Source organism: Campylobacter sp. W0066.2, assembly GCF_024723515.1.
Lineage (GTDB): Bacteria > Campylobacterota > Campylobacteria > Campylobacterales > Campylobacteraceae > Campylobacter_D.
The window spans coordinates 1-94,197 of the sequence record NZ_JANQCV010000007.1 but is presented as its reverse complement, the minus strand read 5'-3'; the positions used below and the strand labels follow the sequence as shown (position 1 = coordinate 94,197).

95 protein-coding genes and 8 pseudogenes are annotated in these 94,197 nt (G+C 29.1%); 67 read left to right on the top strand and 36 right to left on the bottom strand.

All coding sequences use genetic code 11. From position 1 onward, the window contains the following. Positions 1-166: 166 nt before the first annotated feature. The 7 genes and pseudogenes from glmU (at position 167) to truA (ending at position 6,409) form a co-directional block, all read left to right on the top strand. Positions 167-1,459, top strand: a complete 1,293-nt coding sequence (gene glmU, locus CAMP18498_RS04560) for a bifunctional UDP-N-acetylglucosamine diphosphorylase/glucosamine-1-phosphate N-acetyltransferase GlmU (RefSeq protein WP_337197781.1) — start codon at positions 167-169, stop codon at positions 1,457-1,459. Continuing rightward, positions 1,456-2,619, top strand: a complete 1,164-nt coding sequence (gene coaBC / locus CAMP18498_RS04555; protein ID WP_337197780.1) for a bifunctional phosphopantothenoylcysteine decarboxylase/phosphopantothenate--cysteine ligase CoaBC — start codon at positions 1,456-1,458, stop codon at positions 2,617-2,619. Before glmU ends, coaBC begins: the two co-directional genes overlap by 4 nt. Next, positions 2,616-3,236: a hypothetical protein gene (locus CAMP18498_RS04550; protein ID WP_337197779.1), complete on the top strand. Its 621-nt coding sequence runs from the start codon at positions 2,616-2,618 to the stop codon at positions 3,234-3,236. The genes coaBC and CAMP18498_RS04550 overlap by 4 nt, the downstream gene beginning before the upstream one ends. 1 nt (position 3,237) lies before the next feature. Further along, positions 3,238-3,906 (top strand): polyprenyl diphosphate synthase, encoded by a 669-nt coding sequence (gene uppS / locus CAMP18498_RS04545; protein WP_337197778.1) that lies wholly within the window; start codon positions 3,238-3,240, stop codon positions 3,904-3,906. A gap of 27 nt (positions 3,907-3,933) precedes the next feature. Further along, positions 3,934-4,653 (top strand): annotated as a pseudogene (locus CAMP18498_RS04540) (prepilin peptidase); the annotation flags it as partial. Further along, on the top strand, positions 4,650-5,675 hold the full coding sequence (locus tag CAMP18498_RS04535; RefSeq protein ID WP_337197777.1) for an LptF/LptG family permease: 1,026 nt from the start codon (positions 4,650-4,652) through the stop codon (positions 5,673-5,675). The pseudogene CAMP18498_RS04540 and the gene CAMP18498_RS04535, both read left to right, overlap by 4 nt. Further along, the gene (gene truA / locus CAMP18498_RS04530; RefSeq protein WP_337197776.1) at positions 5,675-6,409 is read left to right on the top strand and encodes a tRNA pseudouridine(38-40) synthase TruA; all 735 of its coding nucleotides are present in this window, start codon (positions 5,675-5,677) and stop codon (positions 6,407-6,409) included. The genes CAMP18498_RS04535 and truA overlap by 1 nt, the downstream gene beginning before the upstream one ends. On the opposite strand, the gene CAMP18498_RS04525 is transcribed toward truA, so the two are convergent. Together CAMP18498_RS04525 and CAMP18498_RS04520 are read right to left on the bottom strand one after the other, a co-directional pair. Further along, complete coding sequence (locus CAMP18498_RS04525; protein ID WP_337197775.1) at positions 6,363-7,241, bottom strand: EamA family transporter; 879 nt, start codon at positions 7,239-7,241, stop codon at positions 6,363-6,365. The genes truA and CAMP18498_RS04525 overlap by 47 nt on opposite strands. Before the next feature lies 1 nt (position 7,242). After that, complete coding sequence (locus tag CAMP18498_RS04520) at positions 7,243-7,695, bottom strand: methylated-DNA--[protein]-cysteine S-methyltransferase (protein WP_337197774.1); 453 nt, start codon at positions 7,693-7,695, stop codon at positions 7,243-7,245. 110 nt (positions 7,696-7,805) lie between these two features. Here CAMP18498_RS04520 and CAMP18498_RS04515 point away from each other — a divergent pair, with 110 nt between their 5' ends. The 13 genes and pseudogenes from CAMP18498_RS04515 (at position 7,806) to CAMP18498_RS04450 (ending at position 18,335) form a co-directional block, all read left to right on the top strand. Further along, the gene (locus tag CAMP18498_RS04515; RefSeq protein ID WP_337197773.1) at positions 7,806-9,053 is read left to right on the top strand and encodes an ankyrin repeat domain-containing protein; all 1,248 of its coding nucleotides are present in this window, start codon (positions 7,806-7,808) and stop codon (positions 9,051-9,053) included. Beyond that, positions 9,050-9,796 (top strand): SDR family NAD(P)-dependent oxidoreductase, encoded by a 747-nt coding sequence (locus CAMP18498_RS04510; protein ID WP_337197772.1) that lies wholly within the window; start codon positions 9,050-9,052, stop codon positions 9,794-9,796. The genes CAMP18498_RS04515 and CAMP18498_RS04510 overlap by 4 nt, the downstream gene beginning before the upstream one ends. Before the next feature lie 16 nt (positions 9,797-9,812). Then, positions 9,813-11,525: a Na+/H+ antiporter NhaC family protein gene (locus CAMP18498_RS04505; protein ID WP_337197771.1), complete on the top strand. Its 1,713-nt coding sequence runs from the start codon at positions 9,813-9,815 to the stop codon at positions 11,523-11,525. Then, on the top strand, positions 11,526-12,566 hold the full coding sequence (gene trmA / locus CAMP18498_RS04500; protein WP_337197770.1) for a tRNA (uridine(54)-C5)-methyltransferase TrmA: 1,041 nt from the start codon (positions 11,526-11,528) through the stop codon (positions 12,564-12,566). 54 nt (positions 12,567-12,620) lie between these two features. Next, positions 12,621-13,043 carry a MarR family winged helix-turn-helix transcriptional regulator gene (locus tag CAMP18498_RS04495; protein ID WP_337197786.1) on the top strand — a complete coding sequence of 141 codons (423 nt, stop codon included), beginning with the start codon at positions 12,621-12,623 and terminating at the stop codon, positions 13,041-13,043. 10 nt (positions 13,044-13,053) lie between these two features. Next, positions 13,054-14,226 carry an MFS transporter gene (locus CAMP18498_RS04490; protein ID WP_337197769.1) on the top strand — a complete coding sequence of 391 codons (1,173 nt, stop codon included), beginning with the start codon at positions 13,054-13,056 and terminating at the stop codon, positions 14,224-14,226. Between the two features lie 68 nt (positions 14,227-14,294). After that, positions 14,295-14,654, top strand: coding sequence for a CoA-binding protein (locus tag CAMP18498_RS04485; RefSeq protein ID WP_052243414.1), 360 nt, complete (start codon positions 14,295-14,297; stop codon positions 14,652-14,654). 2 nt (positions 14,655-14,656) lie between these two features. After that, complete coding sequence (gene ilvA / locus CAMP18498_RS04480) at positions 14,657-15,868, top strand: threonine ammonia-lyase (protein ID WP_337197768.1); 1,212 nt, start codon at positions 14,657-14,659, stop codon at positions 15,866-15,868. Positions 15,869-15,924: 56 nt separating this feature from the next. After that, positions 15,925-16,388 (top strand): annotated as a pseudogene (locus tag CAMP18498_RS04475) (PAS domain-containing protein). A gap of 80 nt (positions 16,389-16,468) precedes the next feature. Next, positions 16,469-16,951, top strand: a pseudogene (locus CAMP18498_RS04470) (histidine kinase). Between the two features lie 10 nt (positions 16,952-16,961). Continuing rightward, a complete protein-coding gene (locus CAMP18498_RS04465) occupies positions 16,962-17,135 on the top strand; it encodes a hypothetical protein (protein ID WP_337197767.1) in 174 nt (57 codons plus the stop codon). 547 nt (positions 17,136-17,682) lie between these two features. Continuing rightward, a pseudogene (locus CAMP18498_RS04455) lies at positions 17,683-18,098 on the top strand (methyl-accepting chemotaxis protein); the annotation flags it as partial. A 78-nt stretch (positions 18,099-18,176) separates the two neighbouring features. After that, positions 18,177-18,335: a hypothetical protein gene (locus tag CAMP18498_RS04450; protein WP_337197765.1), complete on the top strand. Its 159-nt coding sequence runs from the start codon at positions 18,177-18,179 to the stop codon at positions 18,333-18,335. Positions 18,336-18,349: 14 nt separating this feature from the next. On the opposite strand, the gene lon is transcribed toward CAMP18498_RS04450, so the two are convergent. Both lon and CAMP18498_RS04440 read right to left on the bottom strand, forming a co-directional pair. After that, positions 18,350-20,728, bottom strand: a complete 2,379-nt coding sequence (gene lon, locus CAMP18498_RS04445; protein ID WP_337197764.1) for an endopeptidase La — start codon at positions 20,726-20,728, stop codon at positions 18,350-18,352. Continuing rightward, positions 20,728-21,384 (bottom strand): outer membrane protein assembly factor BamD, encoded by a 657-nt coding sequence (locus tag CAMP18498_RS04440; protein WP_337197763.1) that lies wholly within the window; start codon positions 21,382-21,384, stop codon positions 20,728-20,730. The genes lon and CAMP18498_RS04440 overlap by 1 nt, the downstream gene beginning before the upstream one ends. Before the next feature lie 175 nt (positions 21,385-21,559). Here CAMP18498_RS04440 and fliW point away from each other — a divergent pair, with 175 nt between their 5' ends. The 7 genes from fliW (at position 21,560) to CAMP18498_RS04405 (ending at position 24,099) form a co-directional block, all read left to right on the top strand. Continuing rightward, entirely contained in the window at positions 21,560-21,955 is a 396-nt protein-coding gene (gene fliW / locus CAMP18498_RS04435) for a flagellar assembly protein FliW (protein WP_337197762.1), read from the top strand. Beyond that, entirely contained in the window at positions 21,955-22,683 is a 729-nt protein-coding gene (locus tag CAMP18498_RS04430; RefSeq protein ID WP_337197761.1) for a pyrroline-5-carboxylate reductase, read from the top strand. Before fliW ends, CAMP18498_RS04430 begins: the two co-directional genes overlap by 1 nt. Next, entirely contained in the window at positions 22,680-22,976 is a 297-nt protein-coding gene (locus tag CAMP18498_RS04425) for a hypothetical protein (RefSeq protein WP_337197760.1), read from the top strand. Before CAMP18498_RS04430 ends, CAMP18498_RS04425 begins: the two co-directional genes overlap by 4 nt. After that, on the top strand, positions 22,960-23,301 hold the full coding sequence (locus CAMP18498_RS04420) for a type II secretion system protein (protein WP_337197759.1): 342 nt from the start codon (positions 22,960-22,962) through the stop codon (positions 23,299-23,301). Before CAMP18498_RS04425 ends, CAMP18498_RS04420 begins: the two co-directional genes overlap by 17 nt. Positions 23,302-23,342: 41 nt before the next feature. Then, complete coding sequence (locus CAMP18498_RS04415) at positions 23,343-23,687, top strand: hypothetical protein (RefSeq protein ID WP_337197758.1); 345 nt, start codon at positions 23,343-23,345, stop codon at positions 23,685-23,687. Then, positions 23,684-23,878, top strand: coding sequence for a hypothetical protein (locus CAMP18498_RS04410; protein WP_337197757.1), 195 nt, complete (start codon positions 23,684-23,686; stop codon positions 23,876-23,878). The genes CAMP18498_RS04415 and CAMP18498_RS04410 overlap by 4 nt, the downstream gene beginning before the upstream one ends. A 98-nt stretch (positions 23,879-23,976) precedes the next feature. Then, positions 23,977-24,099, top strand: a complete 123-nt coding sequence (locus CAMP18498_RS04405) for a hypothetical protein (RefSeq protein ID WP_337197756.1) — start codon at positions 23,977-23,979, stop codon at positions 24,097-24,099. Here CAMP18498_RS04405 and CAMP18498_RS04400 read toward each other — a convergent pair. The 6 genes from CAMP18498_RS04400 to CAMP18498_RS04375 all read right to left on the bottom strand — a co-directional run bounded on the left by CAMP18498_RS04400 (position 24,091) and on the right by CAMP18498_RS04375 (position 28,952). Continuing rightward, positions 24,091-24,732: a MarC family protein gene (locus CAMP18498_RS04400; protein WP_257396648.1), complete on the bottom strand. Its 642-nt coding sequence runs from the start codon at positions 24,730-24,732 to the stop codon at positions 24,091-24,093. The two genes, CAMP18498_RS04405 and CAMP18498_RS04400, sit on opposite strands and share 9 nt — an antisense overlap. 51 nt (positions 24,733-24,783) lie before the next feature. Beyond that, positions 24,784-25,044, bottom strand: coding sequence for a 30S ribosomal protein S18 (gene rpsR / locus CAMP18498_RS04395; RefSeq protein WP_039618521.1), 261 nt, complete (start codon positions 25,042-25,044; stop codon positions 24,784-24,786). 10 nt (positions 25,045-25,054) lie between these two features. Next, complete coding sequence (locus CAMP18498_RS04390; protein WP_337197755.1) at positions 25,055-25,582, bottom strand: single-stranded DNA-binding protein; 528 nt, start codon at positions 25,580-25,582, stop codon at positions 25,055-25,057. Between the two features lie 3 nt (positions 25,583-25,585). After that, entirely contained in the window at positions 25,586-25,960 is a 375-nt protein-coding gene (gene rpsF / locus CAMP18498_RS04385) for a 30S ribosomal protein S6 (RefSeq protein ID WP_012661658.1), read from the bottom strand. A 93-nt stretch (positions 25,961-26,053) separates the two neighbouring features. Beyond that, positions 26,054-27,019, bottom strand: a complete 966-nt coding sequence (gene holA / locus CAMP18498_RS04380; protein WP_337197754.1) for a DNA polymerase III subunit delta — start codon at positions 27,017-27,019, stop codon at positions 26,054-26,056. Further along, the gene (locus tag CAMP18498_RS04375; RefSeq protein ID WP_337197753.1) at positions 27,012-28,952 is read right to left on the bottom strand and encodes a ribonuclease R family protein; all 1,941 of its coding nucleotides are present in this window, start codon (positions 28,950-28,952) and stop codon (positions 27,012-27,014) included. The genes holA and CAMP18498_RS04375 overlap by 8 nt, the downstream gene beginning before the upstream one ends. Positions 28,953-29,061: 109 nt before the next feature. Here CAMP18498_RS04375 and ilvC point away from each other — a divergent pair, with 109 nt between their 5' ends. The 5 genes and pseudogenes from ilvC (at position 29,062) to CAMP18498_RS04350 (ending at position 33,169) form a co-directional block, all read left to right on the top strand. Next, a complete protein-coding gene (gene ilvC, locus CAMP18498_RS04370; protein ID WP_337197752.1) occupies positions 29,062-30,084 on the top strand; it encodes a ketol-acid reductoisomerase in 1,023 nt (340 codons plus the stop codon). 1 nt (position 30,085) lies between these two features. Beyond that, a complete protein-coding gene (locus tag CAMP18498_RS04365) occupies positions 30,086-31,153 on the top strand; it encodes a divergent polysaccharide deacetylase family protein (RefSeq protein WP_337197751.1) in 1,068 nt (355 codons plus the stop codon). Then, positions 31,140-31,906, top strand: a pseudogene (locus CAMP18498_RS04360) (DNA-processing protein DprA). Before CAMP18498_RS04365 ends, CAMP18498_RS04360 begins: the two are co-directional and overlap by 14 nt. Next, positions 31,903-32,289: a Holliday junction resolvase RuvX gene (ruvX, locus tag CAMP18498_RS04355; RefSeq protein ID WP_337197750.1), complete on the top strand. Its 387-nt coding sequence runs from the start codon at positions 31,903-31,905 to the stop codon at positions 32,287-32,289. Before CAMP18498_RS04360 ends, ruvX begins: the two are co-directional and overlap by 4 nt. Then, positions 32,276-33,169, top strand: coding sequence for an RsmB/NOP family class I SAM-dependent RNA methyltransferase (locus tag CAMP18498_RS04350; RefSeq protein ID WP_337197749.1), 894 nt, complete (start codon positions 32,276-32,278; stop codon positions 33,167-33,169). The genes ruvX and CAMP18498_RS04350 overlap by 14 nt, the downstream gene beginning before the upstream one ends. Before the next feature lie 188 nt (positions 33,170-33,357). On the opposite strand, the gene rpsO is transcribed toward CAMP18498_RS04350, so the two are convergent. After that, positions 33,358-33,630 (bottom strand): 30S ribosomal protein S15, encoded by a 273-nt coding sequence (gene rpsO / locus CAMP18498_RS04345; protein WP_039618506.1) that lies wholly within the window; start codon positions 33,628-33,630, stop codon positions 33,358-33,360. Positions 33,631-33,808: 178 nt separating this feature from the next. Here rpsO and CAMP18498_RS04340 point away from each other — a divergent pair, with 178 nt between their 5' ends. From CAMP18498_RS04340 to CAMP18498_RS04320, 5 genes are read left to right on the top strand one after another with little or no spacing between them, the layout of a single operon-like run. Next, positions 33,809-34,213 carry an Rrf2 family transcriptional regulator gene (locus CAMP18498_RS04340; protein WP_337197748.1) on the top strand — a complete coding sequence of 135 codons (405 nt, stop codon included), beginning with the start codon at positions 33,809-33,811 and terminating at the stop codon, positions 34,211-34,213. Further along, positions 34,206-36,365, top strand: coding sequence for a flagellar biosynthesis protein FlhA (flhA, locus tag CAMP18498_RS04335; RefSeq protein ID WP_263678690.1), 2,160 nt, complete (start codon positions 34,206-34,208; stop codon positions 36,363-36,365). The genes CAMP18498_RS04340 and flhA overlap by 8 nt, the downstream gene beginning before the upstream one ends. Before the next feature lie 9 nt (positions 36,366-36,374). Beyond that, positions 36,375-37,427 (top strand): DHH family phosphoesterase, encoded by a 1,053-nt coding sequence (locus CAMP18498_RS04330; RefSeq protein ID WP_337197747.1) that lies wholly within the window; start codon positions 36,375-36,377, stop codon positions 37,425-37,427. Next, on the top strand, positions 37,411-37,647 hold the full coding sequence (locus CAMP18498_RS04325) for a hypothetical protein (protein ID WP_337197746.1): 237 nt from the start codon (positions 37,411-37,413) through the stop codon (positions 37,645-37,647). The genes CAMP18498_RS04330 and CAMP18498_RS04325 overlap by 17 nt, the downstream gene beginning before the upstream one ends. Further along, positions 37,644-38,273, top strand: coding sequence for a hypothetical protein (locus tag CAMP18498_RS04320; protein WP_337197745.1), 630 nt, complete (start codon positions 37,644-37,646; stop codon positions 38,271-38,273). The genes CAMP18498_RS04325 and CAMP18498_RS04320 overlap by 4 nt, the downstream gene beginning before the upstream one ends. Here the strand turns inward: CAMP18498_RS04320 and CAMP18498_RS04315 are convergent. Then, positions 38,262-38,393 carry a hypothetical protein gene (locus CAMP18498_RS04315; RefSeq protein ID WP_256374638.1) on the bottom strand — a complete coding sequence of 44 codons (132 nt, stop codon included), beginning with the start codon at positions 38,391-38,393 and terminating at the stop codon, positions 38,262-38,264. The genes CAMP18498_RS04320 and CAMP18498_RS04315 overlap by 12 nt on opposite strands. Before the next feature lie 239 nt (positions 38,394-38,632). Here CAMP18498_RS04315 and CAMP18498_RS04310 point away from each other — a divergent pair, with 239 nt between their 5' ends. Genes CAMP18498_RS04310 through dnaK form a run of 3 tightly spaced genes read left to right on the top strand, consistent with a single transcriptional unit; the run spans position 38,633 to position 41,806 of the window. Next, complete coding sequence (locus CAMP18498_RS04310; protein ID WP_337197744.1) at positions 38,633-39,415, top strand: HrcA family transcriptional regulator; 783 nt, start codon at positions 38,633-38,635, stop codon at positions 39,413-39,415. Further along, positions 39,412-39,921 carry a nucleotide exchange factor GrpE gene (gene grpE, locus CAMP18498_RS04305; RefSeq protein ID WP_337197743.1) on the top strand — a complete coding sequence of 170 codons (510 nt, stop codon included), beginning with the start codon at positions 39,412-39,414 and terminating at the stop codon, positions 39,919-39,921. Before CAMP18498_RS04310 ends, grpE begins: the two co-directional genes overlap by 4 nt. A gap of 22 nt (positions 39,922-39,943) precedes the next feature. Continuing rightward, a complete protein-coding gene (dnaK, locus tag CAMP18498_RS04300; protein WP_039628415.1) occupies positions 39,944-41,806 on the top strand; it encodes a molecular chaperone DnaK in 1,863 nt (620 codons plus the stop codon). Positions 41,807-41,946: 140 nt separating this feature from the next. Here the strand turns inward: dnaK and CAMP18498_RS04295 are convergent, their stop codons facing one another. The 6 genes from CAMP18498_RS04295 to CAMP18498_RS04275 all read right to left on the bottom strand — a co-directional run bounded on the left by CAMP18498_RS04295 (position 41,947) and on the right by CAMP18498_RS04275 (position 45,480). Then, on the bottom strand, positions 41,947-42,198 hold the full coding sequence (locus CAMP18498_RS04295) for a class I SAM-dependent methyltransferase (RefSeq protein ID WP_337197742.1): 252 nt from the start codon (positions 42,196-42,198) through the stop codon (positions 41,947-41,949). Further along, positions 42,158-42,286, bottom strand: a complete 129-nt coding sequence (locus tag CAMP18498_RS08000; RefSeq protein WP_442867717.1) for a methyltransferase domain-containing protein — start codon at positions 42,284-42,286, stop codon at positions 42,158-42,160. Before CAMP18498_RS08000 ends, CAMP18498_RS04295 begins: the two co-directional genes overlap by 41 nt. A 318-nt stretch (positions 42,287-42,604) precedes the next feature. Next, a complete protein-coding gene (locus CAMP18498_RS04290) occupies positions 42,605-43,402 on the bottom strand; it encodes an FkbM family methyltransferase (RefSeq protein ID WP_337197741.1) in 798 nt (265 codons plus the stop codon). After that, a complete protein-coding gene (locus tag CAMP18498_RS04285; RefSeq protein ID WP_337197740.1) occupies positions 43,402-44,070 on the bottom strand; it encodes a DNA/RNA non-specific endonuclease in 669 nt (222 codons plus the stop codon). Before CAMP18498_RS04285 ends, CAMP18498_RS04290 begins: the two co-directional genes overlap by 1 nt. Continuing rightward, positions 44,067-44,510: a GatB/YqeY domain-containing protein gene (locus CAMP18498_RS04280; protein ID WP_337197739.1), complete on the bottom strand. Its 444-nt coding sequence runs from the start codon at positions 44,508-44,510 to the stop codon at positions 44,067-44,069. Before CAMP18498_RS04280 ends, CAMP18498_RS04285 begins: the two co-directional genes overlap by 4 nt. A 10-nt stretch (positions 44,511-44,520) precedes the next feature. Continuing rightward, positions 44,521-45,480, bottom strand: coding sequence for a Ppx/GppA phosphatase family protein (locus CAMP18498_RS04275; RefSeq protein ID WP_337197738.1), 960 nt, complete (start codon positions 45,478-45,480; stop codon positions 44,521-44,523). A 55-nt stretch (positions 45,481-45,535) separates the two neighbouring features. Here CAMP18498_RS04275 and CAMP18498_RS04270 point away from each other — a divergent pair, with 55 nt between their 5' ends. Genes CAMP18498_RS04270 through CAMP18498_RS04260 form a run of 3 tightly spaced genes read left to right on the top strand, consistent with a single transcriptional unit; the run spans position 45,536 to position 48,967 of the window. Beyond that, entirely contained in the window at positions 45,536-46,303 is a 768-nt protein-coding gene (locus CAMP18498_RS04270; protein ID WP_337197737.1) for a pyridoxine 5'-phosphate synthase, read from the top strand. Next, positions 46,300-47,400, top strand: coding sequence for a 4-hydroxythreonine-4-phosphate dehydrogenase (gene pdxA / locus CAMP18498_RS04265; RefSeq protein ID WP_337197736.1), 1,101 nt, complete (start codon positions 46,300-46,302; stop codon positions 47,398-47,400). The genes CAMP18498_RS04270 and pdxA overlap by 4 nt, the downstream gene beginning before the upstream one ends. 46 nt (positions 47,401-47,446) lie before the next feature. Then, on the top strand, positions 47,447-48,967 hold the full coding sequence (locus CAMP18498_RS04260) for an inorganic phosphate transporter (RefSeq protein ID WP_337197735.1): 1,521 nt from the start codon (positions 47,447-47,449) through the stop codon (positions 48,965-48,967). Here the strand turns inward: CAMP18498_RS04260 and mnmH are convergent. The 7 genes and pseudogenes from mnmH to CAMP18498_RS04225 all read right to left on the bottom strand — a co-directional run bounded on the left by mnmH (position 48,962) and on the right by CAMP18498_RS04225 (position 54,214). After that, positions 48,962-49,944, bottom strand: a pseudogene (mnmH, locus tag CAMP18498_RS04255) (tRNA 2-selenouridine(34) synthase MnmH). The gene CAMP18498_RS04260 and the pseudogene mnmH overlap by 6 nt on opposite strands. Beyond that, positions 49,937-50,425, bottom strand: a complete 489-nt coding sequence (locus tag CAMP18498_RS04250; protein WP_257396669.1) for an HIT family protein — start codon at positions 50,423-50,425, stop codon at positions 49,937-49,939. Before CAMP18498_RS04250 ends, mnmH begins: the two are co-directional and overlap by 8 nt. Beyond that, positions 50,425-51,027 (bottom strand): indole-3-glycerol-phosphate synthase TrpC, encoded by a 603-nt coding sequence (locus tag CAMP18498_RS04245; protein ID WP_337197734.1) that lies wholly within the window; start codon positions 51,025-51,027, stop codon positions 50,425-50,427. Before CAMP18498_RS04245 ends, CAMP18498_RS04250 begins: the two co-directional genes overlap by 1 nt. Then, positions 51,012-52,247 (bottom strand): tetratricopeptide repeat protein, encoded by a 1,236-nt coding sequence (locus CAMP18498_RS04240; RefSeq protein ID WP_337197733.1) that lies wholly within the window; start codon positions 52,245-52,247, stop codon positions 51,012-51,014. The genes CAMP18498_RS04245 and CAMP18498_RS04240 overlap by 16 nt, the downstream gene beginning before the upstream one ends. Beyond that, positions 52,223-52,594 (bottom strand): YkgJ family cysteine cluster protein, encoded by a 372-nt coding sequence (locus CAMP18498_RS04235; protein WP_337197732.1) that lies wholly within the window; start codon positions 52,592-52,594, stop codon positions 52,223-52,225. The genes CAMP18498_RS04240 and CAMP18498_RS04235 overlap by 25 nt, the downstream gene beginning before the upstream one ends. Continuing rightward, complete coding sequence (locus CAMP18498_RS04230; RefSeq protein WP_337197731.1) at positions 52,584-53,276, bottom strand: tRNA1(Val) (adenine(37)-N6)-methyltransferase; 693 nt, start codon at positions 53,274-53,276, stop codon at positions 52,584-52,586. Before CAMP18498_RS04230 ends, CAMP18498_RS04235 begins: the two co-directional genes overlap by 11 nt. After that, complete coding sequence (locus CAMP18498_RS04225; RefSeq protein ID WP_337197730.1) at positions 53,270-54,214, bottom strand: NAD(P)-binding domain-containing protein; 945 nt, start codon at positions 54,212-54,214, stop codon at positions 53,270-53,272. The genes CAMP18498_RS04230 and CAMP18498_RS04225 overlap by 7 nt, the downstream gene beginning before the upstream one ends. 253 nt (positions 54,215-54,467) lie before the next feature. On the opposite strand from CAMP18498_RS04225, the gene CAMP18498_RS04220 reads away from it, so the two are divergent. Beyond that, entirely contained in the window at positions 54,468-55,718 is a 1,251-nt protein-coding gene (locus tag CAMP18498_RS04220) for an MFS transporter (protein WP_337197784.1), read from the top strand. Continuing rightward, positions 55,715-57,724, top strand: a complete 2,010-nt coding sequence (locus CAMP18498_RS04215) for a CocE/NonD family hydrolase (protein WP_337197729.1) — start codon at positions 55,715-55,717, stop codon at positions 57,722-57,724. Before CAMP18498_RS04220 ends, CAMP18498_RS04215 begins: the two co-directional genes overlap by 4 nt. 29 nt (positions 57,725-57,753) lie before the next feature. Here the strand turns inward: CAMP18498_RS04215 and CAMP18498_RS04210 are convergent, their stop codons facing one another. Both CAMP18498_RS04210 and CAMP18498_RS04205 read right to left on the bottom strand, forming a co-directional pair. Next, a complete protein-coding gene (locus tag CAMP18498_RS04210; RefSeq protein ID WP_442867714.1) occupies positions 57,754-61,266 on the bottom strand; it encodes an acyl-[ACP]--phospholipid O-acyltransferase in 3,513 nt (1,170 codons plus the stop codon). Between the two features lie 69 nt (positions 61,267-61,335). Continuing rightward, the gene (locus CAMP18498_RS04205) at positions 61,336-61,944 is read right to left on the bottom strand and encodes an NAD(P)H-dependent oxidoreductase (protein WP_337197727.1); all 609 of its coding nucleotides are present in this window, start codon (positions 61,942-61,944) and stop codon (positions 61,336-61,338) included. Positions 61,945-62,077: 133 nt separating this feature from the next. On the opposite strand from CAMP18498_RS04205, the gene CAMP18498_RS04200 reads away from it, so the two are divergent. The 4 genes from CAMP18498_RS04200 to gltS all read left to right on the top strand — a co-directional run bounded on the left by CAMP18498_RS04200 (position 62,078) and on the right by gltS (position 67,794). After that, complete coding sequence (locus CAMP18498_RS04200) at positions 62,078-63,211, top strand: efflux RND transporter periplasmic adaptor subunit (protein WP_337197726.1); 1,134 nt, start codon at positions 62,078-62,080, stop codon at positions 63,209-63,211. Then, positions 63,208-65,139 (top strand): ABC transporter permease, encoded by a 1,932-nt coding sequence (locus CAMP18498_RS04195; RefSeq protein WP_337197725.1) that lies wholly within the window; start codon positions 63,208-63,210, stop codon positions 65,137-65,139. The genes CAMP18498_RS04200 and CAMP18498_RS04195 overlap by 4 nt, the downstream gene beginning before the upstream one ends. 1 nt (position 65,140) lies before the next feature. Continuing rightward, a complete protein-coding gene (locus CAMP18498_RS04190) occupies positions 65,141-66,481 on the top strand; it encodes a TolC family protein (RefSeq protein WP_337197724.1) in 1,341 nt (446 codons plus the stop codon). Between the two features lie 104 nt (positions 66,482-66,585). Next, positions 66,586-67,794: a sodium/glutamate symporter gene (gene gltS, locus CAMP18498_RS04185; protein ID WP_337197723.1), complete on the top strand. Its 1,209-nt coding sequence runs from the start codon at positions 66,586-66,588 to the stop codon at positions 67,792-67,794. Positions 67,795-67,822: 28 nt separating this feature from the next. Here the strand turns inward: gltS and nth are convergent, their stop codons facing one another. Further along, positions 67,823-68,443 (bottom strand): endonuclease III, encoded by a 621-nt coding sequence (nth, locus tag CAMP18498_RS04180; RefSeq protein WP_337197722.1) that lies wholly within the window; start codon positions 68,441-68,443, stop codon positions 67,823-67,825. Positions 68,444-68,521: 78 nt separating this feature from the next. On the opposite strand from nth, the gene CAMP18498_RS04175 reads away from it, so the two are divergent. The 5 genes from CAMP18498_RS04175 to CAMP18498_RS04155 all read left to right on the top strand — a co-directional run bounded on the left by CAMP18498_RS04175 (position 68,522) and on the right by CAMP18498_RS04155 (position 73,659). Continuing rightward, a complete protein-coding gene (locus CAMP18498_RS04175; protein WP_337197721.1) occupies positions 68,522-69,337 on the top strand; it encodes a peptidylprolyl isomerase in 816 nt (271 codons plus the stop codon). Beyond that, positions 69,337-70,401, top strand: coding sequence for a class II fructose-bisphosphate aldolase (gene fbaA, locus CAMP18498_RS04170; protein WP_337197720.1), 1,065 nt, complete (start codon positions 69,337-69,339; stop codon positions 70,399-70,401). The genes CAMP18498_RS04175 and fbaA overlap by 1 nt, the downstream gene beginning before the upstream one ends. A 75-nt stretch (positions 70,402-70,476) precedes the next feature. Then, the gene (locus tag CAMP18498_RS04165; RefSeq protein WP_337197719.1) at positions 70,477-71,799 is read left to right on the top strand and encodes a MotA/TolQ/ExbB proton channel family protein; all 1,323 of its coding nucleotides are present in this window, start codon (positions 70,477-70,479) and stop codon (positions 71,797-71,799) included. Further along, positions 71,796-72,746 (top strand): OmpA family protein, encoded by a 951-nt coding sequence (locus tag CAMP18498_RS04160; RefSeq protein ID WP_337197718.1) that lies wholly within the window; start codon positions 71,796-71,798, stop codon positions 72,744-72,746. Before CAMP18498_RS04165 ends, CAMP18498_RS04160 begins: the two co-directional genes overlap by 4 nt. Beyond that, positions 72,733-73,659, top strand: a complete 927-nt coding sequence (locus CAMP18498_RS04155) for a 1-aminocyclopropane-1-carboxylate deaminase/D-cysteine desulfhydrase (RefSeq protein ID WP_337197717.1) — start codon at positions 72,733-72,735, stop codon at positions 73,657-73,659. Before CAMP18498_RS04160 ends, CAMP18498_RS04155 begins: the two co-directional genes overlap by 14 nt. On the opposite strand, the gene CAMP18498_RS04150 is transcribed toward CAMP18498_RS04155, so the two are convergent. Continuing rightward, entirely contained in the window at positions 73,588-74,952 is a 1,365-nt protein-coding gene (locus CAMP18498_RS04150; RefSeq protein WP_337197716.1) for a sodium-dependent transporter, read from the bottom strand. The genes CAMP18498_RS04155 and CAMP18498_RS04150 overlap by 72 nt on opposite strands. A gap of 102 nt (positions 74,953-75,054) precedes the next feature. On the opposite strand from CAMP18498_RS04150, the gene CAMP18498_RS04145 reads away from it, so the two are divergent. Next, the gene (locus CAMP18498_RS04145; protein ID WP_337197715.1) at positions 75,055-76,230 is read left to right on the top strand and encodes an NAD(P)/FAD-dependent oxidoreductase; all 1,176 of its coding nucleotides are present in this window, start codon (positions 75,055-75,057) and stop codon (positions 76,228-76,230) included. Positions 76,231-76,251: 21 nt separating this feature from the next. Here the strand turns inward: CAMP18498_RS04145 and dsbD are convergent, their stop codons facing one another. Next, positions 76,252-77,943, bottom strand: a complete 1,692-nt coding sequence (gene dsbD, locus CAMP18498_RS04140) for a protein-disulfide reductase DsbD (RefSeq protein WP_337197714.1) — start codon at positions 77,941-77,943, stop codon at positions 76,252-76,254. A gap of 180 nt (positions 77,944-78,123) precedes the next feature. On the opposite strand from dsbD, the gene CAMP18498_RS04135 reads away from it, so the two are divergent. Further along, a complete protein-coding gene (locus CAMP18498_RS04135) occupies positions 78,124-78,906 on the top strand; it encodes an amino acid ABC transporter permease (protein WP_442867713.1) in 783 nt (260 codons plus the stop codon). Here the strand turns inward: CAMP18498_RS04135 and CAMP18498_RS04130 are convergent. Genes CAMP18498_RS04130 through CAMP18498_RS04110 form a run of 5 tightly spaced genes read right to left on the bottom strand, consistent with a single transcriptional unit; the run spans position 78,903 to position 83,435 of the window. Then, positions 78,903-79,667 carry a transporter substrate-binding domain-containing protein gene (locus CAMP18498_RS04130; protein ID WP_337197713.1) on the bottom strand — a complete coding sequence of 255 codons (765 nt, stop codon included), beginning with the start codon at positions 79,665-79,667 and terminating at the stop codon, positions 78,903-78,905. The genes CAMP18498_RS04135 and CAMP18498_RS04130 overlap by 4 nt on opposite strands. Continuing rightward, the gene (gene kdsB / locus CAMP18498_RS04125; protein WP_337197712.1) at positions 79,664-80,389 is read right to left on the bottom strand and encodes a 3-deoxy-manno-octulosonate cytidylyltransferase; all 726 of its coding nucleotides are present in this window, start codon (positions 80,387-80,389) and stop codon (positions 79,664-79,666) included. Before kdsB ends, CAMP18498_RS04130 begins: the two co-directional genes overlap by 4 nt. Continuing rightward, the gene (gene thrC, locus CAMP18498_RS04120; protein ID WP_337197711.1) at positions 80,386-81,795 is read right to left on the bottom strand and encodes a threonine synthase; all 1,410 of its coding nucleotides are present in this window, start codon (positions 81,793-81,795) and stop codon (positions 80,386-80,388) included. Before thrC ends, kdsB begins: the two co-directional genes overlap by 4 nt. Next, a complete protein-coding gene (locus CAMP18498_RS04115) occupies positions 81,770-82,708 on the bottom strand; it encodes a tetraacyldisaccharide 4'-kinase (RefSeq protein ID WP_337197710.1) in 939 nt (312 codons plus the stop codon). Before CAMP18498_RS04115 ends, thrC begins: the two co-directional genes overlap by 26 nt. Next, on the bottom strand, positions 82,695-83,435 hold the full coding sequence (locus CAMP18498_RS04110) for an NAD+ synthase (protein ID WP_337197709.1): 741 nt from the start codon (positions 83,433-83,435) through the stop codon (positions 82,695-82,697). Before CAMP18498_RS04110 ends, CAMP18498_RS04115 begins: the two co-directional genes overlap by 14 nt. A 61-nt stretch (positions 83,436-83,496) precedes the next feature. Here CAMP18498_RS04110 and CAMP18498_RS04105 point away from each other — a divergent pair, with 61 nt between their 5' ends. The 6 genes from CAMP18498_RS04105 to CAMP18498_RS04080 are packed head-to-tail and all read left to right on the top strand — an operon-like array spanning position 83,497 to position 87,741. After that, positions 83,497-84,096: an MBL fold metallo-hydrolase gene (locus tag CAMP18498_RS04105; protein WP_337197708.1), complete on the top strand. Its 600-nt coding sequence runs from the start codon at positions 83,497-83,499 to the stop codon at positions 84,094-84,096. After that, entirely contained in the window at positions 84,096-84,377 is a 282-nt protein-coding gene (locus CAMP18498_RS04100; RefSeq protein ID WP_337197707.1) for a hypothetical protein, read from the top strand. Before CAMP18498_RS04105 ends, CAMP18498_RS04100 begins: the two co-directional genes overlap by 1 nt. A gap of 56 nt (positions 84,378-84,433) precedes the next feature. After that, complete coding sequence (locus CAMP18498_RS04095; RefSeq protein WP_337197706.1) at positions 84,434-85,411, top strand: agmatine deiminase family protein; 978 nt, start codon at positions 84,434-84,436, stop codon at positions 85,409-85,411. Then, positions 85,408-86,322: a cation diffusion facilitator family transporter gene (locus CAMP18498_RS04090; RefSeq protein ID WP_087699944.1), complete on the top strand. Its 915-nt coding sequence runs from the start codon at positions 85,408-85,410 to the stop codon at positions 86,320-86,322. Before CAMP18498_RS04095 ends, CAMP18498_RS04090 begins: the two co-directional genes overlap by 4 nt. Further along, on the top strand, positions 86,291-87,163 hold the full coding sequence (locus CAMP18498_RS04085; RefSeq protein ID WP_337197705.1) for an N-carbamoylputrescine amidohydrolase: 873 nt from the start codon (positions 86,291-86,293) through the stop codon (positions 87,161-87,163). The genes CAMP18498_RS04090 and CAMP18498_RS04085 overlap by 32 nt, the downstream gene beginning before the upstream one ends. An 11-nt stretch (positions 87,164-87,174) precedes the next feature. Beyond that, positions 87,175-87,741: a DJ-1 family glyoxalase III gene (locus CAMP18498_RS04080; RefSeq protein WP_337197704.1), complete on the top strand. Its 567-nt coding sequence runs from the start codon at positions 87,175-87,177 to the stop codon at positions 87,739-87,741. Positions 87,742-87,764: 23 nt separating this feature from the next. Here the strand turns inward: CAMP18498_RS04080 and CAMP18498_RS04075 are convergent, their stop codons facing one another. After that, complete coding sequence (locus CAMP18498_RS04075) at positions 87,765-88,004, bottom strand: SelT/SelW/SelH family (seleno)protein (protein WP_257396702.1); 240 nt, start codon at positions 88,002-88,004, stop codon at positions 87,765-87,767. Positions 88,005-88,107: 103 nt separating this feature from the next. On the opposite strand from CAMP18498_RS04075, the gene dnaE reads away from it, so the two are divergent. The 5 genes and pseudogenes from dnaE (at position 88,108) to traN (ending at position 93,942) form a co-directional block, all read left to right on the top strand. After that, positions 88,108-91,701 (top strand): DNA polymerase III subunit alpha, encoded by a 3,594-nt coding sequence (gene dnaE / locus CAMP18498_RS04070; protein WP_337197703.1) that lies wholly within the window; start codon positions 88,108-88,110, stop codon positions 91,699-91,701. Between the two features lie 170 nt (positions 91,702-91,871). After that, the gene (locus tag CAMP18498_RS04065; RefSeq protein ID WP_337197702.1) at positions 91,872-92,081 is read left to right on the top strand and encodes a hypothetical protein; all 210 of its coding nucleotides are present in this window, start codon (positions 91,872-91,874) and stop codon (positions 92,079-92,081) included. A 195-nt stretch (positions 92,082-92,276) separates the two neighbouring features. Further along, positions 92,277-92,414: pseudogene (locus CAMP18498_RS07995) on the top strand (DUF5675 family protein); the annotation flags it as partial. Positions 92,415-92,654: 240 nt separating this feature from the next. Continuing rightward, a pseudogene (locus CAMP18498_RS04060) lies at positions 92,655-93,046 on the top strand (hypothetical protein). Between the two features lie 365 nt (positions 93,047-93,411). Next, entirely contained in the window at positions 93,412-93,942 is a 531-nt protein-coding gene (gene traN, locus CAMP18498_RS04055) for a conjugal transfer protein TraN (protein ID WP_442867711.1), read from the top strand. Positions 93,943-94,197 lie beyond the last annotated feature (255 nt).

Sequence of the window (94,197 nt, the reverse complement as noted above, 5' to 3'; positions counted from 1 at the left end):
GATAAAAATAAAGCTAGTAAAACCCTCAAAATATTTCCTTGGTTAAAATTAAAAGCGTTATTTTAGCAATTTTACTCTTAAAAGAATAAAAATGATTTTATAAAAAATAATAATTTTTACTTTAGCTTGTTAAAATAAGCAATAATTTTTAAAACAAAGGTAAATTATGAAAATTTCTGTGCTTATTTTGGCTGCTGGACTTGGCACGCGTATGAAATCACAAAATCCAAAAGTACTTCAAAAAATTTGCTCAAAAGCAATGATTTTACATATTTTAAAACAAGCATATAAAATTAGTGATGATGTATGTGTGGTGCTTTCTCATCAAAAAGAAAAGGTTGAACAAGTTGTTTTAGAGCATTTTCCAAATACACGTTTTTTAGAACAAGACTTGCAAAATTTTCCAGGTACTGCAGGGGCTTTAAGGGGTTATGAGAGTAAGCATGAAAAAGTATTGATTTTATGTGGTGATATGCCTTTAGTTAAAGCAGATGATTTAGAAAAAATAGCTTTAAATGAGAGTGATTTTAATGTGGCAGTTTTTGAGGCAAAAGATCCAAAAAGTTATGGAAGAATAGTATTAAAAGAAAATAGAATTCAAAAAATAGTAGAAACAAAAGATGCAAGCAAAGAAGAACTTGCTATAAACATTTGCAATAGTGGTGTTTATGCTATAAAAGCACAAATTTTAAAAGAAGTATTACCTTTGATAAAAAATGATAACAAAGCTAAAGAGTATTATTTAACCGATGCAGTTTATTTAGCAAAAGAAAAGGGTTATGAAATCGATGCGGTGTTTGTAAATGAGCAAGATTTTATGGGGGTAAATGATAAAGTAGAGCTTTGTCTAGCTCAAGATCTTATGCAAGAAGCGATTAAAAAAGAATGGATGAAGCAAGGGGTGATTTTTCACATGCCTGCGACGACTTTTATTTCAGATGAGGTTGAGTTTGTAGGCGAGTGTGAAGTGTATGAAAATGTGCGTATAGAAGGAAAATCAAAAATCATTAATTCTATCATTAAAAGCTCAAGTGTGATTGAAGATAGTATAGTAGAAAATAGCGATGTAGGACCTTTAGCGCATTTGCGTCCAAAATGTCAGCTTAAAAATACCCATATAGGAAATTTCGTAGAATGTAAAAATGCTTTGTTAAATGGAGTTAAAGCAGGGCATTTGAGTTATTTAGGGGATTGTGAAATAGATGAGGGAACTAACATAGGTTGTGGAACTATCACTTGTAATTATGATGGGGTTAAAAAACATAAAACCAAAATAGGTAAAAATGTTTTTGTGGGTTCAGATACACAATTTATCGCTCCGGTTGAGATAAAAGATGAGGTAATCATCGCAGCAGGAAGCACTGTGTGTAAGAATGTAGAAAAAGGTTCTTTACATATCAATAGGGCAAAAGTGCAAATCATAGAAGATTTTTATTATAAAAAACTAGGTAAAAAATGAAAACAATCTTACTAGCAGTAAGTGGAAGCATAGCCTTTTATAAAACTTATGAGCTTATTTCTTTATTAAAAAAAGAAGGTTTTAGGGTTAAAGTTTTGCTAAGTCAGGGAGTTTTAAAATTTGGTACTAAGCTTAGCTTTGAAGCCTTAGCGGATGAAATTTTATGCGAAGATAATGAAAGTTGGCAAAATACTAATAATCATATAGCCTTTAGTAAGACTTGCGATTGTGTGCTTTTTGCGCCTGCTAGTATAAATTCTATCAATAAATTAAACTATGGTATAGCAGATAATTTATTCATTCAAACTTTAATAGCAGTGGATAAAAATAAGCCATTTTTAATCGCACCTGCTGCAAATACAAACATGTATTTACATTTTAGCACTCAAAATTCTTTAAAAAATTTAAAAGAGCAAGGTTATATTATCATTGATCCTATAGTTAAAACTCTAGCTTGTAAAGATGAGGGTTTAGGGGCTTTGGCTGAGCTTGATAGCATTGTAAATGCTTTAAAAAGAAGCTTAATGCAAGAAGATTTTTTTAAAGATAAAAGTTTTGTTATAAGCGGTGGTGGAACTAAAGAAAAAATTGATGATGTAAGATGTATTAGTAATTTTTCAAGTGGAAAAATGGCAAAGGCAGTTGCTGATGCTTTATATTTTTTAGGTGCTAAAGTAGTGTTAGTTAGCTCAGTAGAGTTTAAAACACCTTATAAATTAGAAAAATTTGAATCTTCTTTAGAGTTAAAAGAAAAATTGCAAAACTACAAAGAATTTGATGCTTTAATTATGGCTGCTGCTGTGAGTGATTTTACTCTTGAGGCTTATAAGGGTAAGATTAAGAAAAATGAACATTTAAACGGACTTAATTTAAAATTAAAACTTAATGAGGATATCTTAAAAAATTTAGATTTTAAAGGTAAAAAAATAGGCTTTAAAATGGAATTTGATGAGCAAAATGCACTAGAAAATGCTAAAAAATCTTTAGTTAGTAAAAATCTAGATATGGTGTGTTTAAATGTCTTAAATGAGCAAATGAACTTTGGAAGTGATGAAAATAGCATTTGTTTTATCACTAAAGATAGTATTTCTCAAAGTTTTAAACAAAGCAAAGAAAAACTTGGTTTTATTTTAGCACAAGAATTAAGGAAACTTTGGTGAATATCATCAACTCAACCTTACCTGTAAGAATGCAAATTTTAGAAAAACGTGCATACAATCGCTATGTATTGCTTTTAAATACTAAAAAGCTTGAAACAAAAAGTTTGATAGAGCTTGAAGTAGGGGAGGAGTATTTAGCTGAAGTTTATGAAAATAAAGGCGTGATTTCTTTTAAAAATCTTTTGAAAAAGCCTAAAATTAGACTTTTTGAAGAAGGGGCTGAACTTATAGAAAAGCTTGTGCAAGAAGGTGATGAAAAAGCTTGGTATAAAAAATTCATTATTCAAAGACTTATGGAAAGTAAAAGTGCGTATGAGTTTGAAATTTATAAAGAAATGTTTTTTGCATTTTTTGAAGGAATTTATCATATACCTTTTGTTTATGAGGGAAATAGGGCTTTGTTTGAAGCTAAGAAAAATGGAAATATTTTAGAGGTGTATTTGTATTTTGAAATTTTTGGTGCTTTAAAAATTATAATTGATAATGGTAAAATCACGCGCATTCAAACACCTTTTGCCAAAGTAGCACATTTTTTAAACGAGTATTTTAAATTTGAAGTAGTTAATACGCTTAATCCTATGTTTGTTTTTAAAAGATTGATGGATATAAAGGGATAGAATGAATGAGTTAAAACATCTTGCTGTAGTAATGGATGGCAATAGAAGATGGGCTAGAAAAAATGGACTTTTAGAAAAAATTGGCTATAGTCAAGGTGCTAAAGTTGTTGAAAAAATCATAGAAGTATGTATAGATGAAAAAATTCAAAATCTAACCCTTTATGCTTTTAGTACAGAAAATTGGCAAAGACCAAAAGAAGAAGTAGAGTTTCTTTTTAAGCTATTAAATAAATATCTTGATGAATCTTTAAATAAATTTATAGCCAATGAAGTGCGTTTTAAAGTTATAGGAAATTTAAGTCTTTTAGATGAATTAACCTTAAAAAAAATACAAAATTTTCAAGAACAAACTAAAAATTACACAAGATTATGCGTAAATTTAGCTATTTCCTATGGAGGCAAGGATGAAATAGTTAGAGCGGTTAAAAAGGTGATTGAAAAAAATCTTGAAATTAATGAAGCAAATATACAAGCAAATCTTGACTTAAGCGAGGATGTGGATTTGTTTTTAAGGGTAGGGAGTGCTAAAAGAATTTCAAATTTTTTATTATGGCAGTCAAGTTATGCAGAAATTTATTTTAGTCAAACCTTATTTCCTGCACTTACTAAAAAAGAAATCGCAAATATCATTACTGAGTTTAAAAAACGCAAAAGAACCTTTGGTAAATGATATTTCTTTTTATTATTATTAGGACTTTGCGTGGGTTCTTTTGTCAATGTTTTGATTTTAAGAACGATTAATAAAGAAAGCATAATAAGTCCAAGATCAAAAAGTCTTAAGTGTTTTAAAACTTTGAAATTTTATCATCTTTTTCCTTTGTTATCTTTTATATTTTTAAAAGGAAAATGTGCTTTTTGTAAGGAAAGAATTTCTTTGATTTATCCTTTTAATGAATTTCTTTGCGCGTGTTTGTTTGTCTTTGCTTTTTATTTAATTGAAGATGTTTTTCAAATTTTAATTTTTGCTTGTATGCTAGCTATATTTTTAGCGCTTTCTTGGATGGATTATTATCTAAAAGCAGTGAGTGAGCTTTGGCTTTGGATTTTATTTATTTTAGCTTTTTGTTTTGATTTTTTGCAAAATGGCTTAAATTTAGAGGATTTTCAAGATAACTTTTTATTTAGAGTGTGTTTTGGAGCGGGGTTAATTTTCATACCAAAAAGCGTGATTAATTTTATTAAAAATTTTAAAAAAAGAGATGAAAATTTAGAAAGTTTAGGGGAAGGTGATGTTATAATAATAGCTTTGATTTTTGGAATTTTTGGCTATGAAAAAGGCTTTTTGATTTTATTTATTGCAAGTTTTTTAAGTCTTTTGATGTTTATAAAAATAGCCAAAAAAGATTATCAAATGCCTATGATTCCTTTTTTATTTTGCGGAATTTTGATTAATCTAAGTATAGAAAGTATATTATGAAACTAGTTTATAAGTATTTGCTTAATCAGTTTTTAAGCACAATGTTATCTTTATTTTTCACCTTATTTATTATTGTTTCGATTATTTTTTTTATACAACTTGCTAAAATTACTGCTTATATTGAAATTACTTTTTTTGAATTAATCAAATTATATATTTTTCTTTTACCAAAGATATTAATTTTTACTTTACCTATATCTTTTTTCATAGCTTTGACTTTAGCCTTTTATAGACTTTCTAGGGAGAATGAAAGCACAGTGTTGTTTGCATTGAGTATAGCTCCAAGCATGATAGCAAGTTTTTTTGTAAAAATTGCAGCTTTAGTAAGTGCTTTTATGCTTGTGGTGGTTTTGGTTTTTATACCTATATCTTTTGAACTTTTTGATAATTTTGTAGATTATAAAAAAATTAGCGCTAAAGTAAGTATAAAAACAGGGGAATTTGGACAAAGATATGGAGAATGGCTTGTTTTTATCGATGCTAAAAATTCTGATGAAACTTATAAAAATATTATAATGTATCATCCAAAGAAAAACCCACAAGATAAAGAACAAGTGATTTTAGCTAAAGAAGGAAAGTTAGAAACAAATGATGGGGTTATTACTTTTAAACTAGATGAAGGAAAGGCTTATGAAATTAAAGAAGAAGATTGGCATATTTCTAGTTTTAAAAATTTATTAATTAAAAGCAAACTTTCTTCTAAAGAATTAAATACTCAAAGTTTTTATGGGTATTGGTCTGATGTAACAAGCAATAAAGAAAAAGCAAAAGAATTTGTTATTTATATTCTTATAGCTTTATTTCCTTTAGCTAGCGTGCTTTTTGCACTCTCTTTTGGTATAGTAACTTATCGTTATGAAAAAGGTTTTGCTTATTTTGGAATTTTTGTGATTATTTTTGCTTATTTTACGCTTTTGATTAGTTTTTATAATCCACCTTTTGTAGCTATTACTGTGATTTTTTCAAGCTTTTTAATTACTTCTTTGTTTTATTTTAAAGCAAAAATTGCAAGTAAGTATTAATGCTTTTAAAATTGACTTTTTCTTATGATGGTTCTAAATTTCAAGGTTCTGCTACCCAACCACATAAGCTTAGTGTTCAAGATACCTTAGCGCAGGCCTTGTCGCATTTGGGTATTTATGAAAAGCCTTTATTTGCTTCAAGAACTGATAAGGGTGTGCATGCATTTAATGCAGTTGCTTGTGTCAAAGCGGGAGAACATTTTAAAGATTTTGTATATTTAAAAAATAAAATCAATCATTTTACGCACCCATTTATACATATAAAGCATATTCAAAGAATGCAAGAAAATTTCCAAGTGCGTTTTGATGTACAAAAAAGAGCATATCGCTATATTATAAGTCATGAAAAATATAATCCTTTTTTAGCCTCTTATGTGTATTTTTATCCAAAAATAAATATTAAATTAGCCAATGAAATTGCTTTTTTATTTGAAGGAGAGCATGATTTTAAACTCTTTCAAAAAGAAGGCTCTGATAATAAAACAAGTATAAGAAAAATGTATAAAACTAGAGTTTATGCTTATAAAAATTACACTGTGTTTTATTTTGAAGCAAATGGTTTTTTAAGATCGCAAATTAGAATGATGATGGCAAGTATTTTAAAAGTATTAGAAGGAAAAATGAGCCAAAATGAGCTTTTAGAACAAATTAATGCTAAAAAAGCTCATTGTAGATTTTTAGCTCCTGCTAGTGGTTTGTATTTGAGTAAGATTTCTTATTATAATAATGCATGATTTTTTTATGTATAAAAAATGAAAAAAGAATAATCAAAGTCCCCATGCAAAAAGGTAGTAGCTCTACATCTACTCCAAAAATACTCATGTTGATAAAAATACTTATAGGTATAATGGCATTATTCATCAAGGCTAAAACTCCGCTATCTACTTCAGTGGAGCCTTTATTCCATAAAAAATATCCAAGTCCTGAAGCAATAGTGCCAAGATAAATCAAGGCTATCCAAGAACTTAAATTGGATGGTAAGTTATTATAATCTCCAAAAAATAAAAAAGCAGGTAAGGTTATGCTGGTTGCACCTAAATAAAAATAAGAAAAAGCTTCTTTTTGGCTTAAATTTGCATTTTTTTCTAATAAAATTTTATAAAAACTTTGTCCAGCTCCAAATACTAAATTAGCCCCTTGAATAAGTAAAAATCCATATAAAAAATTAGAGTTAATATTATCAAATTTAACTACAAAAGCACCCATAATACATATAAAAATACTTATGAAATATAAATATCTAAGATTTTTTGAAAAAAGTCCATAAAAAAGTACAACATAAAAAGGCGTAAAGATAGTAAAAAGTGCCACTTCGCTTACACTTAAATATAAAAAAGAATGATAATAAAATAAATTCATCACGCCAAGTTGCAAAGCTCCAATGCTTATGAGTTTTAATTTTAAATGCAAATTTAGCTTAAATTTTAAAAAAGGTAAAAATACTAATAAAGACAAAAAAACTTTTGCAAATGCTGCAAAAAAACTATCCATTTCCAAGGTAATAAAATGCCCAATTAATGGAAAAGAAAAAGCCCAAATAAAACTTGCTAGTAATAAACTTGGCATTTTAAAGCACACTTTCTAATTTAAGTAAAGCTTCTTTGATAAATAAACCACCATTATATCCACCTAAGTGATTTTTAGCTACCACTCTATGGCAAGGTATAAAAATTGCAAGTTTATTTTTAGAATTTGCATTGCCTACTGCTCTAAAAGCTTTTGGATGATTGATAAAAGAAGCAATTTCTTGATAAGTTTTAGTTTGTCCATAAGGAAGTTTTACCAAAGCTTTATATACCTTTTGTTCAAATTCGCTTCCCTGAAGAGCTAGGGGAGTGTTAAAAGCAAAAAGCTTTTTGTTAAAATAAAGGTCTAGTTCTTCTAAGGCTTGTTCTAAAACAAGGTGCTTATCTTTGGTAAAATCAGGCTCATGTATAGTAAAATCAACATTAATAAGCTTATCTTTATCACTTTGTAAAAGAATATAAGCAAAACTAGCTTTATAAAAACTTTGATACATATTTTTCCTTATTTTAAAAGCAAGCATTGTATGAATTTTAAATTAATTAATTGTTATTAAAGCAAAAATTTAGTTAAAATAGTGATTTAATTTATATTCAAGGAAAATATTTGAAGATTTTATTATTTGGTTTGATTATAAGTTTAAATGCTTTAGCTTTGGATTATAGTTGTGAGTATGTTAAGGAAAATAAGGCTGATTTTTTCAAAGAATTTGAGCCAAAAAATACACAAGATTTTGCTCAAGTGGATTTAAATTGTGCTTTTTCTTTAAAAAACCATCAAATCACAAAAAGATTATATGAGCTTGCTAATGAAATTAGAGGAAGCAATAGTGCTTGTATGGGTGGGGAATATTTTAGTGATTTGAGAAAATTTGATTTTAAATTATTAGAAATTGCACTTGATCCACAAGGCTATCAAAAGACTTTACAAGACCCTATAATACTTGAAGAAAAATTTGCAAAATTAAAAGCGTATTTTAGATTTTGGGCTTATCAAAGCATAGGAAATTTTAAACTTTTTAAGGAATTTTGGAAAGAATATAATAATGCGATTAATCCTTTAACTAAGTATTTTCAAAACGAATTTAACCTAGATAAAGCAAGTGCTATTTATTTTGCTAGTAATGCTTTGAACGAATTTTTAAATTGGGCAGTTGGCGAGACTAAAATTTTTAAAGATATTTCAGATTTTGAAAAATTTGTAGCTAATAAAAATAATTCTTTAGAGCAGATTAAAGAGTATATTTATACTAAAAAAATTAGCAATTTAGAATTAAACAATGGTTTTAAATCAGCCTTGTTAAATAATAGAGAAAGTGAGATTATAAGAGAATTTATAAAATTAGGTGTAAAAATAAATGAAGGTTATGAATCTGCTTTATTTTTTGCACTAGATAATGCAGAAAATGTCAAGGTTTTGCTTGAAAATGAAGCGGTGGTTGATTATAAAAATTCTTTTGGGAAAACACCTTTGTTTTATGCTGTTGAATATAACAACTATAAAGTTGCCAAGCTTTTGCTTGAAAATGGTGCAAATGTAAATCAAAAATACATTAATGATAATGAAAAGCTTTCTATTGCTAGTATGGGAAGCAATACGCCATATTTTATCACCTTATGTGCGCTTGAGCATACTTCTAAAAATATTTTTATGCACGGAGCAAATTATGCAGATGTAAAAATGCTTAAGTTGCTTATAGATTACAAAGCTAATTATAAAGAAATAGATGATTTAGGATTTAATGCTCTTGATTTTGCCATTATTGCAAAAAAAGAACAAAATATTAAATTTTTAAAAAAACTTGGTTTAAAAGAAAATGAAAATTTGATGTTATATGAAGAGGCGCAACCATGAAAACTGCTTTAATCACAGGGGTAAGCTCAGGATTTGGATTAGAGAGTTTAAAAGCCTTAATAGAGCTTGATTATAAGGTTATAGCCATAGCAAGACGCAAAGAAAGATTAGAAAAATTACAAGAGCTTTATGGGGATAAAATTTATCCTATTGTGCTTGATGTCAGGGATAAACAAGCAGTTTTTACAGCAATTGAAAATTTACCTAAAGATTTAAAAAATATTTCTTTACTTGTTAATAATGCAGGTCTTGCTTTGGGTTTAAATGAGTTTGATTCTTTGGATATTGAAGATATTGAAGCTATGGTAGACACTAATATCAAAGGTTTTTTGTATATAGCAAGAGCTACTTTACCTTTACTTAGAAAAGCAAAAAATGCTCATGTAATTAATCTTGGCTCAATTGCGGCAAATGTGCCTTATTATGGAGGTAATGTTTATTGTGGTACGAAAGCTTTTGTGGCACAATTTTCTAAAGCCCTAAGAACGGATTTGCGCGGAAGCAATATAAAGGTAACAAATATTGCTCCAGGACTTTGTAAGACTGAATTTAGTGAAGTGAGATTTAAAGGTGATATTAAAAAAGCTGATGAGGTTTATGAAAATACTAAATATATTAAAGCTGAAGATATAGCAAAAATTATTACTTTTATTATTAGCTTGCCTGAGCATATTAATATTAACGAAATCGAACTTATGCCTGTGACTCAAACATGGGCAGGAACTTTTAGCGAGAAAATATAAAAACTTAAGGAAAAATATGAAAATTTTTTATTTATTATTAGCTCCTTTATTGTTATTTGCTGATGCACAAGCAAATGCAGAACTTTTTGGAGTTTGGACGCTTTTGCCACCGGTGATAGCTATTATTTTAGCTTTTATTACTAAAGATGTGGTGCTTTCGTTGTTTATTGGTGCATTAAGTGGTACTTTTATGTTGGGACTTATTGAAAATAGCATTTATCATGCTATCATAGCTTCTTTTACGGGGTTTATTTCTAAAGTGGTAAATGCTATGGCAAGCCCTGGTAATGCAGGGATTTTACTACAAGTTTTAACTATAGGTGGGGTTGTAGCTCTTATTACAAAAACAGGAGGTACCAAGGCTGTAGCTGTTTGGCTTTCTACTAAAGCTAAGCAAGTAAAAAGCTCGCAATTTGCTACTTGGTGTATGGGGATTTTTATTTTCTTTGATGATTATGCTAATTCATTAATCGTAGGTCCTATCATGCGTCCAGTGACAGATAAATTTAGAGTAAGCCGTGAAAAACTTGCCTTTATTATGGATGCAACTGCAGCGCCAATTACCGGTCTTGCTATCATTTCTACTTGGATAGGACTTGAAATTTCTTTAATTCGTAGCGGATATGATCTAATCGATAATGCAACTTTTGCACATTTAGGTATAGTAAAAGAAGAAATCAATGCTTTTGAAATCTTTGTACAAACTTTACCTTATAGATTTTATAATCTTTTTATGTTGATTTTTGTTGTTTTGACTATTTATACAGGTAGGGAATTTGGACCTATGTTAAAAGCTGAGCTTAGAGCTAGAGCGGGTAAATTTTCTCATGGTCATGAGCAAATTGATAATATAGAAGATAAGGTTTTAGAGCCAAAAGAGCATGTAAAATTACAAGCTTCTAATGCTATTATACCTTTAGCTGTTTTGATTGTATTTTCATTTATAGGTTTTTATTTTAGTGGTTATAATGCTCTAGATGATGCAAGTATTAAAGCACAAATAGATGCAGTACCGCTTAGTTTATTTGCTTTTAGAGAAACTTTTGGCGCAGCCGATGCTTCTGTTGTATTATTTCAAGCAGCACTTTTAGCTACCATAGTAGCTATTATTTTAGGAATGTATAGAAAAATATTTACTTTAAAAGAAGCTATTGCGGTTTGGACTCATGGTTGGAGGACTATGATTATGACTGTGATTATTTTACTTTGTGCATGGTCGTTAGCTTCTGTGATTAAGGATTTAGGAACTTCTAAATATTTAATTGATTTATTTTCAGATAAAACACCTATTTACTTGCTTCCTACAGCAATTTTTATTTTTGCTTCTATTATATCTTTTTCAACAGGAACTAGTTATGGGACTATGGGTATTTTAATGCCTTTAGCTATTCCTTTAGCTATGGCCGTTGGTGTTCATAATGAATTAAGCGGAGCAGAGTTGCACCAATATATGATTATTAATATTTCAGGGGTTTTAACAGGAGCTATTTTTGGAGATCATTGCTCGCCAATTTCTGATACAACTATACTTTCATCTATGGGAAGTAAGTGTGATCTTTTAGCTCATGTTAGTACGCAAATGCCTTATGCTTTGAGTGTTTGTGCTATTAGTATACTTTGTGGTTATTTGCCAGTGGCACTAGGACTTAATGTATGGCTAGGACTTGTTTTTGGAATCTTAGCTATGATAGCTTTACTTTTTGTGGTTGGCAAAAAGGTAGATGCGTAAATGCATTTTGAAGAAAAAATTGCTTTAAATAAAGCATTGTTTTCTTCTTTATATGATAAAGAAATTCAGTGCTTTAAATCACCTTTAAAAGCCTATAGAACTAGGGCAGAGTTTTCTATATATCATCATGAAAATGGGGAAATTTCTTATGCAATGTTTGAAAATAAGAAAAAAAATCCTATTGAAAAATTTGATATAGCAGATGAAAAAATTCAAAAATATATGCCTATTTTATTAAATAATCTAAATGAAAATTTAAAACATAAGCTTTTTGGAGTAGAGTTTTTAGCTACAAAATTAGATTTAAGTATAACTTTACTTTTCCATAAAAATATAGAGCTAATTACACAAGATTTACAAAAATTAGCAGAAAAATTAAATCTCAAGCTCATAGCAAGAAGTAGGGGTAAAAAACTTGTATTTAATGGTGAAAATTTAAGACAAGCTTTAAAAATCAATACAAATGAATTTTTATATGAGTTTAATAATGATTGTTTTATCCAGCCTAATACTTATATCAATGAAAAAATGATTGAATGGGTTGTATCTTGTGTTGAGAGTGATTTTAAACAAGATTTATTAGAGCTTTATTGTGGTTATGGAAATTTTACCATAGCTTTAGCAAGAAATTTTAACAAAGTTTTAGCAACTGAAATTTCTAAAAAAAATATCGAATTTGCTTTAAAAAATTGCGTTTTAAATTCTATTGAAAATATAACTTTTACAAGGCTTTCTAGTGAAGAGTTGAGTCAAGCTTTGAAAAAAGAAAGAGAATTTAACCGTTTAAAAGGTATAGATTTAGATAGCTTTAAAATATCTCATGTCTTGGTTGATCCTCCAAGAGCAGGGCTTGATCTAAGCGTGATTGAACTTATTAAAAATTATGAAAATATCATTTATATTTCGTGTAATCCTATCACTTTAAAAGAAAATCTTGAAATCTTATGTCAAAGTCATGAAATTTTAAATTTGGCCTTTTTTGATCAATTTGCTAATACTCCTCATCTTGAATGCGGGGTGCATTTAAGAATAAAAGCTTAGTATAAGTTAGAATTTATACAAGCTTTGTTATTATGAAAATAGTTGATTTAATCAATTAATTTTTATAAAGGATTTCTCATTTTATTTCAAAAAATTACCTATACAAATAGAAAAATACTCTATAAAGTCAATGAAATTTTAAAACCCTTTGGATTAAAATCAAGCGATTGGAGGGTTTTTGTGTATTTAAATCGGCATGGTTATAGTACTTTAGCTCCAATATGTGAGTTTTATCAGATGGATAAAGCTATACTTTCTAGAGTTGTCTCTAAATTAGCAAAACTTGAATATATAGAGTTTTTAAAAGCAGATGATAAAAGAGAAAAAATCATCACTTTAAGTGCTAAAGGTAAAGAAATTTTTTTAGACGCAAATGCTTGTATAAGAAAATATGAAAGAAAAATTTTAGATATCTTAGATGTAAAAGATCAAGAAAGACTTTTAAAATTACTTGATTATATCAATGAGAAAATTTAAAAGGTTTTTTATGGGATTAAGTAAAAAATATAATTTATTTAATGTGAATTTTTTCTGTATTTTTGGGATAAATTTTGCTATTTGTCTTGTTTTTTATATGAGTACTATTTCTAGTACTGATTATGTTTTAGGTGTTTTAAACCTTCAAACTAGCACTGCAGGTCTTATTATGGGAGCTTTTGTTATAGGCGCTTTGCTTTCTAGGCTTTATTTTGGTTCTATAATTGATGATGTTAATATAAAAAAGGTTATAGTGTTTTCACTTTTGTTTTATCTTTTTATTAATTTGCTATATTTGAAATTTTATAATGTATATTTTTTGATTTTGATACGCTTTTTAGCAGGGGTTTGTTATGGAATTTGTTCTTGTGCGTGTGGGGCAGCTATTGCTAGGATAATACCTAGCAATAAAAGAGGAGTTGGTATAGGATATTATGCTACAAGCGTTGTTTTAACTTCAGCTTTAGGTCCTTTTTTGGCTATAAAACTTGACTCTATCAATCAATTTTGGCTTAGTTTTTTAATAGCTTGTTTGAGTATTGTCTTTGCATTAATCTTATCTATTTTTTTAAAAGTAAGAAGATTTAAAAAACATCATCATATAAAAAGAAAATTTAGTATTTATAATTATTTTGAAAAATCAGTTTTAAATTTAGCCTTAGTAACCTTTTTACTTGCATGTCCTTTTGGTGCTATTGTGGCTTATATGAGTACTTATACCCAAAGTTTAAATTTAGCTTTTGCTGGATCTATGTTTTTTGTGGTATATGCTGGATTTTCTATGATTTTTAGACCACTTGCTGGTAAAGTGTTTGATAAATATGGTGCTAACATTGTGATGATTTTTTCCTTTTTGAGTTTTATAGTATGTTTGCTTTTGCTTGCTTTTGCATTAAATTTTTATATGATTATTTTAGCTGGAGTTTTTTGCGCGCTAGGTTATGCTAATGCTACTTCAAGCGCTCAAGCTTTAGCTATAAAACTTGCACCTAAAGAAAAAATGGGTTTGGCCAATTCTACATTTTTTATAGCCTTAGATTTTGGTATAGGAGTGAGTCCTTATTTGCTAGGGATTATAGAGCCAAGTATAGGTTTTGCTAATGTTTATGCTTTTTGTGCTTTATTAGTTGCAATGGCTTTGATTTTGTATTGTTTATTGGTTGTAAAAAAAGCTTCTTATTAATTTGATTTTAGATACAATGTTTTAAAAAGGAAAAAGCATTGTGTGATAGTTATAAAATACTAAGTACTATGAAAAATATAGCTATCATAGGACTTAGTCCTAACCAAGATAAACCTTCCCATTTTGTAAGTAAATATTTACAAGATTTAGGTTATAAAATTTATCCCATCTATCCTAAAGAAGATTTTATTTTAAATGAAAGAGTTTATAGAAATTTAAAAGAAATCCCTTTTGAAGTTGATACGGTTGTGATGTTTAGAAAAGCAAGTTTTGCAAATGAAATTTTTGAGGACCTTTTGAGTAAAAAGATTAAAAATTTTTGGATGCAACTTGGCATTATCAATGAAGAGATAATGCAAAAATGTAAAAAATATGGTATAAATTGCGTTCAAGATCGTTGTATTAAAATAGAACTACAAAAAGGATAATCATGGTTGAATTAAATAAAATTTATCAAGCAAAACAAAAAATCGCAGATTTTGTATTAAAAACCCCTTTTGTGTACTCTTCTTTTTTGAGTGAGTTTTTAGAAACTGATGTTTTTTTAAAATGTGAAAATTTGCAAAAAACGGGTGCTTATAAAATTAGAGGAGCTTATAATACAATAGCTAATTTAACTAAAGAACAAAAACAAGCAGGTGTAATAGCTGCAAGTGCAGGGAATCATGCGCAAGGAGTAGCAATTAGTGCTAAAAAATTTGGCATAGAAGCTGTGATTGTTATGCCTGAAGCTACGCCTTTATTAAAAGTAAGTGCGACTAAAAATTTAGGTGCAAAAGTGATTTTAAAAGGAGATAATTTTGATGAGGCTTATGCTTATGCACTAAATTATGCTAAAGAACATCATTTAAATTTTATTCATCCTTTTGAGAATGAAAGTATTATAGCAGGGCAGGGTACTTTAATGCTTGAAATGCTTGATGAAATAAGTGATTTAGATATGATTTTGGCTCCAGTTGGTGGAGGAGGTTTGATTAGTGGAGTGGCAAGTGCTGCTAAGCAAATTAATCCTGCTATAAAAGTTATCGGAGTGAGTGCTAAGGGAGCTCCTGCGATGTATGAGAGTTTTAAAAGTAAAAAAATGATTAATTCAAAAGCTGTTAGAACCATAGCTGATGGTATAGCAGTGCGTGATGTGAATAAAATTAATTTTGATATTATTCTTGAATGTGTTGATGATTTTATTCAAGTTGATGATGAAGAAATAGCTAATGCAGTATTGTATTTACTTGAAAAGCATAAAATTACAGTTGAAGGAGCAGGAGCATCAGCAGTTGCCGCACTTTTGCATAAAAAAATAGATTTGAAAAACCATAAAAAAATCGGTGTGATTTTAAGTGGTGGAAATATTGATGTGCAAATGTTAAATATTATTATAGAAAAAGGTTTGTTTAAAGCATTTAGAAAAATGCTTATTAATGTTACTTTGATTGATAAGCCAGGTGCTTTGAGTGCTTTAAGCGATGCTATTAAAGAAGCTCAAGCTAATATAGTTAAAATTGATTACGATAGATTTTCAACTAAGCTTGAATACGGCGATGCGATGATTTCGATTACTTTAGAAACCAAAGGAAAGGAGCATCAAGAATTAGTTAGAAAAATACTTTATGATAAAGGTTTTAATTTTAATGAAATTTTATAATAAATAAAATATAATATTTTGTAAATAAATAATAAGGAAAAAAGTCGCAAGAAAAAATTTTAGAACCAGATACACTAATAACTTCTAAAACAGATTTAAAAGGAGATATCATTTATGCTAATGATGATTTTTTAAAATATGCTGGTTATAAAATGAATGAGATTTTGTATAAACCAATATAATATTGTGCGTCATCTTGACATGCCAAAAACGGTTTTTAAATGTTTGTGGAATTATATACAAGATGGAAAAGAAATTTTTGCCTTTGTAAAAAATAAAACCAAACAAAATGATTATTATTGGGTTTTTACTAATGTTACAGCTTCATTTGATTATAAATTATTATTCAGTAAGAAGAAAACCTAAAAGAGAGGCTATACCAGTTATAGAGCAAGTTTATAAGGTTTTATTAGAAGCTGAAAAAACTGGAGGTATAAAAGCTGGAGTGGATGAATTTATAAAGATAGTTAATTCTTATGGTATGAGTTATAACCAGTTAATTTTAGAGCTTCAAAAATAATTTTATAAAAATATTTAAAAAATGTTTTTACAAAAAAAGGTATAATCAGTCTGATTAATTTAAATTTAAGGAATTTATCTATGTCTTTGGAAAAAGTTCTAACTTCAGATGTTTTAATAACATCAAAAACCAATTTAAAAGGTGAAATTATCTATGCCAATGAGGATTTTTAAAATACTCTGATTATAAAATTGATGAAATTTTATATAAACCTCATAGTATTATGCGTCATCCTGATATGCCAAGAACTGTTTTTAAATATTTATGGGATAATATTCAAATGAAAAGAGAGGTTTTTGCTTTTGTAAAAAATAAAACAAAATTTAATGATTATTGGGTTTTTGCAAACATAACAGCTTCTTGTGATTCTAATAAAAATATTTTAAATTATTATTCGAAGAAAGCCTAAAGCAGAGGCTGTTAAAACAATAGAAGAAATTTATAAAGTTCTTATAAGAAAAGAAAAGGAAGGCGGTATAAAAGCAGGACTTGAAGAACTAAATGCTGTAGTAAAATCTTATGGGATGAGCTACAATGAATTAATAATGCAAATTCAAAAATAAAAGGATGTTGATGAAAAATATAGTATTAGTTGGTATTGGTCTGGGTATTTTATCTTGTGCAAATTCTATATATTTTATGGATTTTATTTCTTTTGGGTTTTCTTTGGCTTTGTTATTATTATTTGCTTTTGCTTTTGTTGTTTTAAAAAAGAAGATCAATTTAGTGATAAATCTTAGATCTTAGCAGAGAATTAAAAAATGGTAATTTTAATTCAAGAATTGTATATATTAAATGTAGCAATAAAAAACTTAAAGAAATTGCAGATAATCTTAATAATACTATAGATGGCTTAGAAGCTTATTTGAGAGAAATTAATACCTCTATTGCTTGTTCTCAAAAGGGTGAGTATTTTAGAAGAGCTATTCCTGAAGGTTTAAAAGGAATTTTTATTCATAATATTAACTTTATCAATAAAGCTTTAGATGATATAGAAAAAACAGGAAAATCTGTTTTTAAAAATGCTTTATCAAGAGAATTGATGGATTTGAGTTTAAATAGTCAAAATAAAAATTTAAATGACTTATCTTCTGCTTTAAATGGTATTATTAAGTTGATGAGGGAAGTTTTTGGTGATATTAAAATAATATCAGATACTGCTCAAAAGAATGGTTTAGAAGTGGGCAATTTGCAAGATTCGATTTCTTCTATGATGCAAGTGGCCGATGAGAGTAAAAAAGCTGTTGATACTTTTGCATCTAATGCTCAGAGTATTAATGCAATTGTAGAAGTTATTAGAGATATAGCAGATCAAACTATAATCTTCTTGCGCTAAATGCGGCTATTGAGGCTGCTCGTGCGGGTGAACATGGAAGGAGTTTTGCTGTGGTTGCAGATGAGGTAAGACAACTTGCTGAAAAAACACAAAAAGCAACTGGCGAGATTACCTTGGCAATTCAAGTAATGAATCAAGAAATTGACTCAATACAAGAAAATAGTGAAAAGGTATTTGATATTGCAAATTCTTCTAATAGTAAAATCGCTGATTTTAGCGAAGCATTTAGAGAATTAGAGGATAAAAGCTCTCATTTAGGAAAAGAATTTGTTAATTTTGCTTCTGATTTGACTTTATTGGCTATGAAAATAGATCATATTTTATATAAATCAGATGTTTATCTAACTCTTAATGGTTCTCAGCAAAATCTATAAAATCTTGATCCAATCTCTAGTCTATATAAAGATGAAGATGCAAAAAGTATTTTCTGCCCTTTAATCTCTCAAAATGAAATGGATTCTAAGAGCGAAAAAATACAACACTTTGCAAATAAAGCTATAGAAATAGCTAAAAAAGAAAATATTTCAAAAGAAGATTATGATTCAATTATTAGTGACATAAGAGAGTTAGAAAAAGATAGTAAATTAATTATGGATAAACTAGAAGCTTAATAAGCTTCTAGTTTTTACACAAGAGCTATTTTTAATACTTCATTTAAAGTTTTTACCCCAATTATTTTCATATTTTTTACTACTTCCTCTGGGATATCTTTTAAATCTCTTTCGTAGTTTTTATGTGGAATAATAGCTGTTTTAATATCAGCTTTATAAGCAGCAATTAATTTTTCTTTTAAACCACCTATTGGTAAAACATTGCCCATTAAGTCAATCTCTCCTGTCATTGCAACATCAGATCTTACTTTTTTGTCACTAAAAATAGAGGCAATAGTTGTGGTGATTGTTATACCTGCACTTGGCCCATCTTTTGGTGTTGCACCATCTGGAACATGAATATGAAGATTGTATTGATTATAAATGCTTTCATCTTTTTTATAAAAAAGATTTTTTGGCGTTTTGATTTGTTCTTCATCAATTAAATTTTTAATAAGACTTTGAGCAATTTTTGCTGATTCTTTCATCACATCACCCAAACTTCCTGTAAGAGTTAACTCGCCTTTACCTTTGATTTTAATAGCTTCTATTTTTAAAACATCTCCACCCACTGCAGTCCACGCAAGTCCATTTACTTGACCGATTTTGTTTTCTTTTTCATGTTTTTCTATCTCAAAGACTTTCTTACTTAAAAAATCTTTTAAATTTTCAGTATTGATTTGAATGTGTTTAGTATTTTCCTCTAAAAGAAGTTTTTTAACACACTTTCTGCAAACTTCTGCAACTTTTCTTCTTAAATTTCTTACACCTGATTCTCTAGTATATTCATTTACTATTAATTCTATAACATCATCACTAAAACTTATTTCTTCTTTTTTTAATCCATGTTTTTTTATCTCATCTGGTATGAGATAGTTTTTGGCTATTTGGAATTTCTCTTGAGGGGTGTAGGAACTAAGTTCTATAAATTCCATTCTATCTTTTAAAGCAGGTGGGATTAAACTAGCATCATTTGCGGTGGCTATGAAAATGATTTTACTTAGATCGATGTTGAAATTTAGATAATAATCTCTAAATTTAGTATTTTGCTCAGGATCTAAGATTTCAAGTAAAACTGCACTTGGATCTCCTCTGTGATTACGACTTAGTTTGTCAATTTCATCAAGTACAACCACAGGATTACTTTGTTTTGCCTCTATAAGTCCTTGTATAATGCGTCCTGGCATAGCTCCTATATAGGTTCTTCTATGTCCTCTTAATTCATTAACATCTTCTAAACCACCTAAAGCTATGCGCACTAATTCTCTTTTTAATGCTTTTGCGACTGAATTTGCTAAAGAAGTTTTACCAACACCTGGAGGCCCAACTAAACACAAGATGACTTTAGCACCATCTCTATCTTTAATTTTACGTTTTTCTAAAAGCTCTTTAACTGCAAAGTATTCTTCAATACGTTCTTTTGGTTTTTCTAATGCATAATGATCACTGTTAAGCTGTAAAGACACATCTTTTAAATTAAGCTTTTTCTTTGAAGAGTGCTCAAAAGGTATATCTAAAACTGTTTCTATATAAGTTTGTACCATAGAGGCTTCTGAGTTATCTTGATGAATTCTTTCATATTTTTGAATTTGTTTTTTGATTTCTTTGTAAGCTTCTTCGTACATAAAAGCTTTTTTCTTTTCTAATTTTTTATTATATTCTTCTACTTCACTTTCTTTTTGTATATCACTCCCAAGCTCTCTTTGAATTTGCTTGAGTTGTTCTTTTAAAAAATATTCTTTATTGACTTTATCTATTTTAGAATGAACTTTGTTTTTGATTTCTTTTTGAATTTTATTTGCTTCAATTTCTTTAGCTAAATAATCAATTAAATTTAAAAGCTTGGTTTCTAAATTAGTTTCGATGAAAAATTCATATGCTTGTTGTTTTTTGATTTTGATAGAATTTAGTATTAAATCACAAATTCTACTAGGCTCAACATCTTCTTCTATGGTTCTTAAAAGATCAGGTGGAAAATAATGACTCACAGTCGATAAAGCTTTGGCTTTTTCTCTTACTACTTCGATAATTGCTTCTTTTTTTGTGTTGCATAATGGTTCTTGGTGGATTAAATCAACTAGAGCAAGTAAGGGATCATCTGAAATTCTCTCAATAATCTTAGCTTTAGCATAGCCTTGAAATAAAATTTTAATTCTACCATCAGGCAACGGAACCTTTCTCATTATAGTCCCTATTACCCCGCAATCATAAATATCATCAAAGCCACGCCCACCTTCAATTTTTGATGGTGCTACAAAAATCATGCTCTCATTTTGTAAAGCAGTATCTAAGGCTTTGATATTTTGCATATCATTTAAAAAAATCGGTGTTATCATAAAAGGGTATAAAAAAAGCTCATCTTCTACAAGAACAGGAAGTTTTGTCGGATAGTTTTGAGTATTTTCTAATTTCATTACATTATACCTTCTTCAAATATTTTTCTATACCATGGAAGTTCTGGTTTAATCATATCGATTTTATTAAAATCGGAATTTTCTATTTTTTGCTTATAAATTTCATAGCTTTGCTCTCTATTTTTTTTCTTATACAACTCTGCTATGCTTGTATCAAGGTAAAAAACTGCAAGATTAAATTTAGTAAGCATGGTATCAATTAAATCATTATATTGCACATTAGGGTAGTTTTGATTATATTCATTGATTTCTTCTATTGTTTTTAGCATTAGTGCTTGGTTGCGATTTGGTACAGCAAAAGAGTCAAATTTGGCTTTGATTTTTAAATATCTTATATAAGCTACATTTTTTGAATCACCAAATTTATTTAAATATTCATCAAGATAAAAATTTGCCATTTCATATTCTTCTTCGCTTATATGAGCTTGAGCTAATATAAGTAAAGTTTGTTCTAATAATGGATCAGCAATATGCTCAGCCGCCATTGAGGTATAGTGTTTATCAGCTGTTTCGAGATTTTTTTCTTGTAAATCTTTTATAATTTGTTGATACCATTCCATAGAGCTTAGATTATATAAATCTTCGGCTTTTTTTGAGCTACATGCTCCTAAAAATAAACCTGCGATAATAAGCGAAAAAATAAAAAGTTTTTTCATGGTGTTACCTTATAAATTTAATAATTTACAATTATAGTGTTTTTATGTTTATGAAAATGTTAATTTTTAAATTAAAATTATAATCAAAAAGTTTTAATTAGCGCAATTGAAAAAGTTGGAACTAAAATTGCTTTATGAGTTGTAATTTCTTAGTCAATAGATTTTAGGAGGCAAAATGAACTTAGAAGTTAAATGTCCTATTTTGGGGTTTGAAGATACCAAAAATATGAACTTTTATAAAATAGATGAGGTTTTTTATAGACTTAAAAGCCTTGATGGTAAAGATTTTTCTTTTGTGATGATTGATCCTTATATGATCCGTCCTGATTATGATTTTGAAGTACCTGATTATTATCAAGAATTATTAGTTTTAAATGAACAAACTAATTTTGGTGTATTTGTTATAGTGGCTATTAATGAGCCGTTAGAAGAATCTACGGTTAATTTTTTAGCACCTGTTGTGATGAATTATGATAATAATTCTTTAGTACAAGTGATTTTAGATACAAGCAAATATCCTAATTATTTTCAATCTGAAAAGATTTCAGCTTTTATTAAACAAACAAAATAATGTCTGAAATTTATATTTTAGGAAATGGTGCTATGGCAAGTGCTATAGCTAAAGGTTTGAAAGATACTTATAAAGTAGTTATTGTTGCTAGGGATTTAAAAAAAGCTAGTAGCTTAAATTTAGAAGTTTTATCTTATAAAGAATTTAATTTAGAAGATAAAAATGTTATTTTAGCATTTAAACCTTATGCTTTAGAAGAAGTAGCTGTTAAATTAAAAGGCAAGGCAAGATGGCTTATTTCAGTTTTAGCAAATACTACTTTTGAGCAACTTCATTGTATTGATGCACAAAATTATATAAAAATTATGCCAAATATAGCAGCTGAATTTAAAGCCTCAGCGACTGCGTATTTGATGGAAAATGATTTATATAAAGATGAAATTTTATCTTTGTTAAATACTTTTGGTAAAGCCATAAGTTTGCAAAATGAAAAAGAATTTGATGTGGCTATGGTTTTAAGTGGGTGCGCTCCTGCGTTTTTGGCTTTGGTGGCAGAAAGTTTAGCAAATGCAGGTGTGAAAAATGGTTTAAAAAATGAGCTTAGCTATGAGCTTACTCGTGCAAGTTTTGAAAGCTTTAGTACTTTATTTAATTATACACATCCTGCTATTATTAAAGAAAAAATTTGTTCTCCAGCAGGGGTTACTATAAGAGGGGTTGAGGCTTTAGAAAAAAGAGCTTTACGCGGTGCTTTTTTTGAAGCTTTTAATGCAAGTTTAAATAAATGAAGCAAGCTTTTAGTCTCCTAGAGCTTGCTTTTTGTATTGTAATTTTATCTTTTGTTTTTGGATCTTATTATCTTATATTTGCAAATAAATCTTTAAATGTTATATGGCAAAATCAAATCCTTTTTAATGAAGAAAAAGAATTATTTATGCAAAATCCTTCATATAAAGCAAAAGAAGTAAATATAAATACTTATAACTTTTTAGAATACACTAATGATGAGTTTAAACTTAAATCTTTAAAAATAAAAGATTTATCCTACAAAGAAGCTTTTATAGATGAAAAAAGCTTTTAGTTTATTAGAGCTTGCACTAAGCCTTGTTATCTTGGGTGTATTAATTGTTATCTTAAGCAATCCGGCCATACATCTTTATAATCATAGTTACAAATTTAAAAATTCCAACATGGTATTTTTAAATTTAAACCAAACTTTGCTTGGTATGGAAAAAATTTATCATTCTTGTTTAAATGTGACATTGACAAGTAGTTCTTTTGAATGCTATATGAGTGCAAATGATGATATTTTTTATGATATATCGTTAAAAAAATTAAATTTTAGTGGCATTATTTTAGAAAACAATGAAAGTTTTTTAGTCCAAAAAGCAATTTACATTTTATAGAAAATGGAAGTTCTAAAGGATTTTTAAGTAATTATAAAGATATGCATAGTGAAAAAAAGTTAAAAATATATGCTAATGATTATATGTATTTTTATGATATAAAAAATTCAAAAATTTATAAAGCATTAGTGAATGATAGAGAGAAAGTCCATTTTAATAATGAGAAATTTAGTGGATTTTATACTATTTTATATGCTTATGTTAGGGTATATTTAGAAAATGAAAATATTTATATGCAAATAGATGATTTAAATCATAACAAACGATCTTTTTTACTAGCTCAAAATATTTCAAAGCTTATTTTCAAGCAAGATGATAAGGCGCTAAAAGTTTTAATATGCGATAAAAGTCAAAATGAATGTTTATTTAAGTGGATGTTTTTATGAAAAAATCGTTTGCTATGGTTTATACAATATCTTTTATTTTATTTATCTCTTTTGTTATGGTATTTATAATAAAAATTTCTTCATATTCTCCAAGAATTATGAAAGATTTAACTCTTTATACTCAAGGAAAGATTTTGCTTTATGATGCAAAAGAGAGCTTTCTAAATATTTTTTATATCAAGCCTATTTAGAGGGTAAAGAATGTTTAAATGAATATAATTTTGAATATAATAATATAAAAATACGAATTGATTATGCTTATCCTTTAGGTGAGTGTAAAGGATATAAATTGATAGCAAATGATGCTAATGCAAAAAGCATTATAGCTGTAAATATTAGTGTGTTACTAAATGGCAATAAAGCGGTAAATGAAGAAGTGTTTTTACAAAAAAGTTTTTTTTGTTTATCCTAAATTAGATTGAATGTAAGTTTGAACTCCAATAGCTATCATTTTTACCCCCATAGCCATAATAAAAACTAAAGCAATACGTGAAAAAACATAAAGTACAAGCTTTCCTATGACTTTTTCAATGGTAGCTGAAAAGTGAAATAAAGCAAAAATAAAAGCAAAGGTAAGTAGTACAGAAGCTATAGCTATAGCTAAATTTTGATCTTCTGAAATAACCACTATCGTTGAAAGTGTTCCAGGTCCTACTAGCATAGGAAATGCCATTGGAACTATACTTTTTTTCAATAATTCTTTATGACTTAATCCTTGATAATGTTGAAATTGAGAACTTGATGGAGTAAAAAGTAAGTTTTTAGTACTCATAATGATTAAAATTAAACCACCCGCAACTCGTAAATCATTAATATCTATTTTAAATAAATATTTCATAATAAACGGTCCAGAAAGTAAAAAAACTAAAACAATACAAAATGCAGTATAAATGATATTTCTAAAAAGTTTTTTTCTCGTATCAGCATCTAGACCTTCAGTCATTGCGATAAATTGTGGAAGATTTCCAAAAGGATTTAAGACTGCTATAATAGCAACAGAAGCAAGTAAAATAGCATAAATTTCAGATTCTATATCTGAAAACATAAGACAACCTTTTATTTTCCCAAGCTTTTAAGCTTGGGATTGATTTAATAATTATAGTCCCTCAAAAGGATTGGTAACAACTTCTTTTCTATCTACGATATAAGGGATAAGTGCTACATGTCTTGCACGTTTAATAGCAACTTCAACCATTTCTTGGTGTTTTTTGCTAGTACCTGTTAAACGGCGTGGCATGATTTTAAATCTTTCTGATAAAGCATGTTTTAACAATGCTGTATCTTTATAGTCGATGAAATCAACTTTAGCTTCTGTATATTTGCAATATTTACGTGAATATTTTCTTTTTTCTGCCATGTTTTTTCCTTTAAAATGGTAATTCTGTATCATCATCATATTTATCAATATCAATTTCCTTTATAGGAACTTCCTTTTGAGGATTTTGATAAGTATTAGATGGGTTTGTTCTAGTTTGTACTTGAGCATAAGGGTCAAAACTTTGTTGCTGATTAAAATTTTGATTATAACCATAATTTTGATTGTCAAAATTACTTTGTTGATTATTTTGTACAGTTGAACCTAGCATTTCTAAATTCTCAACTTGAATACTGTGTTTTGATCTATTTTGTCCATTTTGATCGCTCCACTGCTCAAATCTCAAACGACCTTCAATTAAAACTTTACTACCTTTGTTAAGGTATTGATTAGCAATCTCTGCTGTTCTACCAAAAAAACTAATGTCGATAAAGCAGGTTTCTTCTCTTTTTTCTCCTGTATTTGTACTAAATCTTCTTGTTACAGCTATAGCAGAAGAGCCTATCGCGCTACCTGATGGAGCATAGCGCATCTCTATATCCCTTGTAAGATTACCTACTAAAACGACTTTATTAAACATTAATTAGCCTTCTGTACTTTCACTAGCTTTGATTTCTTTTTTATTTTGTTTGATACCTTTGCTTAGTTTTTCCCAAGCTGCAATTTCTTTTTTATTTTCATATTTTACGATTAAAAATCTAATTACTTCTTCAGTGATTCTTAACACCCTTTCAAGCTCTGCTATTAAATTTGTAGGAGCTTTGAAATAAATCACAAAATAAGTTCCTCTTTCGTATTTTTTAATTTTGTACGCAAGTTTTCTTGTTCCCATTGGAACTACGCTTTCAATTTCTGCGCCATTTTTTGTAAGGACTTCTTTTACGAATTCCAACTTAGCACTTACTTCTTCTTCTGTAAGTGTCGGTTTTAATATGAATAAAACTTCATAATGTCTCATTTAATTTCTCCTTATGGATATAAAGCCTAAAATTTTTTTAGGCAAGGATTTTGCATAAAATGCAAATTTTATTTTACCATAAGTTTTCTTAATTTAACTTTTCAATATGGAACTAAGTTGTAAAAGTGTTGCGATTAAAAACTCTTTTTTTTCTATTTTAGAATTCTTTTTTAATTCATATTCGCAATTACAAAGTATTAAAAAGATATTTTTATATTGTGATATTTTGATCATAAGAGCTTGTTTTTGAAGATTTTGTGCTACAGAAATAGGCGGGGCATAGCTTAAAATTTCTTTTAAATCTAAATTTCCATAAATTTTAACATGTAATGCAATTTTAAAAAGTCTAGAAAAATTTGCATATAAGGCATTAATCAATGCTATTTCATTATAATTTTCTAAAATATTTTCAAGTTCGTTTCTTAAATCTTGTTTTTGCATCAGTTTATCAAAAAAACTTTCAAAGCTAATAGTACTTAAACTATAACAATGCTCTTGAATGATTTTTTCATCGATATTTAAACCACTAAATTTATTTAACTCATTAGCTGCTAAATATAAATTCTCATTAAAATTATAAAAAAGAGCATAAAGAGCATTTTGAGTGATATTGATATTTAATTCTTTAGCTTTTAAAGCTAGTAATTCCATACCTTCTTTAGCTGAATTTACCTTATAAAATCTACAAAAATTATTAGCAAAAATTTTCTCCGCTTCACTTTGTTTGGAGCTTTCATCGTAAATTTCAAGTAAAAAATAATTATCTTGCGAATTTTGACAAAGCTGTAAAAGTTGCTTGAGTTCTTTACTTGGGATTTTCTTTTGAGTTTTGATTTCTAGTAGTTTTCTCTCGCTAAATAAAGAAGCACTAGATAAATAATCATAAGCTTGCTTAAAATCATATTCTTCAAAATAAAATCTTAAACTCTCATCAAAAGAGTATTTGTCTTTAATAAATTTAGCATAAAGTTCTATTTGGAAATTATCCGCTCCATAAAGCAAGAAAAAATTAGGAAAACTATTGCTATTAAGTAAGCTTTGGAGTTGATTTTTATACATTTTGGTTTCTTTCTAAACTAAAATGCTTGGTGATTTTGCCAAAAATTTTGGCACTAACAATATCCACTTCAGTGATTTCTACTTCTACATTTTCTAATAAATTTGCCCTTGAACCTATGATGGTAATCAAAGCTCCTTTAATTTCATCATTTAATTTTACTTGCAATGAACTTTGATTTTCTACTACCAAAGCTTTAAATCTTTTTCCTATATTTTCCTTTGCCCATCTTGCAAATTTTCTATCCATGAAATGCCAAGCAACTTTATCCGCCTCTCTTTCTAATAAGCTTAATTCCTCACAAGTGCTTTGTATATTCAAAAGTAAATAATTAAACATTTTTTCATCATTGTTGATTTTGGCTTTTAAAAGTCTATGTAAAATAAGATCAGAATACCTTCTAATAGGACTTGTAAAATGGGTATATTTATCAAAACCTAAGCCAAAATGTCCAGCATTTTCACTAGAATATTCTGCCTTTTTTTGCGCTTTGATGATGAGCTTATCTACTTCTTCTCTTATATTTAGCTCATTTGCTAAGACTTGAATGTCTTTAAATAATTCTATGACATTATTTTTAGGATTAATATCTATACTAAGCGTTGAAAGATCAACTAGTAATTGATCTATTTTTTTATAATCAGGACTTAAGTGATTTCTAAAAACTCCTATATCAATGAGTTTTGCTGCAGCTTTATTAGCTAAAAGCATACAATCTTCGATTAAATTATGCGAGGCCGTGTCATTTTCAAGGCGTGTTTTTATGAGTTTATTATTTTCATCTAAAGTCATTCTTAGCTCTTGGGTTTTAAACTCACAAGCATTTTTTAATCGTTTTTTTCGTAAATTTTGAGTGATTTTAAAAACTTCATAAAGCCAATTAATCACACCTAAATCTTCTTGTGTTTGTAAATACTCATCAACTTCATCGTAATTAAAACGGCGTTTTGAGTTAATAATAGCCTCAAAAAGCTCTTCTTTAATCACTTCATTGTTTTGATCTAAGTTTATTTTAAAACAAAATGCTAATCTATCTTCATTAGGTTTTAGTGAGCAAATATTTTCACTCAAAGCTCTTGGCAACATAGGTATGGCAATATGAGGAAAATAAATCGAAAAACCTCTTGATCTTGCTTCTTTATCAATGGCGCTATAAGCATGCACATAAGCGCTTACATCAGCTATGGCTACATAAATGGCATGTTCATTTTTATCATAATAAATTGCATCATCAAAATCTTTTGCATCAATTGGATCAATGGTACAAAAATTTAAATTTCTAAGATCTTTTCTTGATGGATACATACTTGCATCAACTTTATCTCCATAAGCTTTTGCTTCATTTTCACATAAATTATCAAAAATTGCATTTTTATTAAAAAGTGCTAAGGAAATTTTTTCATCCACAAAATCATCATCAATATGCCCTATCACTTCAGTGATATTATTATTATGATTTTCTATTTTTAAAATAGTTCCTAAAGGCAGAGCTTTTAAGGATTTTTGAGAGGCTTTTAAGGCACATGTAAGTCCTGTTTGAATATTTACTCCAAGGACTGCTTCGCCGTATTTTTTAGTCATAACTAAAGAAGTTTCGTGGGCTCTTTTAAGTATTAAAATAACTTTAGCGCTTGGACGCTTTTTTTTAAGAGGGAGTAATTTTGCCACAACTATATCAGCATAATTTGCTCCTTTTAAATTTTTATTTTCTATGAGCAAATCACGCTTAAAAGCAGGATCAAAACTTTCTAAAAATCCCGTTCCATTAACAGAAATATCAATTTTACCAAAAGTAAAGCCATCTTTTAAATAATATTTGTTTTTATAAAATTTAATAATATCACAAGTTAATAATTCTCTAATTATTTGCTTGTTTTTATTGGTAATTTCATTAGCATTTAGACCATAACTTAGTTGATTAAATAATTCTTTCATAATACTCTTTATAGTAATTTTTCAAAACTTAAATTTTATCATAAAAGGATTAAATTTATATTTTTTAGTTATAATCTTTGCTTTAATTTTAATTTTTTAGGAGTGCATAATGGCTGTGTCAATTTATTATGATAAAGATTGTGATATCAATTTAATAAAATCAAAAAAAGTGGCTATTATAGGTTTTGGCTCTCAAGGTCATGCTCATGCTATGAATTTAAGAGATAGTGGCGTAGAAGTGATCATAGGCTTAAAAGAGGGTGGACAAAGTTGGGCAAAAGCTCAAAAAGCAAATTTTATAGTAAAAAGTGTAAAAGAAGCTACTAAAGAAGCAGATTTGATTATAATTTTAGCTCCTGATGAAATTCAAAGTGAAATTTTTAATGAGGAAATTAAACCTGAATTAAAGGTAGGTAAAACTCTAGCATTTGCACATGGATTTAATATCCACTATGGACAGATTGTTGCTCCAAAAGGTATAGATGTGATTATGATAGCTCCTAAAGCTCCAGGTCATACTGTAAGGCATGAATTTAGTATAGGTGGTGGTACTCCTTGTTTAATTGCTATCCACCAAGATGAAAGTAAAAATGCTAAAAATTTAGCTTTAAGTTATGCTAGTGCTATAGGTGGTGGTAGAACAGGTATTATAGAAACGACTTTTAAAGCTGAAACTGAAACAGATTTATTTGGCGAACAAGCGGTGCTTTGTGGAGGACTTAGTGCTTTAATCCAAGCTGGTTTTGAAACCTTAGTTGAAGCAGGATATGAACCTGAAATGGCGTATTTTGAGTGCTTACATGAAATGAAATTAATTGTAGATTTGATTTATCAAGGCGGTATTGCTGATATGAGATATTCTGTTTCTAATACAGCTGAATATGGAGATTATATCACAGGACCTAAGATTATTACCAAAGAAACTAAAGAGGCTATGAAAGGTGTTTTAAAAGACATACAAAATGGAAGTTTTGCTAAAGATTTTATCTTAGAAAGAAGAGCAAATTTTGCAAGAATGCACGCAGAGCGTAAATTGATGAATGATTCTTTGATAGAAAAAACAGGACGCGAACTTCGTGCTATGATGCCTTGGATTAGCGCTAAAAAATTAGTTGATAAAGATAAAAACTAATTTGAAAACTATAAATAAAAAATACAAAGCGCTTCTAGCGCTTTGTCTTGTTGTAATTGGAATTTTTCTTTTTGCATTTGGAGCTTTGTTTTTAAAAAAAGAAGAAAAGAAAACCTTAGATTATAATCAAACCATAGTCAAAAAAGAACCATTGCTACCTACAAAAGAGCAAGAAAGCAATTTTAGTTTTAATGATATAAATTTGACTTTAGAAAATGAAAAATTAGAATTTTTAGATAAAAATATTAGTGAAATTTTAAATTTAAATCCTATAAATACAGAGTTAAATCAAACTAAAGAGGATAATCAAACTTTAATTTTAGAAGTAATAGATCAAAATACAAGCAAAGAATTAAACAACGAAGAGCAAAATATATCAGATAAAAACGAGGATAATAAAACTCAAATCCTAGTGCAAAAAAATACCAAGCCTCGTTTAGTAATTATTATAGATGATATGGCAAGTCACACTCATGTAGATATGCTTAAAAAAACAAATTTAAAATTAATCCCATCTTTTTTTCCACCTGATAAACGCCATCCTTATACAGCTGAGCTTGCAAAGGATTTTGACTTTTTTATGGTGCATTTGCCTCTTGCTGCTATAAAATATGACAAGGCAGAATTAAATACCTTGCACCCTAGTGATGATATACAAAAAATAAGCAAGCGCGTAGCTTTTGTAAAAGAGCAATTTCCAAAAGTAAAATTTATTAACAACCATACAGGAAGTTTATTTACTGCAAATAAGCAGGCTATGGAAAAATTATTTAGTGCCTTTAAACAAAATGATTTTATTTTTGTTGATTCAAGAACCATAGGAAATTCTAAAGCCAAAAATTTAGTAAGCTATTTTGAACAGCCTTATATAGCTAGAGATGTTTTTTTGGATAATGAAGATGATATAACATATATTAAAAACCAACTCAGACAAGCAGTAGAAGAGGCAAAAAAGAAAGGTTTTGCTATCGCTATTGGTCATCCAAGAGAAAAGACTTTTAAGGCTTTGGTGCAAAGTAAAGATTTGCTAAATTCAGTTGAGCTTGTATATTTAAATGAAATTTATTGAGAATATTGAAGATTTTAAAAATCTTTTAAATTCACCTTCAAAGATTTATTATAAAGGTAATTTAGAGCTTTTAAATGCTAGAAAAGTAGCTGTTATAGGTTCTAGAAAAATGAGTGTGTATACTAAAAATTGTCTTGTTGAATTGGTGACTTTGTTAAAAAAAACTAAGGTTTGTGTGGTAAGTGGCGATGCTTTGGGGGTTGATATCCAAGTAGCTAAAATAGCTTATCCTCAAACCATAGCTATATTTGCTAATGGGCTTGATGAGATTTATCCAAAAGCAAACACAAATGAAATTTTAAATATTTATGAAAATGCTTTGGTTTTAAGTGAAAATGAAGGAAATTACAAGGCAAAACCCTATGATTTTTTATTAAGAAATAGACTTATTATTGCTTTAAGCGAGGTTGTTATAATAGCTCAAGCTGATTTAAAAAGTGGTTCTATGCAAAGTGCAAGACTTGCTTTAAGTATGAATAAACCTATATATGTATTACCTCATAGGAAAAATGAAAGCGAAGGAACAAATTTGCTTTAGCCACAAAAAAGGCAAATTTAATTCATGATTTTGAAGAATTTGTAAGAATGTTAGGAGAACTTCATCATGAACAAAGTGAAGATGATTTGTTAAGTTTTTTAAAGCATGAAGATGATTTAGAAAAAGTTTTAAAAAAATTTGGCGATAGAGTTTATGAGTATGAACTTGAGGGTTTAGTAGAAATATCTGGAGTAAAAATAAGAGCTTGCTTATGAAAACTTTAGCATTAGATATAGGCTTAAAGCGTATTGGTGTTGCTTTGTGTGTTAATAAAAGTATAGCTATGCCACTTGAAGCTATTATTAGAAAAAATCGCAATCAAGCAGCAAATGAGGTAAAAAAATATATCAAAGAGTATGATGTAAATGCTTTAGTGGTAGGAGTTCCTTTGGGTGGATCTAGTGAAGATGAAATGCGAAAAAGGATAGAGTATTTCATATCCTTACTTGATTTTGACAAAGAAATTTTTTTTGTCGATGAGAGTTTTAGTTCTAAAAATGCACAAGAACTTGGCATGGTGAATTTAAAGAAAAAAGATGGTAAACTCGATTCTTTAGCTGCGTATTTATTTTTAAAGGATTTTTATGGCCTTGCTTGATTTAAATACAGCTTTAGATGAAATTTATACAAAAGAGCAAAAAGAACAAATCTTTCAAAGTTTTAATCAAGAAAAATATGTCAATATTTTTAGAAATTCCTTGCTTATTGATAATGAAAAGCTAGAAGAAATTTTAAATAATGAAAATATAAAATTTGAAAAAATTGATTTGTATTGTTATAAAATACCTAGTATTTTTAAAAGCAAACTAAGCTCAATGAAAGCTTTTAATGAGGGCAAGTTTTATATACAAAATTATTCTTCATACTTATGCGCTAAAACTTTGGGTGTTAAAGCTGGTGAGAATGTGCTAGATATGTGTGCAGCTCCTGGTGGAAAAAGCTTAAATTTAGCTAATTTTATGCAAAATGAGGGTTATTTAGCAAGTTGTGAATTATCTAAAACACGTTTTTTTACCTTAAAAAAAACTATGGAAAATTATCAAGTTAAAATTGTAAAATGCTTCTTAAAAGACGCACGTACTATAGGCAAGGCTTGTCCTTTGAAATTTGATAAAATTTTACTTGATGCGCCTTGCTCAACTTTTGCAAAAATGGGTTTTGAAATACAAAAAAATACAAAGGAAATTAAGCAAATTGCAAATTTACAAAAAAAACTTTTGCATTCAGCATTGCTAGCTTTAAAATATGGTGGCGAGTTGGTGTATAGCACTTGTACACTTTTAAGAGAAGAAAATGAAGCGGTTTTAGAGAATGCATTAAGAAACGAAAATTTTGAATTAGAATTGCTTGATTTTGATTTAGCTAATGTTAATTTTATTTACTCAAAAAGTGATGAGTTTGATTTATCATTTGCCAAAAGAGTTTTGCCAGATGACTATGCAGATGGTTTTTTTATAGCAAAAGTGAAAAAACTTTAAAAATCAATAAATTTAAATGTGAAAAATATTTTTATTCATAAAACTTAAAGTGCTATTTTTAGGTGCTTAGAAGCTAAAATCACATTGTGAAACTCTTGTGAATAAAATATCAAAATTTTAAAATCTTAAATTAAAGTAGTAGTAAATAAATATAATAAAAAATATATAAAGATAAATAAGCACGAGGCTTATTTATCTCTTAAGTTTAATTCGCTGATTAATTTAGTGTAAGCTTGATAATCTTTTCTTTTTAGATAAGATAAAAGTCTTTTTCTTTGACCAACAAGCTTTAAAAGACCTAAACGAGAAGAAAAATCTTTTTTGTAGATTTTTAAGTGTTCTGTTAAATCTGAAATTCTTGCACTTAAAAGTGCGATTTGAACTTCTGGAGAACCTGTATCTCCTTCTTTTCTAGCAAATTTTGCAACTATTTCTGCTTTTTTAGCCGAATCTAAAGCCATAATAGACCTCCTGAGCGGTATTAAAATAAAAAGTGTAATTATAACTAAAAAAACAAAAAAAATGCTGAAATTTAAAAAATATGAAATTTAATATTTATCGATACTTATTTTTGATATAATAAAAATTTTTATTAATAACCAAAAATAATATATTATATTTATAACTTGAAAGGAACAAATGTTATTTACCAAAGCTAGCGAATATGCTTTATTATCTTTAATTCATATAGCAAAATCTCAAGAAGCGCAAGATGTAGATACTATGTCAAATGTCTTAGATATACCTAAAAGTTTTTTAGCAAAAATTTTACAAGCTCTTGCTAAAGATGCACTTTTGAAGTCTTACAAGGGAGCTAAGGGTGGTTTTGCGCTTATTAAGCAGCCAAGTGAATACACTTTAAAAGAAATTATCAATAGTGTAGAGAAAAAATCTATTAATGTTTTTGAATGTAGTAATGGAATTTGTCCTTCTCAAAAACAGGATAATTGCAAAATTATGCCAGTTTTAGTGAAACTTCAAAATAAAATCGATGATTTTTTAGTTTCTATTACCTTAGAGGATATTATTCAAAATAATGGCTAAAAGAGATATTTTTAGCTTAGTATTACCTTGGGTTGCTCCGCTTGTTGCACCTATTTTAAAGGCAAAAAGTTTAACTATAGTAGCTGTAATTATTGCAATTTTAGCAATTATTATAGTGCCTTTACCAAGTATAGTTTTAGACTTTTTTCTTGCTTTAAGTATTGCCATTTCTGTTTTAATTATTTTAATTTCTTTGTATATACCAAAGCCTACGGATTTAACAACTTTTCCAACGTTGATTTTGATCATCACACTTTTTAGGCTTTCACTTAATATTGCTACAACGCGTATGATTTTGAGTGAGGGTCATCAAGGTCCAGCAGCTGTTAGTGATATAGTAGCAAGTTTTGGTGAATTTGTTGTTGGTGGCAATTATGTTATAGGTATGGTTGTTTTTTGTATTTTGGTTTTGATTAATTTTATGGTTGTAACCAAAGGTAGTACAAGGGTTTCTGAGGTTCAAGCAAGATTTACCCTTGATGCAATGCCAGGTAAGCAGATGGCTATTGATGCGGATTTAAATGCAGGTTTGATTGATGAAAAAACTGCACGCGCAAGACGCCAAGAAATTATAGCCGAAGCAAATTTTTATGGAGCAATGGATGGTTCTTCTAAATTTATAAAAGGGGACGCTGTTGCTGGGATTATCATTACTATTGTAAATTTAATTGGTGGTTTTATGATAGGTTATTTTCAGCATGATATGGAGCTTGGAGAATGTGCTTCAACTTATACTATATTAACAATAGGTGATGGACTTGTTTCTCAAATTCCTGGGCTTATCACTTCAACAGCAACTGCAATTATCATTACGCGTGCTAGTAAAGATGAGGATAATTTTGCTGAAGGTTCTATTAATCAGCTTTTGGGAGAATACAAAACACTATTAATCGTAGGTTTTGTTTTATTTATTTTTGCTTTAGTGCCTGGTTTACCACATTTTTCTTTGGGTTTTATGGCTTTGGTGTTTTTGGGTCTTGGTTATATGATAAAACAAGTACAAGAAGGTAAAATTCAAATCAATACAATTTCGGCTAAAAAATCCCAAGAAGCTGACGAGCAAGAGCAAGCTAAACCTCAAAAACGCAGTGAAGAAGAAATTTTAAAAGAAGAAGAAAACAAAATCACAGATATTTTAAAATTAGAAATTTTAGAATTAGAATTAGGTTATGGACTTATTAAATTAGCAGAAAGTGAATTAACAGAGCGTATTAGATCAACAAGACGCAATATAGCTCAAAGTTTAGGCTTTTTGATGCCAAAAATTAGAATTAGAGATAATTTACAATTAAAGCCTAATGAATATACTTTCAAGCTCAAAGGTGTGGGTATAGCTAGTGCTGAAATTTATCCAGATAAATATCTGGCTATGGATAGTGGATTTATCACTGAGCCTATCGAGGGTATAGCTACTAAAGAACCTGCTTTTAATTCTGATGCTTTGTGGATAGAATCATCTTTAAAAGATGAGGCAACGCTAAATGGCTATATTGTAATTGATCCAGCAAGTGTGATTTCAACTCATATGAGTGAGCTTATAAAAGCTAATGCTTCAGAGCTTTTAACCAAACAAGAGGTTCAAAATTTATTGGATAAAATCAAAAATGATTATCCTATCGTAGTAGATGATTGTTTAAGAGTTGCTAGTATAGGTTTGATTCAAAAAGTTTTAAAAGCTTTACTTAAAGAGCATATTCCTATTAAAGATATGCTTACAATTTTAGAATCAATTAGTGATATAGCTGAAGTAAGTAAGAGTTTGGATATGATTATTGAGCATGTAAGAGCTTCTTTAGCAAGAGCGATTACAAATTTATATGTGGATGAAAAAGGGCAAATTAGCTTTTATATTTTTGATGCAGCTGCGGCTGCAAAATTAATGGAGCATGTACAGTTTAAAGATGGTTCGTATCATTTAATGATAAATGTAGCTCAAACTGGTGCTTTAGTAGAAGCTTTAAAAGCTGAACTTGCAAGTGTGGCAAATACAAGAATTAAACCTTTCTTGCTTTGTGTTGAGCCACAACTTAGAAAATTTATCGCTGATATTTGTTCTAATTTTGGTATTAATATTACGGTTTTAAGTTTTGCTGAGATTGCAGAAAATACCAAATTTGAAACAGAAGGCATCATAAAAGTTGATAATTTATAAAGGAAAAATATGAAAATTTATCATCTTTCACATACAGATTTAGATGGCTATGCTTGTCAGTATGTGCTAGATTTTTATTTTAAGAATTGTTATTTTTATAATTCTAATTATGGTAAAGAGATTAATGAAAATTTTAATGTGATTTTTAAAAATATAGAGGAAGATTTAAAGCAAAATCCTAATGAAGAATTTGTGATTTTAATCACGGATTTAAATTTAACTTTAAGTCAATGTGAAGATTTTCAAAAAGCCATAGAAGGCAAAAAAATCAAACTTTTACTTTTAGATCATCATCAAAGTGGCTTAGAATGTATGCAAAAATATCCTTGGTATTTTTTAGATGATAAAAGATGTGCTACTAAGATTGTTTATGATTTTTTTAGTAAATGTTATGGCGAAAATAAAGCTTTGTCAGAATTTGTAGATGTGGTAAATGCAGTAGATATTTGGTTGAGTGAAGATGAGAATTTTGAACTTGGAAAAGTACTGCTTGGTATGGTTTCTGGAGCAAAAGAAATCAATAGGGTAATGTTTGTGCAAGAAAATATCAAATATCTTTTTTATCTTTTTGATGTTTGTAGAAAATATATTCACCAAAAAAATGCTCATATTAATTTAGATGATGATTTACATGGCTTAAAAAAATCTTTTTTTAAAAAAGAAAATGATGATACTTTAAGCAATTTAATTTCTAAATTCGTAGTAGAAAGACTAAGTGTAAATAAAGAAAAATTTAGTGTATTTTATAAAGGAAGTAAAGGTTTATTAACTTCAAATATAGGCAATACTTCTGTAATTGGAAATGATTTTTTAATGCAAAATCCAGATTTTGATTTTTTCGTTGATCTTAGTTCAAGAAAAACCTTGAGTTTTAGAGCAAATAATAAAATCGATGTGAGTTTGATGGCTAAAAGCTTGGTTAATGGGGGAGGGCATAAAAATGCTAGTGGAGGATTGTTTGCTGCGTATAAAGATAGCTCTAATTATGATTTTATAAAAGCACAATTTGTAGATTTAATTAAAAGTAAAGAATTAAAGGAAAATAATGAAAACAAATCATGATTTTAAAGAAGAAATAGAAAATTTACAATATGAATTAAGTATAGTTTTAGAAGCAATGCTCTTGTTTGCTGGGGTAAAAAGAGTAAAATTAGAAAAAGCAATTGGAGTTTATATTGATTGTGTTGATGAGGTTTGTCAAAATACCCAAAAAGAAGGAGTTGATGAGATCTTAGAAGTAGTAGAGTACTTAAAAATTCATCATAAAGATTTATTTGAATGAAAAATTTATTATTGCTTTTTATAGGAATTTTTTCTTATGCAAATATCTATGAAGATTTAAGTGATTTTACTTACAATAAACAAAACACGCTAAATTTAAGCTCAAGTCAAGCTTTATTTTTAGAATACAAACAAAACAAACAAGCTTGCGTGGATATAGTGCTTACTAAAAATAAGGCTTTCGTGGTTAAAATTTATCCATTGTGTGAAAATTTAAACGAAAAAAGTCTAAGTGAGTACTTAAATACGCAATTTATAAGTTTATATGCTAAAGATTTATCAAAACTAAGAAAAGAAGTTGCTGATATTAAAAATATTATGCGTGATTTTATGATTTATTATACCTTACATCAATCTTTTGCAAATGAAATTAAGAAAATGAGTAAAAACAATGAATTGCAAGCGTATGAACTAGATGAGAAAAAAGGCGGAAAAATTCTTTACAAGGTTAATAATCAAGCTTGTGTAGTTTTTGATTTGTATTTAGATGAAAATTTGCAAGCTAGTATGCAAGTAAGCGGAATGGAAAATTTGGATAAAACTTGTATGGAGTTAATCTCATCCCCTGATTTTAAAGATTTATCCTTCACAAAAGAGGGTATGAGAAAATATAAATTAAAAAACTAATCTAAAAAATCTTAAATAATACAACTTTAAAATTCTACTCAAAGCCATTTTTTTTCTTTCTATATTAGAAAATACATAAGCTTCAAGATCTTGCTTTTCTCTTAAAGTAAGATTTTTCATTATTATAAACCTTTTAAAAAATATTGCTAGACGCAATTATATTATCTTTTCTTTTAAAAAAACTGAAAAATAAGTTTTTGTATATTATATATAAATGGCTAAATAAACTTTAGTTATATAGACTAAATTATTTTAAATATTTTTATTTAAAAATAACTTGACATTATTATACTAAAGTTGTATAATTATTTTGTCACTTAAAAACATTGAGTGCTAAATTAAAAAACTAAGGTTTTATAGTGAAGTCTTATAGTAAAAAAGATTTAATTTTAAAAACTATCATTGAGACTTATTTAGAGGGTAACAACCCTGTGGGTTCTAATGAGTTAAATCATAAAGTTAGTATACCTGCTTCTACTATAAGAGTTTATTTTAAAAAATTAAGCGATGAGGGTGTATTAACACAACTTCATATTAGCAGTGGTCGTATACCAACTTTTACTGCTATGAAGGCTTATTGGTGTGAGCAACTTTGTGAAGATGAGATTGTGATTAATGATCTTACTTTACTAGAGTTTTTACTTGATAAGTTTGAAATTTATACCTTAGTTTATGGTGGCGATGAACTTATTTTACAAGATATTGCCAAGGTTAATGATAAATTTATCATACTTGATTTTGGACAAAATGAGTTGGTTTTAAGATTTAGTCAAGATAGTTTAATTTTCTTACAAAGACTTATAGGACTTGATCTAAAAAGTATTGAAAATTTAGCTTTTAGAATTGAGTTTAAAGAGTTGTTAGAAAAAATTGCCATGTTAAAAGAAGCTATGGTTTATTATAGATATAATGAGAGTAAAGCTTACCAAATTTATCAAAATGATGAATTTGCTAAGCTTTTATCTCCTCAAATTGGATTTTATTTTAACGATAAGTTGAAATTTGATCCTTTGTTTGAAGAAGGTTTTATGGGGTTAAAGCTTAAGAGTACATTTTTAGGCAAAGAATCTAATATGGTTTTTGCCGGTAGTGTGTATTCTGATTTTAAAACAATGTTAAATATTATAAAGGAGGCTGCGTGAGCGAAGAAAAGCAAAATGAGCAAATGCAAGAAGAAGCAGTGGAAAATTCAGAAAGTCAAAACAATGAATTAGAAAAACTTCAAGCAGAGTATAATGAGTTAAAAGATACTTATTTAAGAGCAAATGCTGAATTTGAAAATATCAAAAAAAGAATGGAAAAAGAAAAAATTTCAGCAACAATTTATGCAAATGAAAGTTTTGCTAAAGATTTGCTTGATGTAGTTGATGCATTAGAGGCGGCTATTAATGTAGAAGCTAATGATGAAATAAGTTTGAAAATCAAAGAAGGGATTCAAAACACTTTAGACTTGCTTTTGAAAAAACTTGAAAAACATATGGTTAAAGTAATAGAAGCAGATGGTGAGTTTGATCCAAATTTACATGAAGCGATGTTTCATGTTGAAAGTGCTGATCATGAAAGCAATCATATTGTCCAGCTTTTACAAAAGGGCTATATGATGAATGATAGAGTGATTAGATCAGCAAAAGTTAGTGTTGCAAAATAAAATTTAATAAAAAGGATAAAAAATGGCAAAAGTTATAGGTATAGATTTAGGTACAACAAATTCTTGTGTGAGTGTGTATGAAAGAGGTGAGAGTAAAGTTATCCCAAATAAAGAAGGTAAAAATACTACTCCTTCAGTAGTTGCTTTCACAGATAAAGGTGAAGTTTTAGTTGGAGATAGCGCTAAGCGTCAAGCGGTTACTAATCCTGAAAAAACTATTTATTCTATAAAAAGAATTATGGGTTTAATGATCAATGAAGAAGCGGCAAAAGAAGCTAAAAATCGCTTACCTTATCATATCACAGAAAGAAATGGAGCTTGTGCGATTGAAATAGCAGGTAAAATTTATACTCCGCAAGAAATTTCAGCAAAAGTTTTAATGAAATTAAAAGAAGATGCAGAGGCTTTCTTGGGCGAAAAAGTAGAAGATGCAGTTATTACTGTTCCAGCGTATTTTAATGATGCACAAAGAAAAGCTACAAAAGAAGCAGGGCAAATTGCAGGATTGAATGTATTAAGAATTATCAATGAACCAACTGCAGCAGCTTTGGCTTATGGACTTGATAAAAAAGAAAGTGAAAAAATTGTAGTTTATGATTTAGGTGGTGGTACATTTGATGTTACTGTGCTTGAAACAGGTGATAATGTTGTAGAAGTTTTGGCAACTGGTGGTAATGCATTTTTAGGTGGTGATGATTTTGATAATAAATTAATCGACTTTTTAGCAAATGAGTTTAAAGATGAAACAGGTATTGATCTTAAAAACGATGTAATGGCTTTACAAAGATTAAAAGAAGCAGCTGAAAATGCTAAAAAAGAATTAAGTTCAGCTAATGAAACTAATATTAATTTACCATTTATCACAGCTGATGCAAGTGGTCCAAAACACTTAACTAAAACTCTAACAAGAGCTAAATTTGAAAGTATGATTGATGGTTTAGTTGCTGAAACTATTAGTAAGATTAACGAGGTAGTAAAAGATGCAGGACTTGATAAAAGTGAAGTAAAAGAAATCGTTATGGTGGGTGGTTCTACTCGTGTTCCACTAGTACAAGAAGAAGTTAAAAAAGCCTTTGGAAAAGAGCTTAATAAATCAGTAAATCCTGATGAAGTTGTTGCAATAGGTGCGGCAATTCAAGGTGCAGTTATTAAAGGTGATGTTAAAGATGTATTATTGCTTGATGTTACTCCACTTTCTTTGGGTATTGAAACTTTAGGTGGGGTGATGACTAAAATCATCGAAAAAGGTACAACTATACCAACTAAAAAAGAGCAAGTTTTCTCAACTGCTGAAGATAATCAAAGCGCAGTTACTATCAATGTTTTACAAGGTGAGAGAGAATTTAGCCGTGATAATAAATCTTTAGGAAATTTCAATCTTGAAGGAATTCCACCAGCACCTCGCGGTATGCCACAAATTGAAGTAACTTTTGATATTGATGCAAATGGTATTTTAACAGTTAGTGCAAAAGATAAAGCTACAGGTAAAGCTCAAGAGATTAAAATCACAGGTTCAAGCGGACTAAGTGAAGAAGAAATCAACAACATGGTAAAAGATGCAGAGCTTCATAAAGAAGAAGATAGAAAACGCAAAGAAGCAGTAGAAGCTAGAAATGCTGCTGATAGCTTAGTACATCAAGTAGAAAAATCTTTAAGTGAACTTGGAGATAAAGTAGGCGATGATGATAAAGCAAATATTCAAAAAGCTTTAGATGAGTTAAAAGAGACATTGAAAAATGCTAATGCTTCTAAAGAAGAAATTGAAAGCAAAATGAAAGCTTTAAGCGAAGTTTCTCATAAATTAGCAGAAAATATGTATAAAAAAGAAGAACCAAACGCTCAAAAGAAAAAAGATGATGATGTAATCGATGCTGAAGTTGAGTAAATATTAGTCCAAGAATAATCTTATTCTTGGACTAATTAAAAAGGAGGAAAATTAATATCATAAGTTATGTGAAGTCCACTACTTAATGATAACAATGTGTAGTTTTTATTGATTTTTTTATATAAATTTATAAGACTATTTTATGCATAAAATGAAAAATGTCCATTTCTTGGCGCAATGTACCACCAATTTGTTTTTAATTCTTCGATATTATTTGGTTGCAGTAGTGTAGAAAAAATTATAATTCCATTTTCCTCTAACAATGAAAATATTTCTTTATGTAATTTTAATGTATTGGTTGTATACTCCATAACTTCAAAGCAGGTAATAATTTGGTATTTTTTAGATGGTCTAGTTTTTAAAATATTCTGAAAAAGGATCGTATCCTTCAAAATTATAACCTTTGGAATTTAAAATTTTTAACATCAGTCCATTTCCACAGCCATAGTCAAGATACTTCAATGTTTTGTTTTTGCATATATTTAAAATTAGTTCAGAATTAGCTTGAGGACGTTTTTCTTTAAAATCTGGATCAAATTTAATATAATCTTTATTGTAAATAAAATATAAAAAGTCTTTTTCTGTAAAATTATTTATATCATTTGTAAATATAAAACCACAATTTTGACACTTATAGTAATATATTGCATATCCATAGATAGAATTTAAATGTTCAAATGCTGATTTACCAAAGTCACAAACATCCCAAAGAATAGCTTTTTATCACAACATTCACATAAAGAATATAAAGTCTTTGGTTGTTTTTATAAGGTATAGATGGAGATAATAAATTTGTATTCATTTTTGATCCTTAAAAGTTATATGTTGTAAAATAGGATCATTATTATGTATAGCTATGATATTAATTCCATGATAAAAGTACACATAAGATAAATTTTGCAAGAAATTGATCAACTTTGCCTTATCGGATTTTATAAATTCAATTTGTAGAATAGGATGGAATTTTTTTATTGATTTTATAGCCCCATTTAAAACATTAATCTCCATACCTTCAACATCAATTTTAATAAAATCAATTTTTTCTAATTTTAGGGAATCTATTGAGATATAAGAAATTTTTTGAGTTTTATTATAGTCAATAGTTTGTCCTATAAATTCATTAGATACTTTTTTCTGTATTTCTAAGCTACCAAAAGATGCGTTTTTTGTGTAATCAATGCAGGGAATTTGTATAAAATTATGGGGGGGGGTAGGGTTACCAACAGCACTATGAATAGCTTTTGCATTAAAGCAGTTATTGATAGCGATATTACCTGCTAAAGCATAATAAATTCTTTCTTGGGCTTCAAAAGCTATAATTTCACCCCAGCCAGTTAATTCTTTTGCCCATTTTATAGTATGAGCTCCTATATTAGCACCACAATCTAATATAATTAAAGGCGCATTGGTATATTGTTTTTTTAGTTTAAAAAGCTCAATTCCAAAATCAATTTCTTCTTTATCAAAATTAGATGTATGTAAAAATTGATAACCAACTCCATAAGAGCCATATTGTGTACTATTTTGATCTAGATGATTTAAGATTATAGTTCCAATATCAGTTGAAGCTAAAATGAAAGGTAAGGGTCTATTCATTATCTATTCTCCTCGTTTTTTATATATTTTTTACAATCTTCCTTAAAATAATTTCTATCAAATCTTGCAAAATTATCATTATTTGGCACTTTATAACATTCACTGAAATTTTTAGCCTTAAGAATTTTGACATAAAAACTAGGAATGGCTATATTGTTTTTAATGCGTTTTGGCTTATCATCATAAAGCACTAAATTTAAGACTTCTAGTTCTTTGTTTTTCTTTGCTAAATATCTTTCTCTTTGTTCGATTTCATTCCAAATTTCTGCATTAATATCTTTTTTTTGCGGAGTGATATTGCTCATTAAAAAAGTGCTAAGTTGGGCTTGTGGGGTCGCATTCATGGATTGATTTGGCACGACATGCCCTCTTGTATAACCACTTCTTAGATAATCTTCCCAATAAGTTCTGTGCTTTTTAGGAATATTGGTATCATCTTTAAATTTTGGGCGTTTTTTGATGTGTCCTTGATTTAAAATTTTAGCTTCTAGTTTATAAGCAATAGCTTTAGTGCCTTTATAATTATAATCATAACAATTAATATAATAATATTTATCCATCAATAAAGAGCAGTCTTTAAAATAAGCTTTAAAGCTAGGATGCAATTCATATTGAGTATTAGCAAAAGAGCTTAAAGCTAAGGCGCAAAGTGTTAAAACTTTTTTCATGCTAAAAGCTTTCTTGCCATTTCATTAAGTCTTTTACCATCAACGCTTGCGCCAAAAGCTGCTTTAGCTTCTTTCATCAAAATACCTTGTTCTTTTAAAGAGCTAATTTGTAATTTATCTATAAGTTTTTTTAGCTCACTTTCTAATTCCTCATCACTAAGTTGTTTTGGTAAATAAGTACTTAAAATAGCTACTTCTTGGAGTTCTTTTTGTGCTAAATCTTCTCTAGAGCCTTTAGAAAAAGCCAAAGCTGCTTCATTTCGTTTTTTAATCTCACTCGCAATGATTTTGTATATTCTTTCATCACTAAGCGTAATTCTCTCATCAACTTCTATTTGTTTAAAGCTAGCATTAAGCGTTCTTAAAGTGTTTCTTTTAAAATCATCTTTATTACGCATAGCTTCTTTGATATCTTCTAAAATTTGATCTTTTAAACTCATTTTTTCTCCTTTAAAATTTGATATTTTTAAAATGTGCTATGCACACACCTTCTCTAACACCATCATCAATCACAATGAGCTTTTGCTTATTAAATAAAGCAAAAAGTATCATTGAACCTGCTATGAGGTATTTTTTTCTATTTTCTCCAAGATAAATTTTAGCTTTTTCTTGTTCTAAATTCCAAATTTTTAATGCAAAATCAAAAAAATCTTTGCGTTTGAGTATTTTACCATTTACACTTTCTTCTAGGTAATCTTTGTATTTTATGTTTTGTTTATAAGCACAAAGTGTGGTGGGTACTCCTGAATTTAGTATGAAAAAATTTCCTTTTAATTTTATATCTTTACTAAGATTAAAAGCTTTTAGGGCAAGTTGTTTTAAATGTGTAGGGTAGGGGCTTAGATGAATTTTTAATTTTTCATCTTTAATACGTGCAAGATTTTGCGGGTATTTTTTAAAAAATCTTACATAAGCACTTGGTTTTATGGCTTTAAAATGCATTCTTTCATAAAAACTAATGATTCCAAAATCATAACTTTTGTTAAACTTTTCATTTGAAATTTCACAAGAAGCACCGCCTAAATCACAATAGTTTAGGTCTTTTCTAAAAAGCTTAAGAGATTTAAGACGCTCTTGCATACCTAAAATGCTTAGTTTTGCTTCGGTTTTTGCATCGATTAATTTTATATCAAGTTTAAATTCTTTTTGAATTTTTTCAAAAATAAACTCAGTATTTTTTGCTTTTCTAAAAGCAGCTGTGGCGACTGCTTTGGCTTGACTTAAATCATATTTTTTTTCTTTTAAGATTTTTAAAGCGTTAAAAATTCTTTCTATGGCTTCATCGCTAATGATATCATTTTGCATATTTTTAGCTGCCCCTATGATAAATTCTTCGCTTTTTAATTTATTAAAATTCTCATTCATCAAAACAGCTCTTAATGTATTTGAACCCATATCAATACCTAGCACTAGCTCTCCTTAAAAAATTTAAAGTATAATAGCAAAAAACTTATAAGGAAAACTTATGCTTTTAGGGGTTAATATCGATCATATAGCAGTTTTAAGAGAAGCTAGAAAAGTAAATGATCCTGATTTACTTGAAGCTGCGTTTTTGAGTGCAAATTTAGCTGATCAAATCACTATCCATGTAAGAGAAGATCGTCGCCATGCTAATGAGTTTGATTTAGAAAATATCTTAAAATATTGCAAGTGTGTAGTGAATTTAGAATGCTCTATTGATATGATAGAATATGCTTTAAAATACAAACCCTCGCGCGTTACTTTAGTACCTGAAAAAAGACAAGAACTCACAACAGAAGGCGGTTTAAATTTAGATAATGAAAAACTACAAGAAGCTATTAATGCTTTAAAGCAAGAGCAAATTGAAGTTTCTTTATTTATTGATCCAAATTTAGAAGATATTAAAAAATCATCTTCTTTAAATGCTGATTTTATAGAGCTTCATACAGGCTTGTATGCTAATATTTATAATGCACTATATACTAATATCAATCAAACTTCTTATGCATTGCCTGAATTAATTTTAAGTAAAAATGAACTCAAAAAGCTTTTAGAAAATGAACTCCAAAGATTAAGACAAAGTGCAAGTTTGGCTAATAATTTAAATTTAAGAGTAGCTGCTGGACATGGGCTTAATTATAAAAATGTAAAAAATATTGTAGATATTTTAGAAATAGAAGAGTTAAATATAGGACAAAGTATAGTAGCAAGATCGGTTTTTGTAGGCTTAGAAAAAGCTATATTGCAAATGAAAGCTTTGATTAAAAGATGAAAAAAATTGCTATTAGTATAGGGGATTTAAATGGCATAGGTATGCAAATTTTATTATCTTGTCATGATGAGCTAGTAAAAATTTGCGATCCTTATTATTTTGTGCATTATGAATTATTTCAAAAAGCAAATAAACTTTTGAAAATAAATCCTAAATCTAAAACCAATTTAGTTGAAATTTCTAATGCTTCAAAACCACATTTTGTCTTTAAAGAAGAAAAAGAAAATTTTTTAATTTATGAGTTTTCATATCAAGCTAGTAAAATTATTGATTTTGATTTTGAGTTAAATCCTGCAAATTTAGACGCTAAAAGTGGGGTTTATTCTTTTTTAAGTTTCGAAGGAGCTAGTTATTGCACACATTTGTTTTTAGATGCTTTGGTAACTTTACCGATTAATAAAAAAACTTGGCAAATGGGGGGAGTGAGTTATAAAGGTCATACTGAGGCACTAAGAGATTTTTTCAGACAAGATGCTATTATGATGTTAGGGTGTGATGAGCTTTTTGTGGCTTTGTATACTGAGCATATGGCTTTAAGAGATGTTTATAAAAAGATTAAGGCTTTTAAACTTGCACAATTTTTAATTAATTTTTATCAATGCACTTTATTTGAAAAAATTGGTGTTTTGAGTTTTAACCCTCATGCAAGCGATAATGGCGTAATAGGCGGAGAAGAAGAGCAGGAAATAAAAAAAGCTATAAGAATGGCAAATGTATTTTTAAAAGATCACGCGTTAAATTTACAAATTTTAGAAAATGAAGATTTTTTAAGTCAAAAAGAAAAAGAACTTTCTTATAAGGAAAATATTTATTTAAGTGAGCCTTTGGTGGCTGATAGTGCTTTTACTCCTTTTGCATTAAGTAAATGTAAGTATTTAGTGAGTATGTACCATGATGTAGGCTTAGCACCTTTAAAGGCTTTGTATTTTGAAAAAAGTATTAATGTGAGTTTAAATTTACCTATAATTCGCACTAGCGTTGATCATGGTACAGCTTATGATAGGGCTTATAAAAATGAAAAAATTAATTTACAAAGTTATATGCAAGCAGTAAAATCTGCTTTGCAATTTTTAAAAATCAAAGAAAAAACTAAGTAAAAGTTACTAAAATTAATTCATTAAAATAAATTCTTAAGGAGAATGCTTGAGTAAAGATAATGCTATTGCATTTTTTATTTTTATTGTGAGTGTTTTATGCTTTTTTGTTTGGGGGTATAATTATATTCCTAATAATTCCATGATATTATTTATCCTTGCTAGTGTATTTGGTATTTTCATGGCCTTTAATGTCGGTGGTAATGATGTAGCAAATTCATTTGGCACTAGCGTGGGTGCTAAAACTGTTACTATAAAACAAGCTTTAATTATTGCAGCGGTATTTGAATTAAGTGGGGCTGTGTTTGCAGGAGGGGAAGTAACAAATACTATAAGAAGTGGTATAGTAGTTTTACCTGATGGGATTAATCCTATGGTGTTTGTATGTGTAATGCTCTCAGCTTTATTAAGTTCAGGAATTTGGCTTTTTGTAGCTACTAAAAAAGGACTTCCAGTTTCTACTACTCATAGTATTATAGGAGGTATTGTAGGTTCAAGTATTGCTATGGGCTTTGTATTTTTTGATCAAGATCAAGCATTATCTATGGTAAATTGGAATGGTATTTATAAAATAGCTATGAGTTGGGTTATTTCGCCTTTACTTGGTGGGCTTGTGGCGTATTTGATTTATGCTTATATTTATAAAAAAATCCTAAAGCCATCAGAAGAAATAACTCTTGTAGTAAAAGAAATCAAAAAAGAAAAAAAAGCATTTAAAGAAGAATATTTTGAAAATTTAAAAAACAAAAGCCAAGAAGAACAAATCAAAGAACTTAGCGCTATTGTTTTAGATGATGATGAAAAAAGAAGTGAATATAAGTTAAAAATCAAAGAGTTAAAAGAAAAAGAAAAAAACATAGATGTTTTCTCAAGAATGAAATTTCACGTTCCTTTAATAGCAGGTGTAGGTGCATTGACTATTACTTCTATGTTTTTATTTAAGGGCTTAAATAATGTTTCTACTTTAGATGTAATGCAAAATTTATGGATAGTTTCGATTATTTTTATTTTTGCTTATATTGTTACTTTAGCAGTTGTGAGATTAATGAAAAAAACTCAGGTTAATAAAACCATAGAAAAGATTTTTTCGTGGTTTCAAATTTTTACTGCTTCAAGTTTTGCTTTTTCACATGGAGCTAATGATATAGCTAATGCTCTTGGGCCATTTGCTGCTATTTTAGATGTGCTTAAAAATAATACCATTAATCCAAGCTCACCAGTGCCTTTTGCTGTAATGCTTATGTTTGGTATAGCTTTAGTTATTGGGCTTTGGTTTTTAGGTAAAGAAGTTATTCAAACTGTGGGTTCAAAACTTGCTGAAATTAAACCAACAACAGGCTTTAGTGCTGAACTTGGTGCAAGTATTGTTATACTTTTAGCTACCCAACTTGGAATTCCAGTTAGCTCAACCCATATTTTAATCGGTGCTATTTTAGGTATAGGGGTATTTAATAAAGATGCTAAATGGGCTATGATGAAACCTATTGGTTTAGCATGGGTGATTACTTTACCAGTTGCTGGAATTCTTTCAAGTATTATTTTTATTATCTTTGTAAATACAATCTTATGAGTTTAAACTCATAAGATATTTTTTAGCTTTATCTAAATTAGAGCTATTGATAAAATAATCAATTTTTGAAGGTTTTTTATATACTTTATCATAATATTCAAAAAGCATTTTTACACAAAGTTCTATATTGTTTTCTTCATAATTTTTACAAAGTTTTATCTTGAAATCTTTACTGATATAGGGTGAGATTTTCTCAACACATTGATAAAACACTTTTTTATCCATTGGAGTGTAGTTTTTAAACTCTTTGAACACGTAAATTCGTGTCGCATTCACACCAAATTTTCTTAGCTTTTTGCATACTATTGTATAAATTTAGCGGGATAGTTAAATTTCCAATTTGTCTGCTTTCAGCTTCTATAAAACAAGTTTTATAAGTATAATCTTTTAAAAAATAAAACAATCCATCCTCAAAAGCTTTTTGGCTTGGTTGTTCTCCATAAATTTTACCAAAACTTGATCCTTGGTGGTTGGCTAGTTTTTCTAAATCTAAAGCATTATCTAAAGTTTGGATTAAATCACTTTTGCCACTTGCTGTATTACCGCAAAGACATAAAAACTCAATATTTAAATCTTTGGTAAAAAACTCACTCATATAGCTTCTATAAGCTTTATATCCACCTTCTAATCTTACAACCCTATAACCAAGTTTAGCTAAGATTAAAGCAATAGCTTTTGATCTTTTACCACCCCCTTGCACAATAAATTCCCACCAAAGAGCCTATTTTATAATTTTGATAAATTTTATTAATATGCTCACTCATATTTTTACAAATACAACTTGCGCCTTTTGCTTTAGCTAAGCCTTAGTTTTTCTTATAAAGTGTGCCTATTTCTTCAAATTCATTATCATTGAGTGCGTAGTAATTTTGTGCAGATTTTATATGAGCAAGTTTGTATTCTTTAGGACTTCTTGCATCAATTAAAAGATCAAAATTAAATTTTAAAAAATTTTCAAAATCAACTTCTTTATACATAGTCTTTAAAAGCTTTACATAAGGTGGTATAAACTTTTTCCAAATCGCTCCCGCAAACTCTAGTTTGTCCTATGGTAGTGATAAAATTTGTATCCCCTTGCCATCTTGGGATTAAATGATAATGACAATGTGGTGCTATGCCAGCTCCTGCTGCGCTGCCTAAATTCATACCTATATTAACACCCTTAGCGTGAAAGTTTTCTTTTAAAATTTTAACTCCAATACGCACAAAATGGCTAATTTCTAGCCATGTATCATCACTTAAATCTTCTATATTTTCTAAATGCTCATAAGGGATAATCATAAAATGACCCGGACTATAAGGATACTTATTCATAATGCCAAAACATTCTTTAGCTCTAAAAATTACCCCAAGTTTTTCATCTTCATTAAGTTCATGCTTGCAATGACAAAAAGGGCAAAAATTTTTATCTTTATTGTTAAAATAAACATCCCTCCAAGGTGCGTATAAATATTCCATCAACTCTCCTTTATGCAAGCATGTAGATTTTTAATATTTTTACTTATAAGAGCTTTATTTTTTGGTATCAAAGGTAATAGCTTTTCATCTTCTAATAAAAAAATTCTCGCTCCTGCTAAAATAGCATTATTAAGATCAGTTTTGCTTTCAAGGTAAAAAATGGCCTCTAAGCTAAGATGTACTGCAAAATTATAAAGTTTTTTTAGTTGCATGGTTTTTAGCATTTTAGGAAATACAATAAACGCATCAGCCCCATATACTAAGCTTTCTAAAATTTGATATTCATCAAAAATAAAATCAAATTGCACAATAGGTTTTTCATGATAGCGTCTAAAAAGACTTAAATTTTGTATGTCTTGATTAAGCAAAGGGCTTGTTGGTAAGATGATGGCATCGAAATTTTCATGATTAAAATTTAAATCTTTAGAATATAAAAAATGTGAAAGTTTTCCTTCAAGTAAAAGTGTGTAAATATCTTTAGGATAAAAGGCATTAGAAGCTAGACTTCTACCTAACATATCATAAGGAAAAATTTCTTTTTTACTTTCAAGAATTTTTTGTGTTTTTGAAAAATGATTTTTTAAATCTATTGTTTTAAACATTTTTCGATGACCTTTAAATGCTCTTTACTTTCATCTGAGCTTGAAAATTCTTTATCATGCAGTGTTTTTTGCAAAATTTCATAAGCCTTTTTGCAATCTTTAAGTTTATAATACCCCCAAGCTAAAGAGTCAAGATAGTAAAGATTTTGTGATTCTTGTTCAAGCGCCCAGCCTACTAGCTCCATACCTTTGGCTATATCAATATCATATTCAATTAAAGCATAGCCATAGTAGTTTTGATATAAAGCATCACTGCGTACATCTACGCTTTGTTCAAATTTTTTCATGATAGAGGCTAGAATTTTTGGGTCTGTGACTTTTTTACTTTTTGGATCCATATGAATTTCAAATTCTAAAACACCTGCCATAGAAAGATATTTTTTATCTTTGCTAAGTTCATAATGTTTTAAAGCTATTTCATAGGCCTTTTTATAATCTTTTGTTTGTGTGTATAAGAAAATTTTGGTATCAGGATCTATGTTATATTTTTGGGTTAAATTTAGAGCCTGAGTATAATTTTTTTCTTGTACTAGTAATTCTATCATAGCGTAGATGTATTTAATGTCATTGTTGAATTTATATAGCTTTCCAAGGGTTTGAATACTTGCTTTATGATTTTTTTGTTCTTGATAAATTTTTAAAAGTAGGGTGCATGTTTTAAAGGTGCATTGTGAGTTTTTTACAAATTCTTCTAAGGCCTTTTTGGCTTGGTTGATATTTTTATTTTTGATATTAATTTCAACTATTTTAAGTAATAAATTTTCATGTTCAAAAAGCTTATAAGCAAGATTGTATTGCTCTAAAGCTTTAGTGTATAAAGCTTTTTTGGCAAAAATATCGCCTAATATTTCATAATTTCTATAATCTTGTTCTTCTTTAATGAGTTTATAAAGTATAGCTTCAGCTTGTTTATAATCTCCTATTTCAAAAAAATATAAAGCATTTAATCTTGCAATAGCTGTGTGTTCTAAAAAGTCTTTAGAAGCTTTTAAAAGCTCATCTTTTTGTTTTAAATTAGCACTTAAAGCCAAAAGTAAAGCCTTTTGTAAATAAATACTTTCATTATTTTCATGAAATAAATTTGTATAAATATCACATGCTTTTTGAAATTGCCCATGCTCTTCATAAATAAGTGCTTGTAGGATTTTATCTTCACCTTTAGCTAAAGCAAGGCTTGTTAGGATAAAAACTATAATTAGCGAAAGCAAACCCCTATACATTCTTTTTTTAACTCCTCTTTGTGTGTTTTAAAATACTCCCAAAATGGAAAAGTTCTACATTGTTTTGGTCTATGCTTATAAATTAAACATTTTTTATACATTGTATCAAAAAAAATACAACGATAGCCATTTTCATACTTTGCTTCTTTAAGGCTATATTTAAATCCAACTTTGATGAGGTATTGTTCTTTAAAGACTTCAAAGCTTAATTTTAAAAAACTAGCAATAGCTTCTAGTTCTTCTTTGCTAGCATAGATATACCCACTTTCTCCAGTGCAACACTTTCCGCCACATTTTTCACAAGCACTTTCATCAAAAGAATAATCAAAACCTTTTTCACACATCATAGCTTATAGTTCCTGTATTTTCATAAATTTCACTAATTTTTGGATTTAAAACATCATTTTTATACATAAAAAGTGTAGGCATTATAGCGCAAGGACTTTTGCTATTTTTTTTAATATGCATTAAAACAAGTCTTGCGTTAGTTTGTGCATTAGTATGAACACATTGAAGTGAAACTAGTTTTAGTTTAAATTGTTTTAAATAAGCACAAATTTCATCTAAAAAACTTGCCTCATAGCACATAAAAAAACTACCATTTGGCTTGATTAAAATATTTATTTTAGCAAACATCTTCTCAAGTGGCATAAATTCTTGATATCTTGATATACATAAATGCAAATCCTGGCTTTTTTGTGTATTTTTTTTATAAAATGGAGGATTAGAGATCAAAAAATCAAATTTTATATCACTTTTATAGTTTAAAAAGTCTTCGCAAATGCCTTGAATTTCAAGTTTATTTTCTTTGGCATTTTTATAACTTAGTTTGATATTTTGCTCTTGGATATCTAGTAGGTAAACTTTTGAATTTGGAAATTTTTGCTTTATCAAAAGTCCTAAAATTCCACATCCACATCCTATATCAAGGATATTTCCTTTTAAATTATATTTAGATAAAAAGTCAAAAAGTAAAAGACTATCGTTATTATAGCGATAGCCTTTTGAATATTGAAAGAGTTTTAGCATTTATAAAGATGATCGCAGATTTTAAATGAATCATTTAAACCTACTACAATAGAAGCTCCGTTTTTACTCGCTATATCGCCTGCTACGAATAATCCTTTTACATTGCTTTCTTTATTTTCATCAAAGCTTGGCACGCCTTTTTCATCAACTTCTATAGAGCATTTTTGTAAGAAATCAAGTGGAGTTGAACCCCCAATAGCATAAATAATACGATCATAAATTTCATTTGTGTCATTAGTGAAATTTACTTTAGCTTTACCGCCTTCATCTTCAATACTAGTTATATCTATGCCAAGTTTTGCTTTTACACTGCCTTGATCAAAAGCTTTTTGAATATCTTCTAGATTAATATCGTTTAATCTTGAGAAAGTTTCTCTTCTATAGCAAAGTGTCACATCATTATTTTTAGCTAAATCTATAGCATATTCTGCTGCTGAATTTCCACCACCTACAACTAAGATTTTTTCACCTTGGCTTGCTGAATTTGCATTAAAATTGATGATTTTTGTTAAAGTTATAGGTAAAATATAGCTCGGCTTGTTTGGCTTACCCATTCTACCTATAGCAATAACTGCATTTTTGCAAATATAATTTTCATTTGCAGTGCTAACGATGAAATTTTCTCCATCTTTTTTAACACTTTCAACTTCACTAGAAAGCTTTACTTCAAGATTATGCTCTTTAATGGCATTTTGGAAAGTTTCTATTGTGCTTTCTCTTGTTCCATCTTCAAAATTTATATGTCCGTGATTTGTGCTATCACAACCTTTATAAGCTTTATCTACTCTTTTGCCTTCTTTGTAAAATTTTACTAAGGTTTGACAAATCGCATCAGCTTTTTCTAAAACAATAACTTCTTTATTTTTTATTTTAGCTTCTACTCCTGCTGCAATACCTGCAGGACCAGCGCCAATAACTACCATATCAAAAATTTTCATTATTTCCCTTTTTAATATTTTTAATGTGTAAATGTATCAAAAAAATGATAATGAAATATAAAAATTATGAATAATTTTTATATTTCATAGAATTTTTATCACAATTATATTTTATTTGATTAATAATTTTTTATAAAAAATATCTTAAATGTGTAAAAAAAATATATCAATTTTTATTTTTTGTCTAAAAATATTTATTTTTGAATAAAAAAATAAAAAAATCATATATAGTATAAAAAAAGGAGGTTGTTTGATGTATCAAAATGAAAAGCAAAGTTTAAAAAATAACTTTTTTACACTTTTACTGTTATCTTTTTGTGGATCTATTATTTATGGTTTGCCTTATTTTAGAAAATATTATTATGATGATTATATGAGTCTTTATCATTTAAATAATTTTGAAATGGGGCTTTTGGGCAGTGCTTATGGATTGCTTGGTTTGTTTTCTTATGCCTTAGGAGGATATTTAGCAGATCGTTTTGCGCCAAAAAAATTATTGATTTTTTCTTTAATTGCTACAGGGCTTGGTGGTTTGTTGCATTTATATTTTACTTCTTTAAATGCACTTTTGATTATTTATGGAATTTGGGGGATTACTTCATTATTAACTTTTTGGCCTTCTTTGATGAAAATAGTAAGAAGCTTGGCAAATTCTAAAGAGCAAGCAAAAGCTTATGGAATTTTTGAAGGTGGTAGAGGTGTTGTTGGTGCTGCACATTTGGCTATAGCTACAAGTATTTTTGGATATTTTCAAACAAAAGCTTTAGCCACACAAGGTATAGAAATGGTTATTATTTTTTATTCTATAGCTCCTATTGTAAGTGCTGTTTTATTATTTTTTCTTTTAAAAGATGAGGTTAATGAACAAAGCGAGAAGATTAAAATCAAAGATTTAGTTTTTCTTTTGAAAAATTCTGCTCTTTGGCTTGTGGTTGCTATTACTTTTTGTACCTATTTTTTTAATATGAGCTTTTATTATTTTACTCCTTATGCAAGTAATGTGATAGGAGCTTCTGCTGTTTTTGCAGCTATTTTAACAGTATTAGCTCAATACATTCGTCCTGTTTCTTCTGTGGTAGGTGGGTTTATAGCAGATGGATATGGAAAGGCTAAAATAATGATGATAGGCTTTATTTTAATGGGAATTGGTGTTATTTTTTTAATGCTTAGTTCAAAATTAAATGGATTTTTGCAAATGAGCGTTTTAACTTCTTCTTGTGTGGTAATTTATGTAGCTATGTATTCTAATTTTGGAATTTATTATTCTTTACTTAGCGAGGGAAAAATTCCTATTCATTTAGCAGGTATGGCCATAGGTATTGTATCTACTTTTGGATATTTACCTGAGGTTTTTGCACCTTTGCTTGCTGGAGATTTATTAGATAGATATCCAGGTGTAAAAGGTTTTCATATATATTTTACTATTATGATAGCTATGGCTATTTTGGGTGTAATGTTTTGTTTGATTTGGATTAAAAAATACAATAAAAAGGAGATGAAATGAAAGAAATTATTCTTGATTTTAAAAACAAGGTTAAAGTGATAGAAAATGAATGGATAGTTTTAAAAGATGGCACCAAGCTTTCATCACGAATTTGGCTTCCTCAGGTAAAAGAAAAAGTTCCTGCTATATTAGAATATATTCCTTATAGAAAAAATGATGGAACAAGAGGTAGAGATGAGCCTATGCATGGATATTTTAGCGGTAATGGCTATGCGGTTGTTAGAGTTGATATTAGAGGAAGTGGGGAATCTGATGGTTTATTAGAAGATGAATATTTAAAACAAGAACAAGATGATGCATTAGAAGTTATTGAGTGGATAGCAAAGCAAGAATGGTGCAATGGAAATATTGGTATGATGGGTAAATCTTGGGGTGGATTTAATTCTTTACAAGTTGCAGCAAGAAAACCTAAAAATTTAAAAGCTATTATAGTAGTAGGTTTTACTGATGATAGATTTAATGAAGATATTCATTATAAAGGTGGATGTTTACTTAATGATAATTTTTGGTGGGGTAGTATCATGCTTGCATATCAATCACGTTTTGTTGATCCAAAAATTGATCCAAATGGTAGAAATAAATGGCTCAATAGGCTTGAAAATATGCCTTTATGGCCTACATTGTGGCTTGAGCATACTTTAAAAGATGACTATTGGAAGCACGGATCTGTTGGAGAAAATTATGATGATATACAAGTTCCTGTTTTTGCATTAGATGGGTGGGCTGATTCTTATACTAATTCTGTTTTTACTCTAATGAATGCTTTGAAAGTTCCAAAAAAAGCTATCGTTGGTCCTTGGGCTCATGTTTATCCTCATGATGGATCTCCTTTACCTGCAATGGGCTTTTTACAAGAAGCACTTAAATGGTGGGACAAATGGCTTAAAAATGAAGAAAATGATGTGCTTGAAGTTCCTATGATACAAGCATATATTGAAAATAGTTCTAAACCAAATTCAAAAACAGAGAAAGTAGAAGGTCGTTTTGTTGCTTTAAATGATTTTAAAAATGATATTAGCTATAAAAAATACTATTTAAATCCGCATAAACTAACATGCAAAAAATCAAGTGAATTTATCAAAATCAACACTCCATTGAATCATGGGCTTTTATCCGGAGAGTGGATGGGGACTGGTGTTTTAGGAGAAAGTCCTAGTGACCAAAGGCTAGATGATGGGATGGCGGTTGTTTTTGAAAGTGATTTTTTAGAACAGGATTTAGATATTTTGGGTTTTCCGGTTTTAAATGTAAAAATTGCAAGTGATCAAGAAAAAGCTATGCTCTTTGCTCAGCTTAGTGAAGTTAGAGCTGATGGTTTTGTAAAAAGAGTAAGTTATGGAGTAATCAATCTTGCATTAAGTGATGATAAAGGGCAATTTATACCTTTAAAAAAAGATGAATTTATCCAAAAGCAAATTAAACTTGATGCTTGTGGATATAGATTTGCTAAGGGTTCTAAGATAAGATTATCATTAGCAAATTCTTTTTGGCCTATGTTTTGGCCTATGCCAAAAATTTCAACATTAACTTTAGATTTAAATGAGTGTGAATTTAATTTACCATGTTTTAGTGGTCAAGATAGCGATAAAATCAATATGCAAGCACAAAGTGCTCCTTTAACTCCAATAACACTTTTAGAAGAAGGTAAGGTAGACAGAAGCATTTCTTATGATATTTTAAATGATACTTGGACTTGTATTACAGATGGTGTTGGTGGAGTTTTTGGAGAAGGTGTTTATAGATTTGATGAGGTTGATGTTTTAGTAAAGCACAATTTAAAAAGAGAATTAAAACTTCAAAATGAAAACCCATTAAGCGCAGAATATACTATTACTCAAACAATGCAAATAGGACGTGATGGTTGTATGATGGAGGCGGATATAATCTTAACACAAACTAGTGATTTGGAGTATTTTTATATTAAAGGAAAAATAGCAGTCAAAGAAAATGATAAGCTTGTTTTTGATAAAAAATATGATTATAAAACTAAAAGAAATAGTTTATAAAATTTCCCAAAGTAAAATTACTTTGGGAGTTAATTTTCTTGCAAGATTTTAGCTAAATCTTTAGCGCCTTTTAAATCTACTTTACCAGAGCCTAAAAGTGGAATTTGTTCTACTTTAAAATATTTACTTGGTTTAAAAATAGTAGGCATAGTAGAGTTTTTGATTGCTTCACAAATTCCATCAAAATCTTGCTCTTGACATTCTACTAATAAGCATACCACTTCACCTTTTTTATCATCATTTAGTGCAACTGCGCAAAATTTTACTACATCTGTATTGATAAATTTAGCAATTTCTTCTTCTAAAGCTCCTAAAGATATCATCTCGCCACCAATTTTTGCAAAACGAGAATAACGATCTACTATATATAAAAAGCCATCCTCATCTACATGGCCTTTATCACCGGTATTATACCAGCGTATACCATCGATTTCTTTGATAACTTCATCGGTTTTTTCTTTATTGTTTAAATAACCCACCATAACCTGATGGCCACCAATGAGTATTAATCCATCTTCTCCATGATTTAAACTTTCATAAGTAGATGGATCTACTATGCGTATAGCACTTCCTGGTAAAGGCATACCTACACTACCTTCTTTATTTGCACGGTGTAAAATCCAATAATCAGGATCAAATTTATTCGGTAAATTCACACTTGCGACCGGAGTGGTTTCAGTAGCTCCATAGCCTTCAAAAATAGGTTTTTTAAATTTCATTTCAAAGGCAGTTCTTACTTCGCTTTTGAGTTTTTCAGCACCTGAGACGATAATTCTTAAGCTTTCAAACATGATTGCATCAAGTTTTTTATTTCTTGCATAAATACCTAGAAAAGTTGAAGTAGCACACATAATGCTAACATTATTTTTTACTATAGCTTTTGCTACACCTAGCGCATCAGTTGGATCAGCATGTGTTATGCTTTTAATCCCTTCTAATAAAGGCATAAAAGTAGTTACAGTTAATCCAAAAGCATGAAAAGGTGGTAAAGAAGATAAGACAACATCTTCATTTTTTGCACATAATACATCTGAAATTTGAGCTATATTGCTTAAAATATTACGATTATTTAGCATTACTCCTTTAGGTGTTCCCTCGCTACCACTACTAAATAATATAGCAGCTATGGCAAGGTTTTGTTTATTAGGTGTAAATAATGCTTTTATTAAACAAGTAGGTAAAATACTTACTAAAGCAAGCATAGAAAAGATTTTGAGTTTTTGTCTTTTAAAGCTTGTGATAACATCTTCCATAAAAATAATTCTAACATGCTCTTCAAATTTTAGTTTTATACCTTTATTTTCTAATTTTTCCATAAATTTTCTAGAAGTATAAATTTGTTGAATTTGAGAACTTTGAATGGCTTGATTAATCGCTTTTACACCTGCTGTGAAGTTTAAATTTACCACGATTTTATTGGCAAGTAATACAGCTAGATTACAAAGAGAGCTAGCCATGGAAGCAGGGAGCAAAATTCCCACGCATTCTTCTTTTGGAGCATAGCTTCCTTGGGTAGGTTGTATATTTAACTCATGCGATTTATTTTTTATAAAAGAGCTAAAAACTAAACTTAAAGCAAGCATTTTTCTATAGGTAATACCACCTATTAAAGGATCAACAATAGCTATTTGACTTAAATTTCTTTTAGCACTATCTATCCAAGCTCTAGCTATAGTATGCATACTTTCACATTGAGATTTCCAAGCAATAAACGAAAGTTCAAAAACTTTTGCTTTAACCACTTCTTTTTTAGTGTGTATTGGTAAGCTTTTTCCAAAAGCAATAGCGATTTTTCTTTTGCTTATTTTACGATTTCTTGCTGAAAATTCTTCATCACTTCTTGAAAAAGCACTTCCCCAAAGTCCTCTAATATAAAAAGGCAAAATCACTCCATCTTGTTCTTCTAATTTTGAGCAAACTAACTCAAACCCGCCTTTAAATTCATTAAGTTGTCCATGGCGTGAAAGTACTCCTTCTGGGAAAAGACAAACCAAATTTCCGTTTTTAATATGCATAGCAATAAGCTCTAAGCTTGATTTGCTAGAAGCGCTTGAGACAGGAATAACTCCAAATTTATCAAGAAAAATTTTAATATACCACTTAGAATAAATGCTTTTTTCCATAATAAAATAAATTTTTCTTGGTATAGCCATTTGTACAATAGCCCAATCTATAAAAGATATATGATTACCAAGCAATAATGCTCCACCTTTTTCAGGAATATTCTCAAAACCTTCTACTAATAAACGATAGCGTTGAAAAAACGCTATACTCATTAATAAACGTACTAAAGAAAAAGGCAATTTACTTAGCACATAAATGCTTCCAAAAAATGCCACAGCGATGATAAAATAAAATAAATTTATCACTTCAAATTCAGCATATGCAGCAAAAGTAGCTAGCGCTAAAAAACCTAACATAAAAATATTTTGTATGAAATTATTTCCTGCTAAGACTTTTCCTAGTTCATTTTCTTTTGCATGAAATTGTATGAGAGAATTTAAAGGTATGATAAAAAATGCACCACTTAAACCAAAAATAAAAAACACTACACTATAGCTTAGTAAGTCTTCTAAAAATGGCATTAAAATGCTCATTAGAAAAATTCCTAAAGCGCCTAGTGGTATAAGGCCTAATTCGATGTAATTTTTAGAAAACTTACCACTAATAAGCGATCCTATAATCACTCCTATGCCAGAAAAAGCTAAAGAGCATTGTATATAAAAGGTGTTTTCTATGAAAAGATCGTTTTTTGCATATACAGGAAAACTTACTAAATAAAGTTGTGATATGGCCCAAAAAAGTGAAATTCCTACAATACAAAGCCAAATGATTTTATGAGAAAATATTGTTTTTAAATTAGAGGCTAAAAGCTTTCCTTGGAAATATTGTTTTTTATCAAAACTTAAATTTTTATCTTCTTCTTTTAAGCTAGGAAGTTTATAAGCTAAAAAAAGTTCTAATACAGCAAAAGCTATTAATACAAAACCCAAAGGCGCAATTTGCGTTAAAATATCTGAAGGAGTGTTAAAATTTGGCTCAAAAAGCATTTCAAAGCTTAGAGAAAATACTGCCATACCGGCTAAAATAGCCACAATACTTACTGCATTGACAGCTCCATTTCCCATAGCTAAAAGCTCTTTTCCTACTAATTCTTTTATAAAACCATATTTTGCAGGAGAGTATAAGGCAGATTGTACTCCCATGATAAAAGTCATTATAAATGCAAGCCAAAATGCTCCAAGATAATAACACAAACAAATAATACAAGTTAATATTACTGAAAATAATACAGATACTTTCATGATTTTATTTTTAGGAAATTTATCTGCTAAGAATCCAGAAGGCGAAAGCATAAGGATAAAAGGTAAAAGCATTAAAGCATTGATAATAGCGGTTAAAAAAAGTTGGGTGCTATCTTCATAAAATTTATAAATGGTATTTTGTATAATGATTTTGTGTCCTAAATCCACAAAAGCATTAATAAAAGCCACTGCTAAAAATGGCAATACGCCAAAAATCTTTAAGAAATTTCCTTGCATTAAAAACTCCATTTTATTTTAAAAATATTATTCTATTATATAAAATTTAAATGGAGTTTTGATATTTGATTAATCTTTAAATTCTACTACTTCATTAAATGCAAAACGAACTTTTTCTACGCTAGTATTTTCTTGGGTATGTCCTAAAGTAATGAGCATGGATACTCTTTTTTTAGTGGTGTCTAAATTTAAATATTGATTGATTTTATCTTTATCAAATCCACCGATAATACATGAGCCCAAATTTAAACTATAAGCAGCATTGATAATATTTGCAATAGCAAGATAACTTTGTTCTTTGGCATAAATAAAACTTTGTTCTAAATTCATTGCGTCTAAAAATGGCTTATAAGTTTGTAAGCGTTTGTTTAACTCTTCTTGACTTAAACCTCTATTTTTTAATTTTTCTTCAAAATAATCTTTAAAATCAGCCCTTGAAATTACAACAACGATAGCAGCGCAATTTGCTACATGGCTTTGATTATTAGCTATTTTAGCAATTTCTTTTTTATGTTCATCTTTTTGAAGAACCAAGAATTTCCAAGGTTCAAGCCCCAAAGAACTAGGAGATAATCTAGCACATTCTAAGATATATTCTAAGTTCTCTCTAGAAATTTTTTCTTGAGTATATGCTCTAATAGAAGAGCGATTTTGCATTAAATTTAAATAATCTCGCATATAACTTCCTTATTTTTAGTTTAATTTATCTTATATCTTATAAGCTTTAAAATTGTTAAAATTATATTTTATTGTTACAATTTTATTTTTACTTCATACAAATGTTTTATTATATGATTTTTAAAGGATTAAAATGAAAAAAATAATTTATTTAAGCATATTTTTGATTATACTCATTATAGGGGTGTATTTTTTCTTTTTTGCAAATAAGGAAGAATATAATTATCTAACTTATGAAGTTAAAAAACAAGATATTACTCAAAGTATAGAAGCAATAGGCGAAGTTTATGCAAAAACCCAAGTTGATGTTGGTGCGCAAGTTAGTGGGCAAATTACTAAACTTTATGTAAAATTAGGTGATCATGTTAACGAGGGTGATTTAATCGCACAAATTGATAAAGATAAGCAACAAAATGATTTAGATATTACCAAAGCTCAGCTTGAAAGTGCGAAGGCAAATTTAGAAAGTAAAAAAATCGCTCTTGATATAGCTACTAAACAATACCAAAGAGAGCAAAAGCTTTATGCCAAAAAGGCTACCTCTTTAGAAAATCTTGAAAATCTTAAAAATACTTTTTATGCTCTAAGAGCAAATGTGGCTGATTTAAAAGCTCAAACTACTCAACTTGAAATTTCTTTAAAAAATGCTCAAAAAGATTTAGCTTATACTACTATAACTGCGCCTAGTAAGGGTGAGATTATTAATGTAGCAGTTGAAGAAGGACAAACTGTAAATGCAAACCAAAATACACCAAGTATAGTGCGTTTGGCTGATTTAAGTGAAATGGAAATTCGTATGCAAATAGCTGAAGCTGATATTAATAAAATTAGTGTTGGAAAAAAGGTTAAATTTAGCATTTTAAACGAACCTGATAAAAAATACGAAGCAACTATTTCAAGTATAGATCCAGCAAATACTACTATAAGCGATGCAACAAGCAATACAAATTTAAGCTCAAACTCAAGTACTAGTACTAGTGCTGTGTATTATTATGCAAGGGTTTTTGTAAAAAATGATAATAATTTTTTACGCATAGGTATGAGCACAGAAAATGAAATTGCTATTAAAACAGAAAATAATACCTTAGTCATACCAACTTTGGCTATAAAAAGTGATGCAAGTGGTTATTATGTAGAAATTTTAAAAGCAAATAATATAAGTGTAAAAACACCTGTTAAATTAGGTATCAAAGATAGTTTAAATACTCAAATTTTAGATGGTATTAATGAGGGTGATTTAGTTATCATAGGTAAAAATAAAAAATGATACGCTTAGAAAATATACAAAAAAAGATTAATAATACAACTATTTTAGAAAATATTAATCTTTATATTCAAAAGGGAGAATTTGTAGCCATTATAGGACAATCAGGAAGTGGTAAAACCTCTCTTTTAAATATTATAGGCACACTTGATGAGCCAAGTAGTGGAAAATATTTTTTAGATGCATATGAAGTAACTAATTTAAGTAAAGATGAAAAAGCAAGAATTAGACGCGAAAAAATAGGTTTTATTTTTCAAAGATATAATTTACTTAATCTTTTAAATGCTAAAGATAATGTCGCTTTACCTGCTGTTTATGCAGGCAAAAACAAACATGAAAGATCACAAAAGGCTAAAGAATTACTTTCTTTTTTAGAGCTTGATCATAAAGAACTATCAAAGCCAAATGAGCTAAGTGGTGGACAACAGCAAAGAGTTTCCATAGCAAGAGCTTTGATGAATGGTGGTGAGCTTATCTTAGCAGATGAGCCAACGGGTGCGCTTGATTCTAAAAGCGGTAAGATAGTTTTAGAAATTTTAAATAAACTAAATGAGCAAGGACACACTGTAGTTTTAGTCACCCATGATAGAGAAATAGCTGCTAGAGCAAAAAGAGTTATCGAAATTAAAGATGGTAAGATTATAAGCGATAATGGTGCAAAAAAAGCAGACGAAATAAAAGCTAAGTTAATGCCAAAAGAGAAAAAAAGCTTTAATTTGCTTAAAAATCAGCTTTTTGAAAGTTTAAAAATGTCCATAGCTTCCATTGTAGCACACAAGCTACGTTCTTTGCTTACTATGCTTGGTATTATCATAGGTATAGCTTCAGTAGTTTGCGTGGTTGCTTTAGGACTTGGAGCCCAACAAAACATACTTGCTTCTATTAGCTCTATTGGGACTAATACCATAGAAGTTGTTTCAGGGCGTGGCTTGGGAGATATTCGATCAGGTAGAACAAGGCTAAATTTAAGTGATTTAAAAACCTTAAGTTCTTTGCCTTATTTAGAAGCAGTAGAAGCAGATGTGGGTAAAATAGGGGTGGTAACTTATAAGAATAATTCTTTGCAAGCTAGAATTTATGGAGTAGGGCCAAATCATCTAAGACTTAGAGGTTTTGTGATGGTAGATGGTAGGTTTATTAATAATGAAGATATAAAAGATAATACTAATATTTGCATTATAGATGAAAATGCTTTGAGAATTTTATTTGATAATATCAGCGCTAAAGATGTTTTAGGTAAAAGTGTGATTTTTAACAAGCAGCCTTTAACCATAGTTGGTGTTTTAAAAAAAGAAAGAGATAATAAAGGCTTTAGAGCTGATGAAAATACCATTAAAATTTACACTCCTTATTCTACTTTGATGAATAAAATCACAGGGGATAAACAAATAAGAGCTATAGTAACTAAGGTAAAAGATGAGGTAAATCCTGCTTTAGCTGAAGAGGCTATGGTAAAAATTTTAGAGATTAAACGCGGAAAAAAAGATTTTTTCACTATAAATTCTGACGCGATTAAAAATGCTATTGAAGAAAATACTGCTACTTTGACTTTACTTATTTCTTCTATTGCGGTAGTATCTTTAATAGTAGGTGGTATTGGTGTGATGAATATCATGCTTGTTTCAGTAAGTGAGCGTACAAGGGAAATTGGAGTTAGAATGGCTATTGGGGCTAGAAAAGAAGATATTTTAATGCAGTTTTTAATCGAGGCTGTGTTGATTTGTTCTTTAGGGGCCATTTTTGGAGTAATGCTTTCTTTTATTATCATTGAAGTATTTAATTCTTTAAATTTTGGTTTTACAATGATGCTTTCGTTAAATTCAGTATTTTTAGGGCTTTTAAGTTCGGTTTTAATCGGAGTGGTTTTTGGATTTTTTCCAGCAAAAAATGCAGCAAATTTAAATCCTATTATTGCTTTATCAAAGGAATGAGATGAGAATATTTTTATTGTTTTTTATAGCCTTTTTTTTAAATGCTTGCGTAGGAGTAAAATTAGAACAAGTATCCCAAGATCAAATAAAAAAAGAATATTTTGAAGATTTTAACGCAAGTAAGACTTGGTGGGAAAAATATAATAATCAAGATTTAAATAATATCTTAAAAGCTATTATTGACAATAACAAAGATCTAAATGTAGCAAGAGTTAATTTTTTAAGTACTTTAGCTAGATATAAGCTTTTAAATTTAGATCTTTATCCTACTTTGAGTGGAAATTTAGGTGCAAATATAAGAAAAAATTTAAACAATGGTACAGAAATACATAGCTTTTCAAATGGCATTATGTTAAATTATGAGCTTGATATATATGGTAAAATCTCAGATCAAGTTGCTAGTTCAGAATTTTTAGCAAAAGCAAGCGAATATGAGTTACGCTCTTTAGAACTTGATACGATTAATTTAGCAATTAATAGTATTTTTGAATTGATTTATTTTAATGATGTGGATCGCTTGCTAAACAATTATTTAAAAAATCTTGAGCAAATGCTAGAAATTTATACTACTAAATTTGATTATGGCAAGGTTGAGTATATTGATCTTTTAAATATCAAAAAGTCTTTATTAAACACTAAACAAAGCATCATTACAAATTTGCAAAACAAAAACTTAACGCTAAAAAATATAAAAGATTTACTAGGTAAAGATGATGAGTTTTTGATTAATAAAATGCTAAATTATACTCTTGAAGATTTTTCATTGCAAAAAATTAATTTTGATATAGAGTTAAAAATGCTTGCTTATAGACCACAAGTTCAAGCAAAACTAAATCAACTTATGGCTTCTTATAAAGATTATGCAAGTATGCAAAAAAGTATTTTACCTAGTATAAAAATATTAGGAAATTTAGATGGGAGTGATAAAAATTTTGATGAGAGTTTTAAATTTTTAATCTTGGGTGGAAATGTTGTTATTGATTTACCATTTTTGGACTTTTATAGAGTAAGACAAAATGTAAAAATTTCTGAATTTGCATACCAAGCACGCTTATATGAGTATAAGGATACATTGCAAAGAGCTATTCATGAGTTTAAGCTTTGTTATGAAAATGATAAATACTATAATGATTTGTTAAATTTAGTAAAAGATATTAATGCTAACCAAGCAAAAATTACACAATTATATTTTGAAAAATATGAATCAGGGCGTAATGAGCTAAAAGATTATCTTGATGCAGATGCTTTGCTTATTAATTCACTTCAAGAGCTTAGTAGAGTAAAACTATCTTTGCTTAAAAATATTAATTTATATCATAATATAGTGTTAATTTCAGAGTAAAAATGTTTCATTTTGTAATGTTTTAAGTAAAGAGTAGTATTTATTTGTGTTGTTTTAAAGTCATTTAGATTACAATTGATAAATAAAACAAACAAAGGAGAGATATGAAATTTGATTTTTATGCAACGCTAGTTACTATGGTTATAGTATTACTTTTAGGCGTTTTTGTCATCAAAAGGGTAAAATTTCTTCGTGATTATAATATCCCTGAACCAGTTGTTGGTGGTGGAATAGCTGCAATTATTCTTTTAATCTTGCATAGTTCTTTTTCATTAGATATTAAATTTGATGAATCTATGAAAGATCCGTTAATGCTTGCATTCTTTTCAAGTATTGGATTGTTGGCTGATTTTGCTTCGCTTAAAAAAGGTGGTAAAAAGTTAGCAATTTTTTTAGTAGTAGTTGTCGGTTTGCTTTTTGCGCAAAATATAGTTGGTATAGGTGTGGCAAGCGCTATGGGGCAAAATCCACTAATGGGGCTTATAGCAGGTTCTGTTACAATGAGTGGTGGTCATGGTACAGGTGCAGCTTGGGCGGCTGAATTTGTTAAAGAACCTTATTTGTATTCTAGTGCAACTACTGTTGCTATTGCTTGTGCGACTTTTGGGCTTATTTCAGGTGGTATCATAGGTGGTCCTGTTGCGAGATATTTGGTTAATAAGCACAAATTAGTAGTTCCAAAACAAAATGATGATAAAGATGCGATTTTAAATTTCCAATCTCCAGAAAAAGAAAGATTAATCACCCCATCTTCTTTTATAGAGTCTTTAGCATTGATTGCTTTATGTTTATTAATAGGTAATGCTTTATCTACTTATATTAAAACAAATACAGGTTTTACTTTGCCAACTTTTGTGTATTGTCTTTTTGTAGGTGTTGTTTTAAGAAATGTTTTATCAGCTACAAAAATTCATCATGTGTTTGATAGAGAAGTATCAGTTTTAGGTAATGTAAGCTTGTCTTTATTCTTAGCTTTAGCACTAATGACTATTAATCTTTGGGATCTAGTAACCCTTGCACTACCGATGCTAGTAATTTTAGTAGTACAAGTTGCTATGATGGCTGCTTTTGCTATATTTGTAACCTTTAGAGTATGTGGAAAAGACTATGATGCAGCAGTTTTAGCAGCAGGTCATTGTGGTTTTGGTTTGGGCGCTACTCCAACAGCTATGGTAAACATGCAAACTGTAACAAATCATTATGGTATGAGCCATATGGCATTTATTATTGTGCCTTTAGTAGGTGCATTTTTCATAGATATAGTAAATGCTTTAGTGATTAATGCTTTCTTGTATCTACCATTCTTTCATTAAAATTATCTAGCGCTAATTTAGTGCTAGATTAATTTTTATCTTTGCTCTTACATAAATGATTTAAAAAACACTCTTTACATAAAGGATTTTTGGCTTTACATGTATAACGCCCAAAAAGTACCATGGCTTGATGAAGATAGTTTAGATTATCTTTAAAAATTTTAGTTAAGTCTTTTTCAGTTTCTTTAGGAGTTTTAGCTTTGCTAAGATTAAGTCTGTGTGAAACTCTAAATACATGAGTATCTACAGCCATACAATTAGCCCCACACCATTCTATCATCACTACATGTGCAGTTTTTTGTCCTACTCCTGCTAGAGTTTTTAAATCTTGCTCATTCATAGGGATTTCACCATTAAATTGCTCACAAACTGCTTGAGCCATTTTGATTAAATTTTGCGCTTTGTTATTATAAAATGAGCAAGAATTAATCAAAAGCTTTAAAGATGATAAATTTGCCTTAGCTAAATCTTGCACACTAGGATAAGCTTCAAATAAAGCTGGCGTGATGAGATTGACCCTTTTATCAGTACATTGAGCTGAAAGCATAACACAAACTATAAGTTCATAAGCATTACTAAAAACTAATTCTGTTTTTGCCTCTCCAAAATGCTCTAAAAATAATTTTTTAATTTCTAAATTTCTTTTCATAAACTTATTGTATGTTAATCAGCTTTAAATAAAGTTTAGATATAATAAAATCTACAAAACTATTTCAAAGGAAAAACAATGAAAAAAATTTCTTTAGTTGCTGCGGCTTTATTAACAGGTTTGAGTTTAAATGCTGCGGTGGTTGCAACCCTTGATGGAAATAATATCAGCGATACAGAAGTGAATGAGTTTTTTGCTCCTATGTTAAGAGGTGCTAAAATCACTGATTTACCAGCTGAGCAAAAAAAAGCAATTATTGATCAATATATCGTTCAACAACTTGTATTAAAAGATGCTAAAACTCAAAAAATAGAAAACGATCCTTCATATAAAGAAGAATTAGAGCGTGCTAAAGAAGCTATTTTAGTAAATATCTATCAAAAGAAAATTTTTGATTCAATTAAAAATAACGATGCTAAAGCTAAAAAATTCTATGAAGCAAATAAAGATAAATTTACTAAACCAGCTCAAGTGAAAGCTAAGCATATTTTGGTAACTAGCGAAAAAGAAGCTAAAGATATTATTGCTGAGCTTAGTAAGCTAAGTGGAAAAGCTTTAAATGATAAATTTGCTCAACTTGCAAAAGAAAAATCAATCGACAAAGGTTCTTCAGCTCAAGGTGGTGATCTTGGTTGGTTTGCTGAATCAACTATGGTAAAACCATTTGCTGATGCAGCTTTTTCTATGAAAAAAGGTACTATTTCTAAAACACCTATAAAGAGTGATTTTGGATATCATATTATCCTAAAAGAAGATGCTAGAGCAAAAAGTACTATGAGTTATAATGAAGTAAAAGCAGGTATTGAAAGTAATATCAAAATGGAAGAATTTAAAGAACTTATGAATAAAAAAGCTCAAGAACTTCTTCAAAAAGCAAAAGTGGAATACAAATAATGGGCGTATTAGATCTTGTTAAACCAGGTGTTTTAAGTGGTGATGATCTAAATATCGTATATAATCATGCAAAAAAAGAAGGATTTGCTATCCCTGCGGTAAATGTCGTGGGGACAAATTCTATTAATGCGGTTTTAGAAAGTGCTAAAAAAGTTAATTCACCTGTGATTATTCAGTTTTCAAATGGAGGAGCTAAATTTGTAGCAGGAAAAGCTTGCCCAAAAGCTGATGTACTTGGTGCTATAAGTGGTGCAAGACATGTGCATTTAATGGCAAAAGCTTATGGAGTTCCGGTGATTTTACACACAGATCATGCTGCTAGAAAATTACTTCCTTGGGTTGATGCTTTGATTGAAGCAAATATTGAGTTTAAAAAAGAAACAGGCAAGCCTTTGTTTAGCTCTCATATGATTGACTTAAGTGAAGAGGATTTAGAAAGCAATCTAAGTACTTGTGAAAATTATCTAAAACAAATGTCTGAACTTGGAATTTCTTTAGAGCTTGAGCTAGGATGTACGGGCGGTGAAGAAGATGGAGTGGATAATACTAATATCGATAATGCAAAATTATACACTCAGCCTGAAGATGTAGCACTAGCTTATGAGAGACTTTCTAAAATTAGTGATAGATTTTCAATCGCAGCTAGTTTTGGTAATGTACATGGAGTATATAAACCAGGAAATGTGATTTTAAGGCCTGAAATTCTTAAAAACTCTCAAAATTATGTAAAAGAAAAATTCAATCTTGGCGAAGAAAAACCAATCAATTTTGTTTTCCATGGTGGCAGTGGTAGTGATATAGAAGATATCAAAGCAGCACTTAGCTATGGTGTGATTAAGATGAATATTGATACAGACACACAATGGGCTTTTTGGGATGGTGTTAGAGAGTATGAGCTTAAAAATAAGGCTTATTTGCAAGGCCAAATTGGCAATCCAGATGGAGAAGATAAGCCGAATAAAAAATACTATGATCCAAGAGTATGGCTTAGAGCGGGCGAAGAGAGTATGATCAAACGCTTAGAGTGTGCTTTTAGTGATTTAAATTGTATCGATAGAAACTAAGAGTTTTATAACTCTTAGTTGATTTTCCTGTGAAGATTTCAAATTTTTAGAGTAAAATTAACAAAGGTTTATAAAATGGAAGTTAAAACAACTGATGATTTTTCTGATCTTGTATTGCCTGAGGGAAAAGGTAGTACAGGAATTGTTGCTTATTTAAAGATTATATTTATCCCTGCTATATTGTATATTTTAGTGCTTTTAGGATATTTTGGAAAGATTGATTTTAAAGTGGAATTACATAGTGTTGTAATGATAGGGATTATCTTTTTGGTGGCTTTGATCTTTGCTAGACACAGTGCTGATTATGCTTCAAGTATTTTTGAGCAACAAAAAGATGAATTTAAACTTATATTAAAACGCTATATTATGAAGCATTTTTTAGTTATAGGTAAAGAAACAAAGTCAAACGCTAGTTTTGATGATTTTGCTTATGCTTATGTGAAAGATTTGAGAAATGAAAATTTTGCTTCTGTGGGTGCAGCTATTTTTCCTATGCTTGGTATTTTAGGAACTTTTATAAGTATAGCCATGTCTATGCCAAATTTTAATTCAAGCGACACAGCAGGTTTAGAACAAGAAATTTCAGTTTTATTAAATGGGGTAGGAACAGCCTTTTATGTATCAATTTATGGAATTTTCTTGGCGCTTTGGTGGATATTTTTTGAAAAATACGGCAGTAGTAAATTCCAAAAACTTCTTAATCGTCAAAAAAATGCAACAAGCGATTTTTTCTGGTCTAAAGAAGAAATTGATAGAAAGTATCTTCAAGAAAGTTTGCAACATTTTGAAAAAATAGGCACGATTTTTGAGCATGTGAGTAATGAGGAATTTTTTAAAGAACTAGATAATACAATAGATAGAAAAATCAAAGTTTTTCAAGAACTTGTAAATGCTGAGGAAAAAGCTGTAAGATTAAGCAGTGAGCATGTAAAACAAACTATGAGTGATTTATCTAAAACCCAAAGAGAGCAAAAAGATATAGTTAAAACTTACAGCGAAATTGCAAATGCGGTAAATATGCTAAATTCAAACATAAAAGATTTAACCTTAAGAATTTCGGAGCAATACAACAGACTTTTAGATGTGAGTTCTGATAAGATTGTGCATTTAGATAAAAGCGTGAGTGCTTTAGATGAAAAGGTGAATAATTTTTCAAATAATATTGAAAAATATCAAAATCTTATGCTTGATAATCAAACTAAACTTTTCGAGGGCTTTAGGGCAAGTATTATAGAGGGTATGCATACTTTTAAAGAAGCCTATGAAGATGAAAAAAATATCGATGAAAAAATTTCACTAATGCAAGAATTTAAAGAAGAAAGCAAAGAATTAGATGAGCAAACCACACAAGTTATTGCAAAGCTTGAAAATCAAAAAGAAGATGAAAAAAATAGATGATAAAAAATAATTCTAACAATGAAGAAAATAATTTTTGGATAGCTTATGCAGATTTAATGGCAGGCTTGCTTTTTGTATTTATTCTGCTTATTGGAGCTATAGTTGTTAAGTATGTTTTAACTCAAAGTGATTTGCAAATCATAAAAGAAAATCTACAAAAACAAGAAGAGCGTTTAAGAGAAAACAAAGAGGAATTAAACCAAAAAGAAGATATTTTAAAAAATCTTAGCCAAAAACTAAATAATACTTCAAGTACACTTGATGATGTTAATAAGCAGAAACAGGCCTTAGAGGCTAATATTACTAAACTTAATCAAGATTTAAATTCTAGTTTGGATGAAAAAGATCAACAAATTTTTGCTTTGCTTGAGAGATTAAACAAAAAAGATGAAGAAATCAAAGAATTAGAGCGTAATTTTGATGAGGCAAAAAGTAAAATCAAAGAACTAGGTTTAATCAAAGAAAATACCATTAAAAATCTTCAAGTTAAATTTGACACTAATATTACTTTAGATTCTAATACAGGGGCGATAGTTTTACCTTCTGAAGTGCTTTTTGATACAAATTCTTTTACGCTAAAAGCTCAAGCAAAAGAGAATTTGAAAACGATTTTAACGCAGTATTTTGACAATATTTTAAAAGATGAAAATATCTTAAATAGCATAGAAAATATAGTCATAGAAGGTCATACAGATAGCGTAGGTTCTTATATATATAATCTTGATTTATCACAAAAAAGAGCTTATGCTGTGATGAGTTTTATACACTCATTTTATAAAGATCCAAGATTGCAAAAACTTTTAATGGCAAGTGGTAGGTCTTATTCTGATGTGATTATGAAAGATGGTAAAGAAGATAAAGAAGCAAGCCGTAGAATAGAGATTAAGTTTAATATCAATACAAATAATGCTTTAGAAAAGGTTGAAAAATACCTTGATAGCAAGTAGAATTGATGTTTTAAAATACAAGGATTTTGAATTTTTACTCAAAAGAGATGATTTACTAGGTTATATCAATGGAAATAAGGCTAGAAAACTAGCCTTTTTTGAAAAAAACAAACGTTTATTTAAAAAAGGACAAACATTTATTTCTTTTGGTTCTTCTCAAAGTAATGCTTTAGTTGCTTTAGCTAAGTTTTGTTATGAAAATGATTTTTCACTTATTTTTGTTTGTGAAAAAATGAGTTCTTTTTTAAAAGAAAATCCCCATGGAAATTTAGAATTTGCATTAAAACATAATGTTGAGTTGATAGAAAATATAAATTATCCTACAAGAAGATTGCAAGCTTTAGCTTTAAAAAAAGATGATGATGTTTTTATAGAAGAGGGTGTGGCTATAAAAGAAGCTGAATTTGGATACCAACAACTAGCCTTAGAGCTTAGTGAACAGTTGAATGAAAATGTAAGTATTTTTTTACCCTCAGGCACAGGAACTTCTGCGGCTTTTTTGGCTAAACATAGCAAATTTAAAGTTTTTACATGTGCTTGTGTAGGTGATAGTGCGTATTTAAAAGAGCAAATTTTAAGCTTAGAACCAAATTATGATTTTAATAATTTAACCATATTAAATCCACCTAAAAAATATCATTTTGCTAAGCCTTATTTAGAATTTTATAAGCTTTATCAAGATCTAAAAAAAGAATGTGGAGTAGAGTTTGATTTGCTTTATGATATGGTGGGCTTTAAAACTTTATTAGCTCATAAAGAGCAATTTGGTGGAAAAATCTTATATATCCATCAAGGAGGCCTTGAAGGAAATATAAGCATGTTAAAGCGTTATGAGTATAAATTAAAAAATGCCAAAATAAAAAATCACCAAGATAATCAAAGGTATAATAAATTTAACATAATAATACCATAGTTTAAAAATACTTCCTTTTAGAGTATTTTGATTAGAAAGTTCATAAATAGCATCTTTTTTAAGCACCCAACCTACATAAATACAACAAAAAAATGCGGTTAAAACAAAGAATATATTTCCACTAATAAAATCAAAACTATCAAAAATATTTTTTCCTTTGATGATAGTAATATCTTTTAAAGGACCATAAGTAAGTATACATGGTAAATTTCCCAAGACAAAAATACTTCCAAGTGTTAGATTAATAGCAGTATTTTTAGCTAGTTTAAATTTTTCTTCCAAAACACTGATGATTACTTGATAAATTGGCAAACTTGTGGTAAGTGCAGCGATGATTAAAAGTAAAAAGAAAAACACGCAAATTATACTTCCAAAAGGTATATGCGAAAATGCAACAGGTAAGGTTTTAAAAACCAAAGATGGCCCACTATCGGGAGTTAAACCTACACTAAATAAAGCTGGGAAAATCATAAAACCAGCAAGTACTGCTATAAGGGTGTTCAAAATTCCTGTATAAACAGAAGTTTTGATTAAATTCTCATTTTTCTTAAGGTGAGAAGATAAGGTTATCATTACACCAAAACCCAAAGATAGGGCAAAAAATACTTGTCCTAAAACATCTATAAACAATTTAGGAGTGATTTTGGAAAGATCAGGAGTAAGGTAAAATTTCACACCCTCACTTGCTCCTTCAAGAGTTAAATTACGTGCAACAACAACCAAAAGGCAGATAAATAAAAACGGCATAAGGTATTTTACTGACTTTTCTATGCCTTCAATTACACCTTTTTTTAAGATAATCCAGTTAATTATCACAAATATAGTAGTAAAAATTCCTATTAATAAAGGATTATTTTCTATAGTAGAGCTATAAAATTCGCTTGTATATTGAGCATTAATGGGACTTGAAAGGTTAAAATCGCCTATGATGATTTTAAAAATATAAGCTAAAACCCATCCACCTATTACCATATAATAAGCCATGATTCCAAAACTACCTAAAAGTCCCATGTAGCCAACACCTTGCCAAGAATTAGATATTTTAACTCCATCGCTTGTTTTTCCGTCAAAAGCATCGACTGAATTTAGCATTCTACGTCTTCCTATAACATTTTCAACCAAAATTACAGGAATTCCTATAAAAATCATAGCTATACAAAAGGCTAAAACATAAGCACCGCCTCCATTTTCACCTACTAAGTATGGAAAACGCCAAGTGGCTCCAAAACCAATAGTCGCTCCTGCTACTGTAAGGATATAAGTTAGCGTATTGCTCCAAGTTTGTCTTTGCATGCTTTTTCCTTGCTAAATTTAAATAAAAAATATTTTAAGATAAAAAATAATACCATTATGCCAAATTTTTATTTATTTTTTTATCAAATTAAAGGAAAATCCATGCAAAAAAAGAAAATTTTGTTTTTAGGCGCAGGATATGCTACTTTATCGGCTATAAAAGCCTTACCTGATGAGTTTTTTGAAAAAGCACAAGTGAGTTTGATTAATAACAATTCTTATCATTATCATACTATTTTACTACACAAAGTAGCTTCAAATGAAGATATTTATAGTTCAAAATATGATCTTTTGCCTTTATTAAGTCCAAAAATAAACTTTATCCAAGATGAAGTTTTAAAAATTTCTAAAGACAAAGTTTTTACTAAAAATAATGAATTTGACTTTGATATTTTAGTATGTGGGCTTGGTTTTGCGAAGGAAACTTTTGGTATTAAAGGTATGCAAGAATATGCTTTGAGTATAGATAATTATGAAAATGCTTTGAAAATCAATGAAATTATATATGAGAAAATAAAAAATTACAAAACCACCCAAAATGAAGATGATTTAAAAATCACAGTTTGTGGCGGGGGCTTAAGCGGGGTTGAATTTGTAGCTTCTTTAGCTAAAGAGCTTAAATTATTTTGCCAAAAAGAGCAAATTGCTTATGAGAAATTAGAACTTTCTATTATTGAAGCTATGGATCAAATTTTACCTATGTTTGATAAAAGTTTGGCTTTAAAAGCAAGACAAAGGCTAGAAGCACTTGGTGTGAAAATATATGAAAAATCTAAAATCACAGAATGTGAAAAAAATGGCATAAGACTTGATAGGGGAGAATTTGTTAAAGCTAATACTATCATTTGGACTGCAGGGGTTAGAGGTAATAGTGTTATAGAAAATAGTTCTGATTTTCCAAGTGTAAGATCGCGTATAGAAGTAGATGCTTTTATGCATCCATTAAATGTTGAAAATGCGTCAAAATACTTTTTTATAGGTGATAATAGTTTATTTAAAAATCCTAAAACCAATACCCCTTATCCTCCAACAGCCCAACTTGCATTAAGAGAAGGGGCTTATATAGCTAAAGCTTTAATGGCTATGATTGATGAGAAAGAATTTAAACAAGAATTTTCTTTTATAAGTGGAAATACCGTTTGTTCTATCGGAAAGGATTATGCAGTTGGCACGGTTTTGCATAAGCCAATTAGTGGTTTTTTGGCAATAAAACTTAAAATTTTTATAGAAAAACTATGGCAGTATCAACTTGAAGGTTTGAGAGGTTTTTTGAAATAAAATTAATTTTAAATAGAGTTTTTAAGGAACTCTATTTAAAAACTCATTTACATCTACATAGCCTATAATACGTCCTTTTTCTTCGCCTTTGTTAAAAAATATCATCACAGGAGGCCCAAAAACTCCAAATTCTTTCATAAGAGCTAAATCTTCTTGGCTGTTGTGTGTTACATCTGCTTTTAAAAGCGTGTAATTAGCAAGTAAATTTTGTACTTTAGCATCTATAAAAGTATATTCTTCTAAGAGCTTGCAGTTTTCACACCAAGCGGCTGTAAATTCAAGCATAACAGGTTTGGTAGAATTTTGTAATTCTTGCTTAAGTTCTTTTAAATTTTTAATGGTTTTAAAACTTAAACTAGAGCCATTTTCTTTTGAAGTAAGGTTAAACTCAAGAGGTTTTAGCAAGCTTTTTGAACCCATTGAACCACCTAAAATTAGACTTAAACTATAAGCTAAAATTAAAATCATACCTGCTTTTTTAAATTTATTAAAATTAGTTTTTGCTTCATCAAATAGCCCCATAAAGCTAGCAAAAAATACCCCTATAACTCCATAAAGCATTAAAATGATATTTGCGCTAAGTATTCTTTCTAGCATCCAAACTGCCATGATGAGCATGATAAAACCAAAGAAAATCTTTATCTTAAGCATCCAAGCCCCACTTTTTAAAAAACTTCCTCCAAGTCCTATTAAAAGTAAAGGCATACCCATACCAAAACTCATCACAAATAAAGAAAGTCCTCCTAAAAATACATCGCCACTTTTAGTAATGTAAAGTAAAGCTCCTGCTAAAGGTGCAGCCACGCAAGGTCCTACAATAAGAGCTGATAAAAAGCCCATGATAGCTATACCAAAAACTCCGTTTTTGCCTTCTATTTTTTTATTAATAAAATTTTGAAATTTAAGTGGTAGTTGTAATTCATAAAGGCCAAACATGGAAAGTGAGAGCAATACAAAAATGCCCGCAAAAGTAATGATAATCCAAGGTTGTTGTAATAAACCTTGCACATTAGCTCCTGCAAGGCCTACTAAAGCACCTGCTATAGCATAAGCTAAAGACATAAAAAAGACATAGATAAAAGATAAATAAAAGCTATGTTTTTTAGATGGTTTATCTTTGAGTTTCATTGCGATTAATGAAGAAAGGATAGGTATCATTGGTAAAATACAAGGAGTAAGTGCTAATAATAAGCCATAACCAAAAAAAGTTAAAAGTGTGATAAATATATTTTGTGTGCTTAAATCATTAGCAATTTGTTCATCTTCATTTTGCTTTTTAAATTGATCTTTAGTGGATTTTATAGTATAAATTCCATTTTGTTTATTAAGTTCATAATTTACATATACAGGACGATAGCATAAACCTTCTTCTGAGCAACCTTGATAAGCTAGGGAAAGTTTTGCTTTGTTATTTTTAATAAAATCATCTAATAATAATTGAGGTATAAAAAGTTCAAGTTGGCTAAAAATTACTTCTTTGTTTTCTCTAGTTTGAGTTTGTGGGAAATTTAATAAAGAAGTAATGTCATTAGAGTCTAATTCTACTTTGATTTGATCTTTGTAAAGATAAATTCTATCTGCAAGATTGATTTTTAAAAAAATTCCTTGATTGTTGCTATGGGTATTGAGTTTAAAGGCTTCATTGAGTGATAATATCCCATTATTAGCAAAAGCTAAATTTAAAAAAATAAAAAATACCGCTAAAAAACGCATTTTTCTCCTTGAAACTAAAAATTAAATTTGTTTTATTTTACTTATTTGTGGTAAATTTAAGTTAATAATTATCCTAAATTAAGGAGTTTGTTATAAACTAAAATTCCAATTTTAACAATCTTATATTTAGTGAAATTTAGCTGCTATTTGCTATATTTGAAATCATAATAAAGGAAATTTTTGAATAGTATTTTTTTAGTACACAATAAATTTAACAAGCATAAAAAAATTACTTTAAAAGCATATATAGTTAATGCTTTTTTGTTGGTTTTTTTATTGTTTTTATTTTTTTATTTGTCTTTTTTAAGCGCTAGTTATAATTTTGATTTTATGGCAATTTATGAATATAAAGACAAAATGATACAAGGTTTTTTTACAAGTTTTTTTATTAGTGTTTTATCTTTGATTGTAGGTGTGATTTTTGCTTTGATTTTATGTTATATGAGTCTTTGTAAAATCGTGCTTTTTAATATGTTTGCAAGAGTTTTTATAGAACTTGTTAGAGGCACACCTTTGCTAGTGCAAATTTTATTGATTTATTATATTTTTGCAGATAATTTGGGGCTTGATAATCGTTATGTTTGTGGAGTTTTGATTTTAGCTTTATTTGCTAGTGCTTATATTTGTGAGATATTTAGAGCAGGAATTTTAAGTGTTGATAAAATGCAATATGAAAGTGCTAAAGCTTTGGGTTTGAGTGAGTTTGAAATTTATAAAAGCGTGATTTTTCCTCAAGCTTTAAAAAATATCTTAGCACCACTAAGCGGACAGCTTAGTAATTTGATTAAAGATAGCTCTCTTTTAAGTGTTATAGCTATTTCAGAACTAACTCAAAATGCTCAAGAAATCAATGCTTTTACCTTTTCTACTTTAGAAATTTATATTCCCTTAGCGCTTTGTTATTTGGTTTTAACTTTGCCTATTTCTATGTTTTCAAGAAAGCTTGAAAAGAGTTTTTCTTAAAAGAAAAACTCAAGCTTTTGTTCTTTGAAAACTTCTTGCATATCTTTGAGGTATTTTTGACTTAGTTTATCAAAAAAACCATTTTCTTTAGATTTTAAAATAAACTCATTAAGCTCTTCTTTTAATTTAATATTGTTTTTATTTAAAGCTATGGCCCATTGCTCAGGTGTTTTTTCAAAAGGGGTAAAAATAGCTTTTGTTTGCTCAGGATGTTTTTTCCATGCTTTATAAATACTCATTTGATCATAAATAAAAGCATCAGCTTTTGCTTGAATGACTTCTAAAATAGCTGCATTTTCTTTATCAAATACTAAAATTTTTGCGTTTTTAAGATTTTTTTGAGAATATAAATGCGCACTTGAACCTCTTTTTAAAGCAAGAATTTTTCCTTTTTGATTTAAATCTTCTATGGAATTAATATTTGATTTTTTAGCGCTTAATATCGCTAAATTTGCCTTAGCATAAGGCAAGGTAAAATCTATTACTTTTTTTCTTTGTTCGCTTATACTCATAGAAGACATGATTAGATCTATTTTTTGAGTTCTTAAAGCAGGTATAAGTCCATCCCAAGCTATGTTTTGGATTTTTAAATCATAGTTTTTTTCTTTGGCAAAGGCTTGTAAAAACTCTACACTAATGCCGCTTGGATTGCTTTTAGTATCACTCATTTCAAAAGGAGGGTAGGCTAGTTCCATACCTACGATTAATTCTTTTGCATGAAGTGTAAAAAACAAGCTTAGTAAAAAAAGTATTTTTTTCATTTTTTAACTCCAAATTTAGCCAAAGCCCTCTCATAATCTTCTTTTGTATCTATACCTATGCTTTGACTTTGTATTTTTAACATTTTGATTTTTTTGCCATTTTCTAAGGCTCTTAATTGTTCTAATTTTTCACATTCTTCCAAAGCTGAGTTTTTCAAAGTACAAAATTCTTGTAAATTTTTAACCCTATATGCATAAATTCCAAGGTGAGCTTTAAAATTTTGTTTATAATTTGCCCTTTCATAAGGAATTTTAGATCTTGAAAAATATAAAGCATAATCATTACTATCAGTAACCACTTTAACTAAATTTGGATCATCACAAGCTTTTGCATCTACTTCTTTGTAACAACTACTCATAAAACAAAGCTCATCTTCAAAAGCTTTTTGGCTAAATTCCTTAAAATTTTTAATATTTTGTGTTTCTATAAAAGGCTCATCAGCTTGGACATTGATGATTAGCTCGTTGTTATTTAGTTTTAAAATTTGACAAGCTTCGTTGATTCTATCAGTGCCACTTTCGTGATTTTTACTTGTTAAAACTGCTTTTATATTGTGTTTTTGTGCTATTTTTAAAACCTCTTCATCATCAAGCGCCACGCACACTTCATCAACTTCTTGCATTTTTTTAGCTGTATAAATAAACATAGGTAAATTATCAATTTCGCATAAAATTTTATTTTCAAAACGACTTGATTTTAATCTTGCAGGTATGATTATCATTGTTTTATCCATTCTATAATAGTTTGTTTTAGATTTTTGAGTTTGCAAACTTGATTTTGCTTTTGTGTGCTTGTAAATAAGCTTACGATATTTGGATGAATTTCTTGCTTAAATTCTTTTGCAAGTTCTTGCATGCAAGCTTGTTCATCTTGGCATTCTTTGTTATAAATTGCTTGATATATACTTGGGGTAAATTTACTCCATTGTGCTGTGGAAGTGATGAGTGTGGTGGTGTTAGAATCAAGCATTTTAAAACAAGTGCAAGTGTGAGGGTCTAAAAGTCCTAAGTGGCTGTATTGTTTGATATATTGCATACACTCATCATCATTGCAAAAATCAGCTTCAAAGTCTTCTTGTAAAAGCTTTAGTTCTTTTTGGCTAAGCTCATAATATTTTTCATTCTTTAAAGCCTGCATTAACTCTTTGGTGCGTTCATCTTTAAATTTATCAAAAAGCAAGCGTTCTATATTTGATGATATAAGTATATCCATAGCAGGAGAAATAGTCTTTTGCAAGCTTTTATTTCTTAAATCATATTTGCCTGTATTAAAAAACTCACTTAAGATATTGTTTGAATTGGAAGCAATTTTAATTTTACCTATATTTGCTCCCATTTTTTTAGCATAATAAGCTCCCAAAGCATCGCCAAAATTTCCACTTGGAATGATGATATCTATTGTTTTATTGATTTTCAAACTAGCATAATAATGATATATGATTTGAAAAAGTATTCTTCCAAAATTAACTGAATTTGCTGCACTTAGACTTAACTTTTCTTCTTTTAAGGTATTTTTAAAATCCTCATCATTTAAAAGTGTTTTTAGAGTATTTTGCGCATCATCAAAATTACCTTCAATGGCTATGGATTTTAAATTGCTTGCATTTGAATGTGTCATTTGTAAAGCTTGAGTTTTACTTGTGCCTTCATTTGGGTAAATACAAACTACTTTTATGCCTTTTTTATTTTCAAAGCTTTTTAGTGTAGCAGGTCCTGTATCACCACTTGTAGCACACATGATTAAAAAATCATCATCTTTTTTTAAGTATTCTAAAAGCACGCCAAAAGGTTGCAAAGCCATATCCTTAAAAGCTCTTGTTGGCCCATGGAACAATTCATTAATATAAAGCTTATCATTAATTTTTCTTAAATGAATAGGGCAGGTTTTATCATCAAAACTCTCATAAGTTTTCAAAGCTTTTTCAAAAACTTCAAGCTCTAAATCAAAATCAAAAGACGTGATGATTTTTAAGGCTAATTCTTTGTAGTTTAAATTTTTTAAAGATTCATTGTCAAGCTTTGGTAGATTAAGTGGTGCATATAAAGCATTATTAGGTGCACTAGGGCTAAGTAAGGCCTTTGAAAAGCTTATTTGGTGATTTTTATCTTGGGTTGAGTGTAGTAACATTTTCTTCCTTTTTGTTAAATTTATCAATATAATCTTGCAAAACTTGCTTAAAGCTATCTTTTAAAACAATATCAAGATGAATAAGTTCAGTTTTAAAGCCAAAATCTTTTACTTTTACATAGTCTTTAAATGTTAGCATTAAGGTGTCGCAATTGTGTTTTTTTAAAAGTTTTTCTAATTCTTCTTTTTTGAAAATATAATGATCGGCAAAAAAATAACAAGCCCTAGCTTTGATAAAATGCTCATATAATCTAAAAGGCTTTGCAATAGAGCTTATTAAAATGGCTTTTTGATTTTCTTTTACATGAGAATAACGCACAAAATCTTCGTTTTCTTTAGCTGTAAAGTCAGCCCTTTTAGCAAAATATTTTGGCAAACGATAAGCTCCGCTAGGTAGAGTAAAATCAAAAAATGGCTCATCTTTACTTTGCAATAAAATATTAAGTTTTTTAATATGAAATTTAGAAAAAGCATCATCTAAAAGTATGATTTTTGCTCCAAGTTCGATAGCTTTTTGTATGCCTTTAACCCTATCTTCGCTTACTATCACTCCATTAATGTGTTTTGTAAGTGCATATTCCATAGCTTCATCGCCACTTTCTTTAATATCGCATAAAATTTCATCTTTATGCTTAACGATGATTAAGCCTTTACTTTGTCTTTTATAGCCTCTTAAGATGATAAAACAATTTTCAAACTCAGCTGCTATGGCTTTACAAATAGGAGTTTTTCCATTGCCTCCTAGGGTTAGATTACCTATGCTTATAATGGGTAAATTAAAATCAAGTTCTTTTTTAAATTTAGTATTTAAAATCGCCATGATCATATATAAAAAGCTAAAAGGCAAAAGCAAAAAGGCTAGAGTTTTTTGCAAAAAATTAGGTTTAAAAAAATAGCGATCAAGCCAAGTCATATGTATTCTTTAATGTTGTTGGAAGTGTTCTTTTAAAGGCATTATTTTGCACACGTTCTAAGACTAAATTTTTTAAATTCTCATCAAATTTTTCTAAGCTTTGATTATTTTCTAAAGCTTTTAAAACTTCATCTAAAACTTCATATTTATAGCCAAGATCTTTTTCATCGCTTTGATTTGGCCAAAGATCAGCACTAGGAGCTTTTTGTATGAAATTTTCATGTACACCCGTAAATTTAGCAAGCTCAAAAACTTCACTTTTATAAAGCGTAGCCAAAGGATTAAAAGCACAAGCTAAATCCCCATAAATAGTCCCATAGCCAAGCATAAGCTCGCTTTTATTAGAAGTGCCTACCACTAAAGCATTATGTAAGGCTGAATAATCATAAAGCAAGCTCATACGCACTCTTGCAGCTAAATTTCCAAAGCGTAAAGGGTTTAAGTCTTGACAAATTTTTTCATAAGCACAAAGTACTTCATCAATATAAACAATCTTATGATGAATTTGTAAATCTTTACAAAGCATTAATGCATCATCTAAATTTTCTTTTTTAGAATGTTTTGTAGGCATTAAAAGCACAAAAAGTTTTTTACCTACTGCTTTTTTGCAAAGATGAGCTACTAAAGCTGAATCTATCCCACCGCTTAAACCTAAGATGAGATTTTTATCTCTTGCTTGTTCTTTTATAAAATTGATCAATAATTCTTGTAATTTTGTATAATTCATAAAAAATCTTTAAATATTAATTTTTTAAAATTATATTTGATTTAGTTAAAAGGAAGTTTATATGCATATTTTAAAACAACCATGCGGAATGTATGAAACAAATTGTTATATTATAGATCATAATAACAAGCAAATCATCATCGATCCAGGTGAAAATGCTTATGAGTTTATCAAAGAAAACGCAAGCAAACCTTTGACTATTTTAAATACTCATGGTCATTATGATCATGTTTATGATAATGCTAAAGTTAAAAAGGTTTATGAAATTCCACTTTTTATCCATAAAGATGATGCTTTTATGCTAAAAGATCCTTTTAATTATGGTTTTGAGCATTCAAATGCTGATGTGTTAATAGAAAATGAAAATGAATTTAGTATAGATGAGTTTAAGTTTAAATTTCATCATTTTCCAGGGCATACTCCAGGGTGTTGTATGATAGAACTTGTGGGTGAAGATGTGCTTTTTAGTGGAGATTTTTTATTTTACCGTAGTATTGGTAGATGGGACTTTCCTTACTCAGATGCAGCTAAGATGAAAGAGAGTTTATTAAAAGTTTTAGCTTATGAGAAAGATTTTAGATTGTTTCCAGGGCATGGAGAAGAAAGCACTTTAAAAGAAGAACAAAAAGCAATTCCTGCTTGGTTAAGGTATTTTCACTAATGGATAATGTTTTATATTTTTTAAGTTTTTTGCTGATTTTAAGTGCGGTTTTGAGTTTTTTTAAACCCAAAGAAGCGAAAAAGAAATTTTTTCACAAATGCCCATGTTTTAGAGCGGTGGAAAATGGTTTAATGAGTAGAATTTGTATTTATGCGGGAAGTTTTGGTTTTATGTATTCTGTGCTTTATATAGGATTTGGAGTGTATGATAAAAAGCTTTTTATGATTTTGCTTTTATCTTTTGCGATATGGTATTTTGCTTGGGTTTTAAAAAAAGAGTAAAAAACTATCATTAAAAATGTTAAAATACTTTTTTAATTATCAAAAAGGGTATCAAAATGAGAAAAAGCATAGCAGAATGGCAAAAACAAGAGCTACTTTTACTTTCCTTGCCTCATGAAAATAGCGATTGGAAGCCTTATTTAGAAGAGATTTTGCAAAGCTATGAAGAATTTGTTAAAGCTGTGGCAGATTTTCAAAAAGTTTTACTTATAGCACCAAGTGAAAAAGATTTTCAAAGATTTAAGTATATAAAAAACGTTGATTTTTTTAAGTGTGATACTAATGATACTTGGATTAGAGATTTTGGCGCAATTGATGTGTGTGAAGATGATAAAATTATAGGGCTTGATTTTATTTTTAATGCTTGGGGTGATAAATTTCAAAGCACTCTAGATAATGCGGTAAATTCAAAACTTTTTGCGCAAAAATTATCAGGAAAATTAGAAAAAATTGATTTTATTTTAGAAGGTGGAAGTATTGATTTTAATGGGCAAGGAGTAATGCTTACAACGAGTGCTTGTTTGTTAAATGAAAATAGAAATTCACATTTAAATAAAGAGCAAATTGAAGCTAAGCTAAAAGAAATTTTTGGCTTAAAACAAATTATATGGTTAAATCATGGTTATATAAAAGGCGATGATACCGATCATCACATAGATACTCTAGCAAGATTTATCAATGAAAACACCATTGCTTATTGTGTGTGTAAAGATGAAAATGATGAGCATTATGCACCTTTAAAGGCTATGGAAGATGAGCTGAAAAAAACAGGATTTGATTTATTGGAGCTTCCTTTACCTAAGCCTTTGTATTTTGAAGGTAAAAGACTTGGTGCTACTTATGCAAATTTTGTTTTTGTTAATGGTGGCTTGATAGTGCCAACTTATAATGATGAAAACGATGCTTTGGTATTAGAAAATTTACAAAAAACATGCAAAGATAGAAAAGTAGTAGGGGTTGATGCAAGAGTGTTTTTAAGACAAAATGGTTCTTTGCATTGTTCTTGTCAAAACCGCTATGAAGGTCAAAGATGAATTTGCAAAAAAGCGCAACCATCATCGCAAGTGTATGTGCTATTTTTTTAGCTATTGTTAAATTTATAGTAGGTTTAGCTTCGGGTTCTGTTGCGGTGCTTTCTAGTGCGATTGATTCTTTACTTGATTGTGTGATTTCTGGTTTAAATTTTTTAGCTTTGAAAAAAAGCTCTCAAGGTTCTAGTAAAGAATATAATTTTGGCCTTAGTAAAATTGAAGCCTTAATGGGGCTTTTTGAAGGTCTTGTGATTAGTGGGATTGGGGTTTATATTTTTTATGAGAGTGTTTTGAAAATTCACAATCAAGAAAGTGTAGAAAAACTTGATCTTGGAATTTTTGTCATGGCTTTTGCTATGGCTGTGACTTTGTGTTTGGTAATTTTTTTAAATTATGTTGCTAAAAAAACAAAAAGCTTGATTATAAAAGCTGATAGTTTGCACTATAAAATAGACTTTTTAACTAATGCTCTAACGCTTTTAGCACTTGTGATTATAGCTTTTACAAATTATCATTTTATTGATGGTTTATTTGGTATAGCTATAAGTTTATATACGATTTTTTCAGCTTTTAAAATCATCAAAGAAAGTTCTAAAATTTTATTAGATGTAGCTATTGATAAAGAACAAGTTGAAGTGATTAAGCAAATTATAAATGCAAATAAAGAAGTCAAAAGCTTTCATCATTTGAAAACTAGAAAAAGCCCTGATATACTTTATGTTAGTGTGCATTTAGTTTTTGAACCTACAATATCACTTTTAAAAGCTCATAAAATCGGTGATGAGATTGAAGATAGTATAAGGGAGCATTTTAAAGATGATTTTTGGAATATCCATATACACTTAGACCCTTATGATGATTCAGAAGAAGAAAGGAGTAAAAATGAAATTAGCACTCATACAGCAAGAATTTAAGCAAAATAAAGAAAAAACTATAGAAAAAACATGCGAACTTATCAAACAAGCAGCAAAAGAAAAAGCTGAGCTTGTATGCTTGCAAGAACTTCATCAAACGCAGTATTTTTGCCAAAGTGAAAATACAAACTTTTTTGATTTGGCAAATGACTATGAAGAAGATGTTAAGTTTTGGTCTAATGTGGCTAGAGAAAATAAAGTTGTTTTGGTAACTTCTTTATTTGAAAAAAGAAGTGCAGGACTTTATCATAATACTAGTATGGTATTTGAAAAAGATGGTTCCATAGCAGGTAAATACCGTAAAATGCACATTCCTGATGATCCTTGTTTTTATGAAAAATTTTATTTTACTCCAGGTGATTTGGGTTTTGAACCTATACAAACAAGTGTTGGAAAGCTTGGAGTTTTAATATGTTGGGATCAATGGTATCCTGAAGCTGCTAGGTTAATGGCTTTAAAAGGAGCTCAAATTTTGATTTATCCTACTGCTATAGGTTGGTTTGATAAGGAGGAAAAAGAAGAAAAACAAAGACAGCTTGAAGCTTGGATAGGTGTGCAAAGAGGCCATGCTATAGCTAATGGCTTGCCTGTGGTAGCTATAAATAGAGTGGGTTTTGAAAAAGATGAAAGCGGTGTGGAAGATGGCATAAGATTTTGGGGAAATTCTTTTGTTTTTGGAGCTCAAGGTGAAGAGCTTTTTAGAGCCGATGATAAACAAGAGCTTTGTAAAATCGTTGAAATTGATATGCAAAGATGTGAAAATGTGCGTAGATGGTGGCCGTTTTTACGCGATAGACGCATAGAGTATTTTCATGAATTAAATAAAAGATTTATTGACTAAAAGGAGGAAAAATGAAAAAAGTTTTAGTGCCTTTGGCAAAAGGTTTTGAAGAAGCTGAATTTATAGGTATAGCTGATGTTTTAAAAAGAGCAGGGGAGGCTAGTGGGAATTTAGAAGTAATTATTGCTTCACTAGATGATGAGCTTTTAGTACAAGGTGCTAATGGAATTTGTATAAGGGCTGATATGAGTTTAGCTAGTGTTGATCAAGAAAATTTAGACGCAATTGCTTTGGCAGGTGGATTTGAAGGTATGATGAATTTAAAAAACAATCAAGCTATCATAAAAATCATACAAGATTTACATGCTAAGAAAAAAATCGTAGCGGCTATTTGTGCTTCACCTATGGTATTGGCAAAAGCAGGGGTGATTAATGGAGAGTTTTCTTGCTATCCTGGTTGTGAAGTAGGTATTGAAGGAACTAGAGTAAATAAAGCAATTATGGTAAATGAAAATGTCATCACAGCAGCTGGGCCTGCTACGGCTATTTTATTTGGTTTAGAGCTTGCTAAGCATTTATGCTCAGAAGAAATTTATCAAAAACTTTATGAAGGTATGCTTGTTCCTTTGACAAAATAAACCCTCGCTAATGAGGGTTTAGCTTACATTTGTTTCATAAGCTTGGTGATTTCACCCTCATGAGGAAATCTATCTACTTCACAGTTAAACAAGTCTTTTTTAGAGTAAATGATTTTGCCATCTACTTCTACTATAAAATGACCACCACCTTTTTCTATGGTAGAAATTTGCGCATCTTTGAATTCATTTTGTATTTCTTCTGCAACCCTTGCAGCTTGTGGTTTGTAATTTCAAAGATTACAATAATAAATTTTTACTTCCATTTTTTACTCCTTTTTTGAAAGTAAGCTATTATACATTTTTTATGCTTGTAAGTTTTAAATTTAAAGTTTTTTTTTATAATAATAAAAAAATACAAGGGAAAATATGAGCCAATTTACACATTTGCATTTACACACAGAATATTCTTTACTTGATGGAGCAAATAAACTCAAAGAGCTTGCTAAAACGCTAAAAGCTCAAGGTGCAACAAGTGTTGCTATGACTGATCATGGAAATATGTTTGGAGCTATTGATTTTTATAAAACGATGAGAGCTGAGGGGATTAAACCTATCATAGGGCTTGAAGCGTATTTACATAATCATGATGATTTAAGCGATAAAAGCTCAAGACAACGCTTTCACATTTGTTTATTTGCTAAAAATGAAATTGGTTATAAAAATTTGATGTATTTAAGCTCGCAAAGTTATATACATGGTTTGTATTATTATCCAAGGATTAATAAAAAGCTTTTAGAGGCTCATAGTGAGGGTTTGATTTGCTCTTCGGCGTGTTTACAAGGTGAGGTTAATTGGCATTTAAATACCAAAAATGAAAGAAATTTAAAATTTGGCGCAAAAGGTTATGAAGGCGCAAAAGAAGCTGCGCTTTGGTATAAAAAGGTTTTTGGAGATGATTTTTACCTTGAGATTATGCGTCATGGTATTGATGATCAAAAATTTATCGATGATTCTATCATCAAACTTGCTAAAGAGCTTGATATAAAAATTATTGCGACTAATGATACGCATTATACTTTTAAAGAAAGAGCGGCTGCGCATGAAGTGTTTATGTGTATAGCTATGGGGGTTAAGCTTGATGATCCAGGTCGTTTAAGACACGAAGTGCATGAGTTTTATGTAAAAACATCAGAGCAAATGAGTGAGCTTTTTGCTGATATTCCTGAAGCTATTGAAAATACTCAAGAAATAGCTAATAAATGCAATCTAGAATTAAAACTAGGCGATCCAACACCACCAAATTTTAAATTTACCCGTGAATATGCAAAAAAATATGGCTTAAGCTTAAGTCAAGAAGATCAAGAATTTAGCTTTGATAATGATGATATAGTTTTTGAGTATCTTTGTAAAAAGGGTTTAGAAGAAAGACTTCAATTTATCGATGCAAGTAAACATCAAGAGTATAAAGATAGACTTGATTTAGAAATTAGTATTATTAAAAATATGAAATTTTCAGGTTATATGCTAATTGTTCATGATTTTATCGCTGCAGCTAAGGAAAAAGATATACCAGTTGGCCCAGGGCGTGGGAGTGCAGCGGGGAGTTTGGTTTCGTATTGTTTGAAAATTACAGATTTAGATCCTATACCTTATAATCTTCTTTTTGAGAGATTTTTAAATCCTGAGCGTGTATCAATGCCCGATATTGACGTGGATTTTTGTCAAGATAGAAGAGGGGAAGTGATTGATTATGTTATTGATAAATACGGAGCTGAAAAGGTTGCGCAAGTTATTACCTTTGGTAAGCTTTTAGCAAAGGGAGTAATCCGTGATGTGGCTAGGGTTTGTGATATGAGTATACCTGATGCGGATGCTTTGGCAAAATTAGTTCCTGAAGAGCTTAAAATCACTTTAGAAAAAGCTTATGAGCAAGAGCCAAAAATCGCTGAATTTGTAAATTCTCATCCAAAAGGGCGTCAAGTTTGGGATTTTGCCAAGGCATTAGAGGGTTTAAATAGAAATGCAGGTATGCACGCAGCCGGAGTTGTGATATCTAATGAAGCTTTGTGGAATAAAGCTCCGCTTTTTAGACAAAGCAAAAATGATGAGCGTCATTTGGTTACGCAGTATTCTAAAGAATATCTTGAAGATGTAGATTTAATCAAATTTGACTTTTTGGGTTTAAAAACTCTTACAGTAATTGATAATGCGATTAAGCTAGTGAAAAAGCGCTATGGCAAAGATGTAATTTGGGAAAAGATTGATATGAATGATCCTAAGGTTTATAAAACCATACAAAGTGGTAATACCTTGGGCATTTTCCAAATAGAATCAGGCGGTATGCAAAGTTTGAATGCTAGGTTAAAGCCTGAAAGATTTGAAGATTTAATCGCGGTTTTAGCTTTATATAGACCAGGCCCACTTGATAGTGGGATGGTAGATGATTTTATCGATATTAAGCATGGTAGAAAGGCTGCAACATATGCATTTGATGATTTAAAACCTATACTTGAAAATACTTATGGGGTTATAGTTTATCAAGAGCAGGTTATGCAAATAGTGCAAAAAATCGGTGGTTTTTCTTTGGGCGGGGCTGATAATGTGCGCCGTGCTATGGGTAAGAAAAAAAGAGAAATTTTGGATAATCTTAAAGCAGAGTATTTAGAAGGAGCTAAAAAACAAGGCTATGATGAGAAAAAGGCTGATGATTTGTTTGAGCTTATTTTGAAATTTGCTGAATATGGTTTTAACAAATCTCACTCAGCTGCTTACGCACTTATAACCTTTCAAACAGCATATTTAAAGACTTATTATCCAAGTGAGTTTATGGCTGCGCTTTTAACAAGTGAAGAAAGCAATATAGACAAGGTCGCAAAATACATTGAAGAGATGAAAAGAATGAACATCAAGCTTTTGCCACCAAGTATTAACAAAGCTCAAAGAGAATTTAGTGCAACTAAGCTTGAAGATGGTTCTGAAGCTATTATTTATGGGCTTGGAGCGATTAAGAGTGTGGGAATTCCTGCGATAGAAAATATCATGGCAATTCGTAAGGAAGAGGGCTTTAGTGATTTTGATGATTTTATAAGCTCTATTGATCCTACTAAGATTAATAAAAAAACTATAGAAAATTTAGCTAAATCAGGTGCTTTTGATGAGTTTGGTTATACTAGAAAATGTTTGGTGGATAATCTTGAGCTTATTTCAGAAACAAGTAGAAAAATTGCTGAAGTTAAAAGAAACTCTACTGCTTCTCTTTTTGGAAAAGAAGAAATAGCCGCAGATATCAAAGTAGGGCTTCATGATAGCAAGATAGAATTTGAGTTAATGGAAAAACTAGGCTATGAAAAAGAAATCTTAGGAATTTATGTATCAGGCCATCCTTTGGATAAATTTGCAAGTCAAATAGAAGGCATAGAGTATTTTAAAAGTATGGACTTTGAAACACTCAAAGGCGAGGGTGAGCTTTTGGTTGTAGGGAAGATTGAAGATTTTAAATCGATGATGAGTAAAAGCGGTAAAAGATACGCTAAGGCTCTAGTTTTAGACTTTTATTCTTCTTTTGATATGATTATTTTTGAAACTCAAGTAGAAAAAGTTGAAGCACTTTTTAAAGAAAATAAAGATGAAGCCTTTGCCTTTTTACTAAGATATAAAAACAACGACAATGACTTAAGCTTTAGTTTAAATGAAATTTATACCCTAGAAGAAGCAAAAGAAAACGAGCTAAAATCTTTTAGTAAGAAAAAAAGCTTTGCAAAAAAAGAAAACAAAGAAGATTTTACGCAAGAGCCTATGAAATTTGAAGAAAATATCATAGAACTTGATATTAACAAGCTTAGTAAAGATATGGTGTATGAAATTTATGATCTAGCTAATACAAGACATAATCCAAAAGATGCTAATAACAAAAAACTTGTGCTAAAAGTACTTGATACGGGTAGCTGCTTGCTTTATCACACAAATTTTGTCCTTTCACAAGAAGCTATGGATGTGATAGCTCAAAAATGTAAAGGTTAAAATATAGACACTAAAAGTCCATTTTATATAGTATAATTATATCAATACGATATATAAAGGATAAAAAATAGCTTTAGCGGTTGAGACTATTCAAGATTATACCATCCAAAAAAGGTAAAAAATCTTTTTAGATGTGTTTTAACACTCCAAACAATGCAAAATAAAGTGATTTGTTTAATAAAGACAAGACAGATTATAAAGCTAGAGATGAATTTTTAGCTTTTATGAAAGAAAATTTTCCAAAAACAAAACTAACCATGGTATTTGATACGGCTTCGGTGGGGCGTTTGTTGCATCCTTATTTAGGTAGTCTTGCTGTTGATTGTGAGGAAAATGATGAGGTTTATAAGGCTATAAATAAAAACTTCAAGGCGTGTTAGTTTGGAATTTGCAATGTATTTTTTAAGATCTTTCATGATTTTTCTCTAAATTTTTAAAATATTAATAACAATTGCTTTATAAACAAATAAAGTCTAGTTTATGAACGCTGTAAAACTTATAGTTTGGAAATGAAAGTTTGTTTAGAAAATAATATTTGAGAGTAAAAGATGATAAATATATAATTATTAGAATATAGAAGTTGTATTTTACTAGGTTTAACTAAGAGCGATGAAAGTATAGGTTAAAGCAGACAAGCTTGTAAAAAATTATATGATTTGTTATATCAGCAAGATTTATTAAATATAAAATTAGAAATCACAAACGAATTTTAGAAAGGAGATAAAAGTTTAAGTAAACCAAAGGTGGTATTCTAGCTCCCCTTTTTAAAGGGGAAATCAAAGCTAATAAGCCTTGACTATAATTATACAAAGTAGTATAATTATTACTAGAATTTTATGGTTCAATTTTAATCACCACCTAACTGAGTGTTGATTAACACCAAAGGCGGCCACCTTTGGTGTTCCACTCTTTGAAATTATACTCAAATCTTACTTAAATTTCTAAAATAAGAAATGATAAATCTTTTATTTGAAAATACAAACTTTATATTGCTTTAGCTCTAATGTTTATGCTTAATGTGTTTTTATATCTTAAGCTAGATAGCACTAAAACAAAATTAGAAAAAAGCCAAAGTGATTTAAATTTAGCTTTGGGTGTAAATAATGAACTCACGAGGATTACTAGAGAGCTTAAAATAAGACACGAACAAGAGCTAAAAGCACTCTTTTATGCAAATACTCAAAAAAATCAAATCAAAACAAAGGTTGATGATGTTAAAAACTATATATCCAAAAACAATGAAACTAACACTACTAAGCTTTTTAATGCTATGCTTGATAGGCTGTGGGAGCAAAACACAAGTATTAACCAAAATACAAATTCAAAAAGTGCAAATACCAAATGAAGTATAAAAATATAGTTAAAAATTTTTTAAATAGTGTTATGTTGCATTATAATATACTACTTTCTTTTGGATTTTTAGCATATGTTGTAACAATATATCGTTTATTGAAATTATTACCCTAAAAGCTTAGAGATGATCTAGCGATAGATTCTAATAATGATGGTCTTAGTGATACTTGTAATTCTTCAATACCACCTGCAAACAATTGTGTTAAAAATAGAAAAGTATGTCCATTTAACGAAGAAAGAGAATGTGTTTTAACAGATAATAAGTATCAATGTTCCCCGTTTCCTTGCATAGAAGGCGCTAGCGATATTGAAGATGAAGATACTCAAGTTGGTATTAATGATGAAAATAATAATGGTTTGGAAGATGATGGTTCTTGTGGAGGACAAATTTTTATCTTTAATGGAAAAGATAATAGATGTCGCTCTAAAGACAAATTTTTTGGTTTAACTGGTGGTGGTTGCTGTGATAAAGATAAAGTATTTATAGGGCTTGTACCTTGTAAAGAAGATGAAAAAAAGCTAGCCAAACTCAATAAGCAAAATAGATGTGTAGAAGTTGGTGAATATTGCTCTAAAAAAATTAAATTCATAGGTTGTATTCAGCATAAAAAAACACACTGTTGTTTTAATTCAAAATTAGCAAGAATATTTAATGAACAAGGACGCCCACAAATTGGAAGAGGTTGGGGTTCTCCAAAAAGTCCTGATTGTAGAGGATTTACTCCAGAAGAATTTCAAAAGTTAGATTTTAGTGAAATAGATTTAAGTGAATTTATTGCTGATATTGTTGGAAGTATTGATGTAGATAAAATACAAGCTGATTCTATAAAAATACAAGAAAAAATCGAAAGCAATCTTGAGAATTTAACAAGAAAACCTACTAATTAAAAAGAAAAATAAAATTATAGAAAGGAGATGAAATTTAGTTAAAAGTTTGTTTGGTACCGCAGGTAGCTCACTCTAGTTGCCCCGAAAAGGGGCTTGGTTAATATATCTTGACTATAAATAGGCAAAGTAGTATAATAACCACTAAAATGAGCTTTACGAACCTCATTGAGTTACCTCCTTTCAGGGGTTTCACAATTTAGCCGTAGGGGGTCAGCCTGCGGCTTAAACCCTTAATACAATTATACCAAACAAACT

What these genes read in the sequence shown, in the direction of transcription:
- CAMP18498_RS04210 (WP_442867714.1), bottom strand. Translation starts at nt 61,266, where the DNA reads ATGCAAGGAAATTTCTTAAAGATTTTTGGCGTATTGCCATTTTTAGCA.
- CAMP18498_RS04285 (WP_337197740.1), bottom strand. Translation starts at nt 44,070, where the DNA reads ATGAAAAAAGTTTTAACACTTTGCGCCTTAGCTTTAAGCTCTTTTGCT.
- CAMP18498_RS04465 (WP_337197767.1), top strand. Translation starts at nt 16,962, where the DNA reads ATGAAAAATATAGTATTAGTTGGTATTGGTCTGGGTATTTTATCTTGT.
- CAMP18498_RS04400 (WP_257396648.1), bottom strand. Translation starts at nt 24,732, where the DNA reads ATGTTTTCAGATATAGAATCTGAAATTTATGCTATTTTACTTGCTTCT.
- CAMP18498_RS04150 (WP_337197716.1), bottom strand. Translation starts at nt 74,952, where the DNA reads ATGCAAAGACAAACTTGGAGCAATACGCTAACTTATATCCTTACAGTA.
- flhA (WP_263678690.1), top strand. Translation starts at nt 34,206, where the DNA reads ATGGCTAAAAGAGATATTTTTAGCTTAGTATTACCTTGGGTTGCTCCG.
- CAMP18498_RS04525 (WP_337197775.1), bottom strand. Translation starts at nt 7,241, where the DNA reads ATGCCAAGTTTATTACTAGCAAGTTTTATTTGGGCTTTTTCTTTTCCA.
- nth (WP_337197722.1), bottom strand. Translation starts at nt 68,443, where the DNA reads ATGAAAAGAAATTTAGAAATTAAAAAATTATTTTTAGAGCATTTTGGA.
- CAMP18498_RS04195 (WP_337197725.1), top strand. Translation starts at nt 63,208, where the DNA reads ATGATACGCTTAGAAAATATACAAAAAAAGATTAATAATACAACTATT.
- CAMP18498_RS04230 (WP_337197731.1), bottom strand. Translation starts at nt 53,276, where the DNA reads ATGCTAAAACTCTTTCAATATTCAAAAGGCTATCGCTATAATAACGAT.
- CAMP18498_RS04450 (WP_337197765.1), top strand. Translation starts at nt 18,177, where the DNA reads ATGGATTCTAAGAGCGAAAAAATACAACACTTTGCAAATAAAGCTATA.
- CAMP18498_RS04420 (WP_337197759.1), top strand. Translation starts at nt 22,960, where the DNA reads ATGAAAAAAGCTTTTAGTTTATTAGAGCTTGCACTAAGCCTTGTTATC.
- CAMP18498_RS04250 (WP_257396669.1), bottom strand. Translation starts at nt 50,425, where the DNA reads ATGGAATATTTATACGCACCTTGGAGGGATGTTTATTTTAACAATAAA.
- CAMP18498_RS04290 (WP_337197741.1), bottom strand. Translation starts at nt 43,402, where the DNA reads ATGAATAGACCCTTACCTTTCATTTTAGCTTCAACTGATATTGGAACT.
- CAMP18498_RS04240 (WP_337197733.1), bottom strand. Translation starts at nt 52,247, where the DNA reads ATGTATAGGGGTTTGCTTTCGCTAATTATAGTTTTTATCCTAACAAGC.
- CAMP18498_RS04535 (WP_337197777.1), top strand. Translation starts at nt 4,650, where the DNA reads ATGAAACTAGTTTATAAGTATTTGCTTAATCAGTTTTTAAGCACAATG.
- fbaA (WP_337197720.1), top strand. Translation starts at nt 69,337, where the DNA reads ATGGGCGTATTAGATCTTGTTAAACCAGGTGTTTTAAGTGGTGATGAT.
- CAMP18498_RS04270 (WP_337197737.1), top strand. Translation starts at nt 45,536, where the DNA reads ATGCTTTTAGGGGTTAATATCGATCATATAGCAGTTTTAAGAGAAGCT.
- coaBC (WP_337197780.1), top strand. Translation starts at nt 1,456, where the DNA reads ATGAAAACAATCTTACTAGCAGTAAGTGGAAGCATAGCCTTTTATAAA.
- CAMP18498_RS04105 (WP_337197708.1), top strand. Translation starts at nt 83,497, where the DNA reads ATGCATATTTTAAAACAACCATGCGGAATGTATGAAACAAATTGTTAT.
- CAMP18498_RS04245 (WP_337197734.1), bottom strand. Translation starts at nt 51,027, where the DNA reads ATGTTTAAAACAATAGATTTAAAAAATCATTTTTCAAAAACACAAAAA.
- CAMP18498_RS04190 (WP_337197724.1), top strand. Translation starts at nt 65,141, where the DNA reads ATGAGAATATTTTTATTGTTTTTTATAGCCTTTTTTTTAAATGCTTGC.
- uppS (WP_337197778.1), top strand. Translation starts at nt 3,238, where the DNA reads ATGAATGAGTTAAAACATCTTGCTGTAGTAATGGATGGCAATAGAAGA.
- CAMP18498_RS04330 (WP_337197747.1), top strand. Translation starts at nt 36,375, where the DNA reads ATGAAAATTTATCATCTTTCACATACAGATTTAGATGGCTATGCTTGT.
- CAMP18498_RS04390 (WP_337197755.1), bottom strand. Translation starts at nt 25,582, where the DNA reads ATGTTTAATAAAGTCGTTTTAGTAGGTAATCTTACAAGGGATATAGAG.
- CAMP18498_RS04145 (WP_337197715.1), top strand. Translation starts at nt 75,055, where the DNA reads ATGCAAAAAAAGAAAATTTTGTTTTTAGGCGCAGGATATGCTACTTTA.
- lon (WP_337197764.1), bottom strand. Translation starts at nt 20,728, where the DNA reads ATGAAATTAGAAAATACTCAAAACTATCCGACAAAACTTCCTGTTCTT.
- kdsB (WP_337197712.1), bottom strand. Translation starts at nt 80,389, where the DNA reads ATGATAATCATACCTGCAAGATTAAAATCAAGTCGTTTTGAAAATAAA.
- ilvC (WP_337197752.1), top strand. Translation starts at nt 29,062, where the DNA reads ATGGCTGTGTCAATTTATTATGATAAAGATTGTGATATCAATTTAATA.
- CAMP18498_RS04325 (WP_337197746.1), top strand. Translation starts at nt 37,411, where the DNA reads ATGAAAACAAATCATGATTTTAAAGAAGAAATAGAAAATTTACAATAT.
- glmU (WP_337197781.1), top strand. Translation starts at nt 167, where the DNA reads ATGAAAATTTCTGTGCTTATTTTGGCTGCTGGACTTGGCACGCGTATG.
- CAMP18498_RS04215 (WP_337197729.1), top strand. Translation starts at nt 55,715, where the DNA reads ATGAAAGAAATTATTCTTGATTTTAAAAACAAGGTTAAAGTGATAGAA.
- CAMP18498_RS04160 (WP_337197718.1), top strand. Translation starts at nt 71,796, where the DNA reads ATGATAAAAAATAATTCTAACAATGAAGAAAATAATTTTTGGATAGCT.
- rpsR (WP_039618521.1), bottom strand. Translation starts at nt 25,044, where the DNA reads ATGGCAGAAAAAAGAAAATATTCACGTAAATATTGCAAATATACAGAA.
- holA (WP_337197754.1), bottom strand. Translation starts at nt 27,019, where the DNA reads ATGTATAAAAATCAACTCCAAAGCTTACTTAATAGCAATAGTTTTCCT.
- CAMP18498_RS04235 (WP_337197732.1), bottom strand. Translation starts at nt 52,594, where the DNA reads ATGATGTGTGAAAAAGGTTTTGATTATTCTTTTGATGAAAGTGCTTGT.
- CAMP18498_RS04425 (WP_337197760.1), top strand. Translation starts at nt 22,680, where the DNA reads ATGAAGCAAGCTTTTAGTCTCCTAGAGCTTGCTTTTTGTATTGTAATT.
- rpsO (WP_039618506.1), bottom strand. Translation starts at nt 33,630, where the DNA reads ATGGCTTTAGATTCGGCTAAAAAAGCAGAAATAGTTGCAAAATTTGCT.
- CAMP18498_RS04375 (WP_337197753.1), bottom strand. Translation starts at nt 28,952, where the DNA reads ATGAAAGAATTATTTAATCAACTAAGTTATGGTCTAAATGCTAATGAA.
- CAMP18498_RS04080 (WP_337197704.1), top strand. Translation starts at nt 87,175, where the DNA reads ATGAAAAAAGTTTTAGTGCCTTTGGCAAAAGGTTTTGAAGAAGCTGAA.
- CAMP18498_RS04225 (WP_337197730.1), bottom strand. Translation starts at nt 54,214, where the DNA reads ATGAAAATTTTTGATATGGTAGTTATTGGCGCTGGTCCTGCAGGTATT.
- dnaE (WP_337197703.1), top strand. Translation starts at nt 88,108, where the DNA reads ATGAGCCAATTTACACATTTGCATTTACACACAGAATATTCTTTACTT.
- thrC (WP_337197711.1), bottom strand. Translation starts at nt 81,795, where the DNA reads ATGTTACTACACTCAACCCAAGATAAAAATCACCAAATAAGCTTTTCA.
- CAMP18498_RS04430 (WP_337197761.1), top strand. Translation starts at nt 21,955, where the DNA reads ATGTCTGAAATTTATATTTTAGGAAATGGTGCTATGGCAAGTGCTATA.
- fliW (WP_337197762.1), top strand. Translation starts at nt 21,560, where the DNA reads ATGAACTTAGAAGTTAAATGTCCTATTTTGGGGTTTGAAGATACCAAA.
- CAMP18498_RS04205 (WP_337197727.1), bottom strand. Translation starts at nt 61,944, where the DNA reads ATGCGAGATTATTTAAATTTAATGCAAAATCGCTCTTCTATTAGAGCA.
- CAMP18498_RS04130 (WP_337197713.1), bottom strand. Translation starts at nt 79,667, where the DNA reads ATGAAAAAAATACTTTTTTTACTAAGCTTGTTTTTTACACTTCATGCA.
- CAMP18498_RS04510 (WP_337197772.1), top strand. Translation starts at nt 9,050, where the DNA reads ATGAAAACTGCTTTAATCACAGGGGTAAGCTCAGGATTTGGATTAGAG.
- CAMP18498_RS04165 (WP_337197719.1), top strand. Translation starts at nt 70,477, where the DNA reads ATGGAAGTTAAAACAACTGATGATTTTTCTGATCTTGTATTGCCTGAG.
- CAMP18498_RS04200 (WP_337197726.1), top strand. Translation starts at nt 62,078, where the DNA reads ATGAAAAAAATAATTTATTTAAGCATATTTTTGATTATACTCATTATA.
- CAMP18498_RS04505 (WP_337197771.1), top strand. Translation starts at nt 9,813, where the DNA reads ATGAAAATTTTTTATTTATTATTAGCTCCTTTATTGTTATTTGCTGAT.
- dsbD (WP_337197714.1), bottom strand. Translation starts at nt 77,943, where the DNA reads ATGCGTTTTTTAGCGGTATTTTTTATTTTTTTAAATTTAGCTTTTGCT.
- CAMP18498_RS04115 (WP_337197710.1), bottom strand. Translation starts at nt 82,708, where the DNA reads ATGACTTGGCTTGATCGCTATTTTTTTAAACCTAATTTTTTGCAAAAA.
- CAMP18498_RS04440 (WP_337197763.1), bottom strand. Translation starts at nt 21,384, where the DNA reads ATGAAAAAACTTTTTATTTTTTCGCTTATTATCGCAGGTTTATTTTTA.
- ruvX (WP_337197750.1), top strand. Translation starts at nt 31,903, where the DNA reads ATGAAAACTTTAGCATTAGATATAGGCTTAAAGCGTATTGGTGTTGCT.
- rpsF (WP_012661658.1), bottom strand. Translation starts at nt 25,960, where the DNA reads ATGAGACATTATGAAGTTTTATTCATATTAAAACCGACACTTACAGAA.
- CAMP18498_RS04085 (WP_337197705.1), top strand. Translation starts at nt 86,291, where the DNA reads ATGAAATTAGCACTCATACAGCAAGAATTTAAGCAAAATAAAGAAAAA.
- CAMP18498_RS04320 (WP_337197745.1), top strand. Translation starts at nt 37,644, where the DNA reads ATGAAAAATTTATTATTGCTTTTTATAGGAATTTTTTCTTATGCAAAT.
- dnaK (WP_039628415.1), top strand. Translation starts at nt 39,944, where the DNA reads ATGGCAAAAGTTATAGGTATAGATTTAGGTACAACAAATTCTTGTGTG.
- gltS (WP_337197723.1), top strand. Translation starts at nt 66,586, where the DNA reads ATGAAATTTGATTTTTATGCAACGCTAGTTACTATGGTTATAGTATTA.
- CAMP18498_RS04280 (WP_337197739.1), bottom strand. Translation starts at nt 44,510, where the DNA reads ATGAGTTTAAAAGATCAAATTTTAGAAGATATCAAAGAAGCTATGCGT.
- trmA (WP_337197770.1), top strand. Translation starts at nt 11,526, where the DNA reads ATGCATTTTGAAGAAAAAATTGCTTTAAATAAAGCATTGTTTTCTTCT.
- CAMP18498_RS04095 (WP_337197706.1), top strand. Translation starts at nt 84,434, where the DNA reads ATGAGAAAAAGCATAGCAGAATGGCAAAAACAAGAGCTACTTTTACTT.
- CAMP18498_RS04520 (WP_337197774.1), bottom strand. Translation starts at nt 7,695, where the DNA reads ATGTATCAAAGTTTTTATAAAGCTAGTTTTGCTTATATTCTTTTACAA.
- CAMP18498_RS04110 (WP_337197709.1), bottom strand. Translation starts at nt 83,435, where the DNA reads ATGAATTATACAAAATTACAAGAATTATTGATCAATTTTATAAAAGAA.
- CAMP18498_RS04220 (WP_337197784.1), top strand. Translation starts at nt 54,468, where the DNA reads ATGTATCAAAATGAAAAGCAAAGTTTAAAAAATAACTTTTTTACACTT.
- CAMP18498_RS04090 (WP_087699944.1), top strand. Translation starts at nt 85,408, where the DNA reads ATGAATTTGCAAAAAAGCGCAACCATCATCGCAAGTGTATGTGCTATT.
- CAMP18498_RS04415 (WP_337197758.1), top strand. Translation starts at nt 23,343, where the DNA reads ATGCATAGTGAAAAAAAGTTAAAAATATATGCTAATGATTATATGTAT.
- CAMP18498_RS04490 (WP_337197769.1), top strand. Translation starts at nt 13,054, where the DNA reads ATGGGATTAAGTAAAAAATATAATTTATTTAATGTGAATTTTTTCTGT.
- CAMP18498_RS04340 (WP_337197748.1), top strand. Translation starts at nt 33,809, where the DNA reads ATGTTATTTACCAAAGCTAGCGAATATGCTTTATTATCTTTAATTCAT.
- CAMP18498_RS04175 (WP_337197721.1), top strand. Translation starts at nt 68,522, where the DNA reads ATGAAAAAAATTTCTTTAGTTGCTGCGGCTTTATTAACAGGTTTGAGT.
- CAMP18498_RS04485 (WP_052243414.1), top strand. Translation starts at nt 14,295, where the DNA reads ATGAAAAATATAGCTATCATAGGACTTAGTCCTAACCAAGATAAACCT.
- ilvA (WP_337197768.1), top strand. Translation starts at nt 14,657, where the DNA reads ATGGTTGAATTAAATAAAATTTATCAAGCAAAACAAAAAATCGCAGAT.
- truA (WP_337197776.1), top strand. Translation starts at nt 5,675, where the DNA reads ATGCTTTTAAAATTGACTTTTTCTTATGATGGTTCTAAATTTCAAGGT.
- CAMP18498_RS04350 (WP_337197749.1), top strand. Translation starts at nt 32,276, where the DNA reads ATGGCCTTGCTTGATTTAAATACAGCTTTAGATGAAATTTATACAAAA.
- CAMP18498_RS04315 (WP_256374638.1), bottom strand. Translation starts at nt 38,393, where the DNA reads ATGAAAAATCTTACTTTAAGAGAAAAGCAAGATCTTGAAGCTTATGTA.
- pdxA (WP_337197736.1), top strand. Translation starts at nt 46,300, where the DNA reads ATGAAAAAAATTGCTATTAGTATAGGGGATTTAAATGGCATAGGTATG.
- CAMP18498_RS04410 (WP_337197757.1), top strand. Translation starts at nt 23,684, where the DNA reads ATGAAAAAATCGTTTGCTATGGTTTATACAATATCTTTTATTTTATTT.
- CAMP18498_RS04100 (WP_337197707.1), top strand. Translation starts at nt 84,096, where the DNA reads ATGGATAATGTTTTATATTTTTTAAGTTTTTTGCTGATTTTAAGTGCG.